The sequence below is a fragment of the Streptacidiphilus jiangxiensis genome, from assembly GCF_900109465.1.
Taxonomy (GTDB): Bacteria; Actinomycetota; Actinomycetes; order Streptomycetales; family Streptomycetaceae; genus Streptacidiphilus; species Streptacidiphilus jiangxiensis.
In genome coordinates this window covers 345105-457603 of sequence record NZ_FOAZ01000003.1, presented here as the reverse complement: position 1 = coordinate 457603, position 112499 = coordinate 345105, and the positions used below count along the sequence as shown (strand labels likewise).

The following is a 112499-nucleotide window of genomic DNA, read 5'->3' as shown; positions in this document are numbered from 1 at the left end:
GTACGAGGTGGAGCACCCCGTGCTGGACGACCCCGAGCTCGCCACCTGGAAGCAGTACGCCGTCCGGGCCTGGCCGACGCTGGTCGTGATCGACCCCGAGGGGTACGTCGTCGCACAGCACGCCGGGGAGGGACACGCGCACGCCATCGCCGCGCTGGTGGCGGAGCTGGAGGCGGAGCACGGGGCGAAGGGGACGCTGCGGCGCGGGGACGGGCCGTACGTCGCACCGGAGGCGGTGCCCGGGGCGTTGAAGTTCCCCGGGAAGGCCGTGCGGCTGCCCGGGGGCGGGTACCTGGTGGCGGACTCGGGGCACCACAGTCTGGTGGAGCTGGCCGAGGACGGGGAGACCGTCGTGCGGCGGATCGGCAGCGGCGAGCGCGGGCTCGTGGACGGGAAGGCCGAGACGGCGCGGTTCAGCGAGCCGCAGGGTGTCGCGCTGGTCGAGGGCCGGGCGTACGACGTCGTCGTGGCCGACACCGTCAACCACGCGCTGCGCGGGGTGAACCTCGCGACCGGCGAGGTCACCACGCTGGCCGGGACCGGGCGGCAGTGGTGGCAGAACTCCGCGACGAGCGGCACGGGTACGAGCGTGGATCTCTCCTCGCCGTGGGACGTCGCGTGGTTCGACGGGCGGGTGTGGATCGCCATGGCGGGTACGCACCAGTTGTGGAGCTACGACCCGGAGGCCGACACCGTCCAGGTCGAGGCCGGGACGACGAACGAGGGCCTGGTCGACGGGCCCGCCGACGAGGCGTGGTTCGCGCAGCCGTCGGGGCTGGCCGTGGCCGCGGACGGGAGCCGGCTGTGGGTCGCGGACTCCGAGACCTCAGCCGTCCGGTACGTCGAGGCCGGGACGCACGAGGTGCGCACCGCCGTCGGCACGGGGCTGTTCGACTTCGGGCACCGGGACGGCGACGCCGCGCAGGCGCTGTTGCAGCACCCGCTCGGGGTGACCGTCCTGCCGGACGGCTCGGTGGCGATCGCGGACACCTACAATCACGCGCTGCGCCGCTTCGATCCGGCGACGGGCGAGGTGAGCACGCTGGCGACGGACCTGCGGGAGCCGTCCGGGGCGGTGCTCGACGGGGACGGGATCGTGGTGGTGGAGTCGGCCCGGCACCGGCTGACGCGCCTGCGGCTGCCCGAGGAGGCCGTGCAGGTGGAGGCCGCCGCGCACCGGACGCAGCGGCCCGCGACCGAGATCGCCCCGGGCACGTTCGCGCTGGACGTCGTCTTCACGCCGCCCGCCGGACAGAAGCTGGACGAGACGTACGGCCCGGCCACCCGGCTGCTGGTCAGCTCCACGCCGCCGGAACTGCTGCTGGACGGGGCCGGCGCCGACACCGCGCTGCGGCGCGCGCTGACGCTGAACCCGGAGATCACGGAGGGCGTGCTGCACGTCTCGGCGATGGCCGCGTCCTGCGACGCGGACCCGGCGATCGAGTTCCCCACCTGCCACGTGCACCAGCAGGACTGGGGCGTGCCGGTGAGGATCACGGCGGGTGGGGCGGACCGCCTCGCGCTCGTGCTGGCCGGGATGGACGAGGCGTGAGCATCCGGGAGCGCCGCGCGTAGCAGGCGGCCGGTCGGTCGGCCGGCCGGACGGACGGACGGCCGGACGCGAAGCCCCGATCGGCAACGGCCCCGGGCCCGCCTCGGGGAAGCGGGCCCGGGGCCGCCCCGCCCCGCAAGGCGGGGGCGGCTCCGCCGGGCCGCCTGCGCCGGGGGCGGACGGGCCGCGGGCGCCGGGCCGGGGGCGCGCGGTCGGGGCGAAGGAGCCCGGGCCGGGCCTCATCGCGGGAAGCGGAGGGCTCAGCTCTCCAGGAACGCCTTGAGCGCGCCGGCCAGCAGGAACGGGTCGTCCGCACCGCACAGCTCCCGGGCGCTGTGCATGGACAGGGCGGCGACGCCGCAGTCCACGGTGGCGATACCGAGGCGGGCGGCCGTGATCGGGCCGATCGTGGTGCCGCAGGCGACGGCGTTGTTGGAGACGAAGGTCTGCCACGGCACGCCGGCCCGCTCGCAGGCGGCGGCGAAGACGGCGCGGCCGGTCGCGTTGGTCGCGTAGCGGTTGTTGACGTTGACCTTGAGGATCGGGCCGCCGTTGGGCATCGGGTGGTGGCCCGGCTCGTGGCGCTCGCTGTAGTTGGGGTGGACGGCGTGGCCCATGTCCGAGGAGAGGCAGATGGTGGCGGCCAGGGCGCGGGCGCGGTCCTCCAGGGAGCCGCCGCGGGCGAACACCGACCGGTCCATGACGGTGCCGAGCAGGGGGCCCTGGGCGCCGGTGTCGGACTCGCTGCCGTTCTCCTCGTGGTCGAAGGCGGCGAGGACGGGGATGTGGTCGAGCTCGCCGGAGGCCGCGGCCGCGATCAGCGCGGCGGTGCCGGCGTGCACGGAGAGCAGGTTGTCCAGGCGCGGCGCGGCCAGCAGCTCGCGGTCGCGGCCCAGGTAGGAGGGCGGCTGCACGTCGTGGACCATCAGGTCCCAGCCGGCCACCTCGGTGGCGTCGACGCCGGCCGCGGCGGCGACGTAACGGATCAGGGAGCCCTCGTCGACGGCGCCGAGGCCCCAGATCGGGGTGAGGTGGCGCTGCCGGTCCAGGGTCAGGGCGTCGTTGACGCTGCGGTCGAGGTGGATGGCCAGCTGCGGGACGCGCAGCAGCGGCTCGTCGAGCTGGACCAGGACGACGCTGCCGTCGCGCAGCGCGAGCCGGCCGGACAGGCCGAGGTCGCGGTCGAGCCAGGTGTTGAGCGGGACGCCGCCGTAGATCTCGACGGCGACCTGGCGCCAGCCCTCGGAGCCGGTGTCCGGGATCGGCTTGACCCGGAGGTTGGGCGAGTCGGTGTGCGCGCCGACGATGCGGAACCCGGTGGCCGCGTCGGCGCTCTCGGGCACGTACCAGGCGATGAGTGCGCCGCCGCGGATCAGGTAGCGACCGCCCGGGGCCGCGTCCCAGGCCGCCGTCTCCTCGACCTGCCGGAAACCCGCCTTCTCCAGCCGCTGCGCCGCGCTGGCCACCGCGTGGAAGGGGGACGGGCTCGACTGCAGATACGCCATGAGGTCATCGGTGTGACTGCGGTCGAACGCGGGGGTCACGGCGGGCTGAGCGGCTGCAGCGGGGGTCAATGCTGGCTCCAGACGTGCTGAGAATGTGCTGAGGGTGAGCGATCTCTGCGGTCGAGCATAGGCCCGAGGCCGGTGGGGCACCGTCTCCCGCGGGCCCGGCGCACCCTGGCGAAGGGTGGCGCCGACGGCCTCGGCAGCGGTGGGAGCGGTGCGTCGGGAGCAGAACGGGCGAGGGCCCGGACCCTCAGGGGGTCCGGGCCCTCAGCGTCCGGTGACGCGGGCGGTCAGGGAGACTGCGCCGGTCAGAACGCCTCCTCGGCGAGGTCCATGATCTCGTTGTCGATGCCCTCGGCGATCAGGCGCTGGGTGTGCACGGTCGGCAGCACGTTGCGGGCGAAGAAGCGGGCGACCGCGATCTTGCCCTGGTAGAACGCCACGTCCTTGTCGGCGGTGCCCTCGGCCAGCTTGGCCTGGGCGACGGCCGCGGCGCGCAGCAGCAGCCAGCCGAGGACCACGTCGCCGGAGGCGAGCAGCAGGCGGGTGGTGTTCTGGCCGACCTTGTACATGTTGCGCAGGTCCTGCTCGACGGTGCCGAGCTGGGCCAGCATGGTGCCGACCAGGGCCTCCAGGTCGCCGGCCGCGGCGGCCAGCGCGTCGCGCTCGGCGGCGAGCTCGTCGCCGCCGATGCCCGCGGCGATGGACTTGACGATCTGCTCCGACAGGGCGGTCAGCGCCTGGCCCTGGTCCTTGACGATCTTCCGGAAGAAGAAGTCCTGGCCCTGGATGGCGGTGGTGCCCTCGTAGAGGGTGTCGATCTTGGCGTCCCGGATGTACTGCTCGATCGGGTACTCCTGCAGGAAGCCGGAGCCGCCGAAGGTCTGCAGCGACTGGGCCAGCTGCTCGTAGGACTTCTCCGAGCCGTAGCCCTTGACGATCGGCAGCAGCAGGTCGTTCAGGCGCTCGGCGGCGGAGGCGTCCTCGCCGCGGGCCTTGAGCAGCTGCACCTCGTCCTGGACGGACGCGGTGAACAGGACCAGCGCGCGCATGCCCTCGGCGTAGGCCTTCTGGGTCAGCAGCGAGCGGCGCACGTCCGGGTGGTGCGTGATGGTGACGCGCGGGGCGGTCTTGTCCAGGAACTGGGCCAGGTCCGGACCCTGCACCCGCTCCTTGGCGTACTCCAGGGCGTTCAGGTAGCCGGTGGAGAGGGTGGCGATCGCCTTCGTGCCGACCATCATGCGGGCGAACTCGATGATGCGGAACATCTGGCGGATGCCGTCGTGCTTCTCGCCGACCAGCCAGCCCTTGGCCGGGTGCTTGGCGCCGAAGGTCATCTCGCAGGTGTTGGAGGCCTTGAGGCCCATCTTGTGCTCGACGTTGGTGGCGTAGGCGCCGTTGCGCTCGCCCAGCTCGCCGGTCTCCCAGTCGAAGTCGTACTTCGGCACGATGAAGAGGGAGAGGCCCTTGGTGCCGGGGCCGTGGCCCTCGGGGCGGGCCAGCACCAGGTGGATGATGTTCTCGGACATGTCGTGCTCGCCCGAGGTGATGAAGCGCTTGACGCCCTCGATGTGCCAGGAGCCGTCGGGCTGCGCGATCGCCTTGGTGCGGCCGGCGCCGACGTCCGAGCCCGCGTCGGGCTCGGTCAGCACCATGGTGGCGCCCCAGCCCTTGTCGACCATGTGCTGGGCGACCTTGGCCTGCTCCTCGGTGCCCTCCTCGTAGACGACGCCGGCGAAGGCCGGGCCGGAGGAGTACATCCAGATGGCCGGGTTGGCGCCCAGGATCATCTCGGCGTAGGCCCAGACCAGGGAGTTCGGGGTGGCCGTGCCGCCGATGGCCTCCGGGATGCCCAGACGCCAGTACTCGGAGTCCATGAAGGCCGCGTAGCTCTTCTTGAACGTGGCCGGTATCGGCGCGGTGTTGGTCTCCGGGTCGAAGACCGGCGGGTTGCGGTCGGCGTCGGCGAAGGACGCGGCCAGGTCGTTCTCCGCGAGGCGGGAGATCTCGGCGAGGATGGACTTCGCCGTCTCGACGTCCATCTCCGCGAACGGACCGGTGCCGTAGACCTCGTCGCGACCGAGCACCTCGAAGAGGTTGAACTCCAGGTCGCGGAGGTTGGACTTGTAGTGACCCATAGTCGTGAACCCTCAACTCGATCGACGAGATCTACAGCTTCAGCAGCGATCTACCAGCAGGTAGCTGCCATGATGCTACCCAAGGGTAACTTAGATCAACCCCCTTTCGACGAGACCCGGCCTGGCGTACGTCACATCCCTCGCTAGCCTTGACCTGTGTACGGCTACGAGCAGCCCCAGCAGGGGCCGAATCCCGGCTATCAGCAGCCCTACCCGGAGCCCACTCCGCCCTCGCTGGCGGAGGCGATCCGGGCCTTCACCTCGGGCGCGATGACGGTCGAGGACTTTCAGTCGATCTTCATCACGTCCAAGATCTACTGCCCGCGCGGCGACCGCCCGGGATTTCTGGCCCTGCACAACACCCCGCAGCCGGTGATCCCGATGTTCAGCTCCCTCAAGGAGCTGCGCCGCTATGCGGGCAAGGACTCCAAGTTCTTCACCGTGACCGGGGCGGAGGTGCTGGACCTGCTGCCCACCGGCTACGGCTTCGCGATGGACATGGAGGGCGAGCACCGGATGGTCTTCGACGCGAAGTCCGTAGAACAGATGGTCGATTTCACCATGCGGAGGATGTACGGATAGGGGGACCACCGGCAGGGGGTGGGAATTAGTTGACGCTTCAACTTGCTTAGAGGTTCAACGTTCAACTAACTTGGACGTGTCGCCAGGCAAGAACGAGGAGGCAGCCATGCCCGCTGTGACCGTTGAGAACCCGTTGGTCCTGCCGCGCGTGGAGACGCCGGACCCGGCCACCACGACCGCGCGCCCGGTGCTGGGCGTCGTGACGGCCCCCGAGGGCTTCGAGGGCGAGGGCTTCCCGGTCCGTCGCGCGTTCGCGAAGATCAACACCAAGTACCTCGACCCGTTCATCATGATGGACCAGATGGGCGAGGTGGAGTACGCGGCCGGCGAGCCCAAGGGCACCCCGTGGCACCCGCACCGGGGCTTCGAGACCGTCACCTACATGATCGACGGCGAGTTCGTGCACCAGGACTCGACCGGCGGCGGCGGTCACCTCAGCGGCGGCGACACCCAGTGGATGACGGCCGGCTCCGGCATCCTCCACATCGAGACCCCGCCCGAGCACCTGGTCATGAGCGGTGGCCTGTTCCACGGCATCCAGCTGTGGGTGAACCTGCCGGCCTCGGACAAGATGATCCAGCCGAAGTACCAGGACATCCACGGCGGCGAGGTCAAGCTGCTGACCACCCCGGACGGCGGCGCCGTCATCCGGCTGATCGCCGGCGACCTGGACGGCAACGAGGGACCGGGCACGACCTTCACGCCGATCACCCTGCTGCACGCGACGATCAGCCCGGGCGCGCGGATCACCCTGCCGTGGCGGCAGGACTTCAACGCGCTGGTCTACGTCCTGGGCGGCGAGGGCACCGTCGGCGAGGAGAACCGGCCGATCCACACGGGCCAGTCGGCGGTCTTCGGCGAGGGCGACAGCATCGCGCTGCAGGCCTCCGCGATCCAGGAGTCGCGGACGCCCAACCTGGACGTGATCATTCTGGGCGGCGCACCGATCAAGGAGCCGGTGGCGCACTACGGGCCGTTCGTGATGAACAGCCACCGTGAGCTGCAGCAGGCGATCGAGGACTTCAACGCCGGACGGTTCGGTCAGATCCCCCCGACCAAGGCGTGAACGAAGTCCTTCGGGATCCTCAGCGCGTCCGCGCGTACAGGGCCGTGGCGTCGTCCTTGGCCTTGCCGCGCGGCCAGCGCGCGCAGGCCGGGTCGGAGGTCTCGGCCTCGCGGACCCGGCGCAGCAGCTCGGCCGGGCCGCGCTGGTCCATCAGGCGCATCGCGTCGGGCCAGCCGCCCAGGTCGAACCGGTCGACGAACCGCGCCGCCCCGTCGGTGAGCGCCGCGAACGCGCGGAGCTCGGCGAGCGGGGCGGTGCCCGTCTCCGCGTGCTCCGCCGCGCGCGGGAGCGCGGCGGCGACCCACGGGCCGTGGCCGGTGTTGCGGGCGGCCCGGACGGCCAGCGCGTAGCGCATGTGCAGGGACGCCCGCTCCGGGCTGCCGTGCGCCGCGGCGTGGACCTGGCGGCGCAGCCCCTCCCCCGCCGGGAACGGCTGGTTGTCCCCGATGACGGCGTAGGTGCCCTCCCGGTCCAGCACCAGCTGCGAATCCCCCAGCACCAGGTACTGCAGGCTCGCCCCGTGCGCGCGGGCCGCGACGACCATGGCCGCCGGCGTGTTCGGATGCCCCAGGTCGCAGCGGGCGCCGTGCAGGGACGCCGTCTCGGCGATGGCGTCGCTCAGGCACTGCGCCATCGTCCGGTCCGGGCGGTCGACCAGACGGGCCAGCAGGTGCACGCCCAGCCGGCGGACGAACCAGGCGGTGCCGTGCTCGCAGCCGTTCTCCATGGCCACCGGCGAGCTGCAGCCGTCCAGCAGCACGAACGCGTCGCCACTGCCGGCGACGAAATCCTCGGAGGGGCGGTCGCCCCGTTGCGGTTCCCCCGCTATCTCCACGCGCATGCAGTCAGTGTGGGACGGCTCGCGCACGGATGGCAGGGCTTTGACGTACGATCACCCGCAATTCGGCCTGTTCGCACACTTGTCCCGAAAGCTGTGGAACTCGCCGACGGTCTCGGCCGCCAGCATGGCCCGACCGACGGCCCGGGTGACGGCGTCGGCGGCCGCCGCGTAGAGCTCGTTCAGCGCCGCGGCCTCGACGTGGACGGCGAAGGCAGGGTCCCCCTCCGGGACGGGGAGCGGCCGGGCGCCGGAGGCCAGGGCGAAGACGGTGTCGCCGTCGGAGAGCAGGTGCACCGGACGCAGCGCACGGGCGAGGCCGTCGTGGGAGGTCCCGGCGAGCTTGTGGGCCTGGGCCTTGGTCAGCGTGGTGTCGGTGGCGACGACGGCCAGGGTGGTGTTGAGTGACGGCCCCTCGGCCGGGGCCGCCGCCGGCTCGGCGTGGAGCTCGGGGAACTCGCCCGGCTGCCCGAAGCGGGCGGCGTAGAGCTCACCCGTGACCGGGTCGACGGCGGAACCGACGGCGTTGACGGCGACGAGCGCGCCGACGGTGACGCCGGACGGCAGCCGCACCGACGCACTGCCGATCCCGCCCTTGAGCCCGCCCGCGACGGCGCCCGTCCCCGCGCCGACGTTGCCCAGCGCGACGGGCGCGTGGCCCGCCGCGCCGGCCGCCTCGGCGGCGGCACGGCCGAGGGCGGCGTCGGGGCGGGCGTGCCAGTCACCGCCGCGCCCCAGGTCGAACAGCGCGGCGGTCGGCACCACCGGCACCACCTGCGACGGCTCCGGGCCGACGCGGAACCCGCGCCCCTGCTCCTCCAGCCAGGCGACGACGCCTCCGGCGGCGTCCAACCCGAAGGCGCTGCCGCCCGTCAGCACGACCGCGTCCACCCGCGGCACCAGGTTGCGCGGGTCCAGCGCGTCCGTCTCCCGCGTCCCGGGCCCGCCACCGCGCACGTCCACTCCCGCGACGGCCCCACCCGCGGGCGCGAGCACGACGGTCACCCCGGTCAGCGCCCCACCCCCGACCCGCTGGGCGTGCCCGACCCGGAACCCGGGGACGTCGGTGAGGGTGTTCGAGGTCGCGCCCGCGTCGTCTGCCATACCGTCAGCTTCGCACCGCCGCCCACGGGCCCGCAGCCGGTGCGCGCATCCCGGCCGGCGCCGCGCGCCGCCCCCGCACCCTCGCGTCGCGGGCGCTCCGGAACCCCCAAGGCCCCGGCCACAAGCCGGCCCGCCCGGGCCGGGTGGGCCCCCGCGCAGCACCGTCCCCCCTGCGCCCGCAGCCGCCACCGGCCGACGGACGGGCCAGGCCGGGCGGGCCCCCGCGCGGCACCGTTCCCCCCTACGCCCCCAGCCGCCACCGGGCTCGGGAGGTACGGGACGGCAGGCGGGCGGCAGTGTGCTGAGTACGATGAAAACCATGGTCTCCAGAGCCGCCGCCCCCGACGCGGGCGAACACGACGCCCCCGCCTCGCCCGCGCTGGACGCGGGCGAGGCGGAGAGGGTCGCGAACACGCTCCAGGCCCTGGCGACCCCGTCGCGCCTGCGGATCCTGTCGCGGCTGCGGCAGGGCCCCTGCACGCCCAGTGAGCTCGCCGCCGACGTCGAGATGGAGCAGTCCTCCTGCTCGCACCAGCTGCGGCTGCTGCGCAACCTCGGACTGGTCGTGCGCGAGCGGCAGGGGCGGTCGGTGGTGTACGCGCTCTACGACGACCACGTCTCGGCCCTGCTGGACCAGGCCGTCTACCACGTCGCCCACCTGCGCGTCGGCGGCACCGAGGCCTGAGCCGCCTCAGCGCCGCGGCGGCGTGAGCGGGCTGGGCTCGCCCCGGCGGACCGCGCCGGGCGCGCGGCGGGCGGGGCCGCCGGCGCCGCGGGACGAGGAGAGCTGCCAGGGCACGCTGATGACCATCACGCCCGGCATGAACAGCAGCCGGCTCTTGAGCCACAGCGCGGACTGGTTGTGCAGCGGCTGCTCCCACCAGTGGCCGACGACGTACTCGGGGATGAAGACGGCGACCGCGTCCCGCGGGGACTGCTTGCGCAGGTTCCGCACGTAGGAGACGACCGGCTTGGTGATCTCGCGGAACGGCGAGTCGAGGACCTTGAGCGGGATGTCGATGTCGAACTCGCCCCACTGCCGCTCCAGCTCGAGCGCCTCCCCGCGGTCGACCGCCGCGGTCACCGCCTCCAGGACGTCCGGGCGCAGCGCCTCGGCGTAGCCGATGGCGCGCAGGGTGGCCTTGTGCAGCTTCGAGACCAGGACCACGCCGTGGACGCGGGCGGGGCGGGCGCTCTCCATCGAGGGGTCCTCGACGGCCAGCTCGTCGGAGACCTCGTCGTAGTGGCGGTGGATGGCCTTCATGTTGACGTAGAGGAAGATCGCCGCGACCACGGCCAGCCACGCGCCTTGGGTGAACTTGGTCGCCATGACGATGACCAGGACCAGCGCGGTGACGCACGCCCCGAATCCGTTGATGATCCGTGAGCGGTGCGCCCCGGCGCGCACCTTCGCGTCGCTCTCGCCACGCAGCAGCTCGTTCCAGTGCCGGACCATGCCGATCTGGGAGAGCGTGAACGAGGTGAAGACGCCGAGGATGTAGAGGTGGATCAGGTTGGTGACGTCCGCCTTGTAGGCCACCAGCAGGGCGACGTTGACCAGCGCCAGCGCGAGGATGCCGTTGGAGAAGGCGAGCCGGTCGCCGCGGGTGTGCAGCTGGCGCGGCAGGTAGCTGTGCTGGGCGAGGATCGAGGAGAGCAGCGGGAAGCCGTTGAAGGCGGTGTTCGCGGCCAGGACCAGGACCAGCGCGGTGGCCGCCTGGATGTAGTAGAAGAGCACGCTGTGGTCGCCGCCGAAGATCGCCGCGGCGAGCTGGGCGATGACGGTCTGCTGCGGCGCGCTGCCGCAGTCGGGAAAGCCGACCAGCTGGCAGCCGTCACTGGTGATGTGGATCTTCGAGGTGAGCGCCAGAACCGTGATCCCGGAGAACATCACCACAGCGGTGATGCCCATCGCCGCCATGGTCTGCGCGGCGTTCCTGCTCTTGGGCTTGCGGAAGGCCGGCACGCCGTTGGAGATCGCCTCGACGCCGGTCAGCGCGGTACAGCCGGAGGCGAAGGCCCGGAGCGCGAGCATCAGCAGCGCGAAGCCGGTGAGGGTGTTGTTGTGGTCCGTCGGGGTGATCGGGTACTTCGCGCTGGAGGCGACCGGGTTGTGCCCGAAGGCCATCTTGACGAACCCGGTGACGATCATCAGCAGGATGCCGGCGATGAAGAGGTAGGTCGGCGTCGCGAAGGCCTTGCCGGACTCGCGGACCCCGCGCAGGTTCACCGCCGCCAGCAGCACCACGAAGACCACGGCCATCGGCACCCGGTAGGGCGCCAGCGCCGTGAACGCCGAGATGATGTTGTCCACGCCGGAGGCGACCGAGACGGCGACCGTCATCACGTAGTCGACCAGCAGGGCCGCGGCCACCACCAGCCCGGCATTGGCGCCGAGGTTGCGGGAGACCACCTCGTAGGAGCCGCCGCCGCTCGGGTAGGCGTGCACGACCTGGCGGTAGGAGAGCACCACGACGGCCATCAGCACGACGACACCGAGGCCGATCCACGGCGTCAGGTAGAGAAACGCGGTGCCGCCGATCGTCAGCACCAGCAGGATCTCCTGAGTGGCGTACGCGACCGAGGAGAGCGGGTCGGACGCGAAGATCGGCAGCGCGATCCGTTTGGGCAGCAGCGTCTCGCCGAGTTCCTCACTGCGCATCGCCCGGCCGATCAGCAGCCGCTTCACCACCTGAGGGATGTTCACCACGAACCGAGACTAGGGGATAACGGATATCTCGGGTCATACCGGCACGCAGCCACCGGGCTGAGGGGTCACCCGCGTCAGGATCACGTAGCGGCCCGGAGGGGAGGCGTTAGAGGACCGTCAGGAAGGCTCGCCCGCCTCGGACGGCGCCGCCACGATGAGAACTCGTCAGGACGACGAGAACGACGCACCGTTCCCCGGGAGGGGTCATGTCGGCAACCACGGCCGCCACCGAAGAGTCCGCACCGCATCCGATACCCGAGGCCGCCGACCCGGCCGAGAAGCACCGCCTCTCGGCGCTCGGCGGCCTGGCCGCGCTCTCGCTGGACGCCATGGCGTCCGTGGCCTACGGCCCCGAGGCGATCGTGCTGGTGCTGGCCACGGCCGGCGCGCACGGGCTCGGCTTCACCCTCCCGGTGACGCTGGCCATCGCCGCGCTGCTGGCCGTGCTGACCTTCTCCTACCGCCAGGTGATCGCCGCCTTCCCCGACGGCGGCGGCTCCTACGCGGTGGCCAAGGCCCACCTGGGCCACCGCACCGCGCTGGTCGCGGCCGCGTCGCTGGTCGTCGACTACGTGCTGAACGTCGCGGTCTCCGTCACCGCCGGTGTGGCCGCGCTGACCTCGGCGTTCCCCGCGCTCTACGACCAGCGGGTGTGGATCTGCCTGGCGGTGCTGGGGCTCGTCACCGCGATCAACCTGCGCGGCATCGCCGAGTCGGCGCGCGCCTTCATGATCCCGACGGTCGTGTTCGTCGCCTCCGTCCTGGGCGTCGTCGTCGTGGGCCTCTTCCGCGCGCACCCGGTGGGTCAGCTCGCCGCCGGGCACGCCTCGGTCGTCGCCTCGAACGCCACCTCCGTCGGCGTGCTGCTGCTCCTGCGCGCCTTCGCCTCCGGCTGCTCCGCGCTGACCGGAGTCGAGGCGATCGCCAACGCGGTGCCCTCGTTCCGCGTGCCGCGCGTCAAGCGCGCCCAGCACACCGAGATCGCGCTCGGCGGGCTGCTCGGCGTCATGCTGATCGGCCTGGCCGTCCTGATCGGGCGCTTCCACCTGCAGCCCGTCGAGGGCGTCACCGTGCTGGCTCAGCTGACCGACGCCTCCTTCGGCCACGGGTTCCTCTTCTACCTGGTGCAGTTCGCCACCATGCTGCTGCTCGCGCTCGCCGCGAACACCTCCTTCGGCGGCCTGCCCGTGCTGCTGCGCCTGCTGGCCCGTGACCACCACCTGCCGCACGTCTTCGCGCTCCGCGCCGACCACCAGGTCTACCGCCACGGCGTGCTCGCGCTGGCCGGCGCCTCGGCGGTGCTGCTGGTCGCCTCCGGCGGCGACGTGAACAGCCTCGTCCCGCTCTTCGCCATCGGCGTCTTCGTCGGCTTCACCATCGCCCAGGTCGGCATGGTCCGGCACTGGTGGCTCGCGCGCTGCGCCGGCTGGCGCGGCAAGGCCCTGATGAACGGCTTCGGCGCGCTGCTGACCGCGGCGGCGACGGTGGTCGAGACGCTGACCAAGTTCACCGAGGGCGCCTGGCTGGTCGTCACCCTGCTGCCCCTGCTGGTCCTGCTCTTCACCGCCGTGCGGCGCGGCTACGCCCGCATCGGCGCGAAGCTCGAACTCGGCGTCGTCCCGGCCGCGCCGGAGCCGCGGCACTCGCTGGTGGTCGTGCCCGTCGGGGCGCTGTCACGCCTGACGCGCGAGGCGCTGTCGGCGGCGGTCTCCCTCGGCGACGAGGTCGTCGCGGTCACCGTCGTCCCGGGCGAGGCCGACGCGGAGGAACGGACGGCGGCCGAGGCGCTGCGCCGCGACTGGGAGCTGTGGCGGCCCGGGGTGCCGCTGGTCGAGATCCCCTCCGCCCGCCGCGAACTGGCCCGCCCGCTCGTCCGGTACGTCCGCGACCTGGGCGCGCAGGGCGACCACCGCTACGACCGCGTCACGGTCCTGGTGCCCGAGGTCGAACCGGAGCACTGGTGGACCTGGCCGCTCCACAACCAGCGCGGCGCGCTGATCAGCCGCGCGGTCCGCCGCGGCACCGACGCCACGGTCTGCCGACTCCGGCTGCGACTCCACGGGTGACCCCAGGGGGCGCAGCCGCCAGGGGCGCGTGCAACTGACCCGCCGCTGCTAGGGCGACGTATAGATGCGGCGGGCTCGCGTATGGAAGCCGTCAAGATTGCGCGGAGCGCCTGCGGGATACCGGTGTGATGGCCAGGTGTTCGAGGAATCCGCTCCCGCGTCGATGCCGACGCCCCTGCTCTTCGTCGTGGCCTTCGGCGTCGCGCTCGTGGCGTCGGTGCTGGCCGGTGCGGTGACGACGCCCAAGCACGCGGTGGTCGGCCTGGTGCTGGTGGGCGCGGCCTGTGTCGCCGTCTCCCGGCGGGGCAGCGGCCTGCGGGCGGCGCTGGTGATCACTCCGGTCTTCTGGCTCTGCTTCGACGGGTTCGTCGAGCACCGGGACGGCACCCTCGGGTGGGGCGGCTGGACGGAGGCCTGGCGGCTCGCGGCGCTCCTCGGGGCCGCGCTGCTGCCGGTGGCCGCGCGCGGGGCGCTGGGGCTGTGGGCGGCGCGGAAGCGGTTCCGGAGGGCGTCGCTGGAGTGGTTCGAGCCGGAGATGCCGGAGCGCAAGCACCCCTCGGCCTGGAACTGACCGCTCAGCCCGCGAGCACGCGGGCGCGGCAGGCGGCGGGAGTCCCCCAGGCGTCCCGCAGCGGGCGCGCCTTGCGCAGCCACAGGGACAGGTCCAGCTCCTCGGTGTAGCCGACGGCGCCGTGCAGCTGCAGGGCGGCGCGGGCCGCCGCCCAACCCGCCTCGCCGCAGGCGACCTTGGCCATGGCGATCTCGACCGGGTCGAGCGAGAGCGCGGCGGCGTGCAGCAGCGGTCGCGCGAACTCCAGCGCGATCAGGACGTCCGCGAGACGGTGCTTGACCGCCTGGAAGGTGCCGATCGCCACCCCGAACTGGCGCCGTTCCCGCACGTACCCGACGGTCCGCTCCAGCAGGGCCCGCCCGACGCCGAGCGCCTGGGCGGCGGTCGCCAGCGTGGCCCACGCCCACGCCCGTTCCGCCGCCGCCGCGACGTGTGGTCCGGCGGCCAGCAGCTCGCCGCGCGCGGCGGTCGCGAAGAGCCGCCGCGCGGGATCGTGCGACGCCACGGCGGCGCCGGCCTCGGCAGCCCGCCACAGCTGGTCCCCTGCGACCACGAGACGCAGGTCGGCCGCGTCGGCGTCGAGTGCGTAGGGCGCGCGAAGTGCGGCGGGCGCGTCCGCCCGGAGGGTGGCGAGCCCGGTTCCGCAGGCGAGGCGGGGCAGCCAGGCCTTGGCCGGGACGACGTCGCCGAGTTCGGCAAGGCTCGCCAGCAGCAGCGACGACGCGATCGTCTCGACGGCCGGGCCCGGCACCGCGTGCCGGCCGAGGGCCTCGAAGGCGAGGGTGAGCTCCAGCGGCAGCAGGCCCGCGCCGTCGAACTCCTCCGGGACGGCCAGGGCGAAGACGCCGGCCTCCGCGAGGCGCGCCCACAGGACGCGGCCCGGGGTGTGGTCGCCGCGGGACCAGGCGCGGGCGACGGCCGGGGTGTCGGCCGCACCGAGGAGGGCGTCCAGGGTGCGGGCGAACTCCCGCTGCTCGGCGTCGAGGAGGAAGCGCACCGTTACCGCCGTCCTTTGGGGAGTCCGAGCAGGCGCTCGGCGATGATGTCGCGCTGGATCTCGTTGGTTCCCGCGTAGATCGGTCCGGCCAGGGAGAAGACCCAGCTCTCCGCCCAGGGACCGTCGGCGCGTTCGGCGTCCGGGCCGAGCAGGTCGAGCGCGGCCTCGTGCAGCGCGATGTCGTACTCGGACCAGAACACCTTGTTCAGGCTGGACTCGGGGCCGATCGCGTCGCCCGCGGCGAAGCGGGACGCGCCCGCGTAGGTGAAGAGCTGGTAGGCGCGGGCGCCGATGAGCGCGTCGGCCACCCGGTCCGCGACGGCGGGGTCGCGGTCGCAGGCGTCCCACTGGGCGGCGAGCCGTCGGGCGGCGGCGAGGAAGCGGCCGGGCGAGCGCAGTGTCAGGCCGCGTTCGTTGCCCGCCGTGCTCATCGCGACCCGCCAGCCCTCGCCCGGCGCCCCGATCACGTCCTCGTCCGGCACGAACACCTCGTCGAGGAAGAGCTCCGCGAACGCGGGCTTGCCGTCCAGCCGCCCGATCGGCCGGACCGTGACGCCCGGCGCGTGCAGGTCGAACATCAGGTAGGTGAGGCCCAGGTGCGGCTTTGCCAGGCCCGGTTCGTTGCGGAAGAGCCCGAACGCCCGCTCCGCGAAGGCGGCCCGGGACGACCAGGTCTTCTGGCCGCTGAGCAGCCAGCCGCCGTCCGTGCGCACGGCGCGCGAGCGGAGCGAGGCCAGGTCGGAGCCGGACTCCGGCTCCGACCAGGCCTGCGCCCAGATCACCTCGCCACGGGCCATCGGCGGCAGGATCCGGGCGCGCTGCTCCTCGGTGCCGTGGTCGAAGAGGGTGGGCGCGAGCAGGTTGATGCCGTTCTGGGAGACCCGCCCGGGCGCCCCCGCCGCGTAGTACTCCTCCTCGAAGACGAGCCAGCGCATGATGTCCGCGCCGCGCCCGCCGTAGCGTTCCGGCCAGGAGACCACCGACCAGCGGTCGGCGGCGAGTTCGGCCTCCCAGGCCCGGTGGGCGGCGAAGCCCTCGCGGGTCTCCAGGGAGGGCAGCGGGGCGGCGGGGACATGGTCGGCGAGCCAGGCGCGCGCCTCGGCGCGGAAGGACTCGACGGCGGGATCGTGGGCCAGGTCCACGGCCTAGCCCTCCGCCTGCTTCTTCATGGCGGCGACGTCCATCCCGCCGAGGGAGTCGGCGGCGACCTCGGCGTTGTGGGCGTGGGCGAGATGGTGCAGGCCGAAGACGGAGTCCATGCCGGCGTGCATCCCCTGCAGGTCCTCGGCCTGGTTGACGGCCCGCTTGGTGAGGGCGAGGCCCAGGCGTGGCATCTGCGCGATGTGCTCGGCCAGTTCGAAGGTCCGCTGCTCCAACTCGGGCCTGGGCACGACGCGGTTGACCATGCCGATCTCGTAGGCGCGACGGGCGTCGATCCGGTCACCGGTGAAGAGGAACTCCTTGGCGATCCGGGGCGGCATCACCCACGGGTGGGCGAAGTACTCGACTCCGGGGATGCCCATCCGCACCACCGGGTCGGCGAAGAAGGCGTCGTCGGCGGCGACGATCAGGTCGCAGACCCAGGCGAGCATCAACCCACCAGCCACACAAGCACCTTGGACGGACGCGAGCACCGGCTTGGGCAGCTCGCGCCAACGCCGGCACATCCCCAGATAGACCTCGGACTCGCGGGCGTAACGACTCTCCGCGCCCTGCTTGTCGGAGTGGTCCCACCACAGGCCTGCGCGCCGCTCGAAGGGCAGGTGCGCGTCGCGCCCGGGGGTGCCGATGTCGTGCCCGGCGGAGAAGTGCGCACCGGCTCCCGCGAGGACGACGACCTTCACCTCGCCGTCCTCGGCGGCCCGGTAGAAGGCGCCGTCGAGGGCGTACGTCATGGCCGAGTTCTGGGCGTTGCGATAGCGGGGCCGGTTCATGGTCACCAACGCGACCGGCCCGCGCCGCTCGTAGAGCACCGGGGCGTCGTCCGCGCCGTCGTCCGGGGCCTCGGGGGCTGCACTCATCTCGGGACTCCTTCCCTAACAAGTGTTTGGTAGGTTAACGTACCCACATGGGTGACGTCGACGGTCTCCGCACACCTCCCACCTACCCGTCCGGGCACGGTCTGCTCGCCGGGCGCAGCGCGGTGATCACCGCCGCGGCGGGCGCCGGGATCGGCGGTGCCACGGCCCGCCGCTTCCTGGAGGAAGGCGCCCGCGTCCTGGTCAGCGACGCCCACGCGCGCCGCCTCAAGGAGTCCGCGGACGCCCTCGCCGCCGAGTTCGGCGCCGAGCGTGTCGCCGCGCTCCCGTGCGACGTCACCGACGAGGCCCAGGTCCAGGAGCTCTTCGCCTGCGCCGCACGGACCCACGGCCGGCTCGACGTCGTCGTCAACAACGCCGGCCTCGGCGGCACCGCCGAGCTCGTCGACATGACCGACGAGCAGTGGGACCGCGTCATCGACGTCACCCTCGGCGGCACCTTCCGCTGCACCCGCGCGGCCCTGCGCGCGATGAAGGACTCCGGCCAGGGCGGTGTGGTGGTCAACAACGCCTCCGTCATCGGGTGGCGCGCCCAGGCCGGGCAGTCCCACTACGCGGCCGCCAAAGCCGGCGTGATGGCGCTGACCCGCTGCGCTGCCCTGGAGGCCGCCGCGTTCGGCGTCCGCGTCAACGCGGTCGCGCCGAGCCTCGCGATGCACCCGCACCTGGTCAAGGTCACCACCCCCGAGCTGCTCGCCGAGCTGACCGAACGCGAGGCGTTCGGCCGCTACGCGGAGCCGTGGGAGGTGGCCAACGTCATCGTCTTCCTGGCCAGCGGCTACTCCTCCTACATGACCGGCGAGACGGTCTCGGTGAGCAGCCAGCACGCCTAGATCCTTACTGCCGACAGGAGTTGAAGCCCGCCATGGCCGAGGCCTACATCATCGACGCGGTCCGCACCCCCGTGGGCCGGAAGGGCGGAGGCCTCTCCGCCGTCCACCCGGCGGACCTGGGCGCCCACGTGCTGACCGCTCTCGTCGCCCGGACCGGCATCGACCCGGCCGCTGTCGAGGACGTCGTCTTCGGCTGCCTGGACGCGGTCGGCCCGCAGGCGGGCGACATCGCCCGCACCTGCTGGCTCGCGGCGGGCCTGCCGGAGGAGGTGCCCGGCGTCACCGTCGACCGGCAGTGCGGCAGCTCGCAACAGGCCCTGCACTTCGCCGCGCAGGGCGTCCTCTCCGGCACTCAGGACCTCGTCGTGGCGGGCGGCGTGCAGAACATGAGCATGATCCCGATCGCCTACGCCAGCCGCCAGGCGGGCGAGCCGCTGGGCCTGACCGAGGGCCCCTTCCACGGCAGCGTGGGCTGGCGCGCCCGCTACGGGACCGCACCGGTGAACCAGTTCCACGGCGCGGAGCTGATCGCGTCGAAGTGGGGCGTCACCCGGCGCGACATGGAGGAGTTCGCGCTCCGCTCCCACCAGCGCGCACTGCGGGCCATCGACGAGGGCCGCTTCGACCGCGAGATCGTCGCCCACGGGGACGTGTCCGTCGACGAGGGCCCGCGGCGGGACACCACGCTGGAGAAGATGGCCGGCCTGAAGCCGGTCGTCGAGGGCGGCACCATCACCGCCGCCTGCTCCTCCCAGGTCTCCGACGGCGCGGCGGCAATGCTGCTCGCCTCCGAACGCGCCGTCCGCGAGCACGGCCTGCGGCCACGCGCCCGCGTCCACCACCTGTCGGTGCGCGGTGAGGACCCCATCCGCATGCTCTCCGCGCCGATCCCCGCGACCGCGTACGCGCTGAAGAAGACCGGCCTGTCCATCGACGCGATCGACCTGGTCGAGATCAACGAGGCGTTCGCGCCGGTGGTGCTGGCGTGGCTCAAGGAGACGGGCGCGGACCCGGAGCGGGTGAACGTCAACGGCGGCGCGATCGCACTGGGCCACCCGCTGGGGGCGACGGGCGTGAAGCTGATGACAACGCTCCTGCACGAGCTGGAGCGGACCGGGGGCCGCTACGGCCTGCAGACCATGTGCGAGGGCGGCGGCCAGGCGAACGTGACCATCATCGAGCGGCTGTAGACCGTCTCCGCTCAGGAGCGGGACTGGCGATTGGCCCTTCCGAACAACGTGACGGCGACCGCCAGTCCCAGCGCGAAGACCAGGCTGAACAACAGCGTCGTCCACACATGGTGCAACACCACCGCGACAACGAGAAAGGCCGTCCCGACCAGCAGCACCACGCAGGCGGTGAGGCGCATCCCTGACTGCGTCTTCGGACTCATGTCGTACTCCATGTGATTCCTGCCGCCGTGAAAGAGCACGCGTGCATTCGCACGCACCGTTCAGCAAGGAATTGTGAACCGTGCGCCGGACGGCCGGCTCCCGGAATATCGCCTTCCCCACCAAGTGGGGGGAATTCACCCCACTCGGCGGGGAGCGATTCTCAATTCAACATCGCAACCGGTTCATGACTCGCTCGGCCTCACGCATGATCCGACCGACCAGCTCCTCGCAGCTCGGCAGGTCCTCGATCACTCCCGCGACCTGGCCGGAGGCCATCACGCCCAGGTCCGTGCGCCCGTCCACCATCGAGGACTTGAGCAGCATCGGGGTGTTGGCCGCCAGCAGGATCTGGCTCCAGGTGAGGTCCTTGCCGTGCTTCATGGCGAGGCCGTCGCGGACCATCTCGCGCCAGGTCATCCCGGAGAGCTTCCGGAAGCCCGCAGCATGGCGGACAGCGCGGGCCAGCACCCGCGCGCGGCCCGCGTTCTCCAGGGAGGCGACGAGATCCGTGCGGAGCATCCGGTGAGGAAGGCCGTCCACCGCGCGGGTGACCGTGACGTCCTTGACCTGCGCGGCGAGGTAGCGGGCCTTCACCGCGTCCGGGACCGTGGAGTCCGAGGTGAGCAGGAAGCGGGTCCCCATCGCGACGCCCGCCGCGCCGTAGGCGAGCGCGGCGACCAGGCCGCGGCCGTCGAAGAAGCCGCCGGCGGCGACGACCGGGATGTCGACGGCGTCCACAACCTGTGGAAGAAGGACCGTGGTCGCCACCTCACCCGTGTGGCCGCCGCCCTCGCTACCCTGGACGACGACGGCGTCGGCGCCCCACGCGGCGACCTTCTCCGCGTGGCGGCGAGCGCCGATCGAGGGGATCACGACGACGCCCGCGTCCTTGAGGCGGGCGATCAGGTCCTTCGAGGGGGCCAGGGCGAACGAGGCGACGCGGACGCCCTCGGCCACGATGATCCGCACCCGCTCCTCCGCGTCGCCCGCGTCCGCGCGCAGGTTGACCCCGAAGGGGGCCTCCGTGCGGGACTTCACCTCGCGCACGGCGGAGCGCAGTTGCTCCGGCGACATCGTCGCCGAGGCGAGGATGCCGAGCGCGCCCGCGTTCGCCGTCGCGGAGACCAGCCGCGGGCCGGCGACCCAGCCCATGCCCGTCTGGACGATCGGATGGCGGACACCGACGAGCTTCGTCAGCGGCGTGTCGAGTGCGGGGACGCTCACGCGCGCACCTCCTTGTCGCGCAGGCCGCGCGGGTCGATGACCTCACGGATCAACCGGCGTTCCGCGTCGCTCGGTTCACGCGTCGTGCCGACCGCGTCCCCGATCTCCAGCGGAAAGCCGGTCGCCGCGACGACCTGCTCGACGGTGACGCCGGGGTGCACCGAGACCAACCGCATCGCGCCGTCGGCCGTCGCGAAGTCGAAGACGCCGAGGTCGCTGACCACCCGCCGCAGCCCGTGGTACGGGCCCACCGCGCGGTCGTTGCCGACGCCGCAGACCACGTCGACGCGCTCCACGAAGACCCGGGCGCTGTGCTTGGGGATCCAGTAACTGGTGGGGTTGTTCAGGGTGTTCATCGGCGCCCCACGAAAGCCGAGCAGCTGCCGGGTGGGCCTGGCCCAGTCACCGATGCAGGAGATGTTCTGGTTGCCGTAGCGGTCGATCTGGCTGGCGCCCATCATCACGTGGCGCCGCCCGCCCATGGCCAGGCTCAGGTGCTGCCGGTAGGGCAGCCAGCCCTCCACCGTCCGCGGGCGCTCGCCGAGCGCGGCGACGTCGGCGACGAGCAGGGCCTCGCCGTCGGTGAGCAGCAGGTCGGGGGCGAAGGTCAGCTTGGCCAGGCGGGCGCCGATGCTCGGGACCGTGCCCATCGGGCTGGCCAGGATCTCGCCGTCGCCGCGCCAGGCCTCGGCGCAGGCGACGACGCAGTACTCCGCACGCGAGGTGTCCGTCACCGCTGCTCCTCCTGCCAGGCGGCCACCGCGGACCGGTAGTCGAGTTCGCTGCCGCCGAGGAAGCGCTCCGCGAAGGCGGACCACTCGGTGGCGGCGTAGTGGCGCTGGAACGCCTCGTCGCGCTCGTAGTCGGGGGTGCAGGAGGTGAAGTGGGCGCCGTTCGGCGCCGCCACGACGCCCGCCACCGACAACCGCTTGACCAGCAGTGACTGCGGACCGTCGGCCTTGGCCAACTCCTCGGTGTCTACGAGCTGTTCGCAGGAGACGTAGGCGTGCTCGGCGGCCTCGCAGTACAGGTCGTCGAAGAACGGGTCCGGGCCCAGGTACTGGGCGTTGCCCTGCCGGTCGGCGCGGTTGAGGTGGACGAGCGCCGCGTCGAGCCGCAGCGCGGGCACGGCCACCAGTTCCTCGCCGTCCTCGTAGGGCGAACGCACCGTCCTCAGTCGCGGGTTGACCCGCATCACGTCCGAGCCGAGGCCCGCGCGGATCGGCAGGAACGGCAGGCGGTGGACCGCGGCGGTCAGGCCCCACATCAGCATCGCCTCGTCCAGCTCGACGAGTTCGAAGGCGCCGCCTTCGCGTGCCGCGCGGTAGTGCGGCTCCAGCGGGATCGAGTCGAGGGTGGCGAAGGCCGTGACGAGCTTGCGGATCCGGCCTGCGGCGGCCAGCATGCCGACGTCGGGGCCGCCGTAGGAGACCACGGTCAGGTCTGTCACGTCGGACCGCAGCAGCGCCCGGACCAGGGCCATCGGCTTGCGCCGGGAGCCCCAGCCGCCGATGCCGACCGTCATGCCACTGCGCAGTCGGCCGACGACCTCCTCCGGCGTCATCACCTTGTCAACCACGGCTGTCGCCACCCTCCTTGCCGCTGCCGTTCATGCTGTTGGTGTCGCGGATCCGGTCCGCGAGGCCGCTCAGGTTCGCCTCGAAGGTGAAGCCCTGCTCGAAGCGGTAGCTGCGGCGTACGTCCACCGGGTCGATGCCGTTGATGGCGGCCTTGGCCATCCGGATCAGCGCGCCGTCCTTGGTCGCCATCTCGCCTGCCAACCGCAGCGCTGTGTCGGCGAGTTGGTCGCGCGGGACGACCTCCCACACCGATCCGTGCCGGTGCAGCTCCGCGGCGGTGACGGTGCGGGAGGTGTAGTAGAGCGTGCGCATCAGGTGCTGCGGCACCAGCCTGGCCAGGTGCGTGGCGGCGCCGAGGGCGCCGCGGTCCAGCTCCGGCAGCCCGAAGTAGGCGTCCTCGCTGGCGACGATCGCGTCGGCGTTGCCCACCAGCCCGATGCCGCCGCCCAGACAGTGCCCCTGGACGGCCGCGACGACGGGCACCTCGCACTCGTAGACGGCCGCAAAGGCCTCGTAGCAGCCGCGGTTGGCACCGATGATGGCCGTACGGCCGGGGTCGCGCTGGACCTCCTTGATGTCCACGCCGGCATTGAAGCCGCGGCCCTCGGCGGCGAGCACGACGCAGCGCACCTCCGGATCGCGCCCGGCCGCGCGAACCGCCTCGGCGAGATCTCTCCAGCCTTGCACCGGAAGGGCGTTGACCGGTGGATAGGACACCGTGACGACGGCGACCGCAGGCTGCGGACGTGAGGTGGAGACTCCCATCGGCGAATCAGCTACCTTTCCACCAAACGTTTGTTAGGTGCATTCTTGAGTTGACGTTAGCAGCGGGAGGCGCGCTGCGGGAGAGGCGAGGGGATGTGACGGTGTGACCGGACAGGTCGTCGTGGTCACCGGCGGGACGCGCGGCGTCGGCGCCGGGATCGCCCGGGCGTTCCTGCGGGCAGGTGCAGAGGTGCTGGTCTGTGCCCGCAGACCCCCGGCCGAGCCCGTCCAGGAGGCGGGCCGCAAGGCCGAGTTCACGTCGGTCGACCTGCGCGACGCGGCCGCGGTGGCGGCCTTCCTCGACGCGGTTGTCGTCCGGCACGGACGCCTGGACGTCCTGGTCAACAACGCGGGCGGGACCCCCTTCCGACTGCTCGACGGAGCGGAGGACACCGCCCGCCACCTGCGCGTGATCGAGCTCAACCTGCTCGCCCCGCTGACCGCGTCCCTGGCCGCGCTGCCGCACCTGCGCCGCAGCGGCGGCTCGGTGGTCATGGTCGGCAGCGTCAGCGGCACCCGCCCCTCCCCCGGCACCGCCGCCTACGGCGCGGCCAAGGCCGGGCTGGCCAACCTCGCCGCCTCGATGGCCGTCGAATGGGCACCCGACGTACGGGTCAACACCGTCGTCCCGGGGATGGTCCGCACCGAGCTCTCGCACCTGCACTACGGGGACGAGGCGGGCGTGGCGGCCGTGGGCGCGACCGTCCCGCTGGGCCGACTCGCCGAGCCGGAGGAGATCGGGGAGGCCTGTGTCTTCCTCTCCTCCCCGCAGGCGGCCTACATCACCGGGGCCGCCCTCACCGTCCACGGCGGCGGCGAGCGCCCGGCGTTCCTGGCCGCCGCCACCGCCAACACCGACCCGGCCGGTGCGACGCACGACCCGGCCTCCGCCGCCACCGGCTCGGGGCCCGCCCCCGTCTCGGCCGTCCCCGCGACCGGCCCGGGCGCGGCGGCCGACCGCGGCAACCCTGCGGAGCCCTGAGCCCCTCGACCCCCAGCCTCGGCCCGAGCCTGGCACGCCCCTCGGCCCGGCCCCTGCCCGACCACCCGCGGACGCAAAGAAGCAACGACGCGAAGACGCAAAGGAGCACCCACCCATGACCGACTCCCCCACCCCCGCCGCGCGGGCGCTCTGCGACGGCCGCGTCGTCGTCGTCACCGGCGCGGGGCGCGGTCTCGGCCGCGCCCACGCCCTCGCCTTCGCGGCGGAGGGTGCCCGGGTCGTCGTCAACGACCTGGGCGTCGCCCTCGACGGGGCGGGCGCCTCGCTCAGCCCCGCCGAGGAGGTCGTCGCCGAGATCCGCGCAGGGGGCGGCGAGGCGGTCGCCCACGGCGGCGACATCGCCACCACCGAGGGCGCGGCCTCCCTCGTCACCGCCGCGCTGGACGCCTTCGGGCGGCTGGACACGCTCGTCAACAACGCCGGGTTCCTGCGCGACCGGATGCTGGTCAACCTCGACGAGGACGACTGGGACGCCGTCATGCGGGTCCATCTCAAGGGTCACTTCCTGCCGCTGCGGCACGCCGCCGCACACTGGCGCGCCGAGGCCAAGGCAGGCCGCCGACCCGACGCCCGCGTCGTCAACACCAGCTCCGGCGCGGGCCTGCTGGGCAGCGTCGGGCAGGGCAACTACAGCGCGGCGAAGGCCGGCATCCTCGGCCTGACGCTCGTCGCCGCCGCGGAGTTGGCGGGCTACGGGGTCCAGGTCAACGCGATCGCGCCGGCCGCGCGCACCCGTATGACGGAGCAAGCCTTCGCCACGACCATGGCGGCGCCCGACGCACCGGGCGCCTTCGACACGATGGCCCCCGAGAACGTCTCCCCGCTCGTCGTCTGGCTGGGCAGCGCCGCCTCCGCGGGGGTCACCGGCCGCGTCTTCGAGGCGGAGGGGGGCAGGATCACCGTCATGGACGGCTGGCGTCCCGGCCCCACGGCCGACCTTTCGGCGCGGTGGACCCCGACGGCCGCCGGCGAGGCCACCCGCAAGCTCCTCGCCGTGGCCGAGCCGCCGCTCCCGGCCTACGGGGCGCGGTAGGGCCGGTCCGGGCTCAGAGCCAGCCCCTCTGGGCCGCCTTGACCCACCCTGCTCGACCGAGCAGCAGCCCGGCTCAGGGCTCGAAGCGGTACCCCATCCCCGGCTCCGTCACCAGGTGCCGGGGATGCGCCGTGTCCGGCTCCAACTTGCGGCGCAGGCCCGCGAAGTAGACGCGCAGGTAGTTGGTGTTCTCCTCGTGGGTCGGCCCCCACACCTGCCGCAGGATCTGCCGTCCGGTCACCAGACGGCCGGGGTGCTGGAGCAGCACGGCCAGGATCCGCCACTCCGTCGGCGTCAGCCGGACCTGGGGGGTCTCCTGCGATGCCGGGGTCACCACGCAGCGTTCGAGGTCGACGAGGTGGTCGCCGATCCGGGTCGGTCCGTCGGAGCGTTCCTCGCTGGTCGGGCGGCGCAGGGCGGCGCGGAGCCGGGCCAGGAGTTCGTTCATGGCGAAGGGCTTGGTGACGTAGTCGTCCGCGCCCGCGTCCAGCGCGGCCACCTTCTCGCGGGAGTCGGCCCGGCCCGAGAGGACGATGACGGGGACCGAGCTCCACGCGCGCAGCGCGTGCAGCACCTGCATGCCGTCGACCTCGGGCAGACCGAGGTCGAGGATGACGGCGTCGGGGGGATTGTGGGCCGCCTCCTGCAGGGCGCGGCGGCCGTCGGGGGCCGTGGCCACCGTGTAGGCGCGGGCCCGGAGATTGATCTGCAGGGCCTTCAGCATCTGCGGTTCGTCGTCGACGACCAGGATCCGGCTCATGCGAGTTCGTCCTCCATCTGGGCGTCCGGCATCTGGGCATCCGGCAACTGGGCATCCGGCAACTGGGTGTCCGGGTCGGCCTGGGCCAGGGCCGCCGGGTCGGGGTCGGTCGCGGCCGGGAGCGAGAGCACCATGGTCAGGCCGCCGCCGGGGGTGTCCTCGGGCAGCAGGGTGCCGCCCATCGCCTCGGTCAGGCCGCGCGCCAGCGCCAGGCCGAGCCCGACGCCAGTGGCGTTGTCGTTGTCGCCCAGCCGCTGGAAGGGCTGGAAGATCCGCTCCCGGTCGGACTCGGGCAGGCCGGGCCCGCGGTCGACGACCCGCAGCTCGACCCGCTCGCCGAGCGCGCTCGCGCTGACCAGCACGGGCTGCCCGGCGGCGTGCCGCAGCGCGTTGCCGACGAGGTTGGCGACGACGCGTTCCAGCAGCGGACCGTCGACGACCACGTCGGGGCTCCCGGCCAGGCCCTGGGTCACCACCGTCACCTCCGCGTCGGCGGCGTCGGGACCGAGCGAGTCCAGGGCGGTCACGACCACGTCCTCCAGCGCGGTGGGGTGCAGCTGCAGCGAGAGCGCACCCGCCTGGAGGCGACTCATGTCGAGCAGGTTCTCCACCAGCCGGGTCAGCCGCTCCAACGAGACCTCGGCGGTGCCGAGCAGCTCGCGCTGGTCCTCGGGGCTGAACTCGACGTCGTCGCTGAGCAGCGAGGAGACGGAGGCCAGCGCCACGGCGAGCGGGGTGCGCAGGTCGTGGCTGACGGCGGCGAGGAGCGCGGTGCGCAACCGGTCGGCGGCCTTGACCGGCTCGATCTCGGCGGCCTGCTCGGCGAGCCGGGTGCGTTCCAGGGCGACCGCAACGTGCGCGGCGAAGGCCGCGAGCACGCGCCGGTCGGAGGCCGGCAGGGGCCGTCCGCGCAGGACCAGCGAGGCGCTACGGCCGACCGGGACGACCTCCGTGCCGGGCTGGTCGGCCAGTTCCTCGGGTTCGACGACATGCTCCACCAGCTCGACCCGGTCGAAGGCGAAGGTCTCCCGCAGCCGGGCGAGCAGGGCCGGGACGGCCTGGTCGCCGCGGAGCACGCTGCCGGCCAGCGCGGAGAGCGTCTCGGCCTCGGCGGTGGCGCGGGCGGCCCGGCCCGCGAGCTTGGTGGCGGTGTCGACGATCCCCGCGACGACCATGCCGACCAGGGCGAAGACGACCAGCGCCAGCACGTTGTTGGGCTCGGCGATGGTGAACCGGTGGATCGGCGGGATGAAGTAGTAGTTCAGCAGCACCGAGGCGGTCACGGAGGCGACCAGCGCGGAGGCCAGGCCGCCGAGGGTGGAGATGCCGACGACGAGGGCGAGGAAGAGCAGCGTGTCGCTGGTGAGGTTGATGGCGTTCCGGGTCTGGCACAGGATCGCGGTCAGCACGAACGGCAGCACCAGCCCGCAGGCCAGCCCGGCCCAGCGGCGGACGCCGGCCCGGCTGCGGCGCGGGCCCGCGCCCACGGCGTCCGGCAGGTGGCGGCCGCGTCCGGACTCCTCGTGGGTGACCATGTGGACGTCGATGTCGCCGGAGAGCTCGACGGTCTTCTCGCCGATGCCCCGGCCACCGGTCAGCGCGCGGCGCAGCAGGCCGCGGCGGCTGGTGCCGAGCACCAGCTGAGTGGCGTTGGCGGCGCGGGCGAAGTCCAGCAGCGCGGTGGGCACGTCGTCGCCGACGACGGAGTGGTAGCTGCCGCCGAGCGACTCGGCCAGCTGCCGCTGGGCGGCGAGCGCGCCGGGGTCGGCGTCGGCGAGGCCGTCGGACCGGGCGACGTGGACGGCCAGCAGCGCGCCGCTGCCGGCGCGGTCCGCGATCCGCGCGGCACGGCGGACCAGCGTCTCACCCTCCGGCCCGCCGGTGAGGGCGACCACGACGGTCTCGCGGGTCTCCCACACCTTGTGGATCTCGTGCTCGGCCCGGTACCGGCGTAGTCCCTCGTCGACCCGTCCCGCCAGCCACAGCAGCGCGAGCTCGCGCAGCGCGGTCAGGTTGCCGACCCGGAAGTAGTTGGAGAGCGCGGCGTCGACCTTCTCCGCCGCGTAGACGTTGCCGTGCGCCATCCGCCGCCGCAGGCCCTCCGGGGCCATGTCGACCAGCTCGATCTGGTCCGCGCGGCGGACCGTGTCGTCTGGGACGGTCTCACGCTGCGGCACGCCGGTGATCTTCTGGACGACGTCGTTGAGCGACTCCAGATGCTGCACGTTGACGGTGGTCAGCACGTCGATGCCGGCGTCCAGCAGCTCCTGCACGTCCTGCCAGCGCTTCGCGTGGCGGCCGCCGGGGATGTTGGTGTGGGCGAGTTCGTCGACCAGGACGACCTCCGGCCGCCGGGCGATCACCGCGTCCACGTCCAGCTCGTCGAACCGTCCGCCGCGGTACTCGCGCGGGGCGCGCGGCAGCACCTCCAGACCGGCGAGCTGCTCCTCGGTGTGACGGCGCCGGTGGCACTCGACGATGCCCACGACCACGTCCTGGCCACGCTCCACTCGCCGGTGGGCCTCGTCCAGCATCTTGTAGGTCTTGCCGACCCCCGGCGCCGACCCGAGGAAGACCTTCAGCCTTCCCCGACCCGGACCGGTACTTCCCGCGTTCACGCCGTACACCGGACCACCTTGACCGCGTCGTGCGGGCACTCACCACTCCGCGGCGGTCCTCATACGCAATCTTGACGCGGTCGATCGCTGCGGATTCCGTCGATCCTGAGGTGAACAGTGCATGGATACCGTTAAAACGGATGCGAAGACTCCAAAAGAGTTGCTAATCTGAAGGCACCAAGGCGCCCAGAGCCTGGGATTCACGGAGAGAACCGATACGTCATGTCCGAGACCGCCACCGCAGCAGTGACCCCCCGTGTCATCGTCGGTGTCCGCGACTCCGCGAAGGGCCGCGCGCAGCTGCGCCAGGCCGCGGCGGCCGCGCGGCGCAAGGGCGCGGTGCTCGTCCCCGTTCTCGCCTGGTCCCCCTCGGGCGGCGACCACCTCTACCGCACCCGCCCCTGCCCGGAGCTGGCCCACGCCTGGGAGCAGCGGGCCTGCGCGAAGCTCGACGAGGTCGTCACCGGCGCGCTGGCCACCGAGGAGACGCTTCCCGCGGCGGTCCGTCCGGTGACGGTCCGGGCCGAGAGCCTGGCGGAGGCCGTCGCCTCCGCGGCCTCCGCCCCGGCGGACGAGATCTTCGCCCCGGCCACCCGCCCGGGCCTCCTCACCCGCCTCGGCTTCTACCACCACACCCCGGGCCGCGGCGTCGCCCTGGCGCACTGAGTCGGGCTTGCGCACCCTCAGGTAGTTGCACCCTCCAGGGGCGCGGGGAACTGCGCGAACAACCACCCGGTGCGGATGGCCCTGTTCGATGAGGACCATCCGCTCAGGTGGCTTGTCGCGCAGTTCCACGCGCCCCTCAGTAGTGCAGCTGGCCCCTCTGCCCAAACTCACCGGTACTCGCGGAGGCGGGGTGCGGCCCCCGCGCCGATCAGGACGAGGACGCCGGCGACGCAGCCCAGCTGCAGCCACAGCGCCGAGTCCGCGCGGTGCGTGCCCGTGGTCGAGGCCGATTCGTAGGCCTTCTCGTTGATGCCGATCAGCGCCTGCAGCGCCGCGTCGTGCGCGTTGAAGTCCGCGTTCGAACCGCCCGGGGCGAGGCTCGTGCAGTAGGCGATCGCCTGCTCCAGTTGGCCGGCCGCGACCATCGCGCGGATCTTCCGGTCGTCCACCTGGTACGCCTGGAAGGCGAGCAGCGTCTTCAGCGCCGCCGCACCCTCACCGGCGAAGGTGATGTTGTGGAACTCCCGCCCGTACTCGCCGCCGAAGCGGATCGCCGACGGGTCGGCCCGGACCGCCGAGACCGCCTGCGCGAGCGCCGCGTCGTACGCGCCCAGCTCCGCGCCGTTCAGTGAGAGGACCTGGTCGGTGTCGGTCTCGAAATCGCTCTGGTACTGGTCGCGGCGGCCCGCGTCCAGGACGTAGCGGCTCTCGGCCGCATTGGAGTCGGAGACGGTCGCCCGGGCCTGGGTCAGGGCCACCACCGAGTCGTAGGCGTCCTTGCGGGCCGTGACGAGATCCTGCTGCTCGCCGCCCAGGAACGAACCGGCCGTCGACAGCAGCACCACCGTCAGCAGGCTCGCGGCCGCCAGCGCGGGGTTGACGACGCGCCGGAAGCGGAGGGCCAGCCACAGCTGCAGGGCGACCAGCGCCGCCAGCAGGCCGCCGCCCAACAGGGTCAGCCAGAGCGCAGCGGAGCCGAGCGCGCCGTGTTCGTCGGTGTAACTCTGCTCGAAGGCCTGGTCGTTGGCCCCGACCAGGGAATGCGCGGCGGGCAGCAGCTGCCCGCGCATCAGGTCCGTGGCCTGTCGGTACTCGGCGAGTGCGGCCGGGTCGGGGCGGCCCGCCGGGGCGTTCGCGCGGGTGTCGAGCTCCAGGGCCCGCGCGGCGAGGTCCTGGTAGCGGCCCATGCCGTCGAGGATCGCCGCGAGCGCGGTCTGCGCGGGCGCGTTGCCGGAGGCGTCGAGGGTGGCCTGCTGGAGGTCCCTGTCGGCGTCGGTGCGGTCCTTGAGGTAGATCTGCTGGGCGGTGGCCAGGTTCGACGCCAGCCTGGGGTCACTGCCGAACATCAGCTGGTTGGCCGCCTGCGCGTCCAGATCGGTCAGCGACTGGTAGAGCGCACCCGCGTCGGTGACCTGCGGCGCCTCGTGCCCGGTGATCCGGGCCCAGGCGCCCTGGGCGCCCGTCGCGGTGCCCGCGAGCAGCCCGCCGAGCAGCAGCGCGAGCACCGCGCAGCCGGCCACCGCCCAGCGCAGCCGCGCGGGCACGCTCAGCCGCCCGGGCACACTCAGCCGCGCCCTGCGTCCGGACCGCGGAGCCTCCCCCGGCGCGCCGGCCTCCCCCTGTTCCTGTTCCTGCTGCCGCTCCCGCACCGCGACCGTCGTCATCCCCGCCGAGCCTCTTCCCCGTCTCCGGCCTCGCGACCTCGGGGCTCACTCTCCTGCGGGGCGCCTGCGCACAGCGGCGTCCTAACGCTCTCTTAGCGCCTGGAGGGCGCTTCTTGACGACTTGTTGGCACCCTCACCGACCGTTCACGCGGGCACGCTCTCGGGCATCGGCATGCGACGACCCTCGATCAGCAGGGTGCAGACGGGCGTGTGCGGGCGGTGGCCGCCATGGTGGGGGTGGTCGATCCGCACGCTCAGCGGCGTCGGCGGCTCGCCCGGCAGCTCCGCCTCCAGGACCGTCGTCCCGGTGCCGCGCTGGTGGTGGTAGCCGACCTCCTTGCCGTCGACGAGGAGGACGAGGTCCTCGGTGCGCCAGGTGAAGCCGGTGCGCAGGTCGAGCGAGACGGAGTGGCCGTCGATGTCGAGGTGGTAGTGGTGCCGCGTGGTCATCCTGGCCTCCCGGGCCGCCGGACGTCCCCCTCAGCTACCACGATAAGCCCGGCGCCCGGCGACTACTTCTCGCGACGGTGGCGCCGCACGGCCCAGACGGAGACGGCCACGACCACGATCAGGGCGATCACCCCGGCGACGATCTGCCCGGCCTGCTTCTCGACCTTCTGGTAGGCCTGACCGGCCAGGTAACCGAGCAGCGTGAAACCGATGCCCCAGGTGACCGCGCCGAGCGCGTTGAAGAGCAGGAACCTGCGGTACGGCATCCTCGAGATGCCGGCGAGCGCGGGCATCACGGCGCGGAAGAAGGCGACGAACCGGCCGAAGAAGACCGCCGCCGCACCCCGCTCGCGGATCATCTCCTGGGCGTCGCCGAGCCGCTTCTGGTGCCGGCGCAGCGGCCTGATCCCGAGGATCCGGTCGCCGAAGTGGTGGCCGATCTCGTATCCCACGCTGTCTCCGAGGATCGCGGCGACGACGACCACCAGCGCGACAATCCAGTAGGACACGTGCCCCTGGTTGGCCAGCACGCCGCCGAGCACGGCCGCGGTCTCGCCCGGCAGCACGAAGCCGACGAAGAGTGCGTCCTCACAGAAGACCAACGCTCCGACAACCGCGTACACGACGGGCCCGGACAGCCCGGCCAACCAGGTGGTGATCGCTCCCATGGGGCCAGTCTGCGCCATCCGCCCTCGGGCGACGGCCGCGACCCGGCGACGGCCGGTACGGCCGGGCGCTCCCTACAGTGGGACGCATGAAGATCTTTCTTGCGGGGGCGGGCGGAGCACTGGGGCGGCGTCTGGTGCCGCGGCTCGTGGCGGCCGGGCACGAAGTCGTGGGCACCTCGCGGAGTGCGCACGGCGCCGAGCGGGTGCGCGCTCTGGGGGCGACGCCGGTCGTCGTCGACGCCCTCGACGCGGCCGGGCTGCGGGAGGCCGTCGCGTCCGCGGCGCCGGAGGCGGTCCTGCACCAACTGACCGACCTCTCCGCCGCCGACAGCGCGGCGAACTCGCGACTGCGCCGCGAGGGCACCCGGAACCTGGTGGACGCCGCCCGCGCCGCGGGCGTGTCGCGGATCGTCGCGCAGTCGATCAGCTGGGCGTATGTCGGTGGGGACGCCCCGGCGACGGAGGCGGAGCCGCTGGACCTGGACGCTCCCGCGCCGCGCGGCGCAACGGTGGCGGCCGTGGCGGAGCTGGAGCGGATCTGTGCCGAGCTGCCGGACGCGGTCGTCCTGCGCAACGGGCTGCTGTACGGGCCGGGCACCTGGTACGCGCCGGGCGGGCCGGTGGCCGCCGCGCTGCGCGGCGAGGCGGCCGGGCCCTACCTCGCGTCGGTGACGCCGCACCCGGGGGTGAGCTCCTTCGTGCACGTCGACGACGCGGCCGCGGCGGTCGTCGCCGCGCTGGCGTGGCCGGCCGGGCCGGTCAACGTCGTGGACGACGAGCCCGCGCCCGCCTCCGTCTGGCTGCCGGCGCTGGCGGCGGCCCTCGACGCGCCCGTCCCGACGGCGACGCCGGCGGCCCAGGCCGCAACCTGGGAGCGCGGCGCCTCGAACTCGCTGGCCCGCAGCCTGGGTTGGATCCCGGAGCGACCCACCTGGCGCATCGGCTTCGCCGACCGCCTCCCTGAGCCGTTGGCAGGTAACACGGTTCACGACTGAACCGCCCAATCACGCGGTTCAGTCGTCGGCCTGTCGCCTCGTCAGCGCGGGCCCATCCGGCCCTGAAGCCCTCTCAAACCTTCCCCGAGCCTCCTTCACTCGCTTGACCAGCGGTTTCTCCCCCCTCATCGCTCGTTCGGCCGATCGTCCGGATGCGAACCGCCCGGGGTCGGGATCTGCTGGAGCACGTGCCGGGTCCACCAGGGCCCCGAAGAAGGAGACACACATGCGCGTTCGTCGTCTCGCTGCCGCCACCGCCCTCTCGGGGGCGGCGGTGATCGCCACCGCGCCGCTCGCCTCCGCCGTGGAGGCCGGTGCCGTCGTGGTGTCCCCCGGCAGCGCGGCCCCCGGACAGACGGTCACGATCGGTGCCTCCGGCTGTGCCACCGCCAACCCGAACGCGACAGCCCGGGCGTACTCCAACGCCTTCCCGACCACCGCGCTGAACGCGGTCGGCAGCACCGGGGAGGTGGCCGGCTCCACGCAGGTCTTCTCCGGCGCGAAGGCCGGGACGTACACCGTCACCGTGGTCTGCGACGTGAGCAACCCGAGCCAGAAGGCGACCGGGTCGCTCACCGTCGTGACCTCCGCCACCGGCGGGGCCACGACCGGTGACGGTGCCACGCAGTCCTTCCCGACCTCCTCGGTCGCCGGCGGCGCGGCACTCGCCGCCGGCAGCCTGGGCCTCGGCGCGTTCGCCCTGCGCCGCCGGGCCGGTGGCCGCGCCTGATCCCCGGCGCGGGCGCTCCCGCGGCAGCCAGGTCCTGCTGGGACTGGCCGCCGCGGGCTTCCTGCTGGGGGGCGCCACGGTCTACCGAGCCGTGGCCGACGCTCCCGCGCCGCCGCCGCAACCGTCGGCCTTCCAGAGCTGGGCCGACCGGTTGCGCACCCCGACCGCACCGACCGCACCGACCGCCACGCCGACGCCCGGTCAGTCCGACGGCAGCGGCGGCGGCACCGGCCGCACCCCTCGGCCGCTCGGGCGCTCGCTCCCGGTGCGGATCACCGTGCCCCGTGTCGGGATCGACGCACCGGTCTCGCCGACCGGCACGGACGCCCACGGCGGCGTCGTCGTCCCGGACGAGGACCACGCACGGGAGGCCGTCTGGTTCGACGGCAGCGCGACCCCGGGTCAGATCGGGCCGTCGGTGATCCTGGCCCACGTCGACTCGTGGAAGCTGCCGCTGGGCGAGGCGGCCTTCTACGCGCTCGGCGCGACCCGGCCGGGCGACGTCGTCCGGGTGACCCGGGCGGACGGGACCGTCGCGGACTTCTCCGTCGACACCGTCACCGTGGTCAGCAGGAACGACTTCCCGACCGGAGCGGTCTACGGACCGACCACCACACCGCAACTGCGCCTGATCACCTGCGGCGGCGGGTTCTCGAAGCAGGGCGGGTATGACGGCAACGTCGTCGTCTACGCCCATTTCACCGGCGTCGCGGGGAAGCCGGGCAGGGGCTGAGCAAAAGGACGGGGCGCGAGGGGTTCGTCGTCACCCCCGCGCCCCGTCAGCTCAGACGAGCTCGCCGTTACCGGCGGGCGAGAGCGTCGACGAACAGCGTGGCGTTGATCGTGCCCCAGCCGCTGGACAGGTCGTAGCCCTTGACGGCGTTGTAGCCGGTGACGCCCTGGAAGGAGTTGTTGCCCTTGGTCACGTCGACGATGCCGTACTTGGCCGCGGCGTGCTCACCCAGCCAGTACAGCTTCGGGTTCAGCAGGCCGAGGTCGTGGCCGGCCTTCTGGTCGGCGAGCGCGACGATGCCCGCGAAGATCGGGGTCGCCTCGCTGGTGCCGCCGGTCAGGCCCCAGCCGACGTTCTTCGGGTCGTAGGACGAGTAGGTCCAGGCCGCGCCGTTGACCGCCGCGGTCATGCTGATGTCCGGGGTGCCGCGGTGCGCGCCGGTGACCTTGGCGACGCCGTTCTGGTAGAACGGACGGCCGAAGACGCCGGAGATGCCGCCGCCGCCCGCGCCGTAACCGTCGTTCCAGACCTGGTCGGGCGCCGTGCGGTTGCCGTTGTCGTCCAGCGTCAGCTGGGTGCCGCCGACCGAGGTGACCATCGGGTCCGAGGACGGCCAGGAGTTGACGCGGAAGGTGTAGAGACCGTTCGGCGCCGTGGTGGAGTCGGTGGCACCGTTGTCGCCGGAGGCGCCGAGGACGGTGACGCCCTTCTTGAGGGCGTCGGCGAAGGCGTAACGCAGGGCCTTCAGCGAGGCAGCGCCGGTGGCGTAGTCGGAGAAGGTGTTCTCCGTGGCGCCGAAGCTCTGCGAGATGACGTCGCCCCAGTGGTGGTCGACGGCGTACTTCTCCGCGGCCATCATCTCGGGGAAGCCGGTGGTGCCCTCGGTCTCGGCGACGCCGGTCTCGACCAGGACGATCTTCGCGTCGGGGGCTATCGCGTGTGCGTACTCGACGTCGAGGGTGGTCTCACCGGCCCAGCCGAGCTGGTCCGAGGTGCCGGTCCACGCGGGGACGTTGCCCCACTTGCGCACGTCGACGTTGGTGCCCGGCAGACCGAAGGTCTTGTCGAAGGTGTTCAGGTCCTTCTGGATCGTCGGCGAGCCGAAGGAGTCGACGATGACGATGGTGCGGCCCTTGCCGTTGATGCCCGACTTGTACAGCGGGGCCAGGTTGTAGGCCTTGCGGTACTGCTGCGGGGTGTAGCAACGGATGTGAATCTTGCTCAGGCAGACGCTGGTCGGCAGGACTGCGGGCATGCCCTTGGCCAGCACGTGGCCGGCAGAGGCCGGGATCGGCTTCGGCAGCGCGGCCGAGGTCGCGCCGGAGGCGACGGCCGTGCCGGGCGCGCCCGCCGAGAAGGCCAGCACGGCTGCAGCCCCAGCGGTGATCCCGGCGGCCGTGCGGACGGCACGCGAGCGGGTGATGGAACGGCCCATGGTTCTCCTCAAGGTCACGATGGCGTGCTCGCAAACCCGGGAGGAATCCAGACCACCACGTCACCCCCACCCCCCGGCGCGGCACTGCCGCAACAGTGCGCACGATGCTCGCGCATGAGTTCCCCTCGCACCACCCCCCGACTGGGGGGTGCAACCCCGCACCGGGGTGAACGCCTTCCGTGATCACCGACTCATGGCTCCCGCACAGGCCGGCCACAGCGTCATCGGCCCAGCTCCCCCGTCAGATGGGCGAAGACCACGACGTCGGAGTCCCAGTGGCGGTCCGGGGTGAGACTTCCGCCACACGTGATCAGGCGCAGCTCGGCATCGTCGGTCGGGCCGTAGACCCGTTGGAGGGAAAGGCGTCCTTGGTGAAGCTGTCCACCTGATCGACCGTGAAAACCGCGGTGCCGCCGTCGTCCCGCGTGATCTCGATCCGCTGGCCCCTCCTCAGGGTCAGTACCGCTCGACGCGGACGGCCGCCGCCGCGCAGGCGGTCAGCAGCACGCAGGCCTCCAGCAGGGCGAGCCACGGGAGGGAGGTCGAGGCGCCGCTCCGCTGCGAGGTGAACGTCTGCCGGACCGCCGCGTTGACCGGCGAGACCGACGCGACCAGCAACGCCAGCGAACCGGCCGTCAGCGTCAGGACTCCCGCCGCCCGGCCGCGCACCGGCAGCGCCCCCGCGGCCGTGCCGGCCAGCACCCCGACGAGGACCGCGACCAGCCCGTCCGCGACGACCGCACCCGTCGAGGCGTGCGGGCCGCTCGGCGGGGACGAGGCCGCCACCTCGAAGGCCGCCCCGACCGCGCCCAGCAGCAGACCGCCGCCGAGCCCGACCGCGAGCGCCGACGCCCGCGCCGCCCGCGCCCCCGCCGCCGCGGCCACCACCGCCGCGGCGGCGTCCGGCTCGGCCGAGACCACGGCCCGGGTCAGCCAGCCGCAGACCGGGACCAGCACGGCGGCACACCAACCCAGCGCGTCCCCGTACTGCTGGGCGCTCACCCGCCCGGCCAACAGCAGGAAGGCGAGGAGCGTCAGCGGCGGCAGCCAGCCGTGCGAGCGCAGCGCCAGGGACGAGTGGTAGCGCAGCAGTCCGCGCGTCACGCGCGCACCTCCTGGACGTGGGCGCCGGGTCGGGACAGGACGGCGCGCAGCACGTCGTCCGAGGCCTCGGCCGCGACGCCCAGCCTCACGGAGCCGTCGCCGCGTGCGACGACCTCCAGCACTCCGGTCAACCCGCCGAGCCAGGACGCCGCGAGGCCGTGCACGGTGATCGTGATCGCTGCCCTGCGCGGGCGGGATCCGTCCGGCTCGTCGACCCGGACCCGTCCCTCGGCGACGGACCACCCCACCTCGGCGAGGCCCGCCAGACGGGCCGGGTCGTGGTCGACGAAGACGACCGCCGCGCCGTCGGCGACCCGCTCCAGGACCGCCGCGTCGAGCGTCTCGCGCGCGGCCCGGTCCAGGCCCGTCCAGGCCTCGTCCAGCACCAGCAGCTCGGGCTCACCGAGCAACGCCTGGGCGACGGCCACCTTCTGGCAGCTGCCCTTGGACAGCTCCCGCAACGGCTGGTCGGCGTAGCCGGCGGCGCCGAAGCGCTCCAGCAGCTCGTCGGCCCGGCTCACGGACGCGTCGGCCCGCAGTCCGTGCAGCGGCCCGAGCCTGCGCAGGTACTCGCGGGCCGTGAACGGAAGCTCGGCGGCGAACCGCTCCGGCACGTACGCCCGCCGGGCGTACCCGTCCACGATCCGGCCGCGCGTGGGCCTGGTCACCCCGGCGAGCAGGCGCAGCAGCGTCGACTTGCCGCTGCCGTTGCCGCCGCTCGCCCGGACCAGCACGCCGCGCGCCACCTCGACACCGACCTCACGCACCACCCACGGGCCGCGTGGCCCGTACCGCTTGCCCACCCCGTCGAGTCGCACCCGCCCAGGGTAGGCGAGGGGCTATGCGGTCTCGGTGAGGATCCGCATGCTCGGCGGCTCGGCGAGCAGGGTCGCCGAGAGCTCCAACGACCGGGCCAGGTGGGGGCTGGCGAGGTGCGCGTCGAGCGCGGCGCGGTCCTCCCACTCCTCCACGACCACCCAGGAACGCGGGTCGTCCGGGTCCACGTAGTTCCGGTAGGAAAGGCACCCCGGCTCGGCGCTGCTGGCCTCCTGCATCGACCGCGCCTGCGCGCGCATCTCCTGCTCCCTACCGGGCTTGGCCTTCAGCACCGCGACCACGCTGACCCGCTTCGACATCGCTCGCTCCCCCTGATCCGCTCATCCGCTGCAGGAGCTGCCACCGTAGCCCGGACGCCGCACGGTCCCCTAGCGTCCCGCGGGTTGCAGCGTCCGCGGGGAACTGACGCCGTGGTAGGAGATCAGGGCGGCGATGTCGGCCGGATCCACCGGACCGGGGGAGGCCAGCAGCGCGGCCATCTCCTCGAACATGGTCTCCACACCGCCCGGGGTGAACGCGCACAGCAGCCGCGCGGGCGTGTCACCGACGTTGCGGAAGCCGTGGGTGATCCCGCTCGGCCCGTGGACCAGGGTGCCCGGTTCGGCCCGGACGGTCCTGTCGCCGACGAGGAACTCGTAGGCGCCGTCGAGTACGTAGAAGGTCTCCGCCTCTCGGTGGTGCACGTGCGGACGCGGTCCGGTGCCGGGCGGGGTGATGAACTCCACCAGGGAGAGCTCCCCGTAGGTGTGCTCGGCGCGGAGCAGCACGCGGCACTCCTGCACGTCCCAGCGCACAGGCGGGAGCTCCGAAGCGGTGACGATCACGGGTGCGGTCATGGTCACTCCGTAGGGCTGGCAGCCGGTGGGAAGGGCCGGACGAGGCCCGGACCTCATCCTGGTCGGCACGCTGGAACCCGACCTGAGCACGGCTGGAGCAGTGCCCGGCCGGCCGGGCTCCAGCCCGGGTTGAGCTCCTCGCGAGGGGGCCCGGTCAGGGTGACGCCGTCCCCTGGCACTGCGAGCGGAGAATCCATGTCCACGACTGAACAGCACACCGGGTTCCCGAGATCCGGCAGCCTCGAGGCAGACGGCCCGGTCGAGGTCGGCACCGTCCCGCGTCGGCCCGGAGCGGCTGTCGGCCGGGACCGTGCGGCCGCGCCCGGCCGCCTCGACGCCCTGACCGGCATCCGGTTCGTCGCCGCCTTCTCGGTCTTCATGTTCCACGTGTCCCTGGTCGTCTTCGACCCCTTCGCGAACACCTCGGTGCGCGGCGTGTTCTCGGACATGTTCGCCAACGGCGGGTGGGTCGGCGTCTCACTCTTCTTCGTCCTGTCCGGCTTCGTGCTCACCTGGACCGCCGGGCCCCGGGTGCCGGTCCTGGCCTTCTGGCGCAAGCGGCTGCTGAAGGTCTACCCGACCCACGCCGCGGCCTGGGCCATCACGATGATCGCGGTGCCGGGCACCGGGGTCGCGGTGGCACTGGCCAACCTCGCGCTGGTGCACACCTGGATCCCGGACCACTCGTTCTTCATGAGCGTCAACAGCCCGAGCTGGTCGCTCTGCAGCGAGCTCCTCTTCTACCTGCTCTTCCCCTTCTTCCTGCCGCTGGTGCGCCGCATCCCGCGCCGGATGCTGCTGGGCGCCCTGGTGGCGCTGGTCCTGTCGACCCTGCTGGTCCAGCTGGTGGCGCAGGCCCTTCCCTCGAAGCCGCTCGCCCCCGAGGGCTACCCGATCTCGGTGTCCCGGTACTGGCTCGAGTACTACTTCCCGGTGTTCCGCCTCCCCGAGTTCCTGGTGGGCATGGTCGTCTGCCGGCTGGTCCGGGAGACGCGACTGCTGAAGATCAACGTCGGCCTCGCCGCGCTGCTGGCGCTCGGGGGCTACGTGCTCGACTCCTTCGTCCCGTTCGACCTCAGCCTGGTGACGGTCGAGCTGCTGCCGATCGCCCTCCTGGTGGGCGCGCTGGCGAACGCGGAGCAGGGGCGGTCGACCCGGCTGCTGCGCAGCAGGCTGTTCCAGTGGCTCGGCAACGTCTCCTTCGGCTTCTACATGGCCCAGGCCCCGGTCGTCATCTACCTGCGCCTCACCGTGATGCACCACCAGCTCTACGGCGTCGGCGAGGCACTGGCGGTGACCGCCGGGCTGTTCGTGACCACCCTGGCGCTGGGCGCCTTCCTGCACCACTGCATCGAGATGCCGGTGATGAACCGGTGGGCGAGGAGCCGCAAGGCTCTCCGCACGAAGGGAGCGACGTCGTGATCGTGGTGACCGGTGCCCGCGGGCAGGTCGGCTCGCAGGTCTACGCACAGTTGGAGGCCCTGGGCGCGGACACCCTGCCGGTGGCCCGCAGCGAGGGGCGCACGCCCAGCGGCCGCCCCTACTACGTCGGCGACCTGGACGCGCCGGACAGCCTGGCCGGGGCGCTGGACCTGGCCGAGGCCGTCTTCCTCTACCCGAACTTCGACCACCGGTTCGCCGAGTTGCTGGCCGGGAGCGGAGTGCGCCGCGTCGTGCTGCTCTCCTCCTCCTGGGTCGAGGTCAAGCCGGGCTCGCTGATCGGTGCCAAGCACCGGGCGGCGGAGGACCTGCTGCGGGAGACCGGTCTGCCGTTCACGCTGCTGCGACCGGACACCTTCATGACCAACGACCACTTCTGGCTGTCCGAGATCGCCCACGGCACGCTCGGCACGGCGTTCCCGGACGCGCTGACCGCCCCGATCGCCTGCGCGGACATCGCGGCCGTCGCCGTGGCGGCGCTGCGGGACGGCACCTTCGAGAACGAGTCCCTGCTGCTGACCGGGGACGAGGAGCTCAGCCAGCGGTTCCGCCTGGAGGCCGTCGCCGCGCGCCTGGGCGTTCCGGTCACGCTGGACGTCCTCGACGAGGACGAGATGCTGCGGCGCTATGCGCGGTACATGCCGGAGCCGGTGGCCGAGGACATGATCGACGGTATGCGGAAGTCGCTGGCCGCCCCGCTCGCGCGAGCCGGCGGGTTCGCTCGGGCGACCGGTCGTCCCGCGCTCCGCTACCGCGACTGGCTCATCAGCGAGGAGAGCCGCTTCGTCCCCCGGGGCGTGACCGCGGGCGTCTGACGCCTCCCCCTTCCACGGTCCCACCCCTCCCCCCGCCGCAGAAGCCGCGTGCCCCTCCTCCCCCCGGGACGGGCACGCGGCTTCTGCCTCGTCGGACACCACCCCAGCCGGGGTCGAGGAGCGCTCCAGAGGGAGCGCGGACCTTTCTGGTGGGTCCGAAGAACCGGTCCGTCCCTGCGCAGGAGGTCACCTGATGTCCCAACCCAGCACCGCTCGCCCGGCCGGCATCGATCCCGCGGCGACTGCCGCGCTCGCCGCGCTGGCCTCGGAGCACGCGTCCAAGTCGGAGGAACTGCGCCGGTCCACCCCCGAGATCGCCGAGGCGATCCGGTCGGTCGGCTTCTGCCGCTACTTCGTACCGGCCCGATGGGGCGGGACGGAGGGCGACTTCACGGGCTTCGTCGAGGCGGTCGCCAGGGTCGCGGAGGGGGACCCGAGCGCGGCCTGGTGCGCCTCCATCGCCGCGACGATGGGGCGGATGGCCGCCTTCCTCCCCGAGGAGGGCCAGCGACTGCTGTGGCAGGACGGTCCCGACACGGCCGTCGTGGGCTCGCTGATGCCCTCCGGCCACGCCCGTGCCGTTCCGGGCGGCTGGGAGATCGACGGCCGGTGGGCCTTCGTCAGCGGCATCCACGACTCCGACTTCGCGCTCCTGTGCACCCCCGTGCCGCAGGGGGACGCCGTCGAGGTCCGGTTCCTGCTGGTTCCGCGCGAGAGCTGGACCGTCGAGGAGACCTGGGACAGCGTCGGCATGGCCGGAACGGGCAGCCACACGCTCGTCCTGGAGCCCCGCTTCGTCCCGGCGGAGCACTCCTTCACCCGTGAGTCCCTGTTCCGAGGGACTCCGGTCGCCGCGCAGACGACCGCCACCCGGGTGCCGCTGCCGGGCGTCAGCGGCCTGTCGTTCGCGGCGCCGGTGCTGGGCGCCGTCCGGGGGGCGCTGACGCGGTTCACCGACGTCACGGCCGCCCGGCTGGCGGCCTCGGCCCAGCAGCAGAACCGGATGTCCACCGGGACCGAGGCCACCGTCAAGCTGGCCCTTGCCCGCGCCGACGGCGAGGCGGACGCCGCCCTGCTGCTGCTCGAGCGCGCCGCCCGGCAGGCGGACGCAGGCACCGTCGACCAGGTGGGCGCGCTGCGGGCGCACCGCGACTACGCGCTCGCGGTGGACCTGCTGCTGGAGGCGGTCAACCGCCTGTTCCGGGCGGCCGGCACCCGGGCGCAGAGCGGCTCCGACCCGCTGCAGCGCCTCTGGCGTGACGTCAACTCCGCTGCTGGGCACGCCGTCCTGCAGTGGGAGCCGGCCGCCCGGGGAATGGCCGACCACCTGCTGACCACGGCCGGCGACACCCGACGCGGCTGAGCCGCGAACGGCGGGAGGGCCCCTGGAACGTCCAGGGGCCCTCCCGCCGTCGTGGTCCAGGTCACTCGAACGCGGCCGCATGGTCGGCGACCCAGTCGCGGAAGCTCCGGGCAGGGCGCCCGGTCACCTGGGCGACGGTGTCGACGACCGACTGCGGGTGGGCGGCGAAGAACCGCTCGACCCCCACCAGCGCACGGGCCCAGGCCTCGGGCGTGTGCGCCGACGCCTGGCGGATCCACTCCTCCTCCGGCTGGTGCTCGAGACGCAACGGGCGGCCCAGCACCTCCCCCAGGACCCGCACCCGGTCGGCCATGTCGAGGGATTCCGGACCGGTCAGCGTCAACGCCCGCCGGGCCCACGTCTCCGGCCCGCCGAGCAGGGCCACCGCCGCCACCTCCGCGATGTCGCGCGGGTCGATGAGCGGCACCGTCAGCTCCGGGTGCGGCACCCGGATCGTGCCGTCACCGCGCACCGCGGGCGCCCACAGCAGGGCCAGCGTGGCGAAGGCGCACGGGCGCAGCAGGGTGGTCGGCACACCCGCCGCGGCGAGATGGGCCTCGCCCCGCACGTGCTTGCGGAACATGGGGTTGTCCACCTCGGGGTACTGCGCGGCCGTGGCGGAGAGCACGACGAGGTGCCGCAGCCCCGGCGCGGCCTGGGCCGCCTTGGCGAAGGCCGCGCCGGCGTTCTCGTCGAGCATCACGTAGGCCGCGTCGACCTGGTCCAACGCCTGCTCCAGCGCATGGACGTCGCCCAGGTCGGCGCCGACGACCTCGACGTCCGGGGGCAGCACGCGCGCCGCCCGCTGCGGGTCGCGGGAGATCGCACGCACCTGGGCGCCGCCCTCCAACAGCCTTCCGGTCAGATGCCTGCCGACGCCGCCGGTGGCGCCGGTCACCAGGATCCTGCTCATCGTCGCTCCTCGTGGCAGTCCTCACGGGCCGACCGGGCCGGCCGGTCCGACGGTTCCCCGGTGATCCCACCGTGACCGCCTCGACGCCCGCCCGAGGGCCGCTGGAGCAACGAGTCCGCTCCCGGATCAGTTGATGCTGCGCCAGATGAACGGTTCGGCCTCGTCCCAGGCCTCCTCGGGCTCACCGGCCGTCACGAGCAACGGGACGTCGGGGTACCGTCCCGACTCCTCCTGGTGACGCGGCCGCAGGCGGCCGAACTCCTGGTCGTGGTGGCGCTCGTTGGTCATCGCGTGCCTCCGTCGTCCTCGACTGGCCCCTCACGGTGGTGGGGTGACCGCCAAGGTTCGCCGAATCGGCCTGCGCACGGCTTGGGCGACCCTAGGACGGGGCTCGGCCGAACCGTGAAATCTTCACGTCGGGGTGGTGACTGGGGCACTGGAGATGGTCATCGGTGTCTTCCAGAATTCTTTTCGCAAGCAGCACACAGACCGAGTTCACCAAGCGAACGAAGGATGGGAATCCCGATGTCCGACCTGTTCGAGCTCTACCGCGCCTTCCGCCCCTCCGCCGCCCGCGCCGAGGTGCCGACCGCGCACACCGCGCTGCTGCTGGAGGACCTGGAGCAGGGCGCGCCCGATGCCGTGGCGCTCTTCACCGTCTGCGTCATCGCCGAACCGATGAGGCGGGGCGCTGCCGCCTGACCGGACGACCCGGATTCGGCAGGACAGCTACCGCAAGGCCGTAGGCATGGCGAGCGCCCCAGGAGACGGGCGGAAGGACAGGGGGACAGGGTGCGCACGACGGAGCGGCCGGAGAACGGCGGCGAGCAGTTCCGGGTGGCCTTCAAGCGTCACATCCGGCCGGTGGTGGTGCCGGGCGAGGCGGTCTATCTGCTGTCGGACCATGGCGTGACCGCCGCCCGGGGTGCCACGGCCGAAGCGCTGGCGCCGCTGCTGGACGGCAGCAGGAGCCTGGCCCAGGTACTGGCGGAGGCCTCGGGAACCGTGCCGCGCCACGAGGCGCGGGAGGCCGTGGACGCGCTGACCGGCGCAGGCCTGGTGGCCGTGCTGGACGAGAACTCCCCGCAGCCGGCCGACCGCGCCGGCGAGGCCTACTGGGACCTGGCCGGCCTCGACGGCCGCAAGGCCAGCCACTGGCTGCGACAGACGGCGGTCCGGATCGTCGTGCTCGACGGCGTGACCGAGGCCCAGGCCGCGGCGGCCTGCCGCGAGTCCGGCCTCCGACTGGTCGGCGACCCCGTCCCGGCCGACGGCGGAACGCTCTACGCGCCACCGGCCCTCACCACACCGGCCTTCGACGCGCCGGCCGACACCGCCGCGACCGTGGAGGGAGGCGCGAGCCCCGCCCTGTCGCTGGTGTTCTGCGCCGACTACCTCGACCCGCGCCTCGCCGAGGTGGACCGGGAGCACCGCGCCGCGGGGATCCCGTGGCTGCTGGCCAAGCCCGGCGGGGCGGACCCGTGGATCGGGCCGGTCTTCCGCCCGCAGGACGGGCCCTGCTGGAACTGCCTGGCGGACCGACTGCGGCGCAACCGCCGCTCGGAGCAGCCGCTGCGCCGCGCCCTCGGCATGGACAGTCCCCTCGCCCGCCCGGAGTCGTCGCTGGCCGCGGGACGGACCATGGGCCTGCACGCCGCGGTGCTGGAGGCGGCCAAGTGGCTCGCCGGGGTCCGCCGGAACACCCAGGACGCGATCCTGGTGCTGGAGACGCTCGGACTGGGCGGTGGCAAGCACCACCCGGTGCACCGGCGTCCGCAGTGCACCGCGTGCGGCGACCCCGGACTCGTCGGTGCCCGGATCAGAGCGCCGTTCCGGGTGACCTCGCAGCCCAAGGCCGACCTCGACGGTAACGGCCACCGCGCGCTGACCGCCGAGCAGATGCTGGAACGCCACCGCCACCTGGTCAGCCCCGTCACCGGCGTGGTCCGCGAGCTGCGCCGTGCGCCGCGCAGCCCGGCCTTCCTGCACGCCTGCCTGTCCGGACCGAACCTGGCCCTCGATCCGGAGAACCTGGACGGGCTGCGGGCCGGTCTGCGCGCCCTGAGCGGCGGCAAGGGCCTGAACGACACGGAGGCCCGGGTCGGCGCGCTGTGCGAGGCCGTGGAGCGCTACAGCGCGACCCGGCACGGGGACGAGCCGGTGGTCCGCGACACCTTCCGGGCCCTCGGCGAACTGGCGATCCACCCCAACGCCTGCCAGCTCTACTCCGAGCAGCAGTTCGCCGAGCGCAGCCGCTGGAACGCCGCCAACTCGCCGTTCCACTACGTCAGTGAGCGCTTCGACGAGAACGCCGTCCGCGACTGGACGCCGATCTGGTCGCTCACCGAGCAGCGGCACCGCCTGCTGCCGACCTCGATGCTCTACTTCTCCGGCGTCGACCGCGACCCGGGCGGCCTGCGCGCCGACTCCAACGGCAACGCGGCCGGCAGCAGCCTCGAGGACGCCCTGCTGCAGGGCACCCTGGAGCTGGTGGAACGGGACGCGGTGGCCCTGTGGTGGTACAACCGGACCCGGCAGCCCGCGGTGGACCTGGAGGCGTTCGCCGAACCCTGGCTGGAGCGGCTGCGCGCGGGCTACCGCAGCGTCAACCGCGAGGTCTGGGCCCTCGACCTGACCTCCGACCTGGGCATCCCCACGGTTGTCGCGCTCTCGCGGCGGACCGACAAGCCGAGTGAGGACGTGCTGTTCGGCTTCGGCGCGCACTTCGACCCGGCGATCGCGCTGCGCCGGGCGATGACCGAGATGGGCCAGCTGCTCCCCGCGGTCCTGGACGCCGGCCCCGACGGGACCGGCTACGCGGTGCCCGACCCGCACGCCCGGGTGTGGTGGCGGCACGCGACCGCGGCCAACCAGCCCTACCTGCTGCCCGATCCGGAGCTGCCCGCGCTCGCCCCTGACCCGGCGGGTCACCGGCCACGGCCGGATCTCGCCGACGACATCGCGGAGTTGACCCGGACGCTCGGTGCTCGCGGCCTGGACCTCCTGGTCCTCGACCAGACCCGGCCCGACATCGGCCTGCCGGTCGTCAAGGCCGTGGTCCCCGGCCTGCGCCCGTTCTGGTCCCGCTTCGCCCCGGGACGGCTGTTCGACGCCCCGGTGGCCGCCGGCCGCCGTGACGAGCCGCTGCCGTACCAGGAGTTGAACCCGGTCTCGATCTTCGTCTGACGCTCTGTTTCCCCCGTGTGAAGGCCACGTCAAGAGCCCTGCGCTGGTGCAGACCAGCGCAGGGCTCTCGACTACACTCCACGATGGCCGTGCTCACGACACTCGGGGGACAGTGTGGACATTGACGGCGCCACTCCGACGCGTTCGGACGCGGTCCAGGAGGCCCGCATCCAGGAACCGGACGTCCCCCCGCTGAGACTTGCCCGCGCCATTCTGGCGGCGGTGCTCACCAGCTACATCCTGATCACGATACTCAACCTGCTCAGCAGCAGGCTGAGCGGCGGACTGCTGGCCATGGCCGGCTGCTGCCTGGCGGCGGTCGCCTGCCTGCAGTACCTGCACTCCAAACCCGACGCCGCCCGGGCCTCCCGGCGCAGACGGGCGCTGACCCTGGGACTCCAGGCCGCCCTGACCTACCTGCCGCTGCTCGCCCTGCACGCCGAATGGGGCTCCATGGCGGGCTTCCTGGCCGGCTCCCTGCTCCTGCTGCTCCCACCGCGGGCCGCCTGGCCGCTCTACGGCCTGGTCTGCGTCACGATGGTGGTCGAGCCCGTGCTGGAGGGGCGGTCGGTCGTCGACTGCGCCTACCTCGGGGAGTCCACCATGCTCACCGGGCTGGTGGTCTACGGCCTGACGCGGCTGACCCAGCTGGTGGTCCACGTCCAGGCGACCCGCGGCCAGCTGGCGCGGCTCGCGGTCGCCAACGAGCGGCTGCGCTTCGCCCGCGACCTGCACGACCTGCTGGGCTACAGCCTGTCGGCGATCACGCTCAAGAGCGAACTGCTGCTGCGGCTGATCCCGGGGCACCCCGGCCGGGCGGAGCAGGAGATCGGCGACATCCTCACCCTCTCCCGGCAGTCCCTCGCGGACGTGCGGCAGATCAGCCGCGGCTACCGCGACATGTCCCTGCTCCAGGAGATCGAGTCCGCGCGCTCCATGCTGGAGGCGGCCGGCATCCAGGTCGTCGCCGCGTGCGAGCTCGGTGAGCTGACGCCGGACGCGGACACGGTGCTGGCGACGGTGCTGCGCGAGGGCGTCACCAACGTGCTGCGCCACAGCCGGGTGCGCAACTGCTCCATCGACGCCGGTGGCTGCCCGATCGGGATCTCCCTGACGCTCACCAACGACGGCGTGGTGGACGGGGTCGCGGACCGCTCCCCGCACAGCGGCAGCGGCCTCAGCAACCTGCGGATGCGGCTGGAGGCCGTCGGGGGCCGACTCTCCACCGAGGCAACGGGCGACGGACGTTTCCGGCTGCAGGCGGAGGTTCCCAGGGAGTACGCGGAACTGCGGCAGCGCTCGGGCGGTACGGGCCGGGGTCAGCGCTCCGGGACGACCATCCCGGCGCCCGCCACGTAGGACAGGATCGCCGCGGTCACGGGGGGCGACAACGGGGCCTCGGCCAGCAGTCGGGAGGGCGGCGTGGGACCGCCCAGCAGCGACAGCACCCACAGCGGCTCCGGCAGGTGCAACAGCATCCGGTGCCGGGCGGACGGCGAACTCATCACGAAGCCGCGGCCGTTGTTGCGGATCACCACCGAGCTGCCGAGCCGTACCGGCTGGTCCTGCGGCAGCTGCCTGGCGCTGAAGCGCGCCGCGCGGTGCACGGGGGCGACCGACAGCAGCGGGCCCCGCAGGTCGTCCTGACCCAGCGAGTGGACCACCATGGCTCGCAGCCGGGCGAGCGCCCGGCGCAGCGCGGGCTCCGCCGCGCCGGCGGCCACCACGTTCTCCAGCAGCACCGGACCGAGCTGCATCCGCCGCAGCGCCTCAGTGACCTCGGGCGTCGTCCGGGCGAGCCGGACCGTGCTCCAGCGTCCCTGGACCAGCAGCCCGTCGCCCTGCTCGGCGACCCGGACGTGCGTCGGCAGCGACCAGAGCGGGAAGGTCTCCCGGCCCGGCCCGAAGGGCCCCGGCGAGTCGGGTGACGCCGACGAAGCAGACACCACCGTCACCCCCGTCCCGCCCGTCCGGGGCCGTCCCGGATGGTCCTGATCATCTGTGTGAATTGTCGAGGTCCCGGCCCCGTCGAGACAGTGCACGGCTCAGCTCTCGACCATGAGGAATTCACGGGTCATCACGTGACTGCGGCACTGGGGTGCGGCTGGTGCCGGCTGCGAAGCTCAGCATGGGAACGCACCGAACCGCGGTGGACCCTGGATCGAATGTGGGGGAACGCTATGGAAATCAGAGTGCTCGGACCGTTCTCGGTCCTCCGGGACGGAGCTTCGATCCTGCCGAGCGCCGGCAAGCCACGGCAGATCCTGGCCCTGCTCGCGTTGCGATCGAGCCGGGTCGTGCCGACCTCGCTGCTGATGGAGGAGGTCTGGGGCGACGAACCGCCCCGGAGCGCCGCCACCACGCTGCAGACCTACGTGCTCCAGCTGCGTCGCAAGATCGGCGCGGTGCTGCCTCCCGGGCAGCAGCACCGCGCCAAGGAGGTGCTCGCCACGTCCTTCAGCGGTTACCGGCTCTGCGTCGACGACGCGCAGTTGGACGCCAGGGACTTCCACGACCTGGTCGGCCGCGGCACGGCCGCCCTGGAGGACGACGACCCGCGCCTGGCCAGCGACCTGCTCCGGCAGGCCCTGGGCCTGTGGCAGGGCGACGCGCTGATGGACGTGCCGCTCGGCCAGGTCCTCCGGCTGGAGTCCCTCGGCCTGGAGGAGGCCCGGATGCGCGCGCTGGAGCTGCGTGTCGACGCCGACCTGCAACTGGGCCGGCACGCCGACCTGGTGGCCGAGCTGTGCACGCTCTCCGCACGACACCCGCTCAACGAGAAGTTCAGCGCCCAGCTGATGGTGGCCCTCTACCGGGCCGGCGGGGCCGGCCGCGCGCTGGACGAGTTCCGCCGCCTGCGCCGGACCCTGAACGAGGAGCTCGGCGTCGAGCCGTCACCGCGGATGCAGCGCCTGCACCGCGCCGTGCTGGGCGGCAACGGCGCCGCGGAACTGCTGGGCGACGGCAGCGAGTTCCTGGAGCGACTCGGGCGGGCCGGATGAGCGCGGTGCTGTTCGACGAGGACTTCCGCACCGGCTCGACCGGTGCTCCGGCCGGGGACGCGCTGCCCGTCGACCGCTGGGCCGTTCGGCCCGGCGGCGACGGGGTCGCCCGACGCACCGCTCCGGGACTGCTGGTCGTCCCGGAGGCCGTCGACCCGGTCAGCGGCCACCCGGCCTTCACGGCCGCGGCGGCCTCGCCGATGCCCCGCTGGTCCGCGTTCAGCCGCCCCGACGACACCGGCTCCTTCGGACTCACCGGTCCGGACGGGCGCCGCCGGCTGCGCGTGCAGGCGGAGTTGGCGGTCACCGTGCACGGGCCGGCGGACTCGGCGTCCGCCGCGCTGCTGGCCGTGGACCGGGTGGCCGGCGCGGTCTTCGGACTGTCCCTCACCGGCACGAGCGTGTCCGCCCTCTACGAGCGGCTGCCCTCCCCGTCCGGCGCGGACCCCTTCGACCTGCCGCGACGCGTCGGCGACGGCGTGCCGGGACGGATGGTCCGCTGCGCGCTGGAGCTCGACGACACCGAGGTCCGCTTCGAGGTCGACGGGGTCGTCGTGCGCACGGAACCCTCCGGCGGAGCGGACCGGCTGCTCCTGGGGCTGGCCACCTACGCCGTCGAACCGCGCGGCCAGGGACTGGAGCTGACGGTCGGACGGTTCACCGTGAACGGGTTCGACCTGGCTTCCAGGTCCGCTGAAGTACCGCTCAGCACACTGCCCTCATCCCGATCGGTCGACGATGAGAACGGCGGAAGGCACGATGGCGGTTGACAGCGGTACGTTCAAGGAGCTCTTCGGCTCGTTCCCGGCGGCGGTCTCCGTCGTCACCACACTCGGACTCGAGGGCGAGCCACGCGGACTGACCTGCACGGCTGTGTCGGCGGTGTCCGCCGAACCACCACTGCTCCTGGTCTGCGTCGACAAGGGGTCGCGGACCCTGCCCGCGCTGCTCGGCCACCGGGCCTTCGTGCTCAACATCCTGGCCGAGGGCGCCGACTGGGTCTCCCAGCAGTTCGCCACCGGCGTCGGCCCGAAGTTCGCGGGGCTGGGCTGGCACGCCTCCGCCGCGGCCCACGGCGCGCCCGTGCTGCACGAGGTGGCCTCGGCCGTGGCCGAGTGCACGCTGGACGACACGGTGGAGGCCGGCGACCACGTGATCCTGATCGGCAGGATCCAGGAGGCCGCCGTCCAGGGCCGCCGGCCGCTGCTCTACCAGCGCGGCCGGTACGGCACCTGGACCGCGCCGGAGCGCGAGCTGGCCGTCACCGGTTCGGCAGCCACACCGCGGTGACCGCCAGCCCGGACCGGACCAGGTAGCCGCCGTCCAGCGGCGGCAGTCCGGTCCGGGCGGCGCGCAGCCGCAGCCGTCCCGACTCCGGGTCGAAGCCGACCCGGACGTCCTGGAAGCCCAGCGGGGTGTCGACCACCGGCCGCCAGGCCTTGTAGACCGCCTCCTTCGCACTGAACAGCAGCTTGTCCCAGGGGGTCTGCGGGTCGACCGCTTCGAGCCGCAGCAGCTCGGCACGCTCCTCGGGACAGGTGACGCCCTCCAGCAACCCGGGCCGCAACGGCACGGCGGGCTCGGCGTCCACGCCCAACGAGCGGTAGTCGCAGGAGCGGGCGACGGCGACGGCCCGGTAGCCGGTGGTGTGGGTGATGCTGCCCACCACCCCGGTCGGCCAGTGCGGGGCCCCACTGGCCAGTTTGGCCGGCGGGACAGCCGGCGCACCGAGGGCCTCGAGCGCGTCCATCGCGCAGCGACGGGCGGTGGCGAACTCCTTCAGCCGCTTGACCACGGCGACCGCCGGCAGCAGGGCCCGCACCTCGGCCGGAGTCTCCTCCTCGGTGTCGTCGCCGAAGGCCTCCACCACCCGCACCCCGGTCGGGGCTATCTCCGTCAGCACACGGACGAGCCTAGAGGGTGTGGCGGAAAAGGCGTGCGCGGTCGTGCCGCGTGGGTGGACCCACGCGGCACGACCGCGCACTGCGACGTGCTCCTCCCGGGCGACTACGCCCAGCAGTCCGGCAGCCGACCTCCGTTGTACTCGACGAGCTCGCCGAAGATCCGGATGACGTCCAGTGGGGCGCCGTCCACGGCTCCGTCCAGCTCGGCCGCGGCCCGGTGCAGGTTGCCGACGAGCCGCTCGGGGTCGAGCCAGTCCGCGTAGGGACCGGCCCCCGCCTCACGTGCCGCCTCCAGCGGGGGGATGCCCGCCGAACGCGCCTCCAGGGCGATGTCCTGCAGGCGTCGCAGGTAGCCGATCGTCTCGTCGATCACCTCCGGTCCGCACGGCGCGCCGTGCCCGCCGACCACCAGCCGCGGGCCGAGCGCCCGCAGCCGTTCCATCGCGCGCAGCGACCCGGCGACCGACCCCATCAGCACGAACGGGGTGCACCCCGACATCAGGACGTCACCCGCGAAGAGAATCCGCTCCTCGGGCAGCCAGACCACGGTGTCGTTGGTGGTGTGCGCCGGTCCGACGTGCAGCAGTTCGGCCCGGCGCCCGTCGGACAGGTGCAGCGTCAGGCCGTCGTGGAAGGTGAGCTGGGGCAGCACCACCTCGATGCCACCCCACTCCACGTGCGGCCACAGCTTGGTGAGCCCCAGGTCCGCCGCGGCCATCTCGGTACGGGCCAGCTCGTGCGCGACGATCACCGCGTCGGAGCCGGCGACCAGGGCGTTGCCGAAGGTGTGGTCGCCGTGGAAGTGCGTGTTGACCAGGACCCGGGGAGGTACGCGCGCCGTCTCGTCGACGGCGTCGCGCAGCATCCTCGCCCGACCTTCGGTGGCGGCCGTGTCGATCACCACGGCCCGGTCCCGGTCCACCAGGACGCCCGCGTTGTTGACGCACCAACCGCCGTCCGGCTGGACGTAGGCGAAGACCCGGTCCCCGATCTCGACCATCCGCTGGTGGAACAGGCCGGCCTCCAGGGCCGGCCCGTCGTGCCGGTGCGGGACCAGTGTCTCGGTCATGCCACTCCCTCCTCCCCCTCAGCCTCTCCCCCGGCGCTCGGCCCGGCCGGCCGCTCGGCATGGGCGCGGGCCTGCTCCAGGGTGCGGCGGCTGTTGCCGCCGAGGATCTCCCTGACCCGGGTCCGGGCCGCGCCCGGCGTGACGTCCTCGCCGAACCAGGACGCGAGCGCGTCGGGGTCCAGCGCCACATGGTGCCGGGCCGTCACCGTGACGCCGCCGTCGTGCGGTTCGAGCACCCACTCGCCGCTGTGTCCGAGCAGCGGGCGCGGCGGGGCGGTCTGCTTGTAGACGATCCGGCGCCCCTCGAAGCAGAGTCGCACCGAACGGGTGGTGTGCACCGTGCCGTCACCCGCCCTGGTGTCCATCTCCATGGTCTGCACGTCCGCGCCGGCCGTGGTCCCGGAGGCCGGGGTGGTGGTCAGGTCCAGCCGGGCGACGTGGGGCAGCCGCTGCGGCCACAGGTCGGCCCGGTTCAGGAAGTCGTAGACCACCGCCGCGGGGGCAGCGATCTCGACGGTGTCGGTGAAGTCGAAGACGAGCTCGTCCAGACCCCACGCGTCCGACCGCTCGGCCCAGTCCCGCACCGCCGCGATCTCGGCGGTGCTGTTGCGGTCGAGCGCCTGACCGATCCACTCCTCCGCCTCGGCGGAGTCGGTGGCGGAGGCCCACTCGTGGCCGAGCACCATCCTGGTGCCCTCGGTATCCGGCTCGAAGCGCCAGTACCCGCCCATCCAGGCGAGTGGTGGGGTGCTCTGCTCCTGCCGGAAGTCGATCCGGTGCAGGCCCCGGTCGAAGCGTCGGCGCGAGGTCCAGCTGCGGGCCTCACCGCCGACCAGGGCCCACAGTCGGATCCGCTCGCTCGGGCCGTCGCTCTCCAGCACCTCCGCGTGCAGGCAGGGGTCGAAGAACAGCGGCCAACGGGTCACCTCGGCGACGACCGCGTACCCCGCAGAGGCCGAAGCCGACGTGGACGCGGTGTGCTCGACCTGGTGACGCGCGGTGGTGTCCGCGGTTGTGGTCACGGGATTCCTCCTCAGCCTTGTCCGACCACTCAGGTGGGTCGGACTCAGTAGTTGCCCAGCCCGCCGCAGACGTTCAGGGCCTGGGCGGTGACGGCGGCGGCCTCGTCGGAGGCCAGGTAGCGCACCATCGCGGCCACCTCCGCCGGATCGGTGTAGCGGCCGAGCGGGATCTTGGCCTGGAAGCGGTTCAGCACCTCTTCCTCGGTCGTGTCCCAGATGTCGGCGTAGTGACGGCGGACGGCGCCCGCCATCGGGGTCTCCACGTAGCCGGGGCAGACGGCGTTCACGGTGATGCCGCTCTTGGCCAGCTCCAGGCCGAGCGCCTTGGTGAAGCCGACGACGCCGTGCTTGGAGGCGGAGTACGGGGCGCCGAAGACGACACCCTGCTTGCCGCCGGTGGAGGCGATGCTGACCACCCGGCCGTGGCCGCGGGCCAGCATGCCGCCCTCGGTGAGTACCGCCTTGGTCACCAGGAAGACGCTGTTCAGGTTGGTGTTGACCACGTCGAACCAGAGCTCGTCGGGGATCTCGGCGGTGACCCCGCCGCCGCTGCGGCCGGCGTTGTTGACCAGCACCTCGATCGGACCGAAGCGCTCGACGGCGGTGGTCACCATCGCCCGGACCGACTCCGGCGAGGTCACGTCGCAGGCCGCGCCGTCGGCCTGGAAGCCCTGCTCGCGCAGCTCCTTGGCGACAACCTCCACGGCCTCCGCGTCACGGGCACAGAGGAAGACCGGGTGGCCCCGCTCGGCAAGGGTCGTGGCGACTGCCAGGCCGATGCCCCGGGTGCCTCCGGTGATGAGGGCGGTGCCCCGCCCGGGCGCTGCTGCGGTCATGGTCGGCTCCTCTCGGTTCCGCACACCCGTGTGTGCGGCCTGTCCACACCGTCGTCGCAAGCCCTCGAGAGGACCTCAAGGAGCCGTTGAGCCGCTGCACCGAGGCTTGCCACAGGCAGCCCGGAGCAGCCGGGCGCCGAAGCGACAACGAGGAGACGAGAACCGCATGACGATCACCGAGACGTCCGCAGACCTGTCGGCCGCCCGTCCCGTCAGCGCCGATCTCTACGCCGAGGTGCAGCAGTTCTACGCCCGCCAGGTGCAGCTGCTGGACGCGGTCCGGGCCGAGGAGTTCGCGGCCACCTTCGCCGAGGACGGCGTCTTCGAGCACTCCCCCGACTCCGCGCCGGCGTCGGGCCGGGCCGGGATCGCCGCCGAGGTCCGCGACTTCAACGCCAAGCGGTTCGCCAAGGACCCGGTGCAGCGCCGCCACTGGTTCAACATGCTGGTCGTCGAGGAGCAGCCGGACGGCTCGCTGCACACGCAGTTCTACGCCCTGGTGATGATGACCCGGCCGGGCGAGCTGGTCCCGGTCATCGCGCCCAGCTGCGTCGTCCGCGACGTCCTGGTGCGCGAGGACGGCGCGCTGCGCACGCGGCGCCGCAAGGTCTCCCAGGACCGCTTCTCCTTCTGACCCCCCCGTGCACGAGGACGGCCCTGCTCCCCCGGGAGCAGGGCCGTCCTCGTGTTTCCGTGTGGCCGCCGCCCGCGGAACGCAGGACGGGCCGGCTCCGTGGGGAGAGCCGGCCCGTCCTGTGGGTGATGCGGTCAGACCGCCTGCAGCAGCGTCTCGTTGACGCTGTTCAGGAACTCGCGCGGGGTCTGCAGACCGGCCACGGCCTCGTCGCTCAGCCGCACGCCGAAGCGCAGGTTGACCCGGGAGGCGGCCTCCAGCAGCGCGAGGGAGTCGTAGCCGAGGTCCACGAAGGCGACGTCGAGCACGTCACCGTCGAAGGCGGTGTCGTCGTCCGCGCCGGCGACCTCGTCGAGGATCAGCTTGAGCACGTCCAGGGTGAGCATGTGTTCTCTCCTTCTTCGCGGTTGAGGTTCTTCTCGGTCGAGGTGCTTCTCGGTTGATCGATCGGGGTGAGGGTGGGGATCAGGGCGCCTTCGGCTCCCTGACCACCACGGCGGAGTTGAACCCACCGTGGCCCCGGGCCACCACCAGGGCGGTGCGCACCCGCAGGTCGCGCGGCTCGCCGCGGACCAGGTCGATGCGGTAGGCCGGGTCCGGGCTCGGCACGTGCACCGCGGGCGGCAGCATGCCGTCGCGGACGGACAGCAGCGCCGCCGCGACGTCGAGGGCCGGACCACCCGCGGCGAGACGACCGGTCATCGTCTTCGGCGCGCTGACCGGCACGCCGTAGGGGCCGAAGACGGCTTCCAGGGCGCGGGCCTCGGCCCGGTCCAGGGCCGGGACGCCGGCGGCGTCGGCGAAGACCGCGTCGACCTCCTCCGGCGCCACCCCGGCGTCGGCCAGGGCCAGCCGGATCGCGCGCTCCAGTCCGAGCGGCCGTCCGCTGCCCGGGGCCGGGTCGAGGGTGGCGGCGTAGCCGGCGATCTCGCCGTAGCACCGGCGGACCCTGCGGGCCTGCGCCGCCGCCGCGTCCTCGACGACCAGGATCGCGCCGCCCTCACCGGGCAGGTGACCGCTCGCGCCGATGTCGAACGGCTGGTACGCGCGCTCCGGGTCCGGCACGCTGGACAGCCGTCCGCCGGCGATGTGGGCGCTGAGCCCCCACGGGTCGAGCGAGGACTCGACGCCGCCGGTCACCACCAGCGTGTTGCCGCGCCGCAGCGTGCGCCGGGCGTGGCCGAGCGCGTCGAGCCCGCCGGCCTGGTCGGCCACGAGGACGCCGCTGGCCCCGCGCATCCCGTGCCGGATGGAGATCTGACCGCTGTTCACGGCGTAGAACCAGGCGAAGGACTCGTACACGCTGACGTGCTCGGGGCCCTCCGTCCACAGCTTGCGGATCTCCCGGTGGGTGAACTCGAAGCCGCCCCCGGCGTTGGAGGTGACCACGCCCATCCCGTACTCGGGCAGCTCGCCGGGGTCGACCCCGGCGTCGGCCAGCGCCCACTCCGTCGCGACCAGGGCCAGCCTGGTCGAACGGTCCGTCTGCGGCAGCAGCCGGCCCGGCAGCAGCGCCGCGGCGTCGAAGCCGGTGACCGTGCCGGCCAGTCGGGTGGGGTAGGCCGAGGTGTCGTAGCCCTCGATCGGGCGGATGCCGTGCTGCCCGGCCAGCGTGGCCTGCCACCACTCCTCGGTGCCGAGGCCGTTCGGGGCGGTCACGCCGATGCCGGTCACCACGGCGGAGACGGTGCGCGGCTCGTCGGCGGGCCGCTGCTCCTCTCGCTGGACGACAAGGGTGGGGGTCACGCGTCTGTCCCTTCGCGGGTGAGGATCATGGCGCTCTGGAATCCGCCGAACCCGGAGCCGACGGTGAGCACGGTGTCGACGTCGACGGCGCGCGCCTCGTTGGGCACGTAGTCCAGGTCGCACTCCGGGTCCGGCTCGTGCAGGTTCGCGGTCGGCGGGACCATGCCGTTCTGCATGGCCAGGGCGCAGGCGGCGATCTCGATGGAGCCGATGGCGCCGAGCGAGTGACCGATCACCGACTTGATGGAGCTGACCGGCACCCGGTAGGCGTGCTCGCCGAGAGTGGCCTTGAACGCCGCGGTCTCGTGACGGTCGTTCTGCTTGGTGCCGGATCCGTGGGCGTTGACGTAGTCGACGTCCTCGGGGGCGATGCCGCTCTCCGCGATCGCGTGCCGGATCGCCTCGGCCATCTCCCGGCCGTCGGGCTTGAGACCGGTCATGTGGTAGGCGTTGCAGCGGGTGGCGTACCCGGCGACCAGGCCGTAGACGTGGGCGCCGCGGGCTCGGGCGTGCTCCAGGTCCTCCAGCACGAACATCGCCGCGCCCTCGCCCAGGACGAAGCCGTTGCGGGTCCGGTCGAAGGGACGGGAGGCGTGCGCCGGGTCGTCGTTGCGCGGGGAGGTGGCCTTGATGGCGTCGAAGCAGGCGACGGCGATCGGGGAGATCGGCGTGTCCGCCGCACCGGCGATCATCACGTCGGCGCTGCCCTCGGCGATCAGGTCGCGGGCGTAGCCGACGGCGTCGATACCGGAGGTGCAGCCGGTGGAGACCACCGCGGCCGGCCCCTCGGCGCCGGCGGCGCGGCCGACCTCGGAGGCGAGCGAGCTGGGGACGAAGGCGTCGTAGAGGTGCGGGGAGATGTAGCGCGGATCGACCTCCCACTCCTTGCCGCCGTCGCTGAGCACCAGGTACTCACGCTCCAGCGCGGTGGTGCCGCCGACGGCGCTGCCGACGCTCACACCGATCCGGGTCGGGTCGACCCCGGCGAAGAGCAGGCCGCTGTCCTCCAGGCACTCCCGGGTGCTGACCACGGCGAACTGCGCCGCCCGGTCCAGGCGCCTGATCTCGCGAGGCGTCAGACCGTGTTCCTCGGGGACGAAATCGACCTCGGCCGCCATCTGCGAGCGGAACGGCGCGGGATCGAAGAAGGAGATCGTGCGGGTGGCGGTGCGGCCGGAGACCAGCAGGTCCCAGAAGGCCTTCTTCCCCACTCCGCCCGGCGCCACCACGCCGATTCCGGTGATGGCCACTTGTCGGTTCACTGCGGATTACCCCCTCCGTGCAGGACGTTGCTGCAGGATCGGATCAGGACGTGTGCTTCGAGCATCGGCCAGGGGTCTCGAACCCCGCTCGAACCCGGCCGGTCCGCCCCCTCTCCCGCGGGTCGACTGCTCCTCGACCCGCGGTCGAGACGCGGCGTCGAGCGTGGTCGCCATGGAGATGCAGAGGATGACGGTGCTGCTGCTGCCCGGACAGGGCGCACAGCGCGAGCGGATGGCGGCGGCCCTGCTCGGCCGCGACGGTGCGTTCACCGAGGCCGTCGAGGAGTTCCTCGCGGCGCTGCCCACGGGTGCGGAGCTGCGCGAGGCCTGGCTGCGTCCGGCCCCGAACCCCGCACTGGACGACGCGTTGCTGACCCAGCCGCTGCTCTTCGCGGTCGGGTACGGGCTGGGCCGCGTCGTGAGCGGCTGGGGCGGAGCGGAGCGGCCGCTCCTGCTGGGCCACAGCGTCGGGGAGTTGGCCGCGGCGACGCTGGCCGGGGTGATGGACGCGGCCGAGGTCGCCGCGCTCATGGCCGACCGCGCCGAGGTGCTCGCGGACGCGCCGGCGGGCGGAATGCTCGGGGTGTCCGCCTCCCCCGACGAGCTGCGCCCGTACTGCGACGGGACGGTCGTCGTCGGCGCGGTCAACGGACCGCGGCAGACCGTGCTGGCCGGCCCCGAGCGGGAGCTGGCCGAGGCCGGGGAGCGGATCGCCGCGGACGGGTTCACCGTCCGCCCGTTGCGGTCGGGGTACGGGTTCCACAGCCCCTCGATGGCCTCGGCTGCGCAGCGGCAGGCCCACGCCCTGGCGGGCGCCCGGTTGCGGCCGCCGACGGGCAGCCTGGTCTCCAGCCGTACCGCCCGGCCGGTGACGGCCGCCGAGGCGGTACGTCCCGACTTCTGGGCGGACCAACTGCAGTGCCCGGTGCTGTACTGGCCGGCCCTGCGCGCCCTGCTGGACACGTACGGCGAGCAGCCCGGTCTGGTCCTGCTGGACGCCTCCCCGGACCGCAGCCTCTCCGCTCCGGCCCGCCGCCACCCGGCGGTGCGCGGCGGGCAGAGCGTCGTGGTGCCGCTGCTGGCGCAGCCGGAGGGGGAGGACTTCGGCGCGGCCCGGGCCGCCCACGGCGCCGCGGTGGCGCCCCGGGCCTACGCGGCGGCCGCGGCCAGTGCGCCGTCGACGTGGGCGATCAGCGCCGCGGGGGTCTTCAGCCCGTCCAGCTCCTCGTCGGAGATGGTGACCGGGTAGTCGTCCTGGATCCGGACGACCATCTCGTAGACGGCCAGGGAGTCGTAGCCGAGGTCTTCGAACTGGGTGTCCAGCGAGGACTCGGAGAGGGAGTCGGCCTCGGCGTCGCCGAGGGTCAGCTCCACGATCCGGCGGAACTCGTCGAGGGTGAACGCGCTCATCGGTGCTGCCTCCGTGGGTGTGTCGGGCGTGTCTTCCGGGGACGACTCTGGGCCCGCGGGCTCGACGACCGCTCGACGGGGGCTATAGCAGCCCGGACCAGCCTGCCGACTGTGCCGCCGGACCGGCGGAGCCCCCAGTGCGAGGAGTCGTCGATGTCCACGCCCACCCCCGGGATCAGCGTCCCGCCCGCCCGCCACAGCCGGATCCTGGGCGTCGGCGGCTGTCGTCCGCGCCGCGTCGTCAGCAACGCCGAACTGTGTGCCGAGGTCGACTCCACGCCCGAGTGGATCGAGGAACGCAGCGGGATCCGGGAGCGGCGCTTCGCCGCTCCCGACGAGACGTTGACCGCCATGGGCAGCGCGGCCGGTGCCAAGGCCCTGGCCCGGGCCGGGATCGGGCCGGAGGAGGTCGGCCTGGTCGTCTCGGCGAGCATGTCCGACCTGCTGCAGACCCCGCCGCTGGCGGTCCGGCTGTCGCGGGAGCTCGGTGCGACCTCCGCCGGGGCCTTCGACGTGTCGGGCGCGTGCGCGGGCTTCTGCCACGCCCTGGCCGTGGCCTCCGACGCGGTCCGGCTCGGGCATGTGCGGCACGCCCTGGTGGTCGGCGCCGAACGGATGACGGACATCGTGGAGCGGCAGGACCGCACGGTCTCCGTGCTGTTCGCCGACGGCGCGGGCGCGGCCGTCGTCGGCCCGGCCGACGAGCCCGGCTTCGGCCCCGTGGTCCGCGGCGCCGACGGCGAGTTCGACAAGGCACTGCGGATGGACTCCTGCTGGGGGTCGTTCGCCGCGGAGCCGGCCGCCGGGCGGCCGTGGATGCGCATGGACGGACGGCGGGTCTTCCGTTGGGCCATGGAGACCGTCGCCCCGGCCGCGGCGACCGCGCTCACCGCGGCCGGCGTCACCCCGGACCAGATCGAGGTCTTCGTCCCGCACCAGGCGAACCTGCGGATGATCAGCCTGCTCACCGAGCGCCTGGGTCTCGGGTCCGGAACGGTCGTGGCCACGGACGTGGTGACGAGCGGAAACACCTCGGCCGCGTCCATCCCGCTGGCCCTGGAATCGCTGCTGGAGTCGGGCCGGGTCCGGCCGGGCGCGCTGGCCCTGGTCGCCGGCTTCGGGGCGGGGCTCAACTTCGCCGCGCAGGTCGTGCGCCTGCCCTGAGGCAGCATGCGCGTGAGGGGGTCGGTCCTTCCGGACCGACCCCCTCACGCGTGCCCGTCGCCGCTCGCGCGCTACTCCTGCTCCGCGCGCGCGGCGGCCACCGCGGCGATGACGGCGTTCTGCTCCACGTCCCTGCGCGCGGCGAGGGACCGGTACGGCTCGGTGCCGAACGAGGCGTCCACCTGCTCCAGCAGCAGGTCGACGGTCGCCCGGTCCACCGGCGGGTTGCCGAGGCCGGTCCAGCTCAGCTCCAGACCCTTGCCCAGGTGCTCCAGCCAGTGCCGCAGCCCGCCCGGGCCACCGGCCAGGTGGAAGGCGCGGAACGGGCCGACCACCGCCCAACGCGGGCCGATCGACGAGGTCACCACGGCGTCCAGCTCGTCCACCGTCACCACGCCTTCGCGCACCAGGTGGATGCTCTCGCGCAGCAGCGCGCTCTGCAGCCGGTTGGCGACGAAGCCGGGGACGGCGCGGCGCAGCACCACCGGCACCTTGCCCAGCTCGCGGTAGAACGCGACGACGCGCTCGATCAGTCCGGCCTCGGCCTGCTCACCGGCCACCACCTCCACCAGCGGGACGATGTGCGGCGGGTTGAACGGGTGACCGACCACGACCCGGCCGGGCTCCGGCAGCAGCGCCCCCAGATCGTCGGGCAGCAACGTCGAGGTGGAGGAGAGCAGCAGCGCGTCGGCCGGGGCGGCGGCGGCGATGCGGGCGAACAGGGCCTGCTTGAGCTCCAGGTCCTCCAGTGCGTTCTCCTGGACCGCCTCGACGCCGGTCACCGCGCTCTCCACGTCCGGCGTGAAGACCAGGCGCTCCGTCAACTTCTGCAGCGGCAGCGCGCCCTGCGGCAGCGAGTCGGCGTACAGCGCCAGCGCCTCGCGGACGTGCTCTTCCGCGTCGGGCCGGGTGCTGCTGATCCGTACCTCGTAGCCCGCCGCGGCGAACAGGGCGATCCAGCCCAGTGCGATCACACCCGTGCCGATCACGGCGACCGCCCCTGGCGTGGCGGCACTCCCGGTCCGCTCCGTCACGTCCTCCGCGGTCCTTGCCTCGTCCGAAGTCACCGTCAGCATCCCTTCCTGCGTCCTGTCCGGCGGTGCTCGAGCATCCGCCCGTCGGCAGCCTCCGGTGCCGCGCTGGACCACGGCTCGGACGCCGGTCGAGACGGGCGTCCGATCGGGCTTCGAGCCCGCTTCGAGCCGCGATCCGCAAGGTGGCGGACTGGGTCGGTATGCCGCCCCGCACCTGCAGCGGAAGGACACACATGACCATCGCGGAACGGACTCGCGAACTCGAAGCCCTGTACGAGGAGATCCGGGAGGGGGACCAACGGGCCACCGAGGCCCAGCACGGCAAAGGAAAGCTGACGGCACGCGAGCGGCTCGCCCTGCTCTTCGACGACGGCGTCTTCACCGAGGTGGAGGGTCTGCGGCGGCACCGGGCCACCGGTTTCGGTCTGGAGGCCAAACGCCCCCACACCGACGGGGTGGTGACCGGCTGGGGCAAGGTCCACGGCCGGACGGTCTTCGCCTACGCGCACGACTTCCGGATCTTCGGCGGCGCGCTCGGTGAGGCGCACGCGATCAAGATCCACAAGTTGATGGACCTCGCCGCCCAGGCGGGAGCACCGGTGGTCGGCCTGTGCGACGGGGCCGGCGCCCGCATCCAGGAGGGCGTCACCGCCCTGGCCGGCTACGGCGGCATCTTCCAGCGCAACGTCCGCAACTCCGGGGTCATCCCGCAGATCAGTGTGGTCCTCGGCCCCTGTGCCGGAGGGGCCGCGTACTCGCCCGCGCTGACCGACTTCGTCTTCATGGTCCAGGGCACCGCCCAGATGTTCCTCACCGGCCCCGACGTGGTCCAGGCGGTCACCGGGGAGCAGATCAGCCAGGACGCCCTCGGCGGCGCCGAGGTGCACGGCTCGACCTCCGGCACCGCCCACTTCGTGCACCAGGACGAGGAGAGCTGCCTGGACGAGGTCCGCTACCTGCTCTCCCTGCTCCCCTCCAACAACCGGGAGATGCCGCCCACCGCTCCCACCGCGGACCCGGCCGACCGCCGCAACGACGCCCTGCTCGACCTGGTGCCGGAGGAGCCCGGACGCTCCTACGACATGCGCCGGGTGATCGAGGAGATCGTGGACGACGGCGAGTACCTGGAGGTCCACGAGCGTTGGGCCCCCAACATCGTCTGCGCCCTGGCCCGACTCGACGGCGAGGCGGTGGGCGTGGTCGCCAACCAGCCCGCCGCGATGGCCGGGGTGCTCGACATCCACGCCAGCGAGAAGGCCGCGCGCTTCGTCACCATGTGCGACGCCTTCAACATCCCCCTGGTGACCCTGGTCGACGTCCCCGGCTTCCTGCCCGGTGTGGACCAGGAGCACGGCGGAGTCATCCGTCACGGCGCCAAGCTGCTGTACGCGTACTGCAACGCCACGGTCCCGCGGGTCCAGGTGATCCTGCGCAAGGCCTACGGCGGCGCCTACATCGTGATGGACTCCCGTTCCATCGGCTGCGACGTCTCGCTGGCCTGGCCGGTCAACGAGATCGCGGTCATGGGCGCCGAGGGCGCGGCCAACGTCATCTTCCGCCGGGAGATCGCGGCCGCCGACGAGCCGGACGAGGCCAGGCAGCGCCTGGTCAAGGAGTACCGGACCGAGCTGATGCACCCCTACTACGCGGCGGAGCGCGGCCTGGTCGACGACGTCATCTCACCGGCGGAGACCCGCTCCCGGCTGGTCGACGCGCTGGCGATGCTGCGCAACAAGTACGCGCCGGTGCCGACCCGCAAGCACGGGAACCAGCCCCAGTGAGCGCGGCCGAAGCCCGAGGGCTGCTGACCGTCCGGCGGGGTGCGCCGACCGCGGAGGAGCTCGCCGTGCTGAGTGCGGTGCTGCTCGCGGCCCTGTCCCGTACCGGGGACGACGCGGACCCGGCGGACGGCGCGGACGGGACCCGGCACGACCGGCCGCGCGGCGCCGCGTGGTGCCGGCTCACACGAGCCAGCCCGCCTCCCGCGCCAGGCGTACGGCGTCCAGCCGGTTACGGGCGTTGAGCTTTCCCACGACAGAGGTCAGGTAGTTGCGGACGGTCCCCGAGGCGAGAAAGAGCGCACGCGCTATCTCGGGGACCTCCGCACCGCCGGCCACCATACGCAGGACCTCCAGCTCACGATCGGTCAACGGACAGGCGGAACTGTCCCACGAGGCCACCGCGAGGGAGGGATCGACCACGCGCTGTCCAGCGACCACTCGCCTTACTGCAAGGGCGAGTTCGGTGGGCGGCGCGTCCTTCATGAGGTAGCCGGAGACCTGGGCCTCCAGGGCCCGGCGCAGTGTTCCCGGCCGGCCGATGCTGGTCAGGATCAGCACCTTGCAGCTGGGGAGCTGGGCGCGGAGCTGGGCCGCCGCGGTCAGTCCGTCCAGGCCCGGCAGGTCGATGTCGATGACGGCGATGTCCGGTCGCGTCTCGAGCGCGGTCGGGATGATCTCGTCGCCGCGCACGAGTTCGGCGACCACCTCGAAGTCGTGCTCCAGCTCGAGGAGAGCGATCAACGCACCGCGCACCATGTTCATGTCCTCGGCGAGCAGAATGCGGATCACGTGGCGCCCCCCGACGGTCACTTGCTCTGATGAGCTGCTTGTCTGTTCGCCTGGGACTGTACGCGAAGAGTCTCGGCCCGAGAAAGTCATCATGGACGCGTCGTCTCGTCAACAACCATTCCACCAAAGCGGAACGGCCCGCCCCCCACGGTGTGGGGAACGGGCCGGGCGCAGCCGCCGCATGCTCTCATGCGGTGGCTTCCTTCTTGAGCGTGCGTCCGAAGGCCAGTCCGGAGAGGGCGGCGAGTCCGCAGCCCAGCGCGGCGTAGCAGAGCGTCGTGCCGAACGCCGAGGCCGAGTTCGCCGCCGTCGGGGCGGTGTGCAGCCCGAAGAAGATCGAGCCGTAGGCGGCGATCCCGAGGAGCTGGCCCAGCTGCAGGACGGTGACCATGATGCCGCTGGCACCACCGGCGTACTGCAGCGGCACCCGGGAGAGGGCCAGCGAGAGCACCGGGCCGAAGCCGTAGCCGAAGCAGGCCGACAGCAGCAGGTTGGCGATCAGGAAGACCGCGCCCGGCTGCGCGCCGCCACTCAGGCTCCAGGCCATCACCAGGTAGCCGACACCGCCGCCCAGCAGGCCCAGGACCAGCAGCAGCGGGTAGGTGCGGGCCGGGAACTTGCGCCAGGTGAAGCTGCCGGCCGCGAAGCCGACACCACCGGTGAAGAAGAGCAGACCCGTGTGGAGCGGGGAGAAGCCCAGCCCGGCCTCCAGGTGCATCGCCTGCACGAACAGGCTGCCGGCGTAGGAGGACTGCATCAGGAGCATGAAGGCCAGCACCCAGACGAAGCCGCGGGAGCCGACGACATGACGGGAGATCAGCGGGTCGCGGTCGGCCACCCGACGCTCGTGCAGGGTGGTCGCCACCGCCAGGGGGAGCACCAGCACCAGCATCACGACCGACCAGACCGGCCAGTTGAGCTCCTGGCCGAAGACCAGCGGGACCACCAGGCAGACCACGGCGGCGCTGATCAGCACGACACCCAGCGGGTCGAAGCTCCAGGCCCGGTCACCCTTGGGACGCGGGGCGAAGCGGAGCGCCAGCACCCCGAGAGCGATGCCGATCGGCACGTTGACCAGGAAGATCGGACGCCAGCCCAGGTCGAAGATGTTGGCCGTGACGATGAGGCCGCCGACGATCTGACCGATGACCGCGCCGAGCGCGATGACCGCGCCGTAGAGGCTGACCGCACGGATCCGCTCCGGACCCTCGAAGGTGCGCTGAATCAGGCTCATGACCTGCGGCATCATGAAGGCCGCGGCGGCACCCTGGAGCAGACGTGCCACCACCAGCGACCCGGAGTCCGGGGCGAGTCCGCACGCGAGCGACATGGCGGTGAAGAAGAAGACGCCGGTGGTGAAGACCCTTGCATGACCGAACCGGTCGCCGAAGCGGGATCCCAGGATCAGCAGGGTCGAGTAGGTGATGGTGTAGCCGGCGACGATGAGCTGCAGCACCGATCCCGAGCAGAGCAGGTCGGACCGGACCGCCGGAGCCGCGACGTTGACGATCGTCACGTCGAGGACGGCCATGAACTGGGCGATCAGCAGCAGGGTGAGAATCAGACCCTTCCGGACCCGCGGCGCGACGAGTCCGTCCACAGCGGCTTTCCCGGCGTCGATGACGGAGGACCGGACGGGGGCAGCGGTGGACGGTGCCCCAGCGAGTTTCGTGGATGTCTTTTCCATGCCTCGAATCGTGGCAGGAACGCCCACGGCGTAAAAGAGCAACACTGTATACTGTTATCTCCAGTACCACTCTGGGAGAACGGGTGCGAGAACGCACCGCCGGGAACGGGGAGGGGCACATGGAGGCATCGCGTCGAAAAGAACTCGGCGACTTCCTGCGAAGGAGTCGCGAGCGGCGCACCCCGGCCGAGGCCGGGCTTTCCGCGGGCTCACGGCGACGCACGCCCGGCCTGCGCCGCCAGGAGGTCGCCGACCTCGCCGGCGTGAGTCCCACCTGGTACACCTGGCTTGAGCAGGGACGCGAGGTGACGCCCAGCGTCCGGACCCTGGAGGCGATCGGCGACGCCCTCGGCCTCTCCCGCGCGGAACGGGAACACATGTTCCGGCTCGCCGCCGTCCTACCGAAACTCGAGGGCGATTCGAGCGAAAATCTGGCGGTGCCCGACGCGGTCCGCCGGATCGTCCACCGAATGGATCCTTTCCCGGCCTGCGTCTACAACTTGACCTACGATCTACTGGTATTCAACCGGGCCTATGGCGCATGTTTTCCCGGCCTGGCCGCACGCCGGCCAGAGGAAAGGAATTTCCTCCGCTATTTCGCCTCCCTCGGCGATGCGGAACTGGCCGCGCAGGAGCCGCTGATCAGCGGGATGATCCGGCGCTTCCGAGCGAATTACAGCGCAAATCTGGACAATCCGCGTTGGCGGGAGCTGGTCGACGCCGTCATCCTCACCAACCCCCGGATGCGGGAGCACTGGGAGCGCCACGCGGTCCTGGACGCCTCCGACCACTCGCACGACGAGACCGACACGCCCGTCGGCCGGATCGGCTTCACCTCGACCGCGCTCGTGGTCAGCGCCACCCCCGGGCTCAACATCCTCGTCGGGGTCCCTCGCACCGACGACGACCAGGACCTGCTGCTGGGGCTGGTCCCCGGGAGCACCCCGCCCGCAGCCGGCCACTGAGGCCGGCCCGAGGAACGGAAGAAGCCGCAGGCCTTTGGCCTGCGGCTTCTGTTCCGGAGCGGGCGACGAGAATCGAACTCGCGCTCTAAGCTTGGGAAGCTCATGTTCTACCATTAAACTACGCCCGCCTGATCACCCGTCAGGGACGGCCGATCCATTCTCACTCTACCCCATCACGCGCCCCACGTGCAGCGGTGGTGCCGCCGAGCGCCCTGGGCGTACTGTGACGCCCGGATGGCCGAGGTCGGCGAGCCGGTGGGCAGTATGTCCGGAAGATCCCCTAATGTGGCAGGGCTGGCCTACGGCGTTGGGGAGAGGATGCAATGGAGCGCACTGTCGTCCGTTGTGCCGAAGGGCACCTGTTCAGCACCGCGAGTTTCCCGATGCAGAATCTGCGACCCGCGCGGATCGGCCCAGGACGGCTGATGCGGTGTCCCCAGTGCGCACGGCTGCGGAGTGCCGTGCCTGCGGATCTGGCGGTGCTGTCGACGGAGCAGATCACGCAGGCGCTGCGGCGGGAGGCTGTGGCCCCCCTCGCATAGCCGAGGAGCGTGCGGAACCGGATGAGGACCCCCGTGCCGGATTGGGCGGGGGTCCTGCCATGCACGTAGTCTCGACCCGTGCTGCTCTCAGACAAGGACATCCGGAACGAGATCGAATCCGGTCGCGTGGTCATCGACCCCTTCGACCCGGAGATGATCCAGCCGTCAAGCATCGACGTGCGCCTCGACCGGTTCTTCCGGGTCTTCGAGAACCACAAGTACCCCCACATCGACCCGGCGGTCGAGCAGCCGGACCTGACCCGGCTCGTCGAGCCGGACGGGGACGACCCGTTCATCCTGCACCCGGGTGAGTTCGCGCTGGCCTCCACCTACGAGGTGGTGACCCTGCCGACCGACATCGCCTCCCGCCTGGAGGGCAAGTCCAGCCTGGGCCGGCTCGGCCTGCTGACGCACTCCACCGCCGGCTTCATCGACCCCGGCTTCAGCGGTCATGTGACGCTGGAACTGTCCAACGTGGCCACCCTGCCGATCAAGCTCTACCCCGGCATGAAGATCGGCCAGCTGTGCATGTTCCGGCTGACCTCGCCGGCCGAGTTCCCGTACGGGTCCGAGCGCTACGGTTCGCGCTACCTCGGCCAGCGTGGTCCGACGCCGTCCCGGTCCTACCTGAACTTCCACCGGACCAAGATCTGATCCTGCGGGTCAGGCACGCTTCGGCGTGGTGGTGACGGTCAACTCGCTGCCGTCCTCCGAGAGGCGCAGCTCGGCGCTGAGCGCGGCGAGCTCGCCGAGGTGGTGCAGGTGGGTGCCGCCGCAGAAGATCGAGGCGTGGCCCTCCGGGAGCTCCGCGTGCCACTCCCGGCGCGCGGTCAGCTCGGGGCCCGGGGCCTCGATCCGGACCGCGGAGTCCGCGGCGACCCACGCCGCCAGGCGGGCGTTGACCGCGTCCGTGACGGCCGGGAGGTCCTCGGCCAGACCGTCGGCGGTGAAGCCCTTCTTCCGCAGCGACTTGCCGATCCGGTAGACGTCGTAGCTCGCGGCGGTGTCCATCCGCGAGGTGTCCATCGCGAGCGAGTCGAAGTCCGGGTTGCCGTGCGAGTCGCTGCGGCCCGGGTCCTTGCGCCAACGCGGCGCGAGCGCCGCGTTCAGGGCCAGCGCCAGCAGGTGGCAGCCGGTGTGGGCGGCGCAGAGCGCGGCGCGGCGGTCGGCGTCGACGAGCAGCTCGACCTCCTCGCCCACCGCGACGGGCTCGGCGACCACGTGGACGACCAGCCAGGCCCACTCCTCGTCACCACGCCGGACGGGGATGTCCGCGCCGAGCGCGAACTCACCCTCCGGGCCGACGCCGCCGGTGACGCAGTCCAACACCGCCTGGCCGCCCAGCGTGCCGGTGTCGGCGGGCTGGTCGGGCCAGGTGTGGTCGAGCGGGTGGAACGGGGTGCGCGCAACGACGACGCCGTGACGGCCGTCGGGCAGGGGCAGGCACGCCACGACCGTGGACCGGTCCGCGACGCCTCCGGCGGGGAAGGTCACCTGGGTCGAGGCGTCGGGAAGGGACGGCGCGGTCATCTGCGGGCTCCGTTGCACGGTCGGTCGGGGAGGTACGCACCCCGGGAGGTATGCACCCATTCAACCGCACTCGCCCTGAAGGAGCTCAACCAAGCGTCGGGAGCTTGATCACCACGAGCAGCATGACCAGTTGCAGCGAGGCCGCCGTCAGCGCCTTGCCCCACGGGAGATCGTGCAGCTGCCGCAGCATCGACGCCAGCAGCCACGCGCACAGCGCCCAGGTGACCCACCCGAGCAGTTGCACCACCGCGTTGCCGCTGGGCAGGAAGAACGCCAGCAGCAGTCGCGGGGCGTCCGTCAGCCAGGAGATCAGCATCGCCAGGCCCACGGTCGGCGCGTACGAGCCGTCGCCACCGAGGCGGCGGGCCAGGACGTGGGTGACCGAACCGAACATCAGCCCGGCGACGACGAACCCGACGGCGCTGCTGAGCAGGATGGTGAGCGCGACCGCGAAGGTCGAGTGCAGCACCTCGCTGCTGGTGTCCCCGAACGCGAAGGAGGCCAGCAGACCGTAGACGGCGGAGACGACCAGCGCCGGACCCCACACCTGGTGGGCGCGCATCTGCGCGAAGGTCCGGGTGGGGTGGCGCACGATCCCGCGCAGCAGCTCACGCCAGGGCAGCCGCTCCGAACCGACCTGCGGGTGCGGCTGTCCCGCACGGTAGACGGCGACGTGCTCCTCCGCCTCGGGCCCCTCCGGGAGGGACATCTCGGGCACGGTGAAGGAGCGGGTGTGACCGGGCTCGTCGGCCGGGTCGACCGCGACCGCCTGACCGGCCGGGGCGGCCGGCCGGCGGTCGCCGCCGATCTTGATTCCTCGTAGACGCACAACCCGACGGTACCCGTCCGGCGCAGCCCCGAACGATCATGTGATCACCCGGGACACAGCTGTGACAGGGCCGCGCCGGGCCGGCACGTCACACGGCGAAGCCGGGCGCGAGGTAGATCGTGTACTTCCCGGCCGTGCGGCCCCTGGTGCTGACGACGGTCGTGAGCACGCGGTAGCCGGCCTTCTTCAGGGCGGGCTGGACCGCGGCGTCGATGGCCGGGGACTGCATGAAGTCGAGGACCACGACCTGGTACTGGTGGGCGGCGACGGCGGCCTTGATCGCGTCGGCGCCGGTGAGGACCTGGTGGGTGACCGGGTCCTGGTAGGTCTTGCCGACCAGGTCGCTCCACTGCTGCCAGTTGGAGTCGTCCTTGAAGTAGTAGGCGACGACGTCGTAGTCCTCGACCAGGTACTGGTCGGTGCCCTTCTGGATGTACGGCTTCAGGGCGGTGACCAGGGGGCCGGAGTCGGGCCAGGCGGAGAACATGTCCTGGGCCTGGGCGGCGCCGACACAGCCGAGCACGCCGATCAGGGCGGCGCTGCAGGCGACGGCGAGGGAGGCGTGGACCTTGCGGGCCAGCAGCAGGAAGACGCGGGCCAGCAGGACACCGGAGGCGATGCAGGCGAACCAGGCGCCGAAGTCCACGTGCTTCTGCAGCGAGAGCCAGGTGTGGATGCGGATCTGGTTGGCGGGGGCGGCCGCGCCGGCGCCCAGCAGCACCAGCACGAGCCAGAACTCGGCCCGCACGCCGTCGCGGCGGCGGGCGGCGAACCAGCTGACGGCGAGGGCGATCACGGTGAGCACGAGCAGCGCGCCCACCCAGCTCGCCGCGGCGCGGGCGACGTACGAGGGGGCGTCAGACCCGATCTTGCGCTGCAAGGTGGTGCTGTCGAAACCGTGCCAGTAGACCCGGCCCGCGGCCACCGCCGGCACGACCAGCGCGACGGCCCAGACCGCGAACAGCACCAGGCCGCGCCGCCAGCGTGCCCAGGCGAAGGGGGAGCCGGTGCGTCCGGCGAAGACGGCGACGCCCAGCACCGCGGGTGTCCACAGCAGCGAGGCGTACTTGGTCGCGTCGGCCAGGGCCATCGTCAGGGCGGCCGGGACGACGCACAGGTAGCTGCCGCCGGTCGCCAGCCGGACGGCGAAGTAGCCGGCCCAGGCCAGGCAGGCCAGCGCCATGGCGTCGTAGGTGGAGTAGATGCCCAGGAACTGCGTCGGGCCGAGCCCCGCGAAGAGCGCGGCGGCGAAGAACGCGGCCATCGAGCCGCGCAGCCGTCGGGTGGCCAGGTGGACGGCGACGGTGGCGCTGAGCATGAACAGCAGGCTCAGCACGCGGGTGCCGGTCAGGCCGCCGACCATGTCGGCGAGCGCCACGACCACGGGGTAGATCACCGGCGCGCCGGAGAAGAAGCTCTCGTACGGCGCGACCGGCCGGCCGTGCAGCAGGTTCCCCAACTCCTGGTAGCCGGAGTAGATGTAGGTGCCCTCGTCGACGAAGGCGGTGTTGGTGCCGACCAGCCGGTAGGAGAGCACGCCCTGGACGAGCAGCAGGCCCAGCAGCGGCAGCCAGTCCTGACGCAGGCGGGCCCGCGGCGGACGCGGCTCACCGGACCGGGCGGGCCCCGCCGCCTCCGCCCCGGCCGACGCGGCCAGGTCCCGCTCGGAGGGCCTCGGGTCGAAGGTGACCACGGGGACGCCGTCGGCACCCGGGCGGATCCACTGCCCGCCCGACCTCAGGCCTTGGCTCACTGGAGCAGCCAGGCGTAGTCCGGGTGCGGCTCGGCGGACGGTCCGGCGGCGACCTTGACGACATCGGCCGCGGACAGCGCGTGGTTCCAGACCTGGATCCCGGCGACGGCGCCGTGCCACGGGGAGGCCCACTGGCTGTTGGAGCGCACCCGGCCCACCTGGAAGCCGCCCTGGGTCTGCCGGATGCCGGCGACCTTGGCGCTGCCCTGGAGCGCGCCGTTGACGTAGAGGGCGATCTCCTTCTTGCCGCTGTCGTAGACCGCGGTCAGCAGCGTCCACTGGCCGTTCGCCGCCGCGCCCTTGGACTGGACCGCCACCGAACCGCCGCCCGGCACCTGGACCTTGAAGACCCAGTGGTTGTCACCGCCGGTCGTGTTGCGGCCGAGGACGAACGAGTAGAAGTCGGCCGAGCCCTGGCTCAGCACGGTGCGGACGCCCGCGGGCTGGTCCGGGCGGGCCTGCGCGGACACGGTGAAGCTGCCGCTGGTGGTGACCACCGGACCAGGGGTGGAAGCGAAGGAGTCCTGGCCGCTGGGCAGCAGCAGCGCCTGGCCGGCCCGGCCGGGAGCCTTGCCCTGCTTCGCGTCCTTGCCGACGCCGAGGGGCAGCGTGCCGCGGCTCGGGGATATGGAGCCGACGGTGCCCGGGTCCGGGGCCGGGGCGGGTCGGGACCCGGTCGCGCCGCCGGAGGGCTTGGTGCTCCCCGGCTGCGAGACGGTCGGCGTCGGGCCGCCCTTCGCCTGGGGCGAGTCGTGGTGGCCGGTGACGAGCAGCGCGCCGACGGTCCCGGCGATGGCGAGCACGGCGACGATCCCGCCGCCGATCGCCAGCTTGCGCCTGCGCTTCTGCCCCTGCTCGTGCTGAGCCGCGAGCGCGGTCCAGTCCGGCTCGCCGCCGCGGATCGTCCCGGTCGGACCGGTCGGACCGGTCGAGCCCGGGCCCATGGCGCTCCAGCTCTGCTGCTGCCACGCCCCGGCCTGCGCGGGCACGGTCGGCTGCTCCGAGGCGGCCGACCCGGGGAACTGCGCCCCGGGGGCCTGCGGCTGCGGGTAGCCGTAGCCGGACCCGGGCGGACCGAAGCCCGCCGGCGGCTGCTGCGACTGCTGCGGAGAGACCTGACCGAACTGTGTCGGTGCGTCGTGCGGGGACGGCTGCGCGCCGGGCTGGGGCTCCTGAGCGCCTGCGGAGCTCACTGGTCGATCGGTCATGCGCCGAATGCTAAGGCATGACTTCTTCACTGCCCATGCCGTCTCGGAGCCTGCGAACCGGTGTGCCTTTGCGCCCGATTCAGTCCGAATCGTTGTGGGGCAGCGCCCACTGCTCCTGGTCGGCGCCGTTGCAGGGACGCAGCACCACCTGGCCTGACGTGCCGTCCGCCGCCAGGCAGGAGTCCGTGACGGAACTCACCAGGGACCGCCCCCCGCCGGCGGCCCACCGCTGCTGTGGTGCCCCCGAGCACGGCAGCAGTCGTGGGGCGCTGCCCTGGGCGACGGCCTGCAGGCAGGAGGAACCGACCCGCAGAGTGCCGTCGTTGGCCAGCGTCCAGGAAGGCCCGGCGGCCTGGCCGCAGGAGGCGAGCCGTACGGCGGAACCGGTGCCGCTCTCCAGGCAGTCGGCCTCGTCCGCGGTGGTGATCCGTCCGCTCGGCAGGCCGACCTGGCCGTGGAAGGCGAACGAACGGGTGGTCAGGCCCACCCCGCCGCTCCATATCTCGAATCCCGCGGAGACCTTGCACAGGTACGACGAGAGCGGCACGTACCCCCGCTGCACCGCGTCCTGGGTGAACAGGCGCAGGTTCAGTCCCCGCACGCTGTCGGTGGGCTGGGTGCGGACGTAGCTGATGACGGTGTGCGTGGAGCCCTTCGGCGCGAGATAGACGCGGTACTCGTCGCCCGCGAGGGTGATTGTGCCCGGCGCCGGGTCGCCCGCAGGGCGGACGTCGTCGGTGGAGCGGAGCCAGATCATCAGTTCGGCGCTCTCGGCCGGCACGCAGGAGCTCGCGTTCGGCCCGTACCAGAGGTCGTAGGCCAGGTCGTAGTTGCCGGTGGCGTGCGCGGCCGCGCTCCAGTCCGAGGTGGCGTCACCGAGTGCGGTGACCGGGACCGGCAGGCCCAGGGCGCCCGGCGCGGTGGCCACGTTGGCGTAGGCGCCGGGCGTGCCCGCCGTCTTCGGCACCATGTTCTCCACCTTGGACACGGTGAAGCCGGTGGTGCCGGGGGTGTCGAGGCAGACGGTTCCCGAGGCGTTCCACTGGTCGGGCTCGATGATGTACGACCCGTCCTGGACGGTCGTCCTGGGGAACGGGACCTGCGGCGTGGTGCACGAGACGGGGGCCACCGGGCTCGCGGAGGCGCTCGGGCTCGGCGAGGCCGCGGTGCGCCAGCCGGTCGCGCCGTGCGCGGAGGGGGTCGTCCCGCCGCCACAGGACGTCAGCGTCGCGAGGACGCAGACGGCCCAGGCGAGTCCGGCCGCCCGTCTACCGCCGACCGCTGCGCGGATGCTCACGCGCGTCCCTTCTCCGGACCGATCCAGGCCCGGTTCATCACGATCCGATTTCAATGCGCCGAAGAATTGTCCGTAAGTCGCACAGATTCGCCACTTGTCGTCCGGACCGTTCAGGAGCGCTGCTTAGGATGGCCAACCCTAGTGGTTGATGCTGTGCCCTCCGCTTTCGGAGTCGTCCCGGGGTTCCCCTCGTCCTCTCCTGAGAGAAGTCATGTCTGTCACCGGTCAGCTCTCATCGGCACCGCAGCAACGGACCGCATCGGGCGACCGGCGGCGACGGGCGCGGCGCGGTCCCAGCAGCTTCGGCCTGCTGCCGCAGCCGCCGACGGACAGTGAGAAGTACTCCTACACACGGCGACGGCTGTGGATCCTCACACTCTGCTCGCTGGTCAGCTTCGGCTGTCTGTCCGTCAGCCAGTTCTCGCTGGTGCGGATGTCGCCCTGGCTGTGGCTGTACGCCCCGTTCCTGGTCTTCACCACGGCGTACTACCTGGTGTCGTTGAAGGTCAACGGGTTCAGCCGGGACTTCGACCTCAAGCGCCACAAGCAGCTGGTGCGGGACTGGCGCCCCGCCGAGTACCCGACCGTCGACGTGTTCCTGCCGGTGTGCGGCGAGCCGATCGAGGTGCTGCACAACACCTGGACGCACGTGGCGCGGCTGCGCGACCGGTACCCCGGCGTGGTGACGCCGTACGTGCTGGACGACTCGGCCAGTTCGGAGTTGGCCGCGATGGCCGTGGACTTCGGGTTCGTCTACGGGACGCGCTACGACCGGGGCTGGTTCAAGAAGGCCGGCAACCTGCACTTCGGCTTCGAGCACTCGGACGGCGCGTACATCCTGATCCTGGACGCGGACTTCGCGCCGCGGGCGGACCTGCTGGAGGAACTGGTCCCGTACCTGGAGCAGGACCCGCGGCTGGGGATCGTCCAGTCGCCGCAGTTCTTCCGGATCACCGACCAGCAGAACTGGATCGAGCGCGGCGCCGGTGCGGTGCAGGAGCTGTTCTACCGCTCGGTGCAGGTGTCCCGGCAGAACCACGACGGCGCGATCTGCGTGGGCAGTTGCGCGATGTACCGGCGTGAGGCGCTGGAGCAGAACGGCGGCACCACGCTGATCGAGCACTCCGAGGACGTGCACACCGGCTTCGACCTGCGCCGTCTGGGATGGGACCTGAAGTACGTGCCGATCGCCCTGTCGACCGGCGTCTGCCCGGACACCGCGGGCGCCTTCTTCAACCAGCAGTACCGGTGGTGCTCGGGTTCGATGAGCCTGCTCAGCAGCGGCAAGTTCTGGCGGACGAAGATGCGGCTCTCGACCAGGCTCTGCTACCTGTCCGGGTTCAGCTACTACATCCACACCGCGCTCTACACCTTCCTGGCGCCGCTGATCCCGATCATGCTGCTGCTGGCGGTGCCCCAGGCGCTGCGGGTCCAGAACATGGCACTGGTGCTGCCCAGCCTGGTCTACGCCACGATGATCTTCCCGTGGTGGCACCGCAACCCGTACCGGCTCGAGGCCTGGTCGACGCGGATGATGTACGGGTGGGCGCACCTCTTCGCGATCTGGGACATCATGCGCCGCAACCGGATGGGCTGGCAGCCCACCGGGTCGAGCGGCGCCAAGAAGAACAAGACCCGCCGGTTCTGGATCGGGATCATCGGCTGGGGCGCGACCTCGGCCACGGTGTGGGTGACCGCCGCGATCTGGCGGATGCTCACCATGAACCCCGTCGACTTCGTGCTGGTGCTCTCCTCCGGCCTGTTCTACGCCGCGGTGGTCGGGCGCGTGCTCGTCCAGCCCCGGTCCCACTGACCGAGGTGGCCTCCATGACCCCCACGACCATCGTGCCCCCTGCCCTCCGCCTGGGCGCCGTACTGTCGGTGCTGGCGCTGGTGTTGACCGGTTGCGCGCTCAACACCGAGCCGGACCTGACGGGTTCGGGCGCGCAGGACAGCGGTGTGGTGTCCGCGCCGAACAGCACCGGCGGCCCCTACGACGTGTCCGCGCTGCTGCACCCCGCGCACAAGTACGTCGGCGCGGCCCTGCCCGGGGTGCCGCAGTCGCTGGACGCGCTGGGCCCGTACGAGCAGCAGATCGGCAAGAAGCCGAACATCCTGGAGTACTACGCCTCGTTCGGCGACGGCTTCGACATCAGCGGCGCCCGCCGGATCTTCGCCTCCGGGGCGATCCCCTACATGGCCTGGGAGCCCTACACGCCGAGCCTGACCGCGATCGCGTCGGGGTCCAGCGACGCCTACATCACCTCGGTCGCCAAGGCCGTGGCCTCCGTCGACCTGCCCGTCGCGATCAGCTTCGGCCACGAGTTCAACGGCAACTGGTACCCGTGGGGCCGCCAGGCCACCACACCCGCGCAGTTCGTGGCCGCCTGGCGGCACATCCACGACCTCTTCAAGGCCGCCGGCGCGACCAACGTCATCTGGGTGTGGAGCCCGAACATCATCAACCCGGCCCGCAGCACCCGACTGCAGCCCTACTACCCCGGTGACGCCTACGTCGACTGGATCGGCGTGGTCGGCTACTACGCCCTGTACGGCGAGCACACCTGGAACACGCTGTTCGAGCCGACCATGCGCGAGGTCCGCGGCTTCACCAAGAAGCCGTTCTTCATCAGTGAGACCGCCTCCCAGCGCTCACCGCGTCGACAGGCCGACATCGACGACCTGATGAGCGGCATCGAGACCCACCCGGACGTCCTCGGATTCGTCTGGTTCGACATCGTCAAGCGCGCCGACTGGCGCATCGAGACCACCCCCGGCCCGTTGGCCGACTACAGGCAGCGCCTGTCCAACCCCGCCTTCGGCTTCGACATCCGGAACCCGTGATGGACACCTTCACCGCACCTCCCTTCACCGCGGCGGACCACCGGGTGCCCTACGAGATCCCGGAGGTCCCCGGGACCGCCTGGTCCGCCGCCCCCAGCCGCCGCCGCAACCGCGTCAGCCGCCTGGTGCTGCTCGCCGTGCTGCTGATCCAGGCGGCCCTGTCGCTGCGGCTGCGCAACACCGCCGACGCCCCCGAGGCCAGCACCCTCGTCGTCGGCCGGGCCGAGGTCGCGCACCTGCTCCACGGCACGGCCGTCAGCACCGACCTGGTCCACCGCTTCCCCGGTGCGCCCTGGTTCTACCCGCTGCTGGCCGGCTTCGGCGAGTCGTGGGACCGCGTCGCCGGGGCCCGACTGATCGGCCTGGTCTGCGCGCTGGCCACCACCGCCGTCCTGTACGCGCTCACCCGTCGCCTGTTCAACGAGCGCGTCGGCCTGTTCACCGCGGCCGCCTACGCGGTCCTGCAGTCCACGGTCGTCCTCGGCTTCTACGCCTCCCCCGACGCCTTGGCCGTGCTGCTGGTCACCACTGCCGCCTGGGTCGTCGTCCGTACCGGCCGCCGCAACCCGCTGTGGGTGCTGGCCGCGTCCGTGCCCGCCGGCCTCGCCGTGACCGCGGAGTACGCGGCGCTGATCGTCGTCCCGAGCCTGGCCGTGCTGACCGTGCTGACCGCCGCCAAGCACCACGGCTGGGGTGCCTCGCTGCTGCGCGGCCTGCTGCTGCTCGCCCCGGCCCTGGGCCTGCTGCTGCCCTTCGGCGGCACCCGTCGCGCCCTCACCGGGCTCGACGGGGCCCTCACCCGCCACGGCGGCGCCGCGGCCCTGGACACGCTGTGGCTGGCCGGGCGGCTGAGCGGACTCTTCCTCCTCGTCGCGCTCGCCGGTGGCGTCGCCTACGTCGCCCGCGAGCGGATGAACGAGGTGCCCGAGGCCGAGTACCGGCACGACTCACGGCTGCTGCGCGTCCTGCTGGTGGCGCTGCTGTGCGGCACCGCGCTGCTGGTGCCCCTCTACCAGGCGGCCGTCGGCGACGGGACCGCCCTGGCCCGTCACCTCGCGCTCGGCCTCGTCTTCGCCGCCCCCCTCGTGGGCGTGGGCATCTCCCGGGTCACCGGCGCGCACTTCCGCAACCCGCAGCTCGGCATCCTGCTGTGGGTGCTCACCATGGCACTCGGCGTCCACCAGTCCTCCCAGCAGTTCCAGGGCTGGCCCGACGGCTCCGCGCTGCTCAGCACCCTCGACGCCCGGGTCGACGGCACCGGCCGCTACCTCACCCAGGTCGACGGGCTCGGCGCCTACTACCTCGACCGGAAGACCACCCCGGCCCAGTGGGTCTCCGCGGCGGTCGGGCTGCCGACGGGCCAGGACGCGACGCTGGCGGCGGTGCGCTCCGGCTCGTTCCAGGTCGTCGTCCTGGACAGCGCGGTCTCCGGCCCGGCCTCGTCCGGCCTGGCGGGCGCGCTGGCCGCCTCGCACAAGTACACCCTGCTCAAGGAGATCCACTATCTGGGCGCCGGTGGGCACGTCTACACCTACCGGGTCTACGTCCTGACCCCGCCGGCCCCGAAGAAGGCCCCCGTCCACACCCACCGGCCCAAGAAGACCGGCACCGGCACGGCCAGGACGGGCACGACGAAGACCGGGGCGACCCGGAAGCCGACGAAGGCGCCCGCCACCCACTGAGGGATGTCACGGGCGCCGGCGCGCTCGTCGGTCAGGCGACGAGCCAGGAGTGCGCGGCCTTGAGGTGGGTCGGGCCGCCGTTCTTGTCGATCTGCAGGACCTGGGCGGGGGTCAGCGCCTGGTTCCAGACCTGGACGTGGCCGATGAGGCCCTCCCAGGCCTTGTCCCAGCCGCCGCCCTCGCGCGCGGCACCGAGGACCAGGCCGCCCGGGTTGGTGGTGACGTTCGGCGCGTAGTGCGAGGCGGCGAGGACGCCGTCGACGTACAGGTAGGCGCGGTGCCGGGCCGGGTCCCACACGCCCGTCAGCAGGGCCCAGGTGTTGGCGGCGTGGAAGCGGGCCGCCGGGGCGTAGGCGGTGTACTCGCCGCCCACCTGGCCGTTGACGTCGAAGCTCCACAGTGCCGGGCCGCCCGGGTGGGCGTCGTCGTAGGTGCGGCCGAGCTCGAACGAGGAGTTCTCGCCGGTGCCCTGGCTGATCGCGACGCCCGGGTCGCGGCCGTTGCCGGTCCAGACCCAGGTGGAGACGGTGAAGGCGTGTTTGACGTCGACCGCCGGGGTGGCGGACTGCGCGGTGGCGACGGCCCAGCGGCTGCCGCTGAGCACCCAGCCGCCCTTGATGTGCTTGATCGCGCCCTTGGGGCCGTGGACGGTCAGCGGCAGGTGGCCGGTGGCGTCGGCGAGCTCGTTCGGGTGGCCCGGGACGGTCGGCCCGGTCTGCGGGGCGGCGGAGGCCGTCGGTGCGACGGCGGCCACACCGCCGGCCAGCGCGGCCACGGCCGCCACCGGCACCAGCGCGCGCTTCAGCGCGCGGGAGATCCCCCGCGTCCGGCCACCGTGCTCGTTCTCGTACGTGTGATCGGTCATGGCCGATGATCATAGCCACACGCCGACGGCCCACCAGCTCCGAGGAGTTGGTGGGCCGTCAGGATGTTCGAGGGGGCTCAGGACGAGACCGGCTCCGGCTCCTCGGCCGGGGCCTGCGGCGCGGCCGGGTCGGCCTTGACCGACTCCAGCAGCAGCTGGGCCACGTCCACGACGCGCAGGGCCTCCTTGGCGGCGCCCTCGTTCTTCTTGCCGTTGACCGAGTCGGAGAGCATCACCAGGCAGAACGGGCAGGCGGTGGAGACGATGTCGGGGTTGAGCGACAGCGCCTCGTCCACGCGCTCGGTGTTGATGCGCTTGCCGATCCGCTCCTCCATCCACATCCGCGCGCCGCCGGCGCCGCAGCAGAAGCCACGCTCCTTGTGGCGGTGCATCTCCTGCTGGCGCAGACCGGGGACCTTGTCCATGATCTCGCGCGGCGGGCTGTAGACCTTGTTGTGGCGGCCCAGGTAGCAGGGGTCGTGGTAGGTGATCAGACCCTCGACCGGGTTGACCGGCAGCAGCTTGCCCTCGTCGATCAGGTGCTGCAGCAGCTGGGTGTGGTGGATGACCTCGAAGTGGCCGCCCAGCTGCGGGTACTCGTTGGCGAGGGTGTTGAAGCAGTGCGGGCAGGTGGCGACGATCCGCTTGACCGGGGCGTCCTCCAGGGCCGCGTTCAGCGTCTCGACGTTCTGCGCGCCGAGCATCTGGAAGAGGAACTCGTTGCCCAGGCGGCGCGGGGAGTCACCGGTGCAGGTCTCCTCCTTGCCGAGGATCGCGAACTTCACGCCCGCGGTGTGCAGCAGCTCGGCGAAGGCCTTGGTGGTCTTCTTGGCCCGGTCCTCCAGGGCGCCGGCGCAGCCGACCCAGTAGAGGTACTCGACCTCGGCCGGGTCGATGTCCTCACCGATGACCGGCACCTCGATGCCGGTCTCCTTCTTGAGCTCCTTGACCCAGTCCAGACGCGCCTTGGTGGCCAGGCCCCAGGGGTTGCCCTTGTTCTCCAGGTTCTTCAGCATCGTCCCGGCCTCTGTCGGGAAGTTGCTCTCGATCATGACCTGGTAGCGGCGCATGTCGACGATGTGGTCGATGTGCTCGATGTCCACCGGGCACTGCTCGACACAGGCGCCGCAGGTGGTGCAGGACCACAGCACGTCCGGGTCGATGACGCCGTTCTCCTCGGCGGTGCCGATCAGCGGGCGCTCGGCCTCGGCGGCAGCGGCGGCCGGGACGTTCGACTTGTCCTCACCGGCGAGCAGGTACGGCGCCTTGGCGTAGGCGTGCTCGCGCAGATTCATGATCAGCAGCTTGGGCGAGAGCGGCTTGCCGGTGTTCCAGGCCGGGCACTGCGACTGGCAGCGGCCGCACTCGGTGCAGGTGGAGAAGTCGAGGATGCCCTTCCAGGAGAACTCCTCGACCTGGGAGACACCGAAGACGGCGTCGTCGGCCGGGTCCTCGAAGTCGATCGGCTGACCGCCGGAGTGCATCGGCTGCAGCGCGCCGAGCGCGACCTCGCCCTTGGCGTTCCGCTTGAACCAGATGTTCGGGAAGCCGAGGAAGCGGTGCCAGGCGACACCCATGTTGGTGTTGAGCGAGACGACGATCATCCAGATGAACGACGTCGCGATCTTGATCATCGCGACCAGGTAGACCAGGTTCTCGACCGTGCCCGTGGACAGGCCGCGGAAGGCGACCGTCAGCGGGTAGGAGAAGAGGAAGTTGGCCTCGTAGGAGTCCACCCCGCGCAGCACGCCCTCCAGACCGCGCAGGGTCAGGATGGCGAGGCCGATGATCAGGACGATCGACTCGACGAAGTAGGCCTGGCCCGCGTTGGAGCCCGCGAACCGGGACTTGCGGCCCGGCTTGTTCGCCTTGCTCAGCTGGCGGATCACGATCAGCACGATGATGCCGAGCGTGGTCAGCACGCCGATGAGCTCGGTGAAGACCTCGTACGGCGCCCACTTGCCGATGATCGGCAGCGTGAAGTCGGCCTGGAACAGCTGGCCGAAGGCGTTCACCAGGGTCAGGATCAGCGTGTAGAAGCCGACCGCGACGAACCAGTGGGCGACACCGACGATGCCCCACTTGTTCATGCGGGTGTGGCCGAGGAACTCGCGGACGACGGTGACCGTGCGGTCCTTCCAGTCGTTGGTGCGCGAGCCTGCGGGCACGTTCTGACCCAGGCGGACGAAGCCGTAGATCTGGAGGAACGCGCGCGCGAAGAGCGCCGCGCCGACCACGGCCAGAACCAGCGACACGATGATCGCGGCGATTTGCATGCGGGCTCCTCAAAGGACCACGGAGCGACAACTACCCACTAGTAACTTATCGCAGTTCAAGCTGAGCGTAGCGACACACGTACCCGATCCACAGCGAAAGCAGGGGTGACATACGTCATCAGGGCCCATGCGGCGTAGGGGCGACATAAAGTTGAGCCCGCTTCGCTCATGTCTGTTGACGCGCGGCGAAGCTTCGTGCACTCTTGAGTCTGTTCAGCTCAACTTCCTCTCTTGGAGGGTTCCACGATGGCTCGTGCGGTCGGAATCGACCTCGGTACGACGAACTCTGTCGTCAGCGTCCTCGAAGGCGGTGAGCCCACCGTCATCACCAACGCCGAGGGCGCCCGGACCACACCGTCCGTCGTCGCCTTCGCGAAGAACGGCGAGGTCCTCGTCGGCGAGGTCGCCAAGCGACAGGCGGTCACCAACGTTGACCGCACCATCCGCTCGGTGAAGCGCCACATGGGCACCGACTGGAAGATCAACCTCGACGGCAAGGACTTCACGCCGCAGCAGATCTCGGCCTTCGTGCTGCAGAAGCTGAAGCGCGACGCCGAGTCCTACCTGGGCGAGAAGGTCACCGACGCGGTCATCACCGTGCCGGCGTACTTCAACGACTCCGAGCGCCAGGCGACGAAGGAGGCCGGTGAGATCGCGGGCCTCAACGTCCTGCGCATCGTCAACGAGCCGACCGCCGCCGCCCTGGCCTACGGCCTCGACAAGGACGACCAGACCATTCTGGTCTTCGACCTCGGTGGTGGCACCTTCGACGTGTCGCTGCTGGAGATCGGCGACGGCGTCGTCGAGGTCAAGGCGACCAACGGTGACAACCACCTCGGTGGTGACGACTGGGACCAGCGCGTCGTCGACCACCTGGTCAAGCAGTTCCAGAACGGCCACGGCGTCGACCTGTCCAAGGACAAGATGGCGCTCCAGCGTCTGCGCGAGGCGGCGGAGAAGGCCAAGATCGAGCTCTCCTCCTCCAGCGAGACCACGATCAACCTGCCCTACATCACGGCCTCCGCCGAGGGCCCGCTGCACCTGGACGAGAAGCTCACCCGCTCCCAGTTCCAGCAGCTGACCTCGGACCTGCTGGACCGCTGCAAGACCCCGTTCCACAACGTCATCAAGGACGCCGGCATCGCGCTGTCCGAGATCGACCACGTGGTCATGGTCGGTGGCTCCACCCGCATGCCGGCCGTCGCCGACCTGGTCCGCGAGCTGACCGGTGGCAAGGAGCCCAACAAGGGCGTCAACCCGGACGAGGTCGTCGCCATCGGCGCGTCCCTCCAGGCCGGTGTCCTCAAGGGTGAGGTCAAGGACGTCCTGCTGCTCGACGTCACCCCGCTGTCCCTCGGTATCGAGACCAAGGGCGGCATCATGACCAAGCTGATCGAGCGCAACACGACGATCCCGACCAAGCGCTCCGAGATCTTCACCACGGCCGAGGACAACCAGCCGTCCGTGCAGATCCAGGTCTACCAGGGCGAGCGCGAGATCGCGGCGTACAACAAGAAGCTCGGCATGTTCGAGCTGACCGGTCTGCCGCCGGCCCCGCGTGGCGTCCCGCAGATCGAGGTCACCTTCGACATCGACGCCAACGGCATCATGCACGTCTCCGCCAAGGACCTCGGTACCGGCAAGGAGCAGCGCATGGCCGTCACCGGCGGCTCCGCCCTCCCCAAGGAGGACATCGAGCGGATGATGCGCGAGGCCGAGCAGTTCGCGGAGGACGACCACCGTCGCCGCGAGTCCGCGGAGACCCGCAACACCGCCGAGCAGCTCGTCTACACGACCGAGAAGTTCATCAAGGACAACGAGGACAAGGTCCCGGGTGACATCAAGGACGAGGTCAACGCGGCCATCGTCGACCTGAAGGACAAGCTGAAGGGGGAGGACAGCGCGGCCATCCGCGAGGCCTCCGAGAAGCTGTCCACCGTCTCCCAGAAGCTCGGCCAGGCGCTCTACGCCCAGGCCGGCGAGGCTTCTGCCGCGGCCGGCGCCCCGCAGGACGCCCCGCACGCCGACGCCCACGTCGAGGACGACGTCGTGGACGCCGAGATCGTCGACGACGAGAAGCGCGAGGGCGGTGCCAAGTGACGGAAGAGACGCGGGGCAACACTGAGGAGCCCGGCGCCGCTTCCGGCAAGACCGCCAAGGGTCGCGACGCGGCGGGCGCCAAGCCCGCCGCGGCCGCGGCCGCGGCGGAGGAGACGGAGGCGGGCACCGAGTCCGTCGCCGACCTGCGCAAGCAGCTGGCCGAGCGCACCGCTGACCTGCAGCGGCTCCAGGCGGAGTACCAGAACTACCGCAAGCGCGTCGAGCGCGACCGGGTGACGGTCCGCGAGATCGCCGTCGCGGCGATCCTGGAGAACCTGCTCCCGGTGCTCGACGACATCGGCCGCGCCCGCGACCACGACGAGCTGACGGGTGGCTTCAAGTCCGTCGGCGAGTCGCTGGAGACGGTCGTCGCCAAGCTGGGCCTGCAGCAGTTCGGCAAGCAGGGGGAGGTCTTCGACCCCCAACTGCACGAGGCGCTGATGCACAGCTACTCGCCGGACGTCGAGGAGACGACCTGCGTGCAGATCCTCCAGCCCGGGTACAAGATCGGCGACCGGATCATCCGCCCCGCGCGGGTGGCCGTGGCCGAGCCGGAGCCGGGCGGCTCCTCCTCCACCTCGGAGGAGAAGTCGGAGGCGAAGGGCGAGGACGCCGCCGAGGGCGCCAAGGACGCGAAGAGCGCCAAGGCCTCCAAGGACAAGAGTGACACCGAGAAGTGACCGACCGGGGTCGGCCGCGAGCGCGCAGGAGCGTGCCTCGCGGCCGGCCCCCGGCCGTACGATCTCGATCGGCAGTGGTGAGGAGGGAGCGCGTTGAGCGGCAAGGACTACGTGGAGAAGGACTACTACAAGATCCTGGGCGTGCCCAAGGACGCCTCCACCGCTGAGATCAAGAAGGCCTACCGCAAGCTGGCCCGGGAGAACCACCCGGACGCCAACAAGGGCGACAAGGCCGCCGAGGAGCGCTTCAAGGAGATCTCCGAGGCCAACGACGTCCTGTCCGACCCCAAGCGGCGCAAGGACTACGACGAGGCGCGCGCGCTCTTCGCGAACGGCGGCTTCCGCCCCGGCGGTGCCGGCGGCGGCTTCAACTTCGACCTCGGCGACCTCTTCGGCGGCAGCGCGGGTCAGACCTCCGGCGGCGGCTTCGGCGGCACTGGGGGTGGCGGCGGTGTGGGCGACCTCTTCGGTGGCCTGTTCGGCGGCCGCCGCGGCACCACGACGCAGCCGCGCCGGGGCGCGGACGTCGAGTCCGAGGTGACGCTGAGCTTCGTCGAGGCGGTCGAGGGCGCCACCGTCCCGATCCGGATGACCAGCCAGGCCGCGTGCAAGGCCTGCGCCGGCACCGGTGCCAAGGCCGGCACCACCCCGCGGGTCTGCCCGACCTGCGTCGGCACCGGCTACGTCAGCCGGGGCCAGGGCAACTTCGCGCTCAGTGAGCCCTGCCGTGACTGCAAGGGCCGCGGCCTGCTGGTCGACGACCCGTGCGAGGTCTGCCACGGCAGCGGCCGGGCGACGTCCGCCCGGACGATGCAGGTGCGCATCCCCGCCGGCGTCGGCGAGGACCAGCGCATCCGGCTCAAGGGCAAGGGCGCCCAGGGCGAGCGCGGCGGCCCCGCGGGCGACCTGTACGTGACGGTCCACGTCACCCCGCACCCGGTCTTCGGCCGACGCGGCGACAACCTGACCGTGACGGTGCCGGTCTCCTTCCCGGAGGCCGCGCTGGGCGGGACTATCAAGGTGCCCACGCTCGGCGGCCCGGCGGTCAGCATGAAGCTCCCGGCGGGCACGTCCAACGGTCTGACCATGCGGGCCCGCGGCAAGGGCGCGGTCCGCAAGGACGGCACCCGTGGCGACCTGCTGGTGACGGTCGAGGTGGCGGTCCCCCCGAAGACGGAGGGCGAGGCCAAGGAGGCCCTGGAGAAGTACCGCGAGGCAACGGCCGCGGAGGACCCGCGGGCGGCGCTGTTCAAGGCAGCGGAGGAGGCGTGAGATGCCAGGCGTGACGAACGGCCCCATCGGCGGCCCCGGCGTTCCCGGTGGCAACCGCAGGGTGGCCTACCAGCTGACGGAGTACACCCCGGTGTACGTCATCTCCGTGGCGGCGGAGCTGAGCGGCCTGCACCCGCAGACGCTGCGCCAGTACGACCGCCTCGGCCTCGTCTCGCCCGACCGCACGGCCGGCCGCGGCAGGCGCTACTCGGCCCGGGACATCGAGCAGCTGCGCGAGGTGCAGCGCCTCTCCCAGGAGGAGGGCATCAACCTCGCGGGCATCAAGCGCATCATCGAGCTGGAGAACCAGGTCACCGCCCTCCAGGCCCGCGTCGCGGAACTCCAGGGCGCGGCCGAGGCCGCCGCCGCTGCGGTCCACGCCTCCTACCGGCGCGACCTGGTGCCCTACCAGCAGAGCTCCGCGCTCGTGGTCTGGCGCCCCAAGCCGCGGCCGGACGGCATGCGCTGAGGGCAGCACCGGGCGCAGAAGCGCACAGCTGAGGGACCGTGTCCGGGGAGGCACGGTCCCTCAGCTTTTGCAGACCCCGGTCGTCGAGGAGGATCGACCGGGGAGCTCGAGGGGCGCTAGGCCCACACCAGACTGACCGCGCGGCTGTTCGCCGCCCGCGCCCCGAGGTCCTCCATCACGACCTCCAGCGGCAGACCCGTGATGACGGCGATCTGCTCGGGCGTCACCCCGGCGTCGCGCGCCTCCCGGAATCTCTCCGCCCGCTCCCGCGCCGACTCCACACTCCAGTGGTGCAGACGGGTCTGCGCATTCACCACGGCCGGATAGCGAGGGTCGTTTGGCATGACCTCATCTTGCCGCTGTCGGGGCCCCTTGGGGAGTGTCCCTCGCAGCAGGGACACAGCTTGAGCGACCTGTTACCCAAACTCCGGCTCATTCCGGCACGCTGACCGCCAGTTGGCTATCGCAGACCACTTGGCGGGGGGCAGTCATTACCGGTTCCGAGCGGTACCATCCAGAGCGAACAGCAGACCACAGTTGGCAAATATGTTCACAGGTGGGGTTCCCGCCAGAGAGGAGATGAGTATGTCGCGCCGTATCCGCGTCGTGATCGTCTCAGCGATCCTCGCCGCCGCCGCCGTCGCAGGCGTGGGCGCGCAGGACCTGGGATGGACGGCCGTCAAGAGCAGCACGGTGGCCGACCTGGGATGGACCGCCGCCCACGGGCAGGCCCTGGCCGACCTGGGATGGACGAGGACCCCGGTCGCCCCCTGAGGCCACGGACCGGCGCATTCCCCCGTTGTGCCGGTCTACCAATCCGCGGGGAGACCCTCCGGGTACTGTCCGCGGATTTCCCATGCCAGCCGCGGGGTCGTCTCCACGTTCCCGAACACCGAGCGGACGACTTCCAGTTGGCGCCGCACCGTGCGCAGGGACAGCCCGGTGGCGGCCGCGATGGCCTCGTGCTTCAGCTCCTCGTTGATCAGCAGCCGCACGATGAGCTTCTGCATCGCCGTCAGCTGATCGCCGGCCCGGCCGTCCTCGACGGCCTCCTCCTCCGGCTTCGGCGCCTCCAGGAACGGCTGCGCGCGCTGCCAGGCCTGCTCGAACACCAGGCAGTGAAAGGCCACCGTGGCCGGCTCGCTGACGAGCACGGCCACGTTCGCATTGCCGTCCACCGGGTGGATCACCGTGTCGTCGATGATGAAGACCCGCTCGTACAGCTCGTCCGCGGCGCGCACCTCGGCACCGACCTCGACCAAGGCCCGGACGTACTCCCTGGTGTCCGGATGACGGCGGGCCGGCGACTGGTAGAGGATTCTTCGGTGCACCCCCCGGCGCAGCAGCGCGAGGTCGGCCGGAAGACTGTGGTCGAGCGTGTCCTTGGGGCGCCGGGGGCCCGGCTGGACGGTGAAGACGCGGCTCTTCGCGGCCGCAGCCAACGCCTGCGCCTGCTGCGCGATCTCCGCCTTGCCCTCGACGTAGCGGATCTGCGAATCGCCCGTGCTCCAGTTGCGCCGGGACCGGTACGCCGCGGTGAGCGGCGCGTAGTCCTGCTGCAGGCGTGAGGCGTCCGCCCACGCCTGGCGGGCCTGTCGCTCGGCCTGGACGGCGGCGGTCTCCGGGTCGACCGGGACCCACACCTCGGCGTTGTCCACGCTGTCGCGCAGCAGCCCGGCGCGCAGCAACTCGGTGACGGCCGAACGGGGAGGGGCCGTGGGGGACGGAACCCCGTCCCCGCCCGGAGTCTTGAGGATGCTGCCGTTCGCCAGGGCTTCCTGGTAGGCCGTGACGGCTTCCTTGGTCAGGCTCTCGATCTCGTGCGTCATGCGGCGGCCTTCGCCCGGTTCAGACGTCGGCGCAGCATCTGCCGGGACAGCCCGTGGCGCGCGGCCACCTCGGTCAGCGACATGTCCGCGTCCAGCTCGGCCTGCACCGTCTCCAGGTCCAGGGGGATCCGGGTGCACTGCTCGGAGCGGGAGCGCCGCGGGACGTCGTGGGCGTCCAGGATCCGCGCGGCCGTGGCCCGCGAGTAGGGGAAGGCCCGGGAGAGCTGGATGAGCGAGGCCCCGTCCGCGTAGTCACCGATCAGTGCGTCGATCACCTCGCCCCGGTCCGCCCAGAAGCACCTGTGGTCACCCGGACGGCAGGTGCGCGCCCAGGGGCCGAGGCCCTGGCGTCGACCGGCGGCGGCACTGGGGACGGACAGGCCGTGATCGACGCCGATGGCGATGACCTCCACCAGGCTGAGCGCGTGCTCGGTGGCGAGCGCCTGCGCGGGAGTCCCCGCGGCCAGGCGCGTCAGCAACAGCTCCACCCGGGTCGAACGGGTGGACCACCTGCACGTGTGCTGCTGCGGCATGCACTTCAAGCGGGCCTCCCACGAGGTACCGGGCGTGGCCCGTCAGTCCGTGACGCTACACATCTACCAGAGCACACTAGCCACCCGGGAGAGGTGATCACGCCACTCGGGCCTCAGCCGGCGAGCGGCGCCGCCTGGTCCGCCCAGTCCAGGGCGGTGACCACGGTGTGGCGGAGCGCGCTGGGCGTCATCGGACCGTCGTCCTTGATCGGCAGCACCTTGGTCACCGACTCGAGCTGGTCGATCAGCACCCCGTGCACCTTGGCCTCGTCGACCATGAGGACCACCGGCTTGCGCAGCGCGGTCGCCCAGCCCAGCTCCATGCCCATGCCGGTGGAGGGCCGCTGACCGACGTAGGCGAAGACCACGTCGGCGCTCTGCATCGCGCGGAACGGGGACGGCACCCGCGGGCCGGTCCCCTCGCGGGAGACCCATTCCTCGTCGTGGTGCGAGCTGTACACGGTCACGCCACTGTCCAGAAGAGCCACCCGCAGCGCGGCGATCCGCTCGCGCAGCGGAAGCGACATCACTCCGTCCGCGGGTCCGGCAAGGCGCAGGGACGGGGCTGCGAGGAAAGCCCTCACGTTACGCGTCTCGCGGGCCGGATCGGCGGAGACGAGGAAGCGCTGACGCTTGACCTCCAGCATGGTGACAACTCCCAACAAGACAGCGTTCCGAGACCGCCGCCACAAAGGTGGGAGAGCGGTTCGGATGAAGGAGGAGGCACCGGCCGGTGACCCTGGGGGGATGTCCTGATCCTGTCGCGTCGCCCGATCCGGTGACAATGGGCGCCGAGCGGCATTCCAGTGCCAGGCCGGAAAGGGACACGATCACGGAATACCGAATCATGAATGTGGCCATGACAGACAAGGGCCGGATCCACTACCTTGGGTGGCGCTTGGGGGATCCTCCTCGACGCCCAAGCTGGTGCCGCCAGTCCCCCCGGCTGGCGGCACTCTGGCTTCGCCGGCGTCAGGGCATCGACTCTAGCCCTCGAAATCCCGGGATTGCCCAGGATCCTGGAGAGTTCGCAGGCAAAGATGTGTAGTTCTGCGGCGATTTGTCGGAGGCCGAAAACGGCGCATCCGATCGTGTCCACTTCATGCCACCGGGCAGCCGCCCCAACTTTCTTGCACTGCGGGCACGGTGGTCTTGCTGCGTTGGGACCGCGCCGCGTGCCGCTCCGCGTACGCTTCCCACACAGCAGGGGGAGGACACCATGTGTCCGACGAGTCGGCCCGACCGCCCCAGCGAGGTGGAGTCGCGGATATCCGCGGCCCCACCGGTGGTTCGGGCCCGACTCCGCCCGGAAACGGCACCGCCTGCTGCGGATGCCAGAAGTTTCCGGATGAAACGGATGAATAGCCCATGATGGACCCGATGCTCCCCCTCGAGCTCAACCCCTCCGTCGTGGCCGTCTACCACCACGTACTCCTCGACGGCTCGTTCCGGTTCGACAGCGCAGCCGCCGCCACGGGCCTGGACCACGAGGAGCTGACGGTGTGCCGGGACACGCTCCTGGCCTGTGAGTTGCTCCAACGGGCGGAGGACACCGACCAGCTGGTGCCGGTCAACCCCGAACTCGCGGCCGCGCGGTTGTCGAAACCGGTCGAGGCGACGATCAGGTCCTACCGCCGGGCCGTGGAGCTCACCCGGGAGAGCCTGTTGCAGCTCATGCCCGCCTACCTGGACAGAACCACCACGGCTCCGGCCGGAGGGCTCGAGATCGTGCAGGACCCGGCCGAGGTCCAGCTCCTGGTGAACCAGGCGGTCGACCGGTGCACCACCGAGTTGCTGACCGTTCAACCCGGCGGCCACCGCCCTCCGGAGCTGCTGCAGGAGGTCCTGTCGCGGGAGGTCACCGCGCTGCGAAGAGGCGCCGAGATCAGGATCCTGTACCAGCACACCGTCCGGACCCAGCTGAGCGTCCACTCGTACGTCTCCTCGATGATCGAGGCGGGCGCCCTGATCCGGACGGCCGACCAGCTGGCCGAGCGAATGATCATCGTCGACCGCGAGATCGCCTTCATCAACCGGCGCAGGCCCGGTCAGGCCCCGGGCGCCGTGGTGGTGCGCGAGCCCGTGCTCGTCTCGTTCATGCGGGCCCATTTCGAACAGTTCTGGATATCGGCCGCACCGTTCGACCCGAACGGCCCCGGCTACCAGAATGTCTCGGACGACCTGAAGCGGTCATTGCTGGAATTGCTCGCCCAGGGGCTGAAGGACGAGGTCGTGGCCCGGCGGCTGGGGATGTCGGTACGCACCTGCCGACGGCACATCGCCGCTCTCATGCAGGAGTTGGGGGCCGACAGCCGCTTCGAGGCGGGCGTGCGGGCGGCCCAGCTCGGGCTGCTCAAGACCTCGACGGCCTGAGCGCCCGGACCGAGCACTCAGGCCCGAGCGCTCAGGCCCGAGTACTCAGGCCCGCACGAATTTCGGCACCCAACGAACCGTGCGCACCGCCACCACGGTCCACGCGGTCACCAGCAGGACGTACAGGGCCACCGAGGCCACCGCGAAGACGTCCAGCCCGGTGCGGGCGTAGAGCCCGGCCGCGCCGGTGACGCAGGTGCCGACCGGGAAGGTGTAGGCCCACCAGGTCATCGCGAAGGGCATCCCCCGACGCAGCCCGCGCACGGTCGCCGCCCCGGCGACCGCCAGCCACAGCAGCGCGAAGCCGAAGACCGGCACCCCGTACAGCAGCGCGAAGCCGCCGAACGCACCGCCGGAAAGGCCGGCGGCCGACCCGTGGGCCGCGAACTGGGTGACCGCCGTGACGGACTGCCCGAGCGGCCCCAGCACCAGGAAGAGCGTCGGGATCAGCGCCTGCGGCAGCGGGCCCTCGTGGGCGAGCCGAGCGAACAGGGTCGGCAACAGCATCAGCACCGCGATCAGACTCATCCCGAACATCGCCACGCAGGCCAGGAGCAGGGTCTGCTGGGCCTGCCCGGCGGGCAGGTGCGGAATCAGCGCCGGACCGAGCGCGGCGGAGACCATCGGCGCGACGACCGGCAGCAGCCAGGTCGGCGCGGAGTCGGACCGGGCGACCTCGTAGTGCAGGGCGAGCTTGAACATCACCGTACCGGCCGCCCAGAGCCCGTAGCAGGTCCCCAGCGTCCACAGCACGGCGTCCAGCGCCACCGCCGGGCCGGGGCCGAGCAGCGGCTCGCCGGCGCCCAGGGCGCCGAAGCCCACGGCCATCAGCGCCATCGGCGGGCAGCCGAGGAAGACGGCGACGGACGGATCGGCCAGGGGACGCACCCGGGCGCGGTGCAGCCGGCCGACCAGTCGGACTCCGGCCAGCAGCAGCAGACCCGCGAAGCCCAACGCCCAGAAGAGCTCCGCCCACACGCCGAGCACCCCGGACAGCCCCGGCAGGGCGTGCGCACCGTTGGCGACGATCGCCGTACCCATCACCGCCGCGTACCAGTTCGGGCCGAAGCGCCCGGCGGCCTCGATGACGGGGTGGTCGGTGAGCCGCCGGGTGAGCGGCCTGCTGAGCGCGGTGGTTGCCATGTCTCCACCTTCGTCGCAGCTCAGCGCGGTCGGTAGGGATCACTTTCCGATGTGGACATAAGCTGCGTCTATGAGCTCGTCGCCCGCACCGCTCTCACCGCACGTCCCCGAGCTCGGGGCGCTGGAACTGCTGCTCGCCGTGGTCAGACTCGGGAGCCTCGGCCGAGCGGCGGCCGAGCTGGGCATCACCCAGCCGGCGGCTTCGGCCCGCGTCGCCGCGATGGAGCGGCAGATCGGGGTCACCCTGCTGGAGCGCTCCCCGCGCGGTTCCCGGCCGACGGAGGCGGGCGCACTGGTCGCCGAATGGGCCGCGCAGGTCGTCGGCGCCGCCCAGGCGCTGGACGCGGGGGTCGCCGCGCTGCGCGAGCGGCGGGACGCCCGGTTGCGGGTCTCCGCCAGCCTGACCGTCGCCGAGTACCTGATGCCGGGGTGGCTGCTGGCCCTGCACGCCGCCCTTCCGGGCACCGCGGTGACGCTGCGGGCGGCGAACTCCGCCGAGGTGGCCGACCAGGTCCTGGCCCAGGACGCCGACCTGGGGTTCGTCGAGGGCGTGCGGATCCCGTCGGGCCTCGACACCGCGGTGATCGGCCACGACCGGCTCGTCGTGGTCGTCGCGCCCAACCACCCCTGGGCGCGGCGCCGGGCCCCGCTGTCATCCGCCGAGGTGGCCGCCACACCGCTGATCCTGCGCGAGCAGGGCAGCGGCACCCGCGAGGTGCTGGACGCCGCGCTGGCCGGCTCCGGCGGCCTCGCCGAGCCGCTGCTCACCCTCGCCTCCACGACCGCGCTCAAGTCCGCGGCGACCAGCGGCGCGGGCCCGGCGGTCCTCAGCGAGCTCGCCGTGGTCGACGAGCTCGCCGGGGGCCGGCTCAAGGCCGTGCCCCTCGCCGACGTCGTACTGGAGCGACCGCTGCGCGCGATCTGGCCGAAGGGGGCCAAGCCGAAGGGACCGGCCCGCGATCTGCTGTCGCTGATCCGCGCCCAGCGCGCCGGCCGCACGGCTCACGCCGGCTGAGGCTCCGGGATCTCCCTCCACCCGCGCAGCGGTGAGGCGAGGAGCCACAGGCCGGTGCAGGCGAGCACGCCCGTGGCGACCCACAGGGCGCCCCGCAGGCCGAGCCAGGTACCGAGCGAGCCGCCCAGCAGGGCACCGAGCGGCATGGTGCCCCAGACCACCCAGCGAATCCCCGCGTTGACCCTCCCGAGCAGCTCCCTCGGCACGCTGCTCTGCCGGTAGGCGATCTGCGCGGTCTGGTAGACGGCGCCGCCGCCGTTGAAGATCGCCCAGCCCAGCGAGTAGTAGACCAGGCCCACACCGGACGTCGACAGCGGCATGAGCAGGGCGAAGGGGGTGCAGACGACCAACGAGAGCCACATGACCCGCGCGTTCCCGACGCGCACCGCCAGCGGGCGCGCCGCGAGGCTCCCGACGAAGCCGCCGAGCACACCGACTCCCAGCACCAGCCCCACCTCCGGCGAGGGCGTGTGCAGGCCGCGGACCAGGTAGACCACCTCGAGGCTGACGACCGCGAAGATGCCCAGGTTCGCGGTGGCCGTACAGCAACTGATGGCCCGGAGGACCGGATCGCGCCAGACGTAGCGCAGCCCCTCGGTCATCGCGGCACGGAACCCGACGGAGGGGCCCGCGGCGCGCGCCGGATCGGGCCGCGGATCAGGGGTCCGCATCAACAGCAGGGTGACCGCGCTGACCGCGTAGGTGAACGCGTCGAAGGCGAGCGCCCGCGACACGGTGAAGGCGCTGGCCAGCGCCGCCCCGAGGGCCGGGCCCGCCGCGTCGGCAGCCGTCTCGGTCGCGTTCAACTTGGCATTACCGTCGACGAGTTGCTCGCGCGCCAGGACGGCGGGCAGATAGCTCTGGTCGGCGACCCCGAAGAAGATCCGGAGACTGCCCACGACGGCCGCCACGAGGTAGAGCTGCCACAGGTGCACACGGCCGACGGCCGCCGCGACGGGAACCGAGGTGATCGCCAGCAGGCTCAACAGCTCGCACCAGATCATCAGTCGGCGCTTGCACAGCCGGTCGACCACGACACCGGCCGGCAGGGAGAACACCACTCCCGGCAGCCGCTGGGCGAGAACCAGCAGCGCCGCCTGGAAGGTGGAGACGCCGAGCTCTCTGACCGCCAGCAGCGGTATCAGCAGGGTCGACACCGCCGAACCCAGGTCGCTGGCGCTCCCTCCTCCCCAGAGCAGCAGGAAATCCCGGTGGCGCCAGAGCGATGAGCGCACCTGTGAGGGTAGAGGCGTCTTCGACGCTGTCTTGTCAGGCACTCATCACATTTACCGCATACTCCGTCACTGGCCAACAAGAATGCAGTGAGAGTGCGGATCATCATGACGGCTTTACAGGAACGTCACCAGATCTGCCACCACCCGGCTCGGTGACATCTTCCTGCCACGCTCCGCTTGCCGGTTCCGGTCACCACTTCTGACGGTCCCGCAGCACCGGGAACTCCGCCCGCGTGCGGGCGACCACCTCCGGGTCGAACGAGACCGTCAGCACCTCCTCCGCGCTGCCCGACTCGTCGCCGTTCGCCTCGCCCAGGACCGTGCCCCACGGGTCCACCACGACGCTGCGGCCGCCCTGCGGCACGCCCGCGTGCGTGCCCGCGGTGTTGCAGGCGAGCACCAGGGCCTGCTCCTCCACCGCGCGGGCCCGCGCCAGCAGGGACCAGTGCCCGACGCGGCGGGCCGGCCAGGCCGCCGGGACGACGAACAGCTCCGCGCCCTGGTCGAGCATCGCCCGGAAGAGCTCCGGGAAGCGCAGGTCGTAACAGGTGGCCAGCCCCATCCGCCCGAACGGCGTGTCCACCACGCACAGTTCCTCGCCCGCGGCCATCATCGCCGCCTCGCCGCTGTCGAAGCCGAAGCGGTGGATCTTCCGGTACCAGGCGTGCAGTTCGCCGTCCGGCGCGAACAGCAGTGAGGTGTTGCAGAGCGGGCCCTCCGGGTCGCGCTCCACGATGGAACCCGCGTGCAGCCACACACCCGCGTCCCTGGCCGCCGCGGACATCGCCTCCGCCGTCGGACCCTCCAGCGTCTCCGCGCCGTCCGCCCACGCCTCGTAGGCGAACCCGCCGAGCGTCCACAGCTCCGGCAGTACCACCAGGTCCGCGACCCCGCGCTGCGCGCGGACCAACTCGGCAATCCGGACGCGACGTTCGTCCGCAGACTCGATTTCGTTGACATCGATCTGGACAAGAGAGGCGCGCACGGTACCACCTGTTTCGTCAAGGGCCCTACGATCAACACCGGAAAGCGCTGACCTGGGGACACCAGGGAGCGTAACGTGCCGATAGCGCAGTTGGCTGCTCCGCCGAGGGGTCGTGAAAGTGACCGACAAGCAGACCGTCCAGGCGTACGCCGATGCCTGGACCCAGTCCATCGAGGCCATATCCGAGCTGGTCGCCCCACTCCCCGAGGGGGCGTGGAACCGACCGACCGAATGCCCGGGTTGGTCGGTGCGGGACGTCGTCTCGCACATCATCGCCATGGAGTCCGAACTCCTGGGCGACCCACGGCCCATCCACACGCTGCCACGCGATCTGCGACACGTCGTGGACGAGTTCAGCCGCTACTGCGAGGTCCCCGTCGACAAGCGGCGTTGCCACACCGCGGTGGAGATGGCCTCCGAGCTGGAGTACACGATCATCCGCCGTTCGCGGGCGCTGCGGAACAACACGCGCTACGAGCCGCTGGACGAGATCCGCTGGCCGATGGGCCCCTACAGCCGTGACGTCGCCTACCACCAGCTGCTGCGCACGCGTGTCTTCGACGTCTGGACCCACGAGCAGGACATCCGTCGCGCACTGGGCCGCCCCGGCGATCTGGACTCCGCGGCGGCGGCCGTCACCCGCGACTACCTGGTGGAGATGCTCCCCCGCGCCGTCGCCAAGCTGGCCGGCGCGCCCGCCGGCTCCACGGCCGTCTTCGACGTCCACGGCGAGCAGGAGTTCATGCGCAGCGTCCACGTGGACGCGGACGGCAGGGGCCGCGTCGACGGCCAGGTCCTGCTGGCGCCGTCGGTGCTGATCTCCACGGACTGGGAGACCTTCGCCCGTCTCGCCTGCGGTCGCCTCGCGGCCCACCAGGCGGAGGTCAAGATCGAGGGCGACGAGGAGCTCGCCTCCCGCATCCTGGAGAACTTCGCCGTCACACCTTGAGTTGCACCACCTCCAGGGGCACGAGGCTCTGCCTGTGCGGCTCCGCCGCGTGGGCGCGAGCAACCACCCTGTGCGGATGGCCCTGCGCGTTGAGGACCATCTGCGTGTCGGTGGCTTGTCGCGCAGTTCCTCGCGCCCCTGGAGGTGGAACCCGAGGTCGGTGCCTAACGTGCCGCGCGTGCCTTCGGGACCGTCGCGCCGATGACCTCGCGCTCGCGCGTCAGCGCTCTGCGGCGCAGGCGGAGGATCTGGAGGAGGCCCACCGCCATCGGCAGGTAGAGCGTGGCGAAGGCCGCGCGGAAGCCGCTCGCGGAGTAGTCGGTGCCGCCGCCCGGGGTGTTGAGGTCGAGGACGAGACCGATCAGGAAGAGCGCCAGAACCGCCGCGATGAAGCCGCCCATGTTGACGATGCCCGACGCTGTCCCGATCCGCTCGGGCGGGTTCACCGGGCGGGCGTAGTCCAGGCCGATCAGGGACGCGGGCCCGTTGCTGCCCATGGCCACGGCGAGGACGACCAGCAGCCACATCGGGACGTGCCCGGGCTGCGGCCACGTCAGCACCAGGGCCCAGACCGCACCGGTGCCGAGCACGACGGTGAAGACCGTCGGCGTCCGCCAGGACGGCCTGCGGGACATCAGCTGGCCGAAGAGGACCGCGAAGCCCATGCCCGCGACGATCACCAGGCTCAGCAGCCCGCCCGAGACGGCACGGGACAGGCCCTGGCCGGACATGAGGAACGGCATGCCCCACAGCAGCAGGAAGCTGGAGGCCGGGAACGCGGTGGTGAAGTGGACCCACATGCCGAGCCGGGTGCCGGGCTCGCGCCAGGCCGCACGGATCTGGTCACGCAGGGCGAATCCCGCAGCCGGCGGGGGTGCGTCGGGGACGCGGGCGCGGCGGCGCACCAGCAGGGGTTCGCGGGGGGCGCTGTCGGGGGTCTCCCGCAGGACGAGCACCACCAGCGCCAGGACGGCGAAGCCCAGCAGCGCGGTCGTGCCGAAGGTGGCCGTCCAGCCGGCGCTGTGCAGGACCTGGGCGAGCACCATCGTGGAGACGAGGTTGCCGATCGTGCCGACGAGACCGGTCAGCTGGGCGATGAAGGGGTTGCGGAAGAGCGGGAACCAGCGCGAGCCGATCCGCAGCACGCTGACGAAGGTCATCGCGTCACCGCAGCCCAGCACGCCACGCGCCAGCAGCGCGGGGGTGAACGAGCTCGCGAGGGCGAAGCCGAGCTGCCCGGCGGTGAGCAGCACGAGGCCCGCGCTGAGGATCCGGCGCGGACCGTGGCGGTCGACGAGCAGGCCGACCGGCACCTGCATGCCGGCGTAGACCAGCACCTGCAGGATGGAGAAGGTCGACAGCGCGGAGGCGTTGATACCGAACCGCGCCGCCGCGTCCACACCGGCGACGCCGAGGCTGGTGCGGTGGATCACCGCGAGGACGTAGACGGTGACCCCGATGCCCCAGGCCGTCCACGCGCCCCGCCCGCCCGGCGGCTCCCGACGCGCGGGAGCGGGGGCGACAGCAGGCTCGGAGGACGCGCTGGTGGCGGGGTCGACAGTCATCGTGGCGTCATCCTAATTGGTAGGACGAATCAACCCCGCCGGCGTCCGCTCCGTGAGCGGACGATCACGTCCGCAGCGGCGTCAGTGGTACTCGGCGTACTGGAACAGCGTGAAGATCCGGCTGTCGAAGACCGGGCTGTAGCTGATCCAGCTGTTGGGGCCGCCGTCCTCGTAGCCGCCGGTGATGCCGATCAGGTAACCCGTGTTGCCGTTGAAGCCGAGCAGCCACGGGCCGCCCGAGGTGCCGCCGTAGAAACCGGTGCAGTACAGCACCATCTGGCGGTAGCCGGGCAGCTTCTGCGTCGCGTAGCCCGGGTGGCAGCGGATGGCCTGGTCCGCGGAGTCCGCAGTGATCTTCGGGTAACCGAGCGCCGTGACGTACATGTTGTAGCTCGTGGTGTGGCTGAGCCAGTTGCCACCCGTCACGCTCTGGACGCTCTGGCCCTTGCTGTTCTTGGCCACCTGGGCGAAGGCGTAGTCGTAGTCGCTGCCCGCGCCGGAGCCGCCCGTGTAGTGCGAGTCCTTGAAGACCTTGGTGACGGCCCAGATCCCGTAGGGCTGCCTGGCGGCGGAGAGACCGTGCTGGTACTTCGGCACGTAGGCCATCCAGCTGCCCGGGTTGCAGTGCGCGGCCATGATGATCAGGTTGCCGTAGTGGCTGTCCACGACGCTGGCCGTGCAGTAGTGCGTCGTCATGTCCTTCGACGCGTAGAAGATCACGCCGGTGCTCGACGCGCCCCCGAAGTGGGTCGAGCGCGCGATGGAACTCGGGGTGCTGAGCCGGGCGCCGACCATCGCGTGGGCACCCAGGCCCGAGGCCGTCCCGGTCGTCCCGGTCGTCCCGGCCGTGCCGGCCGCAGCGGTCGTCTTCGGCGCGTCGACCGGAGCCGCGTCGGCGAGCCTGGCGGACGTCCAGAACGTGGCGGCGGCGGCCGCGTTCCACGTCGTCGTGGCGGTCGTCACCACGCGCGGCGCGGTGGCCATCGAACCGGCGCCGGGAGCGCCCGGCGTCGGCGAGGCGCTGACGGGCGCCGTGGGCGCCCCTGCCACCGTTCCGCTGATCTCAGCCAGGGCGGAGGGAGCGAAGACGGCCCCCAGGACACCGACCGCCAGCAGCCCCGCGAGTCCTGCCTTGATCCCCCGACCGCGGCGGCGCCTGCGCTCACCCACTATGGAACTCCCCACCCTCTACCTGTTCGTACTTACACACTCTCATATGACTACCTGACCACTCCGCGCGTCACCATCGCCCGTTAGCAGGACGTGACCTGGGAGTTCCCTGAGCCGTTCCGTCGAAGCGGCCGACGGACCACATCACCTCCCCCCGCATCCGGGCCTGACGGAACATCTCGTCCCGCACCCACGGCGTCTCGTCGGTGACGACGGCCCGCACCGCGAGCCTGCCGTCCGGGGCCGATCCGAGCGCGCCGGTGTCCAGCGCCAGCCCGCCGTCACGGAGCGCCGCGGCAGGGGCCGGGTGGTCGCCGACGGTCCAGCTGACGGTCAGTCGGCCGCCCTGCGCCAGCGGCAACGGGCTCACCCGCAGCGTCCGCCCGGGCGTCACCGGTCCGAGCTGGGGTGCCGGTTCGGCGCAGTCGACGGGCTGGAGCTGCCGGTAGAGCGACTCCACGATCGCCTCCCGCGAGGGGAGGTTGTAGGTGCCGCCGAGGGTCCGCATGATCGAGTCCTCGGTCGGCCGGTACAACCCGTTCGCGCTCCGGTAGGCCCCCACCACGCCGCCGGTGGGATCGGGCGCGCCGAGCCAGCGCCACCACTTCGCGTGCGCAGCGGTCATGGCGTCGGCGCCCTGGGCGGAGAGGTTGGGAAAGTCGCCGTCCCCGCCGGGTGCCGCGTCGTACTCGTCACCGAGCCCGCCCACGGTGTGGCCCATCTCGTGCTCGATGATGCGCGCCGCGTCCGCGGACCCGGCAGAGAGGGTGGTCACCCCCGTCCCTCCCGAACCGCCGTACTGGGTGGAGTCGGCGAGCGCGATGACGTACTGCGGCCCCACGGCGGGACCGACCCAGTGCGAGACGTCCCCGTCGTCGGCGCAGAGGAGCCGCGGGGTACCCGCGCAGTCGAAGTGCATGCCGAGCGGCGAGCCGTCGCCGATACCAGAGTGCGGGGAGACCAGGTCGACGCGCTTGACGTCGAAGAACCGCGCGTAGCTCCGGAACGGCTCGACGGAACTGACGGCCCGCCAGGTCGCGTCGGCCTGCGCGCGGAATCGCGGCAGCTCGTCCGGCGTGTAGCCGTCACCGATCAGAACGACGGTGACCCGGTTCGCGGCGGGTCCGTTGTCGACGAGGTCGACGGTGTCGACGACATGCGCCTCACAGGCGAAGGCGGGGGCGGAGCCGAACAGGAGTGTGAACAGCAGCAGGAGAGCGGCAGAAAGCTTCACTCAGTAGAGAACGGCCGGGTGGGGCCGATCTTGTTGAGCCATTCGGGCAAATGGGATCATTCGGACTACCTGGGGCGCGAGGAACTGCGCGACAATCCCCCACCCTTCGGGCGGGGGTGCTCCCATCCCGATGTGGTGACTCGCCGAACGAGCAGGGCCATCCGAAGTGAGTGGTTGCTCGCGCAGTTCCTCGCGCCCCTCAATGGTTACTGCCAGCTGATGAGCTTCTTCGGGTCGGCCAGGATCGCGGCGGTGTCCGCCAGGACCTTGGAGCCCAGCTCGCCGTCGACCATGCGGTGGTCGAAGGAGAGCGCCAGCGTCGTCACCAGGCGCGGGACGACCCGGCCCTTGTGCACCCACGGGAGTTCGCGGACCTGGCCGAAGGCCAGGATCGCGGCCTCGCCCGGGTTCAGGATCGGGGTGCCCGAGTCGACGCCGAAGACGCCGACGTTGGTGATGGTGACCGTGCCGCCCTGCATCGCCGCCGGCGAGGTCTTGCCCTCGCGGGCCACCTCGATCAGACCGGTCAGGGCCTGGGCCAGGTCCGGCAGGGCCATGCTGCCCGCGTCCTTGATGTTCGGGACGATCAGGCCGCGCGGCGTGGCCGCGGCGATGCCCAGGTTGATCGCGCGCTTGATCACGATCTCCTGGGCGGCCTCGTCCCAGCTCGCGTTGATCTCCGGGTGGCGCTTGATCGCGATCAGCAGGGCCTTGGCGACCAGCAGCAGCGGGCTGACGCGGACGCCCGCACCCAGCTCGCCGGTCTCCTTGAGCTTGGCGACCAGCTTCATCGTGCGGGTGACGTCCACCTGGACCCACTCCGTCACGTGCGGGGCCGTGAACGCGGAGCTGACCATCGCCGCCGCGGTCGCCTTGCGGACACCCTTGATCGGCACGCGGGTGTCACCCTCGGCGGAGACCACCGGGGCGGCGGCGACCGGGGCGGCCGCGACCGGAGCGACGGGCGCGGCCGGTGCCGACGCCGCAGCGACGTGCGCGTGCACGTCCTCACGGGTGACGTTGCCGTGCGGGCCCGTCGGGGTGACGGCTGCCAGGTCGACGCCGAGGTCCTTGGCCAGCTTCCGGACGGGAGGCTTGGCCAGCGGACGCTCGTCCGACACCGGAGCGGCGGCGACCGGGGCGACCGGGGCGGACGCGACGGGGGCGACCGGCGCCGGGGCGTGGTAGACCGCCTCGCCGCCCGTCTGCACCACCGTCGGCGCCGCCGTCGCGGCGGGCTTGCGGGCGCGGCGGCGGGACGAACCCGAACGCGGACCGTAGCCGACCAGCACCTCGCGGCGCTCCGGCTCCGGCTCCTCGTCGGCCGCGACGGCGGCCGGAGCCGTCGGCGCCTCGGCCGGGGCGCCGCCCTCGACGGCGACGGAGATGATCGCCGTGCCGACGTCGACCGTCGTGCCCTCGGCGAAGAACAGCTCCTGGACCACCCCGTCGAAGGGGATCGGCAGCTCGACGGCGGCCTTGGCCGTCTCGACCTCGCAGACGATCTGACCGTCGGTGACGGTGTCACCCGGCTGGACGTACCACTTGAGGATCTCGGCCTCGGTGAGGCCCTCGCCGACGTCCGGCATCTTGAACTGGCGGACGTTCGAAACAGTGGTGCTCATGTGCTCTCCAACCCCCGTCAGAAGGCGAGGGCGCGGTCGACGGCGTCGAGCACCCGGTCGAGGTCCGGCAGGTACGTCTCCTCCACCCGGCTCGGCGGGTACGGGGCGAAGTAGCCGCCGACCCGGAGCACGGGGGCCTCCAGGGAGTAGAAGCAACGCTCGGTGATCCGGGCGGCGAGCTCGGCGCCCATGCCCATGAAGACCGGCGCCTCGTGCACGACCACGGCGCGGCCGGTGCGCTTGACGGACGCCTCCAGGGCGTCGAAGTCGACCGGGGAGAGCGAGCGCAGGTCGACGACCTCGATCTGGTGGCCGTCCTCGGCGGCGGCCTCGGCCGCCTCCAGGCAGACCTTGACCATCGGGCCGTAGGCGACCAGGGTCAGGTCCTTGCCGGGACGGGCGACGCGCGCGGCGTGCAGCGGGAGCGCGGCCTCGCCCAGCGGGTCGACGACGCCCTTGTCCCAGTAGCGGCGCTTCGGCTCAAGGAAGATCACCGGGTCGTCCGAGGCGATCGCCTGGCGCAGCATCCAGTGCGCGTCCGCCGGGTTCGACGGGGAGACGACCTTGAGGCCGGCCGTGTGGGCGAAGTACGCCTCGTGCGACTCGCTGTGGTGCTCGACGGCGCCGATGCCGCCGCCGAACGGGATGCGCACGGTGATCGGCAGCTTGACGTGGCCGAGCGACCGGGCGTGCATCTTGGCCAGCTGGGTGACGATCTGGTCGAAGGCCGGGTAGACGAAGCCGTCGAACTGGATCTCCACGACCGGGCGGTAGCCGCGCAGGGCCAGGCCGATCGCGGTGCCCATGATGCCGGACTCGGCGAGCGGGGTGTCGATGACCCGGGCGTCGCCGAAGTCCTTGTGCAGGCCGTCGGTGACGCGGAAGACGCCACCCAGGCGGCCGACGTCCTCGCCCATGACGAGGGTCTTCGGGTCGGCCTCCAGCGAGCGCCGCAGCGCCTCGTTGAGGGCCTTCACCATGCTGTAGTTCTCGGCAGCCATCTCAGCGGCCCTCCCCAACCTCTTCGGAGCCGTCGAACGACGCCGCGTATGCCACGTACTCCGCGCGCTCCTCGTCCACGAGCGCGTGCCCCTCGGCGTAGACGTTCTCGAAGATCGAGGTCGGGTCCGGGTCGGGCATGTTGCGGACGCCCTCACGGACGCGGCGGGCGAGCTGCTCGCTCTCGGCGTCCACGGCGTCGAAGAACTCCTGGTCCGCCCAGTCCTCGCGGACCAGGTAGGCCTTGACCCGCTCGATCGGGTCCTTGAGCTTCCACTCCTCCAACTCGTCCGCGATCCGGTAGCGGGTCGGGTCGTCGGAGGTGGTGTGGGCGCCCATGCGGTAGGTGAAGGCCTCGATCAGCGCCGGACCCTCGCCGTTGCGGGCGCGCTCCAGCGCCCAGCGGGTGACCGCGAGCACGGCCAGCACGTCGTTGCCGTCCACCCGGACGCCGGGGAAGCCGAAGCCGGCGGCGCGCTGGTAGAGCGGGACGCGGGTCTGCCGCTCGGTGGGCTCGGAGATGGCCCACTGGTTGTTCTGGCAGAAGAAGACCACGGGGGCGTTGTAGACCGAGGCGAAGGTGAAGGCCTCGTTGACGTCGCCCTGGCTGGACGCGCCGTCGCCGAAGTAGGCGACCACGGCGTCGTCGGTGCCGTCCTTGGTGATACCCATCGCGTAGCCCGTCGCGTGCAGCGTCTGCGAGCCGATGACGATGGTGTAGAGGTTGAAGTTCTTCTCGTACGGGTCCCAGCCGCCGTGGTTCACGCCGCGGAACATGCCGAGCAGGTTCAGCGGGTCGACGCCCTTGCACCAGGCGACGCCGTGCTCGCGGTAGGTCGGGAAGGCCCAGTCGCCCGGGCGCTGCGCACGGCCGGAACCGACCTGCGCCGCCTCCTGTCCCAGCAAAGAGGCCCAGAGGCCCAGCTCGCCCTGGCGCTGCAGAGCAGTCGCCTCGCCGTCGAAGCGGCGTACCAGGACCAGGTCTCGATAGATGGAGCGCAGCTCTTCCGGAGTTGTCTCCAGGGAAAAGCGCGGGTGCTCCACTCGCTCCCCTTCAGGGGTGAGCAGCTGCACCAGCTCCGGGACGGCAGCGGTCGCCGTCCCCGCCGGGCTCTCGACGGTCACGTTCACTCCTCGGTATCTCCGGCCATCCGGGGTTGCCGGCAACCGGTCCGGTCGCCTGCTCCGTGCGTCCTCGCTTCGGGTGGGCGACGACCGCGGATCGGCGGATAGGTGTGCCCTGATCCTCTTCGAGAACGTTACTCAGGGGAAGACCCAATTTCTTCTGTCCTAGGACGTCCAACTACCATGCTCACCCCTAAACCGGGACAAAACCTACCGCGCACCCGGCGTCCAGGTGTCCCGTATGCAAGGCTGTGACCATGAGCGAATCGGGACAAATCCGGGTTTTCCTCCTCGATGACCACGAAGTGGTACGCCGTGGCGTCCACGAGCTGCTCTCGCTGGAGTCCGACATCGAGGTCGTCGGCGAGGCCGGCACCGCCGCCGAGGCACTGGTCCGCATCCCGGCCACCCGTCCGGACGTGGCCGTCCTGGACGTCCGGCTGCCCGACGGCAGCGGCGTCGAGGTCTGCCGCGAGATCCGCTCCCAGCTGCCCGAGGTCAAGTGCCTCATGCTGACCTCCTTCCCGGACGACGAGGCGCTCTTCGACGCGATCATGGCCGGAGCGAGCGGGTACGTGCTCAAGGCCATCCGCGGCACCGACCTGCTCTCCGCCGTCCGTGACGTGGCGGGCGGCAAGTCGCTGCTCGACCCGGTGGCCACCGCCCGGGTCCTGGAGCGGCTGCGCGACGGCGGCCAGAAGGAGGACGAGCGGCTCTCCGGACTGACCAAGCAGGAGCGCAAGATCCTCGACCTGATCGGCGAGGGGATGACCAACCGGCAGATCGGCGCCGAGCTGCACCTGGCCGAGAAGACGGTGAAGAACTACGTCTCCAGCCTGCTGGCAAAACTGGGCATGGAACGGCGCACCCAGGCCGCCGCGTATGTCGCGAAGATGCACGCGACGGAGGGTTAACGGTCACAGAAGATCAGCACGGGCTGTCGCTCGCGCCCCGGCAGTAGCATCTGCCGCGTGACGCAGGGTCAAACACTCCAGCTGACAAGTGGTTTATCAGCCGTTTCGCGCTTGCACGCGGTCCTCGCCCGCTTCGGTGTCGACGAGCCGGCGGCGGTGGCACGCACCGAACACGGCCTGCTGAACCGCGTCTGGCGGGTCGACGCGGCCGACGGCAGCCGTTGGGTCCTCAAGCAGTACCTCGACGACGCGGGCCACGCCTCCAGCGGCGCGATCGCCGCCCAGCACGCCACGATCGCCGCGCTGGCCGCCTCCGGCCTGCCGACGGTGCCGCCGGTCGCGGCGGACGACGGCCGCACGCTCGTCCTGCACCGGGGCCGCCGCTACGCGGTCTTCCCCTTCGTCGACGGCGCCCCCCCTGGCCCGCTGTCGCCGCGCGCCGCCGCCGAGCTGGGCACGCTGCTCGGTCGCACCCACGCCGAGCTGCGCCGCATCCAGCCGCCCGTCCTGGACCCCGGCCCACACCCCGGATCGTGGCCGACGGCCGACCCCGAGCAGACCCGGCGGACCATCACCGCCCTCCTCGGCGAGGCCCGCGCCCGTGCCCCGCGCGACCCCTTCGACGCGCTGGCCGAACAGCGTCTGCGCGAACGCCTGGTCCTGCTGGACGCCCACGCGCACCGCCGCCCACGCGGCGCACCACCGGCCGGCTGGGTGCACGGGGACTTCCACCCGCTCAACCTGCTGTACCGCGGCGAACGGGTGGCCGCGGTGCTCGACTGGGACCGACTGGGGGTGAAGCCCGTCGCGGAGGAGGCGGTCCGGGCGGCGACCCAGTTCTTCTGCGCCCCCGCCTCCGGCGTCCTGGACCTCGCCCGCGTGCGCGCCTACTCCCGCGCCTACCGCGCGGCTTCGGGCCACTCACCCGAGCACCTGGGCGCGGCGGTCCACCGCGTCTGGTGGGAACGCCTCAACGACTTCTGGATGCTGCGCTGGCGCTACGCCCGGCGGGACGACCGCGCCAGCGAGCTGTTCCCGGCCGCGGCGGCCCAGATCGTCTGGTGGTGCGAGGAGTACCAGCAGGTGCTGGACGCCTACGTGAACTAGGAAACCTCTACGCGCTGGCCTTCGCCGTCGGCGTGCCGCCGCCGTGGCCCGCCGTCGTGCTGGTGGCGCTGGCCGAGGGAGAGGTGCTCGGGCTCTCCGACGGGCTCTCCGACGGCGTCGGAGTCGGGGTCGGCGTGGGGGTCGGCGTGGGGGTGGGCGTCGGGGTCGGCGTGGGAGTCGGGGTGGGCGTCGGGCTGTAGTAGCTCGGCGACTGCTGCTGCGTCTGCTGCTGCGTCGGCGTGGACTCCTGCGTGGGCGTGGTCGACTGCGTGATCGACGGGCTCTGCGACGGCGTGCCGCCGCCACCGCCGCCACCGCCGCCGTTCATGGCGAGGGCCACGCCGATGCCGATGGCGGCGATGACCACCAGGACCGCGATCACCGCGAAGAGCCCGCGGCGGCCGCCGCCCTCGCCCTCGTCGTCGTACTGGTCGTCGTAGGTCGGCGGCTTCGCCGTCGGCGGCGGGGTGACCGCGCCCATCACCGTGGTGGGGGCGTTCTGGCCGGCCGCGCCGGCGGCGGGCGGGAGGACGGTCGTGGGCGCCGTCGGGTAGGCGACCGGCGGGACCGCGCCGAGGACCTGGGTGGGGTCGGCCGCCGCGCCGTGCATCTGCCGCAGCGCGTGCTGGACGTGGGCCCGGAACTCGTCCGCGGACTGGAACCGGTCGTCCGGGTCCTTCGCCAGCGCGCGCAGCACCAGCGCGTCCAGCCCGGCCGGGACGCGCGGGTTGGCCTGCGACGGCGGCATCGGCGGATCCTGGACGTGCTGGTAGACCACCGACAGGGGGGTGTCCCCGGTGAACGGCGGACGCAGCGTCAGCAGCTCGTAGAGCATGCAGCCGGTGGCGTACAGGTCGGAGCGGTGGTCGACGGCCTTGCCGAGCGCCTGCTCCGGGGAGAGGTACTGGGGGGTGCCCATGACCATGCCGGTCTGCGTCATCGTGGAGGTGACGCCGGTCAGCGCCCGCGCGATGCCGAAGTCCATCACCTTGACCGCGCCGCTGCTCGTGATGATCACGTTCGCGGGCTTGATGTCACGGTGCACGATGCCGTGCTTGTGGCTGTAGGCGAGCGCCTCCAGCACCCCGGCGGTGATGATCAGCGCCTGGTCGACCGGCGGCGGCTCCTGGCTCTGCAGCAGCTCGCGGACCGTGTGGCCCTCGACGAGCTCCATCACGATGTACGGGACGGTCTCCGCCCCCTGCGCCTCCTCGCCGGTGTCGTAGACGGCGACGACGGCGTGGTGGTTCAGCGAGGCGACGGAGTGTGCCTCACGGGTGAACCGGGTCCGGGCGATGGAGTCCTCGGCCAGCTCGGGGCGGAGGACCTTGATCGCGACGGTGCGGCCGAGCCGCTGGTCCATCGCGGCGAAGACCTCCGCCATGCCGCCGCGGCCGAGCCGGCTGGTCAGCCGGTAACGACCCTCGCCGACGACGCTGAGCCCGCTGGTGGTGACGAAGGACTCCGCGTCCGTGCCGGCGGACGACCCCGCGACAGGCTCAGCCTCGGGCCGAGGCTCCTGGCCGTCCCGGCCGTCCTCGTCCCACGGGTGCTGCGTGTCTGCCATCGTTCTCCGCCATCGTTCCGCGCGCTCCGCGCCTTACGTGCCGCGCGTCCCGCGCCGCACCGCCACCGTCCGCGACGTCCGCAGGGTGGCTGCACCTCCTGTGCACGCTACCGGTTTCCGGCAACGGATGCGGAGCGTCTCACGGGCCGGTGCCTGTCCCGTCGACGACGACGTGGGCCGTCGTGCCCAGGCCGTTCGACGAGTTGTTCGCCGAATTGGCCGCCAGCGACAGCACGATGATCAGACCGATCAGCACCGCGCCGACGATCAGCAGCACCATCACCAGCCGCCCGCAGCCGCGTGCGGCCGTGGTGGGCGCGGCCCCCGACGGGATGTACGGCGTCTCGGCCGGCGGCCGCACCACGAAGGGCGGCGGCGTGGGCGCGGCCATCGGCCGGGGCGCCGCCATCGGCGGCGGGGTCGGCCGCTGCGGGTACGGCGGCGGCGTCTGCTGCGGGAACGGCGGCGGGGTGCCGGGCCGCTGCGCGTAGGGCGGCGGGGTGCCGGGCCGCTGGGCATACGGCGGCGGGGTGCCGGGCCGCTGCACGTACGGCGGCGGCGTCTGCCCCATCGACGGGTTGGGGCCCATCGACGGATTGGGGCCCATCGGAGGCCGCTGCGCGTACGGCGGCGGGGTCTGCCCCATCACCGGCGCGGGCGGCATCGGGCCCTGCGGCATCGGCGTGCCCTGCGGGTAGGGCGTGTTGAGCGGCCCCTGAGCCTGCGGGAAGACCGCGTTCTGGCCGGAGCCGCCGATGTTGCCGACGCGCGGGCCGCCCTCGCCCGTCATCTGCGGCGGGGCGGAGACACCGCTCGCGCCCTGGGCGACGCGCAGGCACTCCTGCCGCATCTCGTCGGCGGACTGGAAGCGGTGCGCCGGATCCTTCCGCAGCGCCCGCGCCACCAGCGCGTCGACCGCGAGCGGCACGGACGCGTTCATGCTGGACGGCGCCGGCGGGGTCTCCTGGACGTGCTGGTAGGCCATGCCGAGTGCCGACTCGGACTCGAACGGCAGGCGGCCGGTGAGCAGTTCGAAGAGCATGCAGCCGACGGAGTACAGGTCGGAGCGGGCGTCCACCGCCTTGCCGAGCGCCTGCTCCGGGGAGAGGTACTGCGGCGTGCCGACGACCATGCCCGTCTGGGTCATCGAGGTGACCCCGGACTGCATCGCGCGGGCGATACCGAAGTCCATCACCTTGACCACGCCGCGCTTGGTCAGCATCACGTTGGCGGGCTTGATGTCGCGGTGGACCAGGCCCTCCTCGTGCGAGGCGGCGAGCGCCGCGAGCACGTCCGCGGTGATCTGCAGCGCCTTCTCGGTGGGCATCGCGCCGTGCTGGCTGATGTCGCGGCGCAGCACGGAGCTGAGCGAGGAGCCCTCGACGTACTCCATGACGATGAACGGCACCTGCGTGCCGTCCTGCTCGTCCTCGCCACTGTCGTAGACGGCCACGATGTTGGTGTGGTTGAGCCGGGCGACGGCCTGCGCCTCGCGTCGGAACCGCTCGCGGAAGGAGGGCTCGCGGCTCATGTCGCCGAGCATCGTCTTGACGGCGACGGGGCGGTCGAGCACGGTGTCGTCGCCGAGATGGACCGTGGCCATCCCGCCCTGACCGAGCAACTCCCGCAGCACGTAACGGCCGTGGCCCACCGTCCGCCCCGTGTCGGCCGCGCCGCTGTGCTCGCTCATGCGCTCTCGCTCCCCCAACCGGGCGCCCCGCTGGTGCGCCGTCAGGGGCCAACGTTAGCGCGATGAGCAGGGCGGGAAACAGCCGGGTTCACGCCCTGCTCGGGGCTGTTACGGGGTCGCTACAGGCGTCGCTACAGGTACGGGCCCGAACGGATCCCGCCGGGACCCTCCTCGCCCTCGTCGTGGCCCGGGGCGCCGGGAGGAAGGGCCCGGCGCATCTGCTCCAGCTGGGCGCGGGCGGCCATCTGCTGGGCGAAGAGCGCCGTCTGGATGCCGTGGAAGAGCCCCTCCAGCCAGCCGACCAGCTGCGCCTGCGCGATCCGCAGCTCCGCCTCGCTCGGGACGGCGTCCTCGGTGAAGGGGAGCGAGAGCCGCTCCAGCTCCTCGACGAGCTCCGGCGCGAGCCCCTGCTCCAGCTCCTTGACGGAACTGGCGTGGATCTCCTTGAGCCGCACCCGGCTGGCCTCGTCGAGGGGCGCCATGCGCACCTCCTCCAGCAGCTGCTTGATCATGCTGCCGATGCGCATGACCTTGGCGGGCTGCTCGACCATCTCGGTGATCGGCAGCTCTCTGGCTTCGTCACCACTCCCGATCGCGTGGCCACCGCCGACGGGCATGCCGTCGGGACCGACGATCAGGACGTGGGGGCCGTCTTCGGGCCGCTGGCTGGGGCTGTTCATGAACGTCATTCTGTCTTACGGGGGTGTCAAGAGGGCGTGATATTCACCAGAACAAGTGTGCGCCCTCACAGCCGCCGGATGCGCCAGCCGAAGAGGGCGGCGCCGGCGCCGATGAGAGCGAGGCCGACGCCGAGGAGACGGCCGCGGTGGGCGAGGGCACTGCCGACGGGGGTGCTGCGGGGAGCGGCGATCTGCGCGCCCAGCGCGTCGGGCTGGAGGACCGCCTGCGGTCCGAGCGGGGGCGGGACGCTGGACGCGGGGCGATCCGGCTCGGCGGACGGCGGGACCGCGTCCCCGCCCTGCGGGACGGCGGCGGGCGCCGGCGAGCGCGGCGCGGTCGACGCGGTCGACGCGGTCGGGCGGGGCGCGGTCGAGGAGCGGGAGGGCCGGCCACTCGGGGACGGCTTGTGCCGGGAGAGCGAGCCGGACGCGCCCGGCGAGGGGAAGAGCGAGCTGACCACCGGCAGGGGGACCGCGCTCGTCGAGGGGCCACCGCTCGGCGGGGCGGAGGCGGACGGCGAGCCGGAGCTCCCGCCCGGGGGCGACCCGGTCGCCGAGCCGCCGGACGAGGGCACGCCCGAGGAGGGGCCGCGCGAGCCGCCGACGGCGGGCCGGGTGGACGAGAAGTGGAGCACGCGCCCGTCCGGCAGCCGCACGGTGATCTCTCCTCGCGGGCCGCCCGGACGGGTCCGTTCCGGTGTGGCGAGCTCGGGCGAGCGCGGATGCGTCGGCCGCGAAGCGGGTTCACCCGTCCGGGCCGACGCCCAGGCGGGGGCCAGGCCGGTGACCACGAGCAGTCCCGCCACGAGGGCCGTTCCCGCAGCCCGCGTGGCGCCCGTCCCCAGGACCACAAAAGCGCTCATATGCCGCAATTAGGACATCGACCCGAGGGGGTGGCAAGCGTTGCTACGCCATTCAGTACCGAGGCACCAGGACACCGCTCGACCCGGGAGCGGCCCGAGGCGACCCGAGGCGACCCGCCGCGGGGCCCGGCCCCGCGGTGCGGGCTCCATAGATGGTCTAGACCTTGCCCCGCCCGGATGCCACAATCCGGACATGGCGAACCCTCAGGAACCGCCGGGCCTGGACGCGCGCACCGCGTCGGTCTACCGCGCGATGCTCGCGCACCCCGGGGCGCGGCCCGCCGAGCTGGCGCGGCTGCTCTCCCTGACCGAGGATCACGTGCGGTCCGCCGTCGTCGAACTCGACCGGCTGGCCCTGGTGCGGCGGTCCGACGAGGCACCGGGCCGGCACCGGCCACTGCGGCCGGACGTCGCCATGGACGTGCTGATGGCCCGCCAGGAGACGCTGCTGCGGGAGTACGCCCAGCAGCTCGCGCTGTCGCGCGAGGCCGCGGCCCAGCTGGTCGCCGAGGCGGCGGGGCCGGGCACGCGGGCGGGCCGGGCCGGGGTGGAGGTGCTGGTCGGGATCGACGAGATCCGGGACCGGTTAGCGGCCCTCAGCCGGGACGTCACCGAGGAACTGCTGAGCTTCGCCCCCGACGGCCCCCAGACCGACGAGAACATGCGCGCCTCGCGGCCGCTGAACACCGCACTGCTCGGCCGCGGGGTGCGGCTGCGCACCCTCTACCTGACCAGCATCCGCAGTCACCCGCCCACCCTCGCGCACGCGCAGTGGCTCGCGGACAGCGGCGGCCAGGTCCGGACCGTCGCCACGCTGCCCACCCGCATGCTGGTCATCGACCGGCGCACCGCCGTCCTGCCCACCGACAGCCAGGACACCAAGCAGGGCGCTGTCGTCGTCTCCGTCGCCGGCGTCGTCGCGGCGCTGTGCGCGCTGTTCGAGGCGGTCTGGGCCCAGGGCGAGGCGCTGACGCTCGCGCCGCCCGGCGCCCAGCCGCGCACGGCCCGCGGCAAGGAACGCGACCTGTCCACCCAGGAGCTGGCCACGCTCCGGCTGATGGCCACGGGTCTCACCCTCGGCGGCATCGCCAAGCGGCTCGGCGTCTCCCCCCGCACCGCCCGGCGCATCACCGCGGCGCTGCTGGAACGGCTGGACGCCGGCAGCAGGTTCGAGGCGGGCGTCAAAGCGGTCCAACGCGGCTGGCTCCCGGCCGACGGCTGAGCAGCCCCCACCGGGACGGCCGGGCGCGAGACCGGCTCGGGAATCGCCACGGGGATCGCCACCGGCCTCAGCGCGAAACCGACCCCGAAACCGCCACACGGATCACCACCCGCCTCAGCGCGAAACCGACCCCGGAACCGGCACGCGGATCACCACCCGCCTCAGCGCGAAACCGACCCCGAAACCGCCACACGGATCACCACCCGCCTCAGCGCGAAACCGACCCCGGAACCGGCACGCGGATCACCACCCGCCTCAGCGCGAAACCGGCCCCGGAACCGGCACGGGCATCGCCACCGGCGTCAGCGCGGGAGCCGGTGCGGTGAGCGGCGGGTCCGGGGCCAACAGCTCGGTGAGGGTCACCGGCTCCAGCCCGCGGTCGGCCAGCCCCGCCAGGACGGCCGGCAGCGCCAGCACGGTCTGGCGGCGGTCGCCCGCGCCCTCGTGGAGCAGCACCACCGAGCCCGGCCGGACGGCCTCCAGCACGGTCGTGGCGATCCGCTCGGCCCCGGGCCGGGCCCAGTCGCGCGAGTCGACGTCCCACAGCGTCACCGTGGTCCGCTGCCCGGCCAAGGTGGCCAGTACCTCCGGGGTCTGCGAGCCGTAGGGCGGCCGGAAGCGGCTCGGCTCACGGCCGGTCACCCGGGCGATCGCCTCGGCCGTCCGGTCGATCTGCTCGCACAGCTGCGCGGGCGTCAGATCGGGCAGGAACGGGTGCGACCAGGAGTGGTTGCCCAGCTCGTGCCCGGCCTCCGTGATCCGCCGTACCTCCTCGGGCAGCGCGGCGACGTGGTGACCGACACAGAAG

At 72.3% G+C, this 112499-nt stretch carries 107 protein-coding genes and 1 tRNA gene (2 of these 108 cut by a window edge); 45 read left to right on the top strand and 63 right to left on the bottom strand.

Annotated features, from left to right (window positions below; translation table 11 throughout):
• On the top strand, positions 1–1552 hold the 3' portion of the coding sequence (locus tag BMY61_RS08335; RefSeq protein WP_143094228.1) for an NHL domain-containing thioredoxin family protein. The gene continues 272 nt to the left of window position 1, outside the view; only the last 1552 of its 1824 coding nucleotides appear in the window; the start codon falls outside the window, past its left edge; its stop codon occupies positions 1550–1552.
• 260 nt (positions 1553–1812) lie between these two features.
• Here the strand turns inward: BMY61_RS08335 and BMY61_RS08330 are convergent, their stop codons facing one another.
• Positions 1813–3096 carry a M18 family aminopeptidase gene (locus tag BMY61_RS08330; protein WP_425314674.1) on the bottom strand — a complete coding sequence of 428 codons (1284 nt, stop codon included), beginning with the start codon at positions 3094–3096 and terminating at the stop codon, positions 1813–1815.
• Positions 3097–3368: 272 nt separating this feature from the next.
• Positions 3369–5198, bottom strand: a complete 1830-nt coding sequence (locus BMY61_RS08325) for an acyl-CoA dehydrogenase (RefSeq protein ID WP_042461408.1) — start codon at positions 5196–5198, stop codon at positions 3369–3371.
• 156 nt (positions 5199–5354) lie between these two features.
• Between BMY61_RS08325 and BMY61_RS08320 the strand changes: the two genes are divergently transcribed.
• A complete protein-coding gene (locus BMY61_RS08320) occupies positions 5355–5780 on the top strand; it encodes an SseB family protein (RefSeq protein ID WP_042461411.1) in 426 nt (141 codons plus the stop codon).
• A gap of 106 nt (positions 5781–5886) precedes the next feature.
• Positions 5887–6846, top strand: coding sequence for a pirin family protein (locus tag BMY61_RS08315; RefSeq protein WP_042461412.1), 960 nt, complete (start codon positions 5887–5889; stop codon positions 6844–6846).
• Positions 6847–6865: 19 nt separating this feature from the next.
• On the opposite strand, the gene BMY61_RS08310 is transcribed toward BMY61_RS08315, so the two are convergent.
• The gene (locus BMY61_RS08310) at positions 6866–7687 is read right to left on the bottom strand and encodes a protein phosphatase 2C domain-containing protein (protein WP_042461415.1); all 822 of its coding nucleotides are present in this window, start codon (positions 7685–7687) and stop codon (positions 6866–6868) included.
• Positions 7688–7738: 51 nt separating this feature from the next.
• Positions 7739–8788 carry a P1 family peptidase gene (locus BMY61_RS08305; protein WP_075003806.1) on the bottom strand — a complete coding sequence of 350 codons (1050 nt, stop codon included), beginning with the start codon at positions 8786–8788 and terminating at the stop codon, positions 7739–7741.
• 319 nt (positions 8789–9107) lie between these two features.
• Between BMY61_RS08305 and BMY61_RS08300 the strand changes: the two genes are divergently transcribed.
• On the top strand, positions 9108–9473 hold the full coding sequence (locus tag BMY61_RS08300) for an ArsR/SmtB family transcription factor (RefSeq protein ID WP_075003805.1): 366 nt from the start codon (positions 9108–9110) through the stop codon (positions 9471–9473).
• Between the two features lie 6 nt (positions 9474–9479).
• On the opposite strand, the gene BMY61_RS08295 is transcribed toward BMY61_RS08300, so the two are convergent.
• Positions 9480–11450, bottom strand: coding sequence for an APC family permease (locus tag BMY61_RS08295; RefSeq protein ID WP_143094242.1), 1971 nt, complete (start codon positions 11448–11450; stop codon positions 9480–9482).
• 254 nt (positions 11451–11704) lie between these two features.
• Between BMY61_RS08295 and BMY61_RS08290 the strand changes: the two genes are divergently transcribed.
• Positions 11705–13564: an APC family permease gene (locus tag BMY61_RS08290; protein WP_042454762.1), complete on the top strand. Its 1860-nt coding sequence runs from the start codon at positions 11705–11707 to the stop codon at positions 13562–13564.
• A gap of 136 nt (positions 13565–13700) precedes the next feature.
• The gene (locus tag BMY61_RS08285; protein ID WP_143094227.1) at positions 13701–14135 is read left to right on the top strand and encodes a hypothetical protein; all 435 of its coding nucleotides are present in this window, start codon (positions 13701–13703) and stop codon (positions 14133–14135) included.
• Positions 14136–14139: 4 nt separating this feature from the next.
• On the opposite strand, the gene BMY61_RS08280 is transcribed toward BMY61_RS08285, so the two are convergent.
• The 3 genes from BMY61_RS08280 to BMY61_RS08270 are packed head-to-tail and all read right to left on the bottom strand — an operon-like array spanning position 14140 to position 17153.
• Entirely contained in the window at positions 14140–15132 is a 993-nt protein-coding gene (locus BMY61_RS08280) for an acyl-CoA dehydrogenase family protein (RefSeq protein ID WP_075003804.1), read from the bottom strand.
• Between the two features lie 2 nt (positions 15133–15134).
• Positions 15135–16274: an acyl-CoA dehydrogenase family protein gene (locus BMY61_RS08275; RefSeq protein WP_042454759.1), complete on the bottom strand. Its 1140-nt coding sequence runs from the start codon at positions 16272–16274 to the stop codon at positions 15135–15137.
• A gap of 3 nt (positions 16275–16277) precedes the next feature.
• Positions 16278–17153: an enoyl-CoA hydratase gene (locus BMY61_RS08270; protein WP_042454758.1), complete on the bottom strand. Its 876-nt coding sequence runs from the start codon at positions 17151–17153 to the stop codon at positions 16278–16280.
• 47 nt (positions 17154–17200) lie between these two features.
• On the opposite strand from BMY61_RS08270, the gene BMY61_RS08265 reads away from it, so the two are divergent.
• A complete protein-coding gene (locus tag BMY61_RS08265) occupies positions 17201–18004 on the top strand; it encodes an SDR family oxidoreductase (RefSeq protein ID WP_042454756.1) in 804 nt (267 codons plus the stop codon).
• Positions 18005–18036: 32 nt separating this feature from the next.
• Positions 18037–19194, top strand: a complete 1158-nt coding sequence (locus tag BMY61_RS08260) for an acetyl-CoA C-acetyltransferase (protein WP_042454754.1) — start codon at positions 18037–18039, stop codon at positions 19192–19194.
• Positions 19195–19205: 11 nt separating this feature from the next.
• Here the strand turns inward: BMY61_RS08260 and BMY61_RS08255 are convergent, their stop codons facing one another.
• From BMY61_RS08255 to BMY61_RS08235, 5 genes are all read right to left on the bottom strand, one after another.
• Positions 19206–19409 carry a hypothetical protein gene (locus tag BMY61_RS08255; RefSeq protein WP_042454751.1) on the bottom strand — a complete coding sequence of 68 codons (204 nt, stop codon included), beginning with the start codon at positions 19407–19409 and terminating at the stop codon, positions 19206–19208.
• A 154-nt stretch (positions 19410–19563) separates the two neighbouring features.
• Positions 19564–20622, bottom strand: coding sequence for an NAD(P)H-dependent flavin oxidoreductase (locus BMY61_RS08250; RefSeq protein ID WP_075003803.1), 1059 nt, complete (start codon positions 20620–20622; stop codon positions 19564–19566).
• Positions 20619–21356 carry a CoA-transferase subunit beta gene (locus BMY61_RS08245; protein ID WP_042454749.1) on the bottom strand — a complete coding sequence of 246 codons (738 nt, stop codon included), beginning with the start codon at positions 21354–21356 and terminating at the stop codon, positions 20619–20621. The genes BMY61_RS08250 and BMY61_RS08245 overlap by 4 nt, the downstream gene beginning before the upstream one ends.
• A complete protein-coding gene (locus BMY61_RS08240; protein WP_042454747.1) occupies positions 21353–22201 on the bottom strand; it encodes a CoA transferase subunit A in 849 nt (282 codons plus the stop codon). The genes BMY61_RS08245 and BMY61_RS08240 overlap by 4 nt, the downstream gene beginning before the upstream one ends.
• Complete coding sequence (locus BMY61_RS08235; protein ID WP_042454744.1) at positions 22194–22967, bottom strand: enoyl-CoA hydratase family protein; 774 nt, start codon at positions 22965–22967, stop codon at positions 22194–22196. The genes BMY61_RS08240 and BMY61_RS08235 overlap by 8 nt, the downstream gene beginning before the upstream one ends.
• A gap of 103 nt (positions 22968–23070) precedes the next feature.
• Between BMY61_RS08235 and BMY61_RS08230 the strand changes: the two genes are divergently transcribed.
• Together BMY61_RS08230 and BMY61_RS08225 are read left to right on the top strand one after the other, a co-directional pair.
• Positions 23071–23949 carry an SDR family oxidoreductase gene (locus BMY61_RS08230; protein ID WP_042454742.1) on the top strand — a complete coding sequence of 293 codons (879 nt, stop codon included), beginning with the start codon at positions 23071–23073 and terminating at the stop codon, positions 23947–23949.
• A 115-nt stretch (positions 23950–24064) separates the two neighbouring features.
• Positions 24065–25003 (top strand): SDR family oxidoreductase, encoded by a 939-nt coding sequence (locus tag BMY61_RS08225; RefSeq protein WP_075003802.1) that lies wholly within the window; start codon positions 24065–24067, stop codon positions 25001–25003.
• 73 nt (positions 25004–25076) lie between these two features.
• On the opposite strand, the gene BMY61_RS08220 is transcribed toward BMY61_RS08225, so the two are convergent.
• Both BMY61_RS08220 and BMY61_RS08215 read right to left on the bottom strand, forming a co-directional pair.
• Positions 25077–25763 (bottom strand): response regulator, encoded by a 687-nt coding sequence (locus tag BMY61_RS08220; RefSeq protein ID WP_042454740.1) that lies wholly within the window; start codon positions 25761–25763, stop codon positions 25077–25079.
• Complete coding sequence (locus BMY61_RS08215) at positions 25760–28381, bottom strand: ATP-binding protein (RefSeq protein WP_236656486.1); 2622 nt, start codon at positions 28379–28381, stop codon at positions 25760–25762. Before BMY61_RS08215 ends, BMY61_RS08220 begins: the two co-directional genes overlap by 4 nt.
• Positions 28382–28603: 222 nt before the next feature.
• On the opposite strand from BMY61_RS08215, the gene BMY61_RS08210 reads away from it, so the two are divergent.
• The gene (locus BMY61_RS08210) at positions 28604–29047 is read left to right on the top strand and encodes a hypothetical protein (protein ID WP_052439174.1); all 444 of its coding nucleotides are present in this window, start codon (positions 28604–28606) and stop codon (positions 29045–29047) included.
• Between the two features lie 167 nt (positions 29048–29214).
• Here BMY61_RS08210 and BMY61_RS08205 read toward each other — a convergent pair whose 3' ends face one another.
• From BMY61_RS08205 to BMY61_RS08195, 3 genes are all read right to left on the bottom strand, one after another.
• Positions 29215–30711: a hypothetical protein gene (locus BMY61_RS08205; protein WP_042454735.1), complete on the bottom strand. Its 1497-nt coding sequence runs from the start codon at positions 30709–30711 to the stop codon at positions 29215–29217.
• Between the two features lie 144 nt (positions 30712–30855).
• The gene (locus BMY61_RS08200) at positions 30856–31161 is read right to left on the bottom strand and encodes a hypothetical protein (RefSeq protein WP_042454733.1); all 306 of its coding nucleotides are present in this window, start codon (positions 31159–31161) and stop codon (positions 30856–30858) included.
• A 62-nt stretch (positions 31162–31223) separates the two neighbouring features.
• The gene (locus BMY61_RS08195) at positions 31224–31829 is read right to left on the bottom strand and encodes a DedA family protein (RefSeq protein WP_042454731.1); all 606 of its coding nucleotides are present in this window, start codon (positions 31827–31829) and stop codon (positions 31224–31226) included.
• Between the two features lie 86 nt (positions 31830–31915).
• Here BMY61_RS08195 and BMY61_RS08190 point away from each other — a divergent pair, with 86 nt between their 5' ends.
• From BMY61_RS08190 to BMY61_RS08185, 3 genes are all read left to right on the top strand, one after another.
• Positions 31916–32824, top strand: coding sequence for an NAD-dependent epimerase/dehydratase family protein (locus BMY61_RS08190; RefSeq protein WP_042454730.1), 909 nt, complete (start codon positions 31916–31918; stop codon positions 32822–32824).
• Between the two features lie 226 nt (positions 32825–33050).
• The gene (locus BMY61_RS44025) at positions 33051–33554 is read left to right on the top strand and encodes a hypothetical protein (protein ID WP_052439173.1); all 504 of its coding nucleotides are present in this window, start codon (positions 33051–33053) and stop codon (positions 33552–33554) included.
• Positions 33541–34287: a class F sortase gene (locus BMY61_RS08185; protein WP_052439172.1), complete on the top strand. Its 747-nt coding sequence runs from the start codon at positions 33541–33543 to the stop codon at positions 34285–34287. Before BMY61_RS44025 ends, BMY61_RS08185 begins: the two co-directional genes overlap by 14 nt.
• Positions 34288–34354: 67 nt before the next feature.
• Here the strand turns inward: BMY61_RS08185 and BMY61_RS08180 are convergent, their stop codons facing one another.
• From BMY61_RS08180 to BMY61_RS08160, 5 genes are all read right to left on the bottom strand, one after another.
• Positions 34355–35722 carry a S53 family peptidase gene (locus tag BMY61_RS08180; protein ID WP_042454728.1) on the bottom strand — a complete coding sequence of 456 codons (1368 nt, stop codon included), beginning with the start codon at positions 35720–35722 and terminating at the stop codon, positions 34355–34357.
• Positions 35723–36178: 456 nt separating this feature from the next.
• The gene (locus BMY61_RS08175; RefSeq protein ID WP_052439171.1) at positions 36179–36826 is read right to left on the bottom strand and encodes a hypothetical protein; all 648 of its coding nucleotides are present in this window, start codon (positions 36824–36826) and stop codon (positions 36179–36181) included.
• Positions 36823–37644, bottom strand: coding sequence for an ATP-binding cassette domain-containing protein (locus BMY61_RS08170; RefSeq protein WP_042454726.1), 822 nt, complete (start codon positions 37642–37644; stop codon positions 36823–36825). The genes BMY61_RS08175 and BMY61_RS08170 overlap by 4 nt, the downstream gene beginning before the upstream one ends.
• Before the next feature lie 21 nt (positions 37645–37665).
• Entirely contained in the window at positions 37666–37962 is a 297-nt protein-coding gene (locus tag BMY61_RS08165; RefSeq protein WP_042454724.1) for a putative quinol monooxygenase, read from the bottom strand.
• 69 nt (positions 37963–38031) lie between these two features.
• Positions 38032–38499 carry a cupin domain-containing protein gene (locus BMY61_RS08160; protein WP_052439170.1) on the bottom strand — a complete coding sequence of 156 codons (468 nt, stop codon included), beginning with the start codon at positions 38497–38499 and terminating at the stop codon, positions 38032–38034.
• Positions 38500–38694: 195 nt separating this feature from the next.
• Between BMY61_RS08160 and BMY61_RS08155 the strand changes: the two genes are divergently transcribed.
• From BMY61_RS08155 to BMY61_RS08145, 3 genes are all read left to right on the top strand, one after another.
• Positions 38695–39921, top strand: coding sequence for an acyltransferase family protein (locus BMY61_RS08155; protein WP_082015409.1), 1227 nt, complete (start codon positions 38695–38697; stop codon positions 39919–39921).
• Positions 39918–40754, top strand: coding sequence for an NAD(P)H-binding protein (locus BMY61_RS08150; protein ID WP_052439169.1), 837 nt, complete (start codon positions 39918–39920; stop codon positions 40752–40754). Before BMY61_RS08155 ends, BMY61_RS08150 begins: the two co-directional genes overlap by 4 nt.
• A gap of 193 nt (positions 40755–40947) precedes the next feature.
• The gene (locus tag BMY61_RS08145; protein WP_042454722.1) at positions 40948–42117 is read left to right on the top strand and encodes an acyl-CoA dehydrogenase family protein; all 1170 of its coding nucleotides are present in this window, start codon (positions 40948–40950) and stop codon (positions 42115–42117) included.
• Positions 42118–42178: 61 nt separating this feature from the next.
• On the opposite strand, the gene BMY61_RS08140 is transcribed toward BMY61_RS08145, so the two are convergent.
• Both BMY61_RS08140 and BMY61_RS46010 read right to left on the bottom strand, forming a co-directional pair.
• Positions 42179–43030: an SDR family NAD(P)-dependent oxidoreductase gene (locus BMY61_RS08140; protein WP_236656484.1), complete on the bottom strand. Its 852-nt coding sequence runs from the start codon at positions 43028–43030 to the stop codon at positions 42179–42181.
• Positions 43031–43156: 126 nt separating this feature from the next.
• Complete coding sequence (locus tag BMY61_RS46010; RefSeq protein WP_161791315.1) at positions 43157–43318, bottom strand: hypothetical protein; 162 nt, start codon at positions 43316–43318, stop codon at positions 43157–43159.
• Positions 43319–43555: 237 nt separating this feature from the next.
• On the opposite strand from BMY61_RS46010, the gene BMY61_RS46005 reads away from it, so the two are divergent.
• From BMY61_RS46005 to BMY61_RS08130, 3 genes are all read left to right on the top strand, one after another.
• Positions 43556–43732 (top strand): hypothetical protein, encoded by a 177-nt coding sequence (locus BMY61_RS46005; RefSeq protein ID WP_161791314.1) that lies wholly within the window; start codon positions 43556–43558, stop codon positions 43730–43732.
• Positions 43733–43822: 90 nt separating this feature from the next.
• A complete protein-coding gene (locus BMY61_RS08135) occupies positions 43823–46216 on the top strand; it encodes a TOMM precursor leader peptide-binding protein (protein ID WP_143094226.1) in 2394 nt (797 codons plus the stop codon).
• Positions 46217–46330: 114 nt separating this feature from the next.
• A complete protein-coding gene (locus tag BMY61_RS08130) occupies positions 46331–47575 on the top strand; it encodes a sensor histidine kinase (RefSeq protein ID WP_063773346.1) in 1245 nt (414 codons plus the stop codon).
• Here the strand turns inward: BMY61_RS08130 and BMY61_RS08125 are convergent.
• On the bottom strand, positions 47536–48162 hold the full coding sequence (locus BMY61_RS08125) for a hypothetical protein (protein ID WP_143094225.1): 627 nt from the start codon (positions 48160–48162) through the stop codon (positions 47536–47538). The two genes, BMY61_RS08130 and BMY61_RS08125, sit on opposite strands and share 40 nt — an antisense overlap.
• 234 nt (positions 48163–48396) lie before the next feature.
• Between BMY61_RS08125 and BMY61_RS08120 the strand changes: the two genes are divergently transcribed.
• Genes BMY61_RS08120 through BMY61_RS08110 form a run of 3 tightly spaced genes read left to right on the top strand, consistent with a single transcriptional unit; the run spans position 48397 to position 50508 of the window.
• Entirely contained in the window at positions 48397–49218 is an 822-nt protein-coding gene (locus BMY61_RS08120; protein WP_042454721.1) for an AfsR/SARP family transcriptional regulator, read from the top strand.
• On the top strand, positions 49215–49988 hold the full coding sequence (locus tag BMY61_RS08115; RefSeq protein WP_042454719.1) for a DUF6081 family protein: 774 nt from the start codon (positions 49215–49217) through the stop codon (positions 49986–49988). Before BMY61_RS08120 ends, BMY61_RS08115 begins: the two co-directional genes overlap by 4 nt.
• Positions 49978–50508: a flavin reductase family protein gene (locus BMY61_RS08110; protein WP_042454716.1), complete on the top strand. Its 531-nt coding sequence runs from the start codon at positions 49978–49980 to the stop codon at positions 50506–50508. Before BMY61_RS08115 ends, BMY61_RS08110 begins: the two co-directional genes overlap by 11 nt.
• Here BMY61_RS08110 and BMY61_RS08105 read toward each other — a convergent pair.
• The 4 genes from BMY61_RS08105 to fabG form a co-directional block, all read right to left on the bottom strand.
• Positions 50480–51121: a 4'-phosphopantetheinyl transferase family protein gene (locus tag BMY61_RS08105; protein ID WP_042454714.1), complete on the bottom strand. Its 642-nt coding sequence runs from the start codon at positions 51119–51121 to the stop codon at positions 50480–50482. The two genes, BMY61_RS08110 and BMY61_RS08105, sit on opposite strands and share 29 nt — an antisense overlap.
• 104 nt (positions 51122–51225) lie before the next feature.
• Complete coding sequence (locus BMY61_RS08100; protein WP_082015406.1) at positions 51226–52191, bottom strand: MBL fold metallo-hydrolase; 966 nt, start codon at positions 52189–52191, stop codon at positions 51226–51228.
• Positions 52188–53213, bottom strand: coding sequence for an aromatase/cyclase (locus BMY61_RS08095; RefSeq protein WP_042454712.1), 1026 nt, complete (start codon positions 53211–53213; stop codon positions 52188–52190). The genes BMY61_RS08100 and BMY61_RS08095 overlap by 4 nt, the downstream gene beginning before the upstream one ends.
• Before the next feature lie 44 nt (positions 53214–53257).
• The gene (fabG, locus tag BMY61_RS08090; RefSeq protein WP_042454710.1) at positions 53258–54049 is read right to left on the bottom strand and encodes a 3-oxoacyl-ACP reductase FabG; all 792 of its coding nucleotides are present in this window, start codon (positions 54047–54049) and stop codon (positions 53258–53260) included.
• Positions 54050–54215: 166 nt separating this feature from the next.
• Between fabG and BMY61_RS08085 the strand changes: the two genes are divergently transcribed.
• Entirely contained in the window at positions 54216–54683 is a 468-nt protein-coding gene (locus BMY61_RS08085) for a nuclear transport factor 2 family protein (RefSeq protein ID WP_042454708.1), read from the top strand.
• Between the two features lie 134 nt (positions 54684–54817).
• Here the strand turns inward: BMY61_RS08085 and BMY61_RS08080 are convergent, their stop codons facing one another.
• From BMY61_RS08080 to BMY61_RS08070, 3 genes are all read right to left on the bottom strand, one after another.
• Positions 54818–55069: an acyl carrier protein gene (locus BMY61_RS08080; protein WP_042454706.1), complete on the bottom strand. Its 252-nt coding sequence runs from the start codon at positions 55067–55069 to the stop codon at positions 54818–54820.
• Between the two features lie 79 nt (positions 55070–55148).
• Complete coding sequence (locus tag BMY61_RS08075) at positions 55149–56360, bottom strand: ketosynthase chain-length factor (protein WP_161791316.1); 1212 nt, start codon at positions 56358–56360, stop codon at positions 55149–55151.
• 65 nt (positions 56361–56425) lie between these two features.
• Entirely contained in the window at positions 56426–57691 is a 1266-nt protein-coding gene (locus BMY61_RS08070; RefSeq protein WP_042454702.1) for a beta-ketoacyl-[acyl-carrier-protein] synthase family protein, read from the bottom strand.
• A 172-nt stretch (positions 57692–57863) separates the two neighbouring features.
• Here BMY61_RS08070 and BMY61_RS08065 point away from each other — a divergent pair, with 172 nt between their 5' ends.
• A complete protein-coding gene (locus BMY61_RS08065; protein WP_042454804.1) occupies positions 57864–58940 on the top strand; it encodes an acyltransferase domain-containing protein in 1077 nt (358 codons plus the stop codon).
• On the opposite strand, the gene BMY61_RS08060 is transcribed toward BMY61_RS08065, so the two are convergent.
• Positions 58841–59101 (bottom strand): acyl carrier protein, encoded by a 261-nt coding sequence (locus tag BMY61_RS08060; RefSeq protein ID WP_042454700.1) that lies wholly within the window; start codon positions 59099–59101, stop codon positions 58841–58843. The genes BMY61_RS08065 and BMY61_RS08060 overlap by 100 nt on opposite strands.
• A 153-nt stretch (positions 59102–59254) precedes the next feature.
• On the opposite strand from BMY61_RS08060, the gene BMY61_RS08055 reads away from it, so the two are divergent.
• Positions 59255–60265, top strand: coding sequence for a beta-ketoacyl-ACP synthase 3 (locus tag BMY61_RS08055; RefSeq protein ID WP_042454698.1), 1011 nt, complete (start codon positions 59255–59257; stop codon positions 60263–60265).
• A 71-nt stretch (positions 60266–60336) separates the two neighbouring features.
• Here BMY61_RS08055 and BMY61_RS08050 read toward each other — a convergent pair whose 3' ends face one another.
• Positions 60337–61332: a 3-hydroxyacyl-CoA dehydrogenase NAD-binding domain-containing protein gene (locus tag BMY61_RS08050; RefSeq protein ID WP_236656482.1), complete on the bottom strand. Its 996-nt coding sequence runs from the start codon at positions 61330–61332 to the stop codon at positions 60337–60339.
• A 200-nt stretch (positions 61333–61532) separates the two neighbouring features.
• On the opposite strand from BMY61_RS08050, the gene BMY61_RS08045 reads away from it, so the two are divergent.
• Together BMY61_RS08045 and BMY61_RS48735 are read left to right on the top strand one after the other, a co-directional pair.
• Positions 61533–63080: an acyl-CoA carboxylase subunit beta gene (locus tag BMY61_RS08045; protein ID WP_236656480.1), complete on the top strand. Its 1548-nt coding sequence runs from the start codon at positions 61533–61535 to the stop codon at positions 63078–63080.
• Entirely contained in the window at positions 63077–63322 is a 246-nt protein-coding gene (locus BMY61_RS48735; RefSeq protein ID WP_369405962.1) for an acyl-CoA carboxylase epsilon subunit, read from the top strand. Before BMY61_RS08045 ends, BMY61_RS48735 begins: the two co-directional genes overlap by 4 nt.
• Here the strand turns inward: BMY61_RS48735 and BMY61_RS08040 are convergent.
• Together BMY61_RS08040 and BMY61_RS08035 are read right to left on the bottom strand one after the other, a co-directional pair.
• On the bottom strand, positions 63261–63869 hold the full coding sequence (locus BMY61_RS08040) for a response regulator transcription factor (protein ID WP_075003820.1): 609 nt from the start codon (positions 63867–63869) through the stop codon (positions 63261–63263). The two genes, BMY61_RS48735 and BMY61_RS08040, sit on opposite strands and share 62 nt — an antisense overlap.
• A gap of 187 nt (positions 63870–64056) precedes the next feature.
• Positions 64057–65556, bottom strand: coding sequence for an MFS transporter (locus BMY61_RS08035; RefSeq protein ID WP_082015404.1), 1500 nt, complete (start codon positions 65554–65556; stop codon positions 64057–64059).
• Between the two features lie 119 nt (positions 65557–65675).
• Between BMY61_RS08035 and BMY61_RS44820 the strand changes: the two genes are divergently transcribed.
• Positions 65676–66521 carry a helix-turn-helix transcriptional regulator gene (locus BMY61_RS44820; RefSeq protein ID WP_052439165.1) on the top strand — a complete coding sequence of 282 codons (846 nt, stop codon included), beginning with the start codon at positions 65676–65678 and terminating at the stop codon, positions 66519–66521.
• Positions 66522–66578: 57 nt separating this feature from the next.
• Here the strand turns inward: BMY61_RS44820 and BMY61_RS08025 are convergent.
• Positions 66579–66649: transfer RNA gene (locus tag BMY61_RS08025), tRNA-Gly, on the bottom strand.
• A gap of 195 nt (positions 66650–66844) precedes the next feature.
• Here BMY61_RS08025 and BMY61_RS47475 point away from each other — a divergent pair.
• Positions 66845–67063 (top strand): hypothetical protein, encoded by a 219-nt coding sequence (locus BMY61_RS47475; RefSeq protein ID WP_042454696.1) that lies wholly within the window; start codon positions 66845–66847, stop codon positions 67061–67063.
• A 78-nt stretch (positions 67064–67141) separates the two neighbouring features.
• Positions 67142–67717 (top strand): dCTP deaminase, encoded by a 576-nt coding sequence (gene dcd / locus BMY61_RS08015; protein ID WP_042454694.1) that lies wholly within the window; start codon positions 67142–67144, stop codon positions 67715–67717.
• Between the two features lie 9 nt (positions 67718–67726).
• On the opposite strand, the gene BMY61_RS08010 is transcribed toward dcd, so the two are convergent.
• The 5 genes from BMY61_RS08010 to BMY61_RS07990 all read right to left on the bottom strand — a co-directional run bounded on the left by BMY61_RS08010 (position 67727) and on the right by BMY61_RS07990 (position 73680).
• Positions 67727–68593 (bottom strand): alanyl-tRNA editing protein, encoded by an 867-nt coding sequence (locus BMY61_RS08010; RefSeq protein ID WP_042454692.1) that lies wholly within the window; start codon positions 68591–68593, stop codon positions 67727–67729.
• 85 nt (positions 68594–68678) lie between these two features.
• The gene (locus BMY61_RS08005; RefSeq protein WP_052439164.1) at positions 68679–69422 is read right to left on the bottom strand and encodes a Yip1 family protein; all 744 of its coding nucleotides are present in this window, start codon (positions 69420–69422) and stop codon (positions 68679–68681) included.
• Positions 69423–69510: 88 nt separating this feature from the next.
• Complete coding sequence (locus BMY61_RS08000; protein WP_143094222.1) at positions 69511–71175, bottom strand: hypothetical protein; 1665 nt, start codon at positions 71173–71175, stop codon at positions 69511–69513.
• Positions 71172–72383, bottom strand: coding sequence for a LamG-like jellyroll fold domain-containing protein (locus tag BMY61_RS07995; protein ID WP_082015402.1), 1212 nt, complete (start codon positions 72381–72383; stop codon positions 71172–71174). The genes BMY61_RS08000 and BMY61_RS07995 overlap by 4 nt, the downstream gene beginning before the upstream one ends.
• A gap of 79 nt (positions 72384–72462) precedes the next feature.
• Positions 72463–73680 (bottom strand): GH12 family glycosyl hydrolase domain-containing protein, encoded by a 1218-nt coding sequence (locus BMY61_RS07990; RefSeq protein WP_042454686.1) that lies wholly within the window; start codon positions 73678–73680, stop codon positions 72463–72465.
• A gap of 211 nt (positions 73681–73891) precedes the next feature.
• Between BMY61_RS07990 and BMY61_RS07985 the strand changes: the two genes are divergently transcribed.
• The 3 genes from BMY61_RS07985 to BMY61_RS07975 are packed head-to-tail and all read left to right on the top strand — an operon-like array spanning position 73892 to position 78206.
• A complete protein-coding gene (locus tag BMY61_RS07985; protein ID WP_082015400.1) occupies positions 73892–75493 on the top strand; it encodes a glycosyltransferase family 2 protein in 1602 nt (533 codons plus the stop codon).
• Positions 75494–75507: 14 nt separating this feature from the next.
• Positions 75508–76524: a glycoside hydrolase family 26 protein gene (locus BMY61_RS07980; RefSeq protein WP_042454685.1), complete on the top strand. Its 1017-nt coding sequence runs from the start codon at positions 75508–75510 to the stop codon at positions 76522–76524.
• Positions 76524–78206 carry an ArnT family glycosyltransferase gene (locus tag BMY61_RS07975; protein WP_052439163.1) on the top strand — a complete coding sequence of 561 codons (1683 nt, stop codon included), beginning with the start codon at positions 76524–76526 and terminating at the stop codon, positions 78204–78206. Before BMY61_RS07980 ends, BMY61_RS07975 begins: the two co-directional genes overlap by 1 nt.
• A gap of 31 nt (positions 78207–78237) precedes the next feature.
• Here the strand turns inward: BMY61_RS07975 and BMY61_RS07970 are convergent, their stop codons facing one another.
• Positions 78238–79071: a LamG domain-containing protein gene (locus tag BMY61_RS07970; protein WP_042454683.1), complete on the bottom strand. Its 834-nt coding sequence runs from the start codon at positions 79069–79071 to the stop codon at positions 78238–78240.
• Positions 79072–79148: 77 nt separating this feature from the next.
• Positions 79149–81347, bottom strand: a complete 2199-nt coding sequence (locus BMY61_RS07965; protein WP_042454681.1) for a (Fe-S)-binding protein — start codon at positions 81345–81347, stop codon at positions 79149–79151.
• 246 nt (positions 81348–81593) lie between these two features.
• Between BMY61_RS07965 and dnaK the strand changes: the two genes are divergently transcribed.
• From dnaK to BMY61_RS07945, 4 genes are all read left to right on the top strand, one after another.
• Positions 81594–83447, top strand: coding sequence for a molecular chaperone DnaK (dnaK, locus tag BMY61_RS07960; RefSeq protein WP_042454679.1), 1854 nt, complete (start codon positions 81594–81596; stop codon positions 83445–83447).
• A complete protein-coding gene (grpE, locus tag BMY61_RS07955; RefSeq protein ID WP_042454677.1) occupies positions 83444–84127 on the top strand; it encodes a nucleotide exchange factor GrpE in 684 nt (227 codons plus the stop codon). Before dnaK ends, grpE begins: the two co-directional genes overlap by 4 nt.
• A gap of 93 nt (positions 84128–84220) precedes the next feature.
• Positions 84221–85399 (top strand): molecular chaperone DnaJ, encoded by a 1179-nt coding sequence (gene dnaJ / locus BMY61_RS07950; RefSeq protein ID WP_042454675.1) that lies wholly within the window; start codon positions 84221–84223, stop codon positions 85397–85399.
• 1 nt (position 85400) lies between these two features.
• Complete coding sequence (locus tag BMY61_RS07945; protein WP_042454673.1) at positions 85401–85868, top strand: heat shock protein transcriptional repressor HspR; 468 nt, start codon at positions 85401–85403, stop codon at positions 85866–85868.
• A 116-nt stretch (positions 85869–85984) separates the two neighbouring features.
• On the opposite strand, the gene BMY61_RS07940 is transcribed toward BMY61_RS07945, so the two are convergent.
• Positions 85985–86212, bottom strand: a complete 228-nt coding sequence (locus BMY61_RS07940; RefSeq protein WP_143094221.1) for a hypothetical protein — start codon at positions 86210–86212, stop codon at positions 85985–85987.
• Positions 86213–86453: 241 nt separating this feature from the next.
• Between BMY61_RS07940 and BMY61_RS07935 the strand changes: the two genes are divergently transcribed.
• Positions 86454–86642 (top strand): hypothetical protein, encoded by a 189-nt coding sequence (locus tag BMY61_RS07935; RefSeq protein ID WP_042454669.1) that lies wholly within the window; start codon positions 86454–86456, stop codon positions 86640–86642.
• Between the two features lie 35 nt (positions 86643–86677).
• Here BMY61_RS07935 and BMY61_RS07930 read toward each other — a convergent pair whose 3' ends face one another.
• From BMY61_RS07930 to BMY61_RS07920, 3 genes are all read right to left on the bottom strand, one after another.
• The gene (locus tag BMY61_RS07930) at positions 86678–87697 is read right to left on the bottom strand and encodes a hypothetical protein (protein ID WP_042454667.1); all 1020 of its coding nucleotides are present in this window, start codon (positions 87695–87697) and stop codon (positions 86678–86680) included.
• The gene (locus tag BMY61_RS07925; protein ID WP_143094220.1) at positions 87694–88230 is read right to left on the bottom strand and encodes a hypothetical protein; all 537 of its coding nucleotides are present in this window, start codon (positions 88228–88230) and stop codon (positions 87694–87696) included. The genes BMY61_RS07930 and BMY61_RS07925 overlap by 4 nt, the downstream gene beginning before the upstream one ends.
• Before the next feature lie 113 nt (positions 88231–88343).
• Positions 88344–88877, bottom strand: coding sequence for a nucleoside 2-deoxyribosyltransferase (locus BMY61_RS07920; protein ID WP_042454663.1), 534 nt, complete (start codon positions 88875–88877; stop codon positions 88344–88346).
• A gap of 733 nt (positions 88878–89610) precedes the next feature.
• On the opposite strand from BMY61_RS07920, the gene BMY61_RS07915 reads away from it, so the two are divergent.
• Positions 89611–90603, top strand: a complete 993-nt coding sequence (locus BMY61_RS07915; RefSeq protein WP_161791312.1) for a helix-turn-helix transcriptional regulator — start codon at positions 89611–89613, stop codon at positions 90601–90603.
• Positions 90604–90648: 45 nt separating this feature from the next.
• On the opposite strand, the gene BMY61_RS07910 is transcribed toward BMY61_RS07915, so the two are convergent.
• Positions 90649–91746, bottom strand: coding sequence for a TDT family transporter (locus tag BMY61_RS07910; protein WP_042454660.1), 1098 nt, complete (start codon positions 91744–91746; stop codon positions 90649–90651).
• A gap of 70 nt (positions 91747–91816) precedes the next feature.
• On the opposite strand from BMY61_RS07910, the gene BMY61_RS07905 reads away from it, so the two are divergent.
• A complete protein-coding gene (locus BMY61_RS07905) occupies positions 91817–92761 on the top strand; it encodes a LysR family transcriptional regulator (protein ID WP_042454658.1) in 945 nt (314 codons plus the stop codon).
• On the opposite strand, the gene BMY61_RS07900 is transcribed toward BMY61_RS07905, so the two are convergent.
• Positions 92749–93996, bottom strand: a complete 1248-nt coding sequence (locus tag BMY61_RS07900) for an MFS transporter (protein WP_161791311.1) — start codon at positions 93994–93996, stop codon at positions 92749–92751. The two genes, BMY61_RS07905 and BMY61_RS07900, sit on opposite strands and share 13 nt — an antisense overlap.
• A 190-nt stretch (positions 93997–94186) precedes the next feature.
• Entirely contained in the window at positions 94187–94981 is a 795-nt protein-coding gene (locus tag BMY61_RS07895; protein WP_042454654.1) for a carbon-nitrogen family hydrolase, read from the bottom strand.
• A gap of 118 nt (positions 94982–95099) precedes the next feature.
• Between BMY61_RS07895 and BMY61_RS07890 the strand changes: the two genes are divergently transcribed.
• Positions 95100–95930 (top strand): maleylpyruvate isomerase family mycothiol-dependent enzyme, encoded by an 831-nt coding sequence (locus BMY61_RS07890; RefSeq protein WP_042454652.1) that lies wholly within the window; start codon positions 95100–95102, stop codon positions 95928–95930.
• 164 nt (positions 95931–96094) lie between these two features.
• Here BMY61_RS07890 and BMY61_RS07885 read toward each other — a convergent pair whose 3' ends face one another.
• The 6 genes from BMY61_RS07885 to pdhA all read right to left on the bottom strand — a co-directional run bounded on the left by BMY61_RS07885 (position 96095) and on the right by pdhA (position 103654).
• Positions 96095–97495, bottom strand: coding sequence for an MFS transporter (locus BMY61_RS07885; protein WP_042454650.1), 1401 nt, complete (start codon positions 97493–97495; stop codon positions 96095–96097).
• A gap of 81 nt (positions 97496–97576) precedes the next feature.
• Positions 97577–98665 carry a trypsin-like serine peptidase gene (locus tag BMY61_RS07880; protein ID WP_052439162.1) on the bottom strand — a complete coding sequence of 363 codons (1089 nt, stop codon included), beginning with the start codon at positions 98663–98665 and terminating at the stop codon, positions 97577–97579.
• A gap of 70 nt (positions 98666–98735) precedes the next feature.
• Entirely contained in the window at positions 98736–99899 is a 1164-nt protein-coding gene (locus tag BMY61_RS07875) for a M64 family metallopeptidase (RefSeq protein ID WP_052439161.1), read from the bottom strand.
• 206 nt (positions 99900–100105) lie between these two features.
• Entirely contained in the window at positions 100106–101524 is a 1419-nt protein-coding gene (locus BMY61_RS07870) for a dihydrolipoamide acetyltransferase family protein (protein WP_042454648.1), read from the bottom strand.
• Positions 101525–101541: 17 nt separating this feature from the next.
• Entirely contained in the window at positions 101542–102525 is a 984-nt protein-coding gene (locus BMY61_RS07865) for an alpha-ketoacid dehydrogenase subunit beta (protein ID WP_042454646.1), read from the bottom strand.
• Position 102526: 1 nt separating this feature from the next.
• Positions 102527–103654 (bottom strand): pyruvate dehydrogenase (acetyl-transferring) E1 component subunit alpha, encoded by a 1128-nt coding sequence (gene pdhA / locus BMY61_RS07860; RefSeq protein WP_042454644.1) that lies wholly within the window; start codon positions 103652–103654, stop codon positions 102527–102529.
• Positions 103655–103905: 251 nt separating this feature from the next.
• On the opposite strand from pdhA, the gene BMY61_RS07855 reads away from it, so the two are divergent.
• Together BMY61_RS07855 and BMY61_RS07850 are read left to right on the top strand one after the other, a co-directional pair.
• Positions 103906–104562, top strand: coding sequence for a response regulator (locus tag BMY61_RS07855; protein WP_042454642.1), 657 nt, complete (start codon positions 103906–103908; stop codon positions 104560–104562).
• A 111-nt stretch (positions 104563–104673) separates the two neighbouring features.
• Complete coding sequence (locus tag BMY61_RS07850; protein ID WP_236656476.1) at positions 104674–105669, top strand: phosphotransferase enzyme family protein; 996 nt, start codon at positions 104674–104676, stop codon at positions 105667–105669.
• 7 nt (positions 105670–105676) lie between these two features.
• Here BMY61_RS07850 and BMY61_RS07845 read toward each other — a convergent pair whose 3' ends face one another.
• From BMY61_RS07845 to BMY61_RS07830, 4 genes are all read right to left on the bottom strand, one after another.
• Positions 105677–107236 (bottom strand): protein kinase domain-containing protein, encoded by a 1560-nt coding sequence (locus tag BMY61_RS07845; protein ID WP_082015397.1) that lies wholly within the window; start codon positions 107234–107236, stop codon positions 105677–105679.
• A gap of 139 nt (positions 107237–107375) precedes the next feature.
• The gene (locus BMY61_RS07840) at positions 107376–108926 is read right to left on the bottom strand and encodes a protein kinase domain-containing protein (protein ID WP_052439160.1); all 1551 of its coding nucleotides are present in this window, start codon (positions 108924–108926) and stop codon (positions 107376–107378) included.
• A gap of 131 nt (positions 108927–109057) precedes the next feature.
• The gene (locus BMY61_RS07835) at positions 109058–109606 is read right to left on the bottom strand and encodes a bacterial proteasome activator family protein (RefSeq protein WP_143094219.1); all 549 of its coding nucleotides are present in this window, start codon (positions 109604–109606) and stop codon (positions 109058–109060) included.
• 65 nt (positions 109607–109671) lie between these two features.
• Positions 109672–110469 carry a hypothetical protein gene (locus tag BMY61_RS07830; protein WP_143094218.1) on the bottom strand — a complete coding sequence of 266 codons (798 nt, stop codon included), beginning with the start codon at positions 110467–110469 and terminating at the stop codon, positions 109672–109674.
• 193 nt (positions 110470–110662) lie between these two features.
• On the opposite strand from BMY61_RS07830, the gene BMY61_RS07825 reads away from it, so the two are divergent.
• Positions 110663–111691, top strand: coding sequence for a helix-turn-helix transcriptional regulator (locus BMY61_RS07825; RefSeq protein ID WP_042454636.1), 1029 nt, complete (start codon positions 110663–110665; stop codon positions 111689–111691).
• Between the two features lie 255 nt (positions 111692–111946).
• On the opposite strand, the gene BMY61_RS07820 is transcribed toward BMY61_RS07825, so the two are convergent.
• Positions 111947–112499, bottom strand: partial view of a polysaccharide deacetylase family protein gene (locus BMY61_RS07820; RefSeq protein ID WP_082015396.1) — the 3' end only. The gene runs 584 nt beyond the window's last position; the window shows 553 of its 1137 coding nt (coding positions 585–1137); its start codon lies off the right edge, out of view — the gene reads right to left on this strand; its stop codon occupies positions 111947–111949.

Bases quoted from the DNA above. Each gene is read 5' to 3' on its own strand.
- BMY61_RS44820 (WP_052439165.1), top strand. From the start codon at position 65,676: ATGGAGGCATCGCGTCGAAAAGAACTCGGCGACTTCCTGCGAAGGAGT.
- BMY61_RS08205 (WP_042454735.1), bottom strand. From the start codon at position 30,711: ATGACGACGGTCGCGGTGCGGGAGCGGCAGCAGGAACAGGAACAGGGG.
- BMY61_RS08305 (WP_075003806.1), bottom strand. From the start codon at position 8,788: ATGGCAGACGACGCGGGCGCGACCTCGAACACCCTCACCGACGTCCCC.
- BMY61_RS08235 (WP_042454744.1), bottom strand. From the start codon at position 22,967: ATGGGAGTCTCCACCTCACGTCCGCAGCCTGCGGTCGCCGTCGTCACG.
- BMY61_RS08155 (WP_082015409.1), top strand. From the start codon at position 38,695: ATGTCCACGACTGAACAGCACACCGGGTTCCCGAGATCCGGCAGCCTC.
- BMY61_RS07920 (WP_042454663.1), bottom strand. From the start codon at position 88,877: ATGCTGGAGGTCAAGCGTCAGCGCTTCCTCGTCTCCGCCGATCCGGCC.
- BMY61_RS07885 (WP_042454650.1), bottom strand. From the start codon at position 97,495: ATGACTGTCGACCCCGCCACCAGCGCGTCCTCCGAGCCTGCTGTCGCC.
- BMY61_RS07845 (WP_082015397.1), bottom strand. From the start codon at position 107,236: ATGGCAGACACGCAGCACCCGTGGGACGAGGACGGCCGGGACGGCCAG.
- BMY61_RS08110 (WP_042454716.1), top strand. From the start codon at position 49,978: ATGGCGGTTGACAGCGGTACGTTCAAGGAGCTCTTCGGCTCGTTCCCG.
- BMY61_RS07985 (WP_082015400.1), top strand. From the start codon at position 73,892: ATGTCTGTCACCGGTCAGCTCTCATCGGCACCGCAGCAACGGACCGCA.
- BMY61_RS07975 (WP_052439163.1), top strand. From the start codon at position 76,524: ATGGACACCTTCACCGCACCTCCCTTCACCGCGGCGGACCACCGGGTG.
- BMY61_RS07940 (WP_143094221.1), bottom strand. From the start codon at position 86,212: ATGCCAAACGACCCTCGCTATCCGGCCGTGGTGAATGCGCAGACCCGT.
- BMY61_RS08200 (WP_042454733.1), bottom strand. From the start codon at position 31,161: ATGACCACGCGGCACCACTACCACCTCGACATCGACGGCCACTCCGTC.
- BMY61_RS08045 (WP_236656480.1), top strand. From the start codon at position 61,533: ATGACCATCGCGGAACGGACTCGCGAACTCGAAGCCCTGTACGAGGAG.
- BMY61_RS08140 (WP_236656484.1), bottom strand. From the start codon at position 43,030: ATGAGCAGGATCCTGGTGACCGGCGCCACCGGCGGCGTCGGCAGGCAT.
- BMY61_RS08295 (WP_143094242.1), bottom strand. From the start codon at position 11,450: ATGCGCAGTGAGGAACTCGGCGAGACGCTGCTGCCCAAACGGATCGCG.
- BMY61_RS08255 (WP_042454751.1), bottom strand. From the start codon at position 19,409: ATGGAGTACGACATGAGTCCGAAGACGCAGTCAGGGATGCGCCTCACC.
- BMY61_RS08225 (WP_075003802.1), top strand. From the start codon at position 24,065: ATGACCGACTCCCCCACCCCCGCCGCGCGGGCGCTCTGCGACGGCCGC.
- BMY61_RS08265 (WP_042454756.1), top strand. From the start codon at position 17,201: ATGGGTGACGTCGACGGTCTCCGCACACCTCCCACCTACCCGTCCGGG.
- BMY61_RS08310 (WP_042461415.1), bottom strand. From the start codon at position 7,687: ATGCGCGTGGAGATAGCGGGGGAACCGCAACGGGGCGACCGCCCCTCC.
- BMY61_RS07905 (WP_042454658.1), top strand. From the start codon at position 91,817: ATGAGCTCGTCGCCCGCACCGCTCTCACCGCACGTCCCCGAGCTCGGG.
- BMY61_RS46005 (WP_161791314.1), top strand. From the start codon at position 43,556: ATGTCCGACCTGTTCGAGCTCTACCGCGCCTTCCGCCCCTCCGCCGCC.
- BMY61_RS07830 (WP_143094218.1), bottom strand. From the start codon at position 110,469: ATGAGCGCTTTTGTGGTCCTGGGGACGGGCGCCACGCGGGCTGCGGGA.
- BMY61_RS07935 (WP_042454669.1), top strand. From the start codon at position 86,454: ATGTCGCGCCGTATCCGCGTCGTGATCGTCTCAGCGATCCTCGCCGCC.
- BMY61_RS07840 (WP_052439160.1), bottom strand. From the start codon at position 108,926: ATGAGCGAGCACAGCGGCGCGGCCGACACGGGGCGGACGGTGGGCCAC.
- BMY61_RS07930 (WP_042454667.1), bottom strand. From the start codon at position 87,697: ATGACGCACGAGATCGAGAGCCTGACCAAGGAAGCCGTCACGGCCTAC.
- BMY61_RS07865 (WP_042454646.1), bottom strand. From the start codon at position 102,525: ATGGCTGCCGAGAACTACAGCATGGTGAAGGCCCTCAACGAGGCGCTG.
- BMY61_RS08325 (WP_042461408.1), bottom strand. From the start codon at position 5,198: ATGGGTCACTACAAGTCCAACCTCCGCGACCTGGAGTTCAACCTCTTC.
- BMY61_RS08065 (WP_042454804.1), top strand. From the start codon at position 57,864: ATGGAGATGCAGAGGATGACGGTGCTGCTGCTGCCCGGACAGGGCGCA.
- BMY61_RS46010 (WP_161791315.1), bottom strand. From the start codon at position 43,318: ATGACCAACGAGCGCCACCACGACCAGGAGTTCGGCCGCCTGCGGCCG.
- BMY61_RS47475 (WP_042454696.1), top strand. From the start codon at position 66,845: ATGGAGCGCACTGTCGTCCGTTGTGCCGAAGGGCACCTGTTCAGCACC.
- fabG (WP_042454710.1), bottom strand. From the start codon at position 54,049: ATGACCGCAGCAGCGCCCGGGCGGGGCACCGCCCTCATCACCGGAGGC.
- BMY61_RS08115 (WP_042454719.1), top strand. From the start codon at position 49,215: ATGAGCGCGGTGCTGTTCGACGAGGACTTCCGCACCGGCTCGACCGGT.
- BMY61_RS08080 (WP_042454706.1), bottom strand. From the start codon at position 55,069: ATGCTCACCCTGGACGTGCTCAAGCTGATCCTCGACGAGGTCGCCGGC.
- BMY61_RS07855 (WP_042454642.1), top strand. From the start codon at position 103,906: ATGAGCGAATCGGGACAAATCCGGGTTTTCCTCCTCGATGACCACGAA.
- BMY61_RS08145 (WP_042454722.1), top strand. From the start codon at position 40,948: ATGTCCCAACCCAGCACCGCTCGCCCGGCCGGCATCGATCCCGCGGCG.
- BMY61_RS07970 (WP_042454683.1), bottom strand. From the start codon at position 79,071: ATGACCGATCACACGTACGAGAACGAGCACGGTGGCCGGACGCGGGGG.
- BMY61_RS07925 (WP_143094220.1), bottom strand. From the start codon at position 88,230: ATGCCGCAGCAGCACACGTGCAGGTGGTCCACCCGTTCGACCCGGGTG.
- BMY61_RS08085 (WP_042454708.1), top strand. From the start codon at position 54,216: ATGACGATCACCGAGACGTCCGCAGACCTGTCGGCCGCCCGTCCCGTC.
- BMY61_RS08180 (WP_042454728.1), bottom strand. From the start codon at position 35,722: ATGGGCCGTTCCATCACCCGCTCGCGTGCCGTCCGCACGGCCGCCGGG.
- BMY61_RS07835 (WP_143094219.1), bottom strand. From the start codon at position 109,606: ATGAACAGCCCCAGCCAGCGGCCCGAAGACGGCCCCCACGTCCTGATC.
- BMY61_RS08315 (WP_042461412.1), top strand. From the start codon at position 5,887: ATGCCCGCTGTGACCGTTGAGAACCCGTTGGTCCTGCCGCGCGTGGAG.
- BMY61_RS08190 (WP_042454730.1), top strand. From the start codon at position 31,916: ATGAAGATCTTTCTTGCGGGGGCGGGCGGAGCACTGGGGCGGCGTCTG.
- BMY61_RS08060 (WP_042454700.1), bottom strand. From the start codon at position 59,101: ATGAGCGCGTTCACCCTCGACGAGTTCCGCCGGATCGTGGAGCTGACC.
- BMY61_RS07980 (WP_042454685.1), top strand. From the start codon at position 75,508: ATGACCCCCACGACCATCGTGCCCCCTGCCCTCCGCCTGGGCGCCGTA.
- BMY61_RS08100 (WP_082015406.1), bottom strand. From the start codon at position 52,191: ATGACCGAGACACTGGTCCCGCACCGGCACGACGGGCCGGCCCTGGAG.
- BMY61_RS07825 (WP_042454636.1), top strand. From the start codon at position 110,663: ATGGCGAACCCTCAGGAACCGCCGGGCCTGGACGCGCGCACCGCGTCG.
- BMY61_RS44025 (WP_052439173.1), top strand. From the start codon at position 33,051: ATGCGCGTTCGTCGTCTCGCTGCCGCCACCGCCCTCTCGGGGGCGGCG.
- BMY61_RS08035 (WP_082015404.1), bottom strand. From the start codon at position 65,556: ATGGAAAAGACATCCACGAAACTCGCTGGGGCACCGTCCACCGCTGCC.
- BMY61_RS08195 (WP_042454731.1), bottom strand. From the start codon at position 31,829: ATGGGAGCGATCACCACCTGGTTGGCCGGGCTGTCCGGGCCCGTCGTG.
- BMY61_RS07915 (WP_161791312.1), top strand. From the start codon at position 89,611: ATGCTCCCCCTCGAGCTCAACCCCTCCGTCGTGGCCGTCTACCACCAC.
- BMY61_RS08055 (WP_042454698.1), top strand. From the start codon at position 59,255: ATGTCCACGCCCACCCCCGGGATCAGCGTCCCGCCCGCCCGCCACAGC.
- BMY61_RS08165 (WP_042454724.1), bottom strand. From the start codon at position 37,962: ATGTCGAAGCGGGTCAGCGTGGTCGCGGTGCTGAAGGCCAAGCCCGGT.
- BMY61_RS08120 (WP_042454721.1), top strand. From the start codon at position 48,397: ATGGAAATCAGAGTGCTCGGACCGTTCTCGGTCCTCCGGGACGGAGCT.
- BMY61_RS07910 (WP_042454660.1), bottom strand. From the start codon at position 91,746: ATGGCAACCACCGCGCTCAGCAGGCCGCTCACCCGGCGGCTCACCGAC.
- BMY61_RS08210 (WP_052439174.1), top strand. From the start codon at position 28,604: ATGTCCGAGACCGCCACCGCAGCAGTGACCCCCCGTGTCATCGTCGGT.
- BMY61_RS08260 (WP_042454754.1), top strand. From the start codon at position 18,037: ATGGCCGAGGCCTACATCATCGACGCGGTCCGCACCCCCGTGGGCCGG.
- BMY61_RS08010 (WP_042454692.1), bottom strand. From the start codon at position 68,593: ATGACCGCGCCGTCCCTTCCCGACGCCTCGACCCAGGTGACCTTCCCC.
- BMY61_RS08270 (WP_042454758.1), bottom strand. From the start codon at position 17,153: ATGAGTGCAGCCCCCGAGGCCCCGGACGACGGCGCGGACGACGCCCCG.
- BMY61_RS07995 (WP_082015402.1), bottom strand. From the start codon at position 72,383: ATGACCGATCGACCAGTGAGCTCCGCAGGCGCTCAGGAGCCCCAGCCC.
- dnaK (WP_042454679.1), top strand. From the start codon at position 81,594: ATGGCTCGTGCGGTCGGAATCGACCTCGGTACGACGAACTCTGTCGTC.
- BMY61_RS08290 (WP_042454762.1), top strand. From the start codon at position 11,705: ATGTCGGCAACCACGGCCGCCACCGAAGAGTCCGCACCGCATCCGATA.
- BMY61_RS08220 (WP_042454740.1), bottom strand. From the start codon at position 25,763: ATGAGCCGGATCCTGGTCGTCGACGACGAACCGCAGATGCTGAAGGCC.
- BMY61_RS08160 (WP_052439170.1), bottom strand. From the start codon at position 38,499: ATGACCGCACCCGTGATCGTCACCGCTTCGGAGCTCCCGCCTGTGCGC.
- BMY61_RS08300 (WP_075003805.1), top strand. From the start codon at position 9,108: ATGGTCTCCAGAGCCGCCGCCCCCGACGCGGGCGAACACGACGCCCCC.
- BMY61_RS07945 (WP_042454673.1), top strand. From the start codon at position 85,401: ATGCCAGGCGTGACGAACGGCCCCATCGGCGGCCCCGGCGTTCCCGGT.
- BMY61_RS07870 (WP_042454648.1), bottom strand. From the start codon at position 101,524: ATGAGCACCACTGTTTCGAACGTCCGCCAGTTCAAGATGCCGGACGTC.
- BMY61_RS07965 (WP_042454681.1), bottom strand. From the start codon at position 81,347: ATGCAAATCGCCGCGATCATCGTGTCGCTGGTTCTGGCCGTGGTCGGC.